The following is a 110,247-nucleotide window of genomic DNA, read 5'->3' on the forward strand; positions in this document are numbered from 1 at the left end:
TCATGGTGCAGGGCTTCACCACCCTCGCCTCCTCGACCGTCGCCAAGGTCGCGGACCAGCAGGGGGTCTCCTCGGCCGTCGGCGGCCTCAGCCTCAACGTGGTGAAGGTGAACGGCCAGTTCACCGGCGGCCGGTTCCAGCAGGACGGCGGCACGTCGCAGGGCGGGCCCGGCGGCGCCGAGGGCGGCCGGCCGCAGGGCGAGGTCCGCGGCGGCGGCGCCGACTTCGACATCAACCAGTACACCGTCTTCGGCACCGACGTCACCCGGACCGCGCTCGGCCCGCTGACCTCCTCGAAGATCACCAGCGGCCGCACCTTCGAGACCACCGAGACCGACGCCCGGGTCGCCGTGGCCGACTCGGCCTACGCCAAGTCGAAGAAGTACAAGGTCGGTTCGACCGTCACCGTCAAGGGCGTCAAGTTCACGGTGATCGGCATCGCCACCGCGGACAGCGGTGACGCGGCGGCCGACCTGTACGTCCCGCTGAAGCGGGCGCAGACCCTCGCCGGCGAGAAGGACAAGATCACCACGATCTACGTCAAGGCCACCGACTCCCAGCGGATCGACCCGGTCAAGAGCGCCATCCAGAAGAACGTCCCGGGCACCACCGTCACGACCTCCGCCGACCTGGCCGAGACCGTCTCCGGCTCGCTGTCCACCGCCTCCTCGCTCGCCACCAAGGTCGGCAAGTGGCTGTCGATCGCGGTGCTCGTGGCCGCGTTCCTGGTGGCCGGGCTGCTCACCTCCTCCGCGGTCTCCCGCCGGGTGCGCGAGTTCGGCACGCTGAAGGCCCTGGGCTGGAAGTCCGGCCGGGTGACCCGGCAGGTGGTCGGCGAGGCCGTCGTCAACGGCCTGGTCGGCGGTGTCCTCGGCATCGCGCTCGGCCTCGCGGGCGCCTACACCGTGACGGCGGTCAGCCCCAGCCTGCAGGCGCAGATCGGCGGCGGCACGGGCGGCGCGGGCCTCGGCGGCGGGCCCGCCGGCGGACCGGGCGGCGGCGGCGGCTTCGCCGGCCCCGGGCGACAGGCCGCCAAGACCCTCGAGGTGGCCCTCACGGCCCCGGTCGGCGTCACCACGATCGTCCTGGCGGTGGGCCTCGCGGTGGCGGGCGGCCTGATCGCGGGCGCGTTCGGCGGCTGGCGGGCCTCGCGGCTGCGTCCGGCCGACGCGCTGCGGCGCGTGGAGTAGCGGCCCGCCCGCACGAAGGCGCGGCGCTCGACGGCGCGCACCATCCGAACGCCCCCTCAGGAGCCCCCATGTACGAACTCAAGGCTGTCACCAAGCGCTACACGAGAGGCAAGGAGACCGTCCACGCCCTCGACGGCATCGACCTGACCATCCCCGACGGCGACCGGCTGGTCATCCAGGGTCCCACCGGCGGCGGCAAGTCCACCCTCCTGCAGATGCTCGGCGGCCTGGACCGCCCCACCTCCGGCGAGGTGGTCCTGGACGGCACCGACCTGGCCAGGCTCTCCGAGGCCCGGCTGACCCGGGTCCGCAGCGAGAACATCGGCTTCGTCTTCCAGTCCTTCAACCTGATCCCCACCCTCACCGCGCAGGAGAACGTGGAGACCGCCCTGGTCCCGCTCGGGGTGAAGGCGAAGGAGCGGCGCGAACGGGCGGCCGAGGCCCTGGAATCCGTCGGCCTCGGCGAGCGGCTGGCCCATCTGCCCTCGGAGATGTCCGGCGGCCAGCAGCAGCGCGTGGCCATCGCCCGCGCCCTCGTCAAGCGCCCCAAGGTGCTGCTCGCCGACGAGCCGACCGGCAACCTCGACGAGGGCACGCGCGACGAGATCATGGACGTGCTCGAACGCCTGTGGAAGGAGCACGGGCTGACCTTCGTCATGGTCACCCACGACTCCGCGATCGCGAGGAAGGCCCCGCGGCTGGCCACCCTCCGCAAGGGGAGGATCACCGTCAAGGAGAACGCGGGCGCCTGATGGCACATAACTCCCCTTTACCGTACGGGACTTCGCGGTTGTGTAACGGTGTCCCGCCCGGCGCGTAACAGTTCCGGGCGGGGCATTCCCGTCCCGTTTCCCGCTCTTGAGACGTCTGATCGCCCCCGCCATACTGCGTGATCCGGGGGGATCGGCGTGCAGGTGTACGAATCTTCCCCCGGCCGGGTGAACGGGGAATTCGCCCGGTACCTCATCTCCAGGGGGAGATCTTGCGCAGACAAGTGAAAAGAGCAGCTGCGGCCACCTTGGCCGGTGCCGCGGCCGTCGCCCTCGCAGCGGGTATGACCAGCCCCGCGTCGGCGAAGCCCGGCCGGAACACCCAGACCGCCGCCTCCTCGTCCACGGCCCGGCAGCACCTCACCCTGATCACCGGTGACCGCGTCACCCTCGACGGCAGGGGCCGGGTCGTCGGCCTGCAGCGGGCGAAGGGGCGCGAGCACGTACCGTTCCAGGTCCGCCGGGCCCGCGGACACACCCTCGTCGTCCCGGCCGACGCGGCCCGCCTGGTCGCCGACGGCACGCTCGACCAGCGGCTGTTCGACGTCACCGAACTGAACCGCGCGGCCACCCGCACGTCCCAGAAGAACGGCCTGAAGGTCATCGTCGGCTACCGCGGCACCGCCGCCGCCCGGACCGACGTCCGCGACGCGGGTCACCTCCGCCGCAGCCTCAAGGCGCTGAACGCGGACGCCGTACAGGCCCCGGCCCGAAAGGCCGGCGGGCTGTGGGACGCGATCACCGACGGCGACCGCGCCGCCTCCGGCATCGCGCACGTCTGGCTCGACGGCGTCCGCCACGTCGCCCTGGACAAGTCCGTGCCGCAGATCGGCGCCCCCGTCGCGTGGGCCGCCGGCTACACCGGCAAGGGCGTGAAGGTCGCCGTCCTGGACACCGGGGTGGACGCCGGACACCCGGACCTCAGCACCCAGGTGGTCGAGTCCAAGAACTTCACGGCGGCCGCCGACGCCACCGACCACTTCGGGCACGGCACGCACGTCGCGTCCATCGTGGCGGGCACCGGCGCCAAGTCGGGCGGCAAGTACAAGGGGGTCGCGCCGGACGCCGAGATCCTCAACGGCAAGGTCCTCGACGACTCCGGCTCCGGCGACGACTCCGGCATCCTCGCCGGCATGGAGTGGGCGGCCGCGCAGGGCGCCTCCGTCGTCAACCTCAGCCTGGGCGGCTACGACACCCCCGAGTTGGACCCGCTCGAGGCCGAGGTCGACAAGCTGTCCGCCGAGAAGGGCATCCTGTTCGCGATCGCCGCGGGCAACGAGGGCCCGCAGTCCATCGGTTCACCGGGCAGCGCGGACGCCGCGCTCACCGTCGGCGCCGTCGACAAGAAGGACAGGCTGGCGGACTTCTCCTCCACCGGCCCGCGGACCGGCGACGGCGCCATCAAGCCGGACGTCACCGCGCCCGGCGTCGACATCACCGCCGCGGCGGCCAAGGGCAGCGTCATCGACCAGGAGGTCGGCGAGAAGCCCGAGGGCTACCTGACCATCTCCGGCACCTCGATGGCCACCCCGCACGTCGCCGGCGCCGCCGCGATCCTGAAGCAGGAGCACCCCGACTGGGGCTACGCCGAGCTGAAGGGCGCGCTCACCGGCTCCGCCAAGGGCGGCAAGTACACCCCCTTCGAGCAGGGTTCGGGCCGGATCGCGGTCGACCGGGCGATCGGGCAGTCCGTCGTCGCCGAGCCCGTCTCGGTCGGCTTCGGCGTCCAGGCCTGGCCGCACACCGACGACAAGCCGGTCACCAAGCAGCTGACCTACCGCAACCTCGGCGGCGAGGCCGTCACCCTCGACCTGACCAGCACCGCCACCGACCCCAGGGGCCACGCCGCCCCGGCGGGCTTCTTCAAGCTCGCCGCGACCACGGTGACCGTGCCGGCGCACGGCACGGCCTCGGTCGGACTCACCGCCGACACCAGGCTCGGCGGCACCGTCGACGGCGCCTACTCCGCGTACGTGACCGCGACCGGCGGCGGGCAGAGCGTCCGCACCGCCGCCGCGGTGCAGCGCGAGGTGGAGTCGTACGACCTGATCCTGAGGTTCGTCGGCCGCGACGGCAGGCCGGCCCCGTACTACAGCGCCGGTCTGACCGGCGTGTCGGGCCTGGCCGACGGCCAGTCCCTGGACCCGTACGACAAGTCCGGCACGGTGAAGGTGCGCGTGCCGAAGGGCGGCTACATCCTCGACAGCGGTGTCTTCGTCGACCCGGCGAACGCCGCCAAGGGCGTCGACTGGATCGTCCAGCCGAAGCTGACCGTCGCCGGCAAGCGGACGGTCGTCGTCGACGCGCGCAGGGCCAGGCCGGTGGACATCACCGTGCCGGCCTCCCACGTCCGGTCCGAGTTCGCCTTGGCGCAGTTCGACGTCACCGCCGGCGACGGCCAGTACGGCTACGGCTGGCTGCTCGACTCGTACAAGAACTTCCGCACCGCGGCCCTGGGCCCGCGACCCGCCTCCGGCACCCTGTTCCAGCAGTGGGACGGCCACTGGTCCAAGGGCGCGACGGAGGGGTACGACATCACCTCGGGCGGCCCGGTCGCGCAGTTCGCCACCGGCTACACCAAGCACTACAAGGCGAGCGACCTGGCCACGGTCAAGGTCCGGATGGGCGCCCCGGCGAGCGGCAAGACCGGGTCCGTGGGCGCGGCGGGGTGGCTGACCGGCAGCAGCATCGGCTCCTCCGTCAGCCTCCCGCAGAAGCTGCCCGGCACCCGCACCCTGCACCTGTCCGCCAAGGGCGGTGTGCGGTGGCAGTTCGACTTCGAGCAGGACGGCGGGGTCGACGAGGACGGCTTCCCGGTCACCGAGGCCGCCTACTCCTCGGAGCAGCAGTCGTTCAGGGCGGGCAGCACGTACACCAGAACCGTCAACACCGCGGTCTTCGCCCCGCACGTCGGCGCCGACCTCGGTGTCTTCCGGGACGGCGACGAGATCTACGGCGTGCTGCCGCTGTTCGCCGACGGCTCCGGGGACACCGGGTACTCGGCGTTCTCCTCGGTCCGCACGACTCTGTACCGCGACGGCGTGAAGGTCGGCTCCAACGACGACCCGCTGCTCGGCGGCGAGACCTTCAAGGTCCCCGCCGGTGACGCCGCCTACCGGCTGACCACCTCGGTCCGGCGCCCGGCCACGGTCGCCAAGGCCTCCTCGCGGATCGACGCGAGCTGGACCTTCCGCTCGAAGAAGCGGGCCGGCGTCACCGTGAAACTCCCCGTCTCCACGCTCCACTTCGGTGCGCGGACCGGCCTGGACAGCCGCGTCGAGGCCGGAAAGAAGGTCACCTTCCCGGTCACCGTCGAGGGCGCGGCCGCGGGCCGCGGCCTGAAGTCCCTGAAGGTGTACGTCTCCTACGACGGGAAGACCTTCAAGCGGACCGAGGTACGCGACGGCAGGATCACCGTGAAGAACCCGGCGAAGAACAGGTCCGTCTCGTTCCGCGCCAGGATCACCGACAAGAAGGGCAACACGTCGCTGATCACCGTCCACGACGCCTACTACGGCAGGTGAGCGGCGGGCAGCTGCGGCGCGTGTCCTGAACGGGGGCGTGCCGGACATGTTCCGGCACGCCCTTCGCCGTGCCGCCGTGCCGCCGGATCAGGCCGACGGAACTCCGCGGGCCGCGTCCGCGCCCCAGCTCGCCAGCAGCCGCAGGGACTGCGCCGACGGGGAGTCCGGCTCGGCGTGGTAAGTGAGCAGCGCCTGGTCGTGGTCGTCCGCCAGCCGGAACGTCTCGAAGCTGAGGGACAGCTCACCCACCAGCGGATGGCGCAGGCGCTTGACGCCGTAGCTCTTCTCCTTGACGTCGTGCGTCGCCCACAGCCGGCGGAACTCCGCGCTCTTCACCGACAGTTCGCCGACCAGGGCGGACAGCCGGGGGTCGTCCGGGTAGCAGCCCGCGTCCATGCGCAGGGCGCAGACGATGTCGATCGCCTTCTGCTCCCAGTCGACGAACAGGTCCCGGTAGTCCGGGCGCAGGAACACCATCCGCGCCCAGTTGCGCTCGGCGGGCGCGAGCTCCGCCCAGTCGCCGAAGACCGCGGCCGCCATCCGGTTCCAGGCGAGCACCTCCGTGCGCCGGCCGACCACGTACGCCGGGACGCCCTCCATCGAGTCCAGCAGCCGGCGCAGCGCCGCCCGCACCTGCTGCTGCCGTACCGCCGGCTTCTTCTTGTGCGCTGCCGGCTTGGCCAGGTGGGTCAGATGGGCGTGCTCGGCGTCCGTCAGGCGCAGCGCCCGCGCGATCGAGTCCAGCACCTCCGCCGAGACGTTCCGGCCGTTGCCCTGCTCCAGCCGCGTGTAGTACGCCACCGACACCCCGGCGAGCTGGGCCAGCTCCTCGCGGCGCAGCCCCGGCACCCTGCGGCGCCGGCCGAAGTCGGGCAGTCCCACGTCCTCCGGCTTCAGCCGGGCCCGCCGGCTGCGCAGGAACTCGCTCAGCTCGGCCCACCGGTCCAGGGGCGGTCCCGCGGCCGCTTCCGGTTCGACATCCATACGGCAAGTATCCGTGGTGCCGCGTGGTCGTACGCGGACGAGCCTGACCCCGCCAGTGGTAGGCACGGTGGTCGTACGCAAAAGCGGACCTGGGTGAGCCGCGGGACATGGGGCACGCTGGAAGACGTGCCCCGGCCGGAAGGCGACCGGGCACCGAGAGTCCGCTAGGAGATCCCCCATGACCACTGTTGCCGCGTATGCCGCGCCCGCCGCGAAGGCTCCGCTGGAGCGGACCACCATCGAGCGGCGTCCGGTCGGCGAGTCCGACGTCCTGATCGACATCAAGTTCGCCGGCATCTGCCACTCCGACATCCACCAGGCCCGTGAGGGCTGGGGCGAGGCGATCTTCCCGATGGTCCCCGGTCACGAGATCGCGGGCGTCGTGTCCGAGGTCGGGCCCGGCGTCACGAAGTTCGCCGTGGGCGACCGGGTGGGCGTCGGCTGCATGGTCGACTCCTGCCGCGAGTGCGACAACTGCAAGGCCGGGCTGCAGCAGTACTGCGACCGCGGCCCGACCTGGACCTACAACTCCGTCGGCAAGGACGGCGAGCCGACCTACGGCGGCTACTCCGAGAAGATCGTCGTCGACGAGAACTACGTCGTCCGCGTCCCCGACGGCCTCTCCCTGGACGTGGCCGCCCCACTGCTGTGCGCCGGCATCACCACGTACTCGCCGCTCAAGCGCTGGAACGCGGGCCCGGGCAAGCGGGTCGCCGTCGTCGGCCTCGGCGGCCTCGGCCACATGGGCGTCAAGATCGCGCACGCGATGGGCGCCGAGGTCACCGTGCTGTCCCAGACCCTGCGCAAGAAGGACGACGGCCTCCGGCTGGGCGCCGACCACTACTACGCCACCGGCGACCCGGCGACCTTCGAGGACCTGAAGGGCACCTTCGACATCATCCTCAACACCGTCTCGGCCCCGATGGACTTCGGCGCCTACCTCTCGCTGCTGCGCACCGGCGGCTCGATGGTGAACGTCGGCCTGCCCGAGGAGCCGGTCCACGTGGCCCTGTCCTCGCTCTTCGGCAACCTGCGCAACCTGACCACCTCCAACATCGGGGGCATCCCCGAGACCCAGGAGATGCTGGACTTCTGCGCGGAGCACGGCCTGGGCGCCGAGATCGAGCTGATCGGCGCGGCCGAGATCAACGAGGCCTACGAGCGCGTCGTGTCCAGCGACGTCCGCTACCGCTTCGTCATCGACACCGCCACCATCTGACGGGCTCGCCACCGCACTGTCCGACGGGCCCGGCGAACTGTTCGGCTGACGGGCCGGCGAACTGTTCGGCTGACAGGCCCTGTGACCGGGCCGACCCACCGGTTCGGAGCACCGGCCGGCGTGCCGAGCGAGCGCGCCGGCCGGTTCGGCCGGTCACCCGGGCCCGGTCGGCCCGCCCGCCTCAGGCGACGTCGAAGCCCTCCCCGTCGGCGTACGACCGCACGGTCACCGCGCCGTCCGCGCCGGGCCGTACGACATGGGCCCGCCCGCGCCCCGCGACCCGGGCGGCCGGGCCGGCCACCTCCACCACGGTGTTCTCGTCGACGGCGACGCCGTAGGGCGCCTCGCCCCGCCCCACCGCCGCGACCAGCCGCGCCAGCGTCCCCCACTGGGCGGCGTGCACGTCCACGGCGAACGGCACGAGACCCAGACCCGGCCGCACCGCGACCTCCTCCAGGTCCTCCGCCGTGTCCTCCGGGCACACGGGGACCCCGTTCACGAGCCATCCGCCGACCACCGCCCGCCGGGCCGCGACGGCGGCGCCCGCGGAGAAGCCCGCGTACGGCGTCCCGCGTTCGGCGAGCAGCCGCGGCAGCCGGTCCGCGCAGCCGGCGAACGCCTCCTGGTAGGCGGGCGTCAGCCCGCCGCACACCAGCAGCCCGTCGGCGCCGTCCAGCGCCTCCTCCGGCTCGAACCGCCCACCGAGCGGCACGAGCGCCGGCACGGGTTCGCACCCGGCCCCGCTCCGGCCCAGCGCCTGCGCGAACCGCTCGAACTGCTCCTGCCCGTCCCCCTCGTCCACGACGACACAGGCGATCCGCGGCACACCGCCCGCGCGCTCGGCGGCCGCCCGCAGGAACGGCGCGTACACCTCCGCGCGCTCCCATCCGCCACCGATCAGAAACGTACGACCGCCCATCCGGCCCCTCCCCTTCACACGCCCTCACATCGGCGCTGGTCCTTGTGCGAGGGGCGAATGTACGGGACCGGGGCCGGTGCCGTCGCCCGAAAAAAACCGCTGCCGGGATCAGCCGGTGGCCGTCACCCGCTGGGCCACCGTGTTCCGCACCTGGCAGAAGTGGCGCGCCATGCCGTCGCCGCGGTAGCGCCAGGGCAGCGCGTTGACATGGCCGTCGACCAGCTTGAACTGCTCCAGCGCCGCCTCGTCGCGGTCCTGGAGGTGGAGGTAGAACGCCAGCAGGTGACGCAGCTCGGGCAGGCGCGGGTGGGCCGGGTCGGCGGCCGCGGCGTCGGCGAGCGCCGCCTCCACCCGGGCCAGCATCCGCGGGGTGTTGTCGGCCGCGGTGTCCTCCGAGTCGTCGTGCTCGAAGTGCGCGATGAGCGGGAGCGCCGTCAGCAGGCTGCCGGCCGGCGCCTCGGCCGCCGCCCGCTCGGCGAAGTCGAAGGCCAGCCGCTCGGAGCCGCGCCACTTGGCGCACCAGTACTGCAGCGCCGAGAAGTGCGCCTCGTAGTGGTGCGGCGCCCGGGTGGTGATCTGCGCCCAGAGCTTCTCCATCTCGGCGTTCGGGTAACCGAGCCCGAGCGCCACCCAGATCTCCGCGATGTACGGCGTCGGGTCGTCGGGGTTCAGCGCGGCGGCCCGCGCGATCTCCTCGCGGGCGCCGCGCAGCGTCCGGTGGAAGCCTTCGGCCTGCTCCCGCGTCGTGTGCTCGCCCGTCCTGGCGCCGCGCAGCTTCCAGGCGAGGATCACCGTGCTGCGCGCCCGGACCACGGCCGCGTCGGGGTCGTCGGGGCGGGCCGTCTCCCAGGCCAGCAGCCACTCGTCCTCCTCGGCCGCGCGCTCGGCGAGGAGGTATGCGGCCGCTGAACGGCGCTCCCAGTCCCGGCCGATGCCGTTCAGCAGCTCGGCGGCCGGCCGCCAGTCGCCGGCCCGGACCGCGGTGAGCGCCGCCGCCCAGTCCGCGGGCAGCGGGGCGGCGTGCTCGGTGTCCTGCCGCTCGACGGGCAGCAGTCCGAGCCGCTCGGCGGCCTTGGCGGCCTCGGCCGCCTCCGCGGCCTCGGCGTCGTCGTCGGGGCTGGGGGAGAAGAACTCCTTCAGGAAGACCCAGGCCAGCCAGAGTGCGAAGAGCACCGCGGGGGCGGCCAGGATGCCGAGGATCCAGAGCAGGACGGTCATGGTGGGGTGCGGTCCGTTCGTCAGGGGACGGCGTTGGGGTGCTGGTGCTGGTGCTGGTGCTGGTGCTGGTGTCGGGCGGCAGGCGCCGGCGCCGGCGCTGGTGCCGGTGCCGGTGCCGGTGGCGGGTGCCGGGTGCTGGTGCCTGGCGCCGGCTCGGACCCGGGGAGTCGGTGCCGGGCCGGCGGGGCGTGGTCGTGCGGCGGCGGGCGGCGGGCCCGCGGCTCACACGGCCGGCGTCGCCGCCGGGGGCAGCAGGGCCCGCAGCGGGGCGGTGTCGGGGCGGTCGGCGAGTGCCGCGTTCACGGCCGCCTCCAGCGCGGCCTCGGGCCCGCCGTCCGGGGCGTCGTGCGGGACCGGGCCGGTCAGCCGCGCGGCGGCCGCACGCGACCAGGAGAACTCCCAGCTCAACTGCGAACGGGCGCTGAACTCGGCCAGCACCATCGTCCGCAGCGACGAGCGCAGCCGCGGCCGTACGAACTCCCGGAAGACCCGGCCCTTCGCCGCGGCCGCCTCGTCGGACAGCGGCAGCCGCTCCGCGAGCCGCCACAGCCGGCCGTCGTCGACGACGTCCAGCAGCGCGGACAGCGTGGCCGGCTGCCCGGTGTACTCGTCGAGCGCCCGGTGCAGCGGGGTGCGCACGGCGGACATGTTCCGGACCATGGCGGCGTCCAGCAGTTCCTGCCACGCGGCGGCGCGCGGGTAGCCGAGGATCTCGTCCGCCAGCACGGCGTCCTCCAGCGCGGCCAGGGTCTTCTCCGCGTCGGTGAGCAGGGCGAGCGCCGGGCCGCCGGCCTCCGCCGCGCGTCCGTCGTCGGGCAGCGCCTCGATCCGGCGCACGCGTTCGGCGATCGGCGGGTGGGAGTCGTACGGCGAGGCCGGCATCGTGGGCAGCTCCGGCCGCGGCTCCGCCGGCTCCTGCGCGCGGGCCGCGAGCAGCCGGGCGAAGCCGCCGAAGAACTCGCCGCGCGGCGGCAGCAGCCGCACCGGCAGACCGAGGGTGGCGTACGAGTCGAGGTAGAAGTCGTGCGAGGCCGACAGGGCGGGGATCTCGCGCAGGGCCGAGGCGATCGCGTCCCGCCCGGCGATCCGGGCGGCGGCCCGGTCGGCCGCGTACTCCTGGGCGCGGGCGGTGGACAGGGAGGCGCGCAGATAGAGGTTGCCGTACAGCGTGTAGACCGACGCCATGATCCGGTACGTCACCCCGGCCCCGGCGGTGTCGACCTCCTTGGCCTTCTTGCCCTTGGCGACCCGCTTGGCGGCGGCCTTCTCCTGGCGCCCGCGCTCGGCGGCCACCTTGCCGTCCGCCTTCTCGCGGAAGTGCTCGATGACCCGGGCGATCTGCACCCGGCCGCGCACCACGAGCGCGGACAGCCGGGTGTCACCGCCGGTGTAGTGGCCGTACTCGTGGGCGAGCACACCGCGCAGCTGGGCTTCCGTCAGGCCGGTCAGCAGCGGGACGCCCAGACAGAGCAGGCGCGGGCCGGGCCGCAGGCCGAGCAGCCGCGCGTCCTCGCTGACGGCCGCGTTGACGTCGGCCGTCAGCACGATCGTGTCGGGGGACCGGGTGCCGGTTGCCGCGGCCAGCTCCCGCACCAGCGCCCACAGCCGGGGTTCGTCCGCCTCGGTGACCTCGACGCCGGGCGGTCTCTCGCCCCTGGGCGTGCGCAGCATGAACATGCCGCGCACGACGGGCACGGCGAGCAGCACCGAGACCGCGACGATCTTGATGCCGGCGGGGCCGTGCACCCAGGTGACCACGGCCGCGTCGGCGCCGGCCAGCGCCGCGAGCAGCAGCAGGCTCAGCAGGTAGAAGCCGCACAGCAGAACGAGAGCGCGCAGCGCGCGCAGAGTTGCGCCCATCGGGCAGATCCCCCCACAGGACCCGGAGAAAGGAACAGGCCGGCGGGCGCCGCCGGGCGGTGCTGCCGGTGAGTGTGGGGGGACTCGGAGCAGACGTCGAGCGGGCTCGGGACGGCCTACGGCCTCCGGGGTACGCCCGGAGCGGCGCCGGGCAAAGCGCGAGCAAAGCCGGAGCAAGCGGAGTATGCCCTACCGGAGATCAGCGCGGCAATCCCCGCCCTGACCTGTGCGGACCGGTGCGCACAGGTAACGGCCGGGAAGGTCAGCCGGGCAGGCCCGCCGGGCTGCCCCCGGCCGCCTCGTAGCCGGCCACCGCCAGCGCGCGGTGGGCGGCGAAGGCGGCGGCCGGGTCGGCGGACAGGGTCCAGGGCAGCGCGCCGACATGGCCGTCGACGTGCGCGAGCTGGTCCATGGCCTCCGGCCAGCGCTCGGCCCGTACCAGGAAGAACAGCAGCAGATGGCGGACGTGGGCGAGTACCGGGTCGTCCGGGCGGGCGGTGTGCACCGCGTGCAGCGCGCCCTGGATCGCCCGGGTGACCACCTCGCTCTGGTAGAAGCTGCGGACCAGGTTGACCTCGGGGAGGTGCTCGAAGACCGCGAAGAGCGGCAGCGCGGCCAGCAGCGAGCCCTCCGGGGCGCGGGCCGCGGCGTTCTCCGCGAAGGCGTACGCCTCCTCGCGCGAACCGTGCCACTTCTCGCACCAGTAGTGCAGGGCCGCCAGGTGCGCGCCCATGTGGTGCGGGGCGCGCTCGACGACGTCCAGCCACAGCTTCTCGAACTCGGGCCGCGGACAGCCCAGGCCCCGGGCGGCGGACAGCTCGACGATGTACGGGACCGGGTCGCCGGGCGCGAGCAGCGCCGCCTCGCCGCAGGCCTGCCGGGCCTCCTCCATGATGATCCGGAAGTCGTCCGTGCCCGGCGCGGACGTCCGCCACGCCTGCTGCACCAGGAACTCGGCGTGTACGGCCGCGCCGCCGGCGTCCTTGGGCCGCTCCGCCCGCCACACTCTCAGCCACTGCCCGCCGGGCGTCTCGTGCACCCCGCCCGGCCGCTCGGCCAGCTCCAGTGCGGCCGCGCCGGCGAAGGCCTGGACCCGCTGCCAGCGCGCCTCGCCCTCCGCCTCGGTTCCGGCCAGCATCTCGGCGGCCGCGCGGTAGTCCCCGGTGCGCCGGACCACGTCCAGCACGTCCAGCAGGTCCTTGTCCGGGCCGGGCATCCGCACGTCCAGCTCCTCCTCGGGCACGAAGCCGTAGGCCGCCGCACGCGCGGGGTCGGGCAGGCCGGCCGGGCCCCGCCCCGCCGCCCCGCGCCTGCGCCGCAGGACCGGGAGCAGCACGAAGGACAGCAGGACCAGCGCCATGAGCAGCCAGAGAGTCGCCATGCCCCAAGCGAACCAGACCTCGCCGACAATTGGCCAACCCCGCCCGCCGGACCTGTGGAAAACCCGCTCTCGGCGCCGCCGGCGCCTGGGGGCCGTACGCTCCCCGAGCCCGTCGGACGCCACCATCCGGCCAAGCGCACTACGCTCGGTGCACATGAGCGACAGGCACATCAGTCAGCACTTCGAGACCCTCGCGATCCACGCGGGCAACACCGCGGATCCCCTCACCGGCGCGGTCGTCCCGCCGATCTACCAGGTCTCGACCTACAAGCAGGACGGCGTGGGCGGCCTGCGCGGCGGCTACGAGTACAGCCGCAGCGCCAACCCGACCAGGACCGCCCTCGAGGAGAACCTCGCCGCGCTGGAGGGCGGCCGGCGAGGTCTCGCGTTCGCTTCCGGCCTGGCGGCCGAGGACACCCTGCTGCGTACGCTGCTCAGCCCCGGCGACCACGTGGTGATCCCCAACGACGCCTACGGCGGCACCTTCCGCCTCTTCGCCAAGGTCGTCACCCGTTGGGGCGTGGAGTGGTCCGTCGCCGACACCAGCGACCCGGCCGCCGTGCGGGCCGCGATGACGCCGAAGACCAAGGTGGTCTGGGTGGAGACCCCCTCCAACCCGCTGCTCGGCATCACCGACATCGCCGCCGTCGCCCAGGTCGCCCACGACGCGGGCGCCCGGCTCGTCGTCGACAACACCTTCGCCACGCCCTACCTCCAGCAGCCGCTGTCGCTCGGGGCCGACGTCGTCGTGCACTCGCTGACCAAGTACATGGGCGGCCACTCGGACGTGGTCGGCGGCGCCCTGATCGCCTCCGACCAGACGCTGGGCGAGGAGCTGGCGTACCACCAGAACGCCATGGGCGCCGTCGCCGGCCCCTTCGACTCCTGGCTGGTGCTGCGCGGCGCCAAGACCCTCGCGGTGCGCATGGACCGGCACAGCGAGAACGCCACGAAGATCGCCGACATGCTCACCCGGCACGCGCGCGTGAGCAGCGTGCTCTACCCGGGCCTGCCCGAGCACCCCGGGCACGAGGTGGCCGCCAAGCAGATGAAGGCGTTCGGCGGCATGATCTCGTTCCGGGTCCAGGGTGGCGAGGAGGCCGCCGTCGAGGTGTGCAACCGCGCCAAGGTCTTCACCCTCGGCGAGTCGCTCGGCGGCGTGGAGTCGCTGATCGAGCACCCCGGCCGGATGACCCACGCCTCCACGGCCGGCTCCGCCCTGGAGGTCCCGGCCGACCTGGTGCGCCTGTCCGTCGGCATCGAGAACGTCGACGACCTGCTCGAGGACCTGCAGCAGGCCCTCGGCTGACAGCAGGCCCCCGGCCGGCAGCGGGCTCCCGGCCGGCAGCGGGCCGGGCGCGGGCGCGGTCCGTACGCCGGTACGGACCGCCCCGACCCCTTCACCAGCCGGTGAGCGGTGGAGTCGTCTGCGACGGCGGCTCCACCCAGGGCTGCGTCCGCACCGCCCACACGGTGAACGCCACCGCCGCCGCGCACAGCAGCAGCCACAGCAGCCGGCGCGCGAGCAGCCGGCGCCGGAGCAGACGTTCGCCGCGGCGGACCGCCTCGGCGTGCAGACCGGGCGGCACCGGCACCACCGCCCGCTCCATGATCCGCCGCACGGCGGCCTCCCGCTGGGGGCGGTTCACCGGGGCCTCCCGGCCGCCGGCCGCCTCATGACGGCGCCGCCCTCGCGCCCACCGCGGGCCGCGCCGCCTCGCGCGCCGGATGCAGCACGGTTGCCGTCGCCCGGTCGCAGATGGTGTGCACCCGCTCGACGGGCAGGCCCAGCAAAGCCGCCGTCTGCTCCTCCGCGACCCCCTCGAACATCCGCAGCACCAGGATCAGCCGTTCCTGCGGCGCCAGCTCGGCGAGCGGGCTGCGCGGATGCGGGCGGGCCCGGCCGGGGGCGCCGTAGTGCCGCCATGCCTCGTGGGCGAAGCGGGTGGCCAGGTACTGGCGGGCGCACACGTAGGGGTCCTCGCCGCGCAGCCGGTCCCAGCGGGCGTAGGTGTGGGCCAGCGCCGGCGCCAGCAGCCGCCGCGCGCGCGGGCCGTCGTCCGGTGCCTCTCCGGTGAGCAGGGTGGCGGCGTGCAGCAGCCGCCCCGCCGCGCCGGCGACGAACGCCTCGAACTCCCGGGTCCGGCGGGCGTCGCGGGATGCCCGCTGATCACGCACCGCGCCTCCCCCCTGAGGGCGTCCTGTCCGGTACGGGACGGGCGCACCGCGCACCACGCAGGACCTGGTCTCATATGAGGCCAGTGGCGGCCCGGGGTCAAGACTCGGGACCGCACCCGTCCGGGGCGCGTCAGGAGGCGGGTGTCGGCTCGGCGCCCGGCTGGACCGCCATCCGGGAGGAGAGCGCGGTATTGAAGCGCGTGAGGAGCGCGCAGAACTGCTCGCGCTCCTCCGGCGCCCAGTCGTGTGTCAGGTCGGCCATCAACTGACGCCTCGACGAACGCACTTCCTCCAGCCGGGTGGCCCCGCGCGGGGACAGCTGGAGCACCACCGCGCGCCCGTCCTCCGGGTGCGAGGTGCGCTTGACGAGACCCGTGTCGACCAGCGGGGCGACCTGCCGGGTGACCGTGGAGGAGTCGATCCCCATGCTCGCGGCGAGCGCCTTGACGCCCATCGGGCCCTCGGTGTCCAGGCGGTTGAGCAGCAGGTAGGCGGCGCGGTCCATGGTGTTGCGCACCTGCCCGACGCCGCCGAGCCGGGTCTGTTCGGCACGCCGGGCGAACACCGCCACCTCGTGCTGCAGGGTGTCGAGGAGACCGGTGTCACCGACGGTCGTCATGTCCATCGACATTTCAGGTGTTGTGGGCATGGCCGGAGGCTCGCTTCATGAGGGCTGCTGGGTTGGGGGACAGGGTACGCGGCCCGGGCGCGGGCCGTACCGGCGCTGCGCAAACCCGGTCTCGGAGCTTGGTCACACCCGTCACGCTCGAGCGTGAACTGCGAGACTCGAGTCATGAGCTACCGCACGGCAGGCTCCTTGCGCTCCGTCACCCTCGACGACGTGCGCGGAGCCCAGAAGATGCTCTCGGGCGTGGCACGGACGACCGCGATGGAGAGCAGCCGGCACCTGTCCCAGCTGGTCGGCGCGCCGGTGCACCTGAAGTGCGAGAACCTGCAGCGAACGGGGTCGTTCAAGCTACGCGGCGCCTACGTCCGGATCGCCGGGCTGCTGCCGGAGGAGCGGGCCGCGGGGGTGGTGGCGGCGAGCGCCGGCAACCACGCGCAGGGCGTGGCCCTGGCCTCCTCCCTGCTCGGTGTGCACGCGACCGTCTTCATGCCGCAGGGCGCCCCGCTGCCCAAGATCAGCGCGACCCGGGAGTACGGCGCCGAGGTGAGGCTGCACGGTCAGGTGGTCGACGAGACCCTGGCCGCCGCCCAGGAGTACGCGGCGACGACGGGCGCGGTGTTCATCCACCCCTTCGACCACCCCGACGTCATCGCCGGCCAGGGCACGGTCGGCCTGGAGATCCTGGAGCAGTGCCCGGAGGTGCGCACGATCGTCGTCGGCATCGGCGGCGGCGGGCTCGCGGCCGGCATCGCGGTCGCGGTGAAGGCGCTGCGGCCGGAGGTCCGGATCGTCGGTGTGCAGGCGGAGGGCGCGGCGGCCTATCCGCCCTCGCTCGCCGCCGGCCGTCCGGTGTCGGTGCTGAACCCGACGACGATGGCCGACGGCATCAAGGTGGGCCGGCCCGGGCCGGTTCCGTTCGAGATCGTCGGCGACCTGGTGGACGAGGTCCGCACGGTCAGCGAGGACCAGTTGTCGGCCGCGCTGCTGCTGTGCCTGGAGCGCGCCAAGCTGGTCGTCGAGCCGGCCGGGGCCAGCCCGGTCGCCGCCCTGCTGGCCGAGCCCGGCGCCTTCCCCGGCCCGGTCGTCGCCGTGCTGTCCGGTGGGAACGTCGACCCGGTGCTGCTCCAGCGGGTGCTGCGGCACGGCATGGCCGCCCAGGGCCGCTACCTGGCGGTCCGGCTGCGGCTGACGGACCGCCCCGGCGCCCTCGCGACGCTCCTCGGGGTGCTGTCCGCGGCCGACGCCAACGTCCTCGACGTGAGCCACGTGCGGACCGACCCCCGGCTCGGACTCACGGAGGTGGAGGTGGAGCTGCACCTCGAGACGAAGGGCCCGGCGCACTGCGTCGAGGTCGGCCAGGCCCTGCGGCAGGCGGGCTACACGGTCATCGACTGAGCCGCCCGGCCCGGCCGCGGGAGGCGGTGTCACTCGTACGGGGAAATCCATTGGCAGACGCGATACATCGCGTTATGGTTTGTCGTGCCGCTCCCCAGCCGGTGCCGTGCCTCCGGCGGAGACAACGCCGGGACGGAGGACGCCGGGTGAAAACCGCTGATGGAAAACCGAAGGCGGCGGCGAGCACGCGAACCTAGCCTTTCCGAAGCATCCCCGACGACGTGGAGACCCACATGCCAGGCGCCATCTATGCCGAAGGCCTGGTCAAGACCTTCGGCGACGTAAGGGCACTGGACGGCGTAGACCTCGATGTCCCCGAGGGCACCGTCCTCGGCCTGCTCGGGCCGAACGGCGCCGGCAAGACGACAGCGGTCCGCTGCCTGACGACACTGTTGCGGCCCGACAGCGGACGGGCCGTCGTGGCGGGCGTGGACGTCCTCAAGGACCCCGACGCCGTACGCCGCTCCATCGGCCTGTCCGGGCAGTTCGCCGCGGTCGACGAGTACCTGACCGGCCGGGAGAACCTGCAGATGGTCGGCCAGCTCTACCAGATGAGGGCGAAGGCGGCCCGGCAGCGCGCGGTCGAGCTGCTGGAGCAGTTCCACCTCACGGACGCCGCCGACCGCCCCGCCAAGACCTACTCCGGGGGCATGCGCCGCCGGCTCGACCTCGCGGCCGCCCTGGTGGTCTCGCCACCCGTGATGTTCATGGACGAGCCGACCACCGGCCTGGACCCGCGCAACCGGCAGCAGCTCTGGGAGGTCATCAAGCAGCTCGTCTCCGGCGGCACGACCCTGCTGCTGACCACGCAGTACCTGGAGGAGGCCGACCACCTCGCCCACGACATAGCGGTCGTCGACCACGGCCGGGTCATCGCCAAGGGCACCTCCGACCAGCTCAAGGCCCGCACCGGCGGCGAGCGCGTCGAGGTCGTCGTGCACGAGCGCGAGCACATCGCCACCGCCGCCGAGGTGCTGCGCGGCTTCGGCAAGGGCGACACCACGGTCGAGGAGCACACCCGCAAGCTCACGGTGCCCGTCACCGGCGGCGCCAAGCTGCTGGCCGAGGTCATCCGGGAGCTGGACGGCCGCGGGATCGAGATGGACGACATCGGACTGCGCCGCCCCACCCTCGACGACGTCTTCCTCTCCCTCACCGGACACGTGGCCGAGGCAGAGGAGTCCGCCGGGAACGACCGGTCCGGCAGGACCGGCAAGGGCAGCAAGGGCAGCAAGGGCGAGGAGACCGTGAAATGAGTGCAGTGACCGAAGCCGCGCCCCTCGCGGCCCCGGGAAACCCCGTCGGCCGGTCCGTCCGCGACTCGCTGATCGTCGCCAAGCGCAACCTCATCCGCATGTGCCGGATCCCCGAGATGGTCATCTTCGGGCTGATCCAGCCGATCATGTTCGTGGTGCTGTTCACCTACGTGTTCGGCGGTTCGATCCAGGTCGGCGGGTCCAGCTCCACGCAGGCCTACCGCGAGTTCCTGATGGCGGGCATCTTCGCGCAGACCGTCACGTTCGCCACCGCCGGCGCGGGCGCGGGCATCGCCGACGACATGCACAAGGGCCTCATCGACCGCTTCCGCTCCCTGCCCATGGCGCGCGGCGCGGTGCTGACCGGGAGGACCCTGGCTGACCTGGTCCAGACGGCGCTCACCCTGCTGGTCCTCGCCGTGGTGGCGGTGCTGGTCGGCTGGCGCACGCACGAGAACCTCGGCAAGGTGCTCGCCGGATTCGGCCTGCTCCTGCTGCTCGGGTACGCCTTCTCCTGGATCGGCGCGCTCATCGGCCTCTCCGTGCGCACTCCCGAGGCGGCCACCTCGGGCGGCCTGATCTGGCTGTTTCCGCTGACGTTCATCTCGAACGCGTTCGTGGACGCGAACAAGATGCCGCCCTTCCTCCGGCACATCGCCGAGTGGAACCCGTTCAGCGCCACCGTGCAGGCGTGCCGCGAGCTGTTCGGCAACCTGCCCCCGGGCTTCCAGACGCCGGACGCCTGGCCCATGCAGCACCCCGTCTGGGCCTCGCTGATCTGGTCCGTGCTGATCACTGTGGCCTTCCGCACGCTCGCGGTCCGCAAGTACCGCTCGGCCACCGCCTGACGGCGGCCGCCGCGTGCGGGCATGAAGACGCCCCCGGTGTCCTCGGACGCCGGGGGCGCGACATGAAACTGGTCCGGCGGCTCAGCCCGAGTACGGCTCGGCCTTCAGGATCCGCACGGAGGCCTTCTTGCCGTTCGGCAGCTCGTACTCCGCGTCCTCGCCGACCTTGTGGCCGATGACGCCGGCGCCGAGCGGCGACTGCGGCGAGTACGTCTCGACATCGGCGCTCGCGTACTCGCGGGAGGCGAGCAGGAACGTCATCGTGTCGTCCTCGTCACCGTCGAAGGCGATCGTGACGACCATGCCGGGCGCCACGGCGCCGTCCGCGGAGGCCGGCGCCTCGCCGACCTGGGCGTTCTCCAGGAGCTGGGTCAGCTGGCGCACACGGAGCTCCTGCTTGCCCTGCTCCTCCTTGGCAGCGTGGTACCCGCCGTTCTCGCGCAGGTCGCCCTCCTCGCGCGCGGCCGCGATCTTGGCGGCGATCTCCGTGCGCGCAGGACCAGTAAGGTACGCAAGCTCGTCCTTGAGCTTGTTGTACGCCTCCTGGGTCAGCCAGGTGACGTTCTCGCTGGTCTGGGTCACAGGGTGCTCCTCGTCGGTACTGGGAAATACAAAGCATCGCCCTACCCAGAAGAATGTTCCCTCTTGGATGGGCGAAACCACGAGCCTAACAATTCAATGGCGGAAGGGGGAGGACATAAGCCATCAGAATCACATCGACGCAGGTCACGGCCTGCGCATGGTCAGCCGGCGTGGCAGCCGAGCAGTTCGGCCGTCGTGCCCCTGGCCGTCGTACGCAGCGTGACGACCTTGTCGATGCGCGTGTCCGGTCCGGTGAAGCGAAAGTCCGCCCGCCCCACCTCGGCGCCGTCGTCCGACTGGGAGCGCAGGGTGCAGTAGCCGGAGGCGCCGGAGTCCTTGTGGACCTCGAGGTGCACCCGGACCGCGTCGTCGGAGGCCTTGAAGGTGATCACCTGGGCGCTGATCTCATTCTGCGCGATGTAGTGGTAGGCGAAGTAGCCGATCAGTGCGAGAAGGGCCGCACCCAGCACCGATCCGGCGATCCTGAGCCTGCGGTCGGCACGGTCGTCCGACGAGCGGCCGTAGCGGCCCTCGGGCGGCCGCGTGCTCGCCGTGCTCATGATCGTCCCTCCGCGGAATTAAACGTCCCCCGATTCCGTCACTATAGAAGCCTGCGATTGCGCCGAAGACACGGGGCGCCGACTTACCGAGGATTGAGTCTTGACTGACCAGCTGCGACTGATGGCCGTTCACGCGCACCCCGACGACGAGTCGAGCAAGGGCGCGGCCACCATGGCGAAGTACGTTGCCGAGGGGGTGGACGTGCTGGTGGTGACCTGCACCGGCGGCGAGCGCGGGTCCATCCTCAACCCCAAGCTGCAGGGTGACGCCTACATCGAGGCGAACATCCACGAGGTGCGCAGGAAGGAGATGGACGAGGCCCGGGAGATCCTCGGCGTCCGGCAGGAGTGGCTGGGCTTCGTCGACTCCGGCCTGCCCGAGGGCGACCCGCTGCCGCCGCTGCCCGACGGCTGCTTCGCCCTGGAGGACGTCGACAAGGCGGCCGGCGAGCTCGTGAAGCAGATCCGCTCCTTCCGCCCGCAGGTGATCACCACCTACGACGAGAACGGCGGCTACCCGCATCCCGACCACATCATGACCCACAAGATCTCGATGGTGGCGTTCGAGGGCGCGGCGGACGCCGAGAAGTACCCCGAGGCCGAGTACGGCCCGGTCCACCAGCCGCAGAAGCTCTACTACAACCAGGGCTTCAACCGCCCCCGCACCGAGGCGCTGCACCACGCGATGCTCGACCGCGGCCTGGAGTCGCCGTACGGGGACTGGCTGAAGCGCTGGGAGCAGTCCGAGCGCGTCGAGCGCACGCTGACCACGCACGTCCCGTGCGCCGACTTCTTCGAGGTCCGCGACAAGGCGCTGATCGCCCACGCCACCCAGATCGACCCCGACGGCGGCTGGTTCCGGGTACCGATGGACCTGCAGAAGGAGGTCTGGCCGACGGAGGAGTACGAGCTGGCGAAGTCTCTCGTCGACACCTCCCTCCCCGAGGACGACCTCTTCGCGGGCATCCGGGACAATGCCTGACATGAGCGCAAGCCTGGCACTGACGCACCTCGTCCCCCTCGCCAAGGAGGTCGACGAGAACAAGGTCACCCCCGGCGTCCTCGGCTTCATCGTGTTCGCGGTGATGGCCGTGGCCGTGTGGGGCCTGATGAAGTCGATGAGCAAGCAGATGCAGAAGGTCGACTTCAAGGAGGCCCCCGAGGCCGGGGCCGAGGAGAAGCCCGAAGCCAAGACGCCGCAGGGCTGACCCCGAGGGCTCAGTCCCGCTCCGGAACCGCCACTCCCATCACCTCCCGGGCGTGGCGGTCCGGGGTCATGCGCAGACGCCACGCCTGCCAGCCCGCCTCCAGGTTCACGCCCCGCTCCAGCAGCAGGGCGTAGGCCGGCACCCACTCGTCCAGCTTCTCGTCCCGCAGCGGATGCGAGGCCCGGGCGAGCTGGGCCAGCTCCTCCTGTGCGACCGCCGTGCCCACCTCCACCCCGCCCGGCGCCGCGTACGGCAGCAGGGTGCAGCGCAGGAACCGCGCCCAGTCCTCACCGCGGCGGTCGCCGTAGGACGTGAACAGGTTCAGCGCCTCGTCGCACAGCGCCAGCGCCTGCTGTATCCGGGCGTTGCCCGCGTCCACGACCGCCAGCTCCAGACAGCTCCAGGCCTCGCCGTGGGCGACGCCGATGCGCTGGAAGTCGGCGCGGGCGTCGACGAGGAGCTGCCGGGCGAAGCCGGAGTTGCGCAGCGAGCCGGTCTGCGCCGCCCGCTGGTCGCGGGTGACCCGCGCCGAGTGGTGCCGGGCGCAGGCCAGGCCGTAGACGTCCCGCATCCGGGAGAACATCTGCCGGGACCGCTCCAGCTCCCGGACCGCCTGGTCCAGCTCTCCCGTCTCCTCCAGCGCCTGCCCGAGGTGGAACAGCGTCCAGGCCTCGCCGCGCGCGTCCTCGTTCTCCCGGTGCCGCGCCGCCGCGCGCCGGAGGTCCTCCACGGCCGGCCCGGCGTCTCCGTCGACCAGCCGGGCCCGGGCGAGCTGGGTCAGCGCCCAGGCCTCGCCGCGCGCGTCGTGCGTCTGGCCGTAGCGCTCCAGGGCGGCCCGCAGCTCCGTCTCCGCCCTCGGCACGTCGCCCATGCGCAGGGCGAGCTGCCCGAGCTGGAAGTGCGCCCACGCCTCCCCGTGCACGGAGCCGCCCTGCCGGTGCAGGACCAGCGAGCGGGTGAGCAGGTCCAGGGCCTCCGCCAGCCGGGCCCGGTCTCGCTGCACCGCCGCCAGCGCGTGCATCGTCCAGGCCCGGTCGGTCGCCAGCTCCTCTGCGGCCTGCAGGTCCAGGGCCTCCTGCAGCCGGGCCGCGGCCTCGGTGAGGTTGCCCTGGTGGTGCAGGGTGATGCCGAGGGAGCACAGCGCGCGGGCCGCGCCCGCGTCGTGGTGGGCCTCCCGGTAGAGGTCGACCACGGAGGCGAGTGTGGTGCGCGCCTTGTCCAGCTCGCCGAGCTGCCGGGCCGCGATACCGGTGCGCCACTGCACGGAGCGCATCAGCAGGCCCTCGTCCACGGCCTGCGCAAGCTCGCTGATCTCACCGAGGCGGTAGAGGTCGCCGCGCAGCAGGCAGTAGTCGCACAGGGCGCCGAGCAGGTTCTGCACGGCGGTCTGGTCCACGCCCTCGGCGTGGCGCAGCGCGGCCGTGATGAAGCTGGACTCGTCGTCCAGCCAGCGCAGCGCCTCGTCCAGCGAGGTGAAGCCGTGCCCGCCGAACTGGTTCGAGCGCGTCGACATGTTGCCGTCGACCAGGCGCAGCACCGAGTCGGCCAGCTCCGAGTAGTTCACGATCAGCCGCTCCTGCGCGGCCGCCCGCTCGGTCGGGTCCTCCTCGTCCGCCAGCCGGGCCCGGGCGAAGGCCCGCACCAGGTCGTGCAGTCGGTAGCGGTCGCCGCGCACATGGTCGATCAGGCCGGCGTCCGCGAGGGCCGACAGATGCCGGGTGGCCTCCGGCTCGTCGGTGGCCAGCAGGGCGGCTGCGGCCGCCGCGCCGAGCGAGGCCCGGCCGGCCAGCGCCAGCCTGCGCAGCAGCCGGCGGGTGGCGTCGGGCTGGTCGGTGTAGCGCAGCCACAGCGCCCGCTCCACCGGCCCGACCGGGCCGTACGCGCCGAGGTCGGAGGCGAGCTGCCGGGACGACCGCGGGCCGAGCGACGAGCCGGCGACGCGCAGCGCGAGCGGCAGCCCTCCGCACAACCGGCGCACCTGGTCGGCGGACTCCGCGTCGTACGGCCCCGAGGCGTCCTGCGCCGTCGCCGCCAGCAGTTCCTCGGCGCCCGCCGCGTCCAGCTCCCGCACCGGCAGGTGGTGCACCCAGGCACTGAGCTCGGCGGGCAGTTCGAGCGCGGTGCGGGCGGTGACCAGCACCAGGCTGTCGGAGTGCTCGGGCACCAGGGCGCGCACCTGCTCCGGGTCCGAGGCGTCGTCCAGCACGATGGTCACGGGAAGCCCGGTGAGGTGCCGGTGGTACAGCTCGGACAGCCGCTTGACCTGCTGGTCCGGGGAGGAACGCTCGCGGAACAGCAACTGCTCACGGGGCGCGCCGAGCCGGTTCAGCAGATGCAGCAGCGCGTCCCGGACGGGCAGCGGCGGCTCGTCCCTGCTGCCGCCGCGCAGGTCCACGACGACCGCCCCGCGGAAGTGGTCCCTGAGGTCGTGCGCCGCGCGGACCGCGAGCGTGGTGCGGCCCGAGCCGGGCTCGCCGTGCAGCACGACGACCGTCGGCCGGGTCTCGGTGGCCGCCCGGGCGGCCTGCGCCCACTGCCTGATCCGCGCCAGCTCCGGCCGCCGCCCCGCGAACGGTCCGTCGGGTTCGGGCAGTTGCCCGAAGGACTGCTCCAGCACCGTGCGCCTTCGGGCCGCCGCGCTCTTGTCGGCGCCGCGCAGCGCCGGGCCGGTCTTCTTCTTCGGCCCGGTCGAGGCGGTGAGCACCCGCTGCTGGTCGAGGAACGGGCGGATGCCGCGCACCTCCAGCGCGGTCAGCCACTGCAGCCGGAGCTGCTCGGGGCCCCCGGGCTGACCGGCCTCGCCCGCCCGGTGATGGGCGGCCGGCAGATGGGAGCCGGCCACCTTCACCACCGTCGCGGCGGCGCCCACCACGCCCACCGTGACGCCCGCGCCGACGGCGGTTCCGGCGCCGGTGCCCAGGGACAGGTCGGCGACCGCGGCGGCCACCGCGGCGACGGCGGCCACCAGCAGCGCCGTTCCCGCGCCCTCGCGCGCGTAGCGCTGGCCGAAGGTGACCCGGCCCGCCTCGGCCTCGTCGAGCGCGCGGACGTAGGTCTCGTACTCCTCGGCTGCCTGCTGCGCCATGGTGTCCAGCGAGCCGCGCGCCCGTGACAGCAGCGACTGCCCGTCGGTGCGGCCGCCGGAGCGCCGTACCTCCTCGTCCACGGCCCGCGCCAGCAGCCGCTCGGCCTCGGTCCGATGGCCGTCCCGCATGTCCCGTCCCCCTGTCGGCGTCAACTCCGTTGGCTAAGAGTGTCCTTCGGGGACCGCGGGTTGGCGAGGGGGCGACGATCAGCGAAGGCGTGCGGATTTGGTGACAACTCCCTTGTCGGCAGCCCGTTTCCGCGGTCACGACGAGAGGGTTTTCTCACCCGTACGCGTACCGCCGACCCTCCCGTCAGGGGCCGGCGCGGTGGCCCGGCGCAGCGCTCGCCCGGCCCGGGCCGGACGGCCGTCCCGCCGTTCCGCCGCACCGGCGGCCTCCACCGCCCGGCGGGCCGCGCTGGGCGCGGCCCCCCACTGCGTCCGGCCTCCCGCGGCACGCGCTGCGGGGTGGAATCCGCCGCCCGGGCGCCAGCCGTGCGTGCTGGGCCGGACGGCCCCGGCCGTGCGACGATGCTGGTATGAATCGACTGGCTCACTCCCAGTCGCCGTATCTCCTCCAGCACGCCGGCAATCCAGTGGATTGGTGGCCATGGGGAGAGGAGGCGATGCAAGAGGCCAAGAGGCGCGACGTTCCCATCCTTCTTTCGGTGGGCTATTCGTCGTGCCACTTAGCCGGCTGATCACTGGTGCCATGTCATGGCAGGTGAATCGTTCGAGGACCAGGCCACGGCCGACTACCTGAACGAGCACTACGTCAGCATCAAGGTCGACCGCGAGGAACGCCCCGACGTCGACGCGGTCTACATGGAGGCCGTCCAGGCGGCCACCGGTCAGGGCGGCTGGCCCATGACCGTGTTCCTCACGCCGGACGCCGAACCGTTCTACTTCGGCACCTACTTCCCGCCCGAGCCCCGGCACGGCATGCCCTCCTTCCGGCAGGTGCTGGAGGGCGTCCAGCATGCCTGGGCCGACCGGCGGGACGAGGTGGGCGAGGTCGCCGGCAAGATCGTGCGGGACCTCTCCCAGCGGGAGCTGGGCCACCAGGGCGCCGAGCCGCCCGGGGAACAGGAACTCGCCCAGGCGCTGCTCGCGCTCACCCGGGAGTACGACCCGCAGCGCGGCGGATTCGGCGGGGCGCCGAAGTTCCCGCCGTCGATGGTGCTGGAGTTCCTGCTGCGGCACCACGCGCGCACCGGCGCCGAGGGCGCCCTGCAGATGGCGTCCGACACCTGCGAGCGGATGGCCCGCGGAGGGATCTACGACCAGCTCGGCGGCGGCTTCGCCCGCTACTCCGTCGACCGCGACTGGATCGTGCCCCACTTCGAGAAGATGCTGTACGACAACGCGCTGCTGTGCCGGGTCTACGCGCACCTGTGGCGGGCGACGGGCTCCGAGCTCGCGCGGCGGGTCGCCCTGGAGACCGCCGACTTCATGGTCCGGGAACTGCGCACGGACGAGGGCGGGTTCGCCTCGGCCCTCGACGCGGACAGCGACGACGGCACCGGCGCCCACGTCGAAGGTGCCTACTACGTCTGGACCCCGCAGGAGCTGCGCGACGCCCTCGGCGAGGACGCCGAACGGGCCGCCCGGTACTTCGGGGTGACGGAGGAGGGCACCTTCGAGCACGGCCGGTCGGTGCTGCAACTTCCGCAGACCGAGGGCGTCTTCGACGCCGGGCAGGTGGCGTCGGTCAAGGAGCGCCTGCTGGCGCGGCGGGCGCTGCGCCCCGCCCCCGGCCGGGACGACAAGGTCGTCGCCGCCTGGAACGGGCTGGCGATCGCCGCGCTCGCCGAGACCGGCGCCTACTTCGACCGGCCCGACCTGGTCCGGGCGGCCGTCGCGGCCGCCGATCTCCTGGTCCGGGTGCACCTGGACGAGCACGCCCACCTCGCCCGGACCAGCCGGGACGGCCGGGTCGGGCCCAACGCCGGGGTGCTGGAGGACTACGCCGACGTCGCCGAGGGCTTCCTCGCGCTCGCGTCCGTGACCGGGGAGGGCGTGTGGCTGGACTTCGCCGGACTGCTCCTCGACCAGGTGCCGGCCCGCTTCGGCGACTCCGGCGGCGCCCTGTACGACACCGCCGCCGACGCCGAGCAGCTCATCCGCCGGCCGCAGGACCCCACCGACAACGCCACCCCCTCCGGGTGGAGCGCCGCTGCGGGCGCCCTGCTGGGCTACGCCGCCCACACGGGCTCCGAGGTCCACCGCACCGCCGCCGAGCGGGCGCTGGGCGTCGTGAAGGCCCTGGGCCCGCGGGTGCCCCGGTTCATCGGCTGGGGCCTCGCCGTCGCCGAGGCGCTGCTCGACGGGCCCCGGGAGGTGGCGGTGGTCGGCCCGTCCCTCACCGACGAGGCGACGGCGGCCCTGCACCGCACGGCGCTGCTCGGCACCGCGCCGGGCGCGGTGGTCGCGGCCGGGCCCCCCGGCGGCGAGGAGTTCCCGCTGCTCGCCGACCGCCCGCTGGTGGACGGCCGGCCGGCGGCCTACGTCTGCCGGAACTTCACCTGCGACGCCCCGACGACGGACCCGGAGCGGCTCGGCCGGGCGCTGAGCACCGGCTGACCGGCGGGCGGCGTCAGCCCCGCCCGCTGAACTCCGCCAGGGCGCGCTCCACGATCGTCTCCAGCCGGTCGTGGTGCGCGCCCTTCCAGTAGGCGCGGCCGCAGTCGCCGCACCGGGCGAAGACGTCGTACGTGTGCCGGGTGCCGTGCTCCAGCTGGTCGGCGACCTCCTCCTTGGTTGCCTCCGCCAGCAGGCCGTTGCACGCGGTGCAGCGGGTCCAGGGGCGCAGCTCGGGGGCGAAGCGCTCCAGGACGTCGCGGAGCTGGTCCTCGGGGCGGGTGCTGTAGACGTACGCGCCGGCCCACAGCTCGCGGCGGCGCAGCAGCCCCCGGTCGCGGCTGAGCATGACCCGCTGCTCGCCGGCCGAGCGCGCGGCCAGCGCCGGGTCGCCGATGTCGGTCGACTCGTACGCCGTGTCCACGCCGAGCAGGCGCAGCCGGCGGGCGAGGGTGCCGAGGTGGACGTCGAGCAGGAAGCGGAGCGGGGCGCCGGTGACCCGCTGGGGGCGGGTCACCGAGCGGACCTCCACCTCATCGCCCGCGACCGGGACGTACGAGGTGGGCACCTGGCGGCCGCCGACCCAAAGGGAGCCGACCTCGGTCAGCGGGACGCCCGCCGACTCGACGACGTGGCCGAGGGTCGAGACGCCGTCGGTGGTGAGGGCGGTGGCGCCCCGGCGCCGTGCGCTCGGGACGAACAGGGCCAGGCCGGGGGCGAACTCGACGTGGATCTCGGGACCGTTCACCCGGTCAGGATGACACGGCGCGGTACGCCGGGGCTCACGGATTTCCGCTGGGCAGGCCGTGCTCCAGGACGTCCAGGGCCCGCCGCACGAGGTCGCGCAGATCGTCCTCGAAGTCGTTTTCCGCCCAGGCGAGGTAGACCTCCAGCAGGCCGCCGGCCAGGGACATCGCGTGGACGCGCGCCTCCAGGCCGTCCGGGTCGAGGCCGGTCCGCCCGGCGAGGGCGCCGCGCAGCAGCCGCCCGGTCTCCGCCACGCTCTCCATCATCCGGGAGCGGACGGCGGGGACGTCGACGCCGAGGCGCGCCCGCATCCGCAGCACCCCGGGGTCCTGCCGCGCCATCACGTCGACGGCCCGGTCCGTCACGTACCGCAGCGAGTCCGTCCACGGCTCGCCGGCCGGGCGGGCCAGCAACTCCCGCACCAGCAGCGGGCCGTACCCGTCCGTGAGGACGATGTCCTCCTTGGCCGGGAAGTACCGGAAGACGGTCGACGGCGACACCTCGGCCCGCTCGGCGATCTGCTCGATCGTCGTGGCGTCGTACCCCTGCTCCCCGACCAGCGCGTACGTCGCGGTGCGGATCGCCTCGCGGGTCTTGAGCTTCTTGCGTTCCCGCAGGCCAGGCCGGGGACGGCCGGCGGGGGAGTGGGGGGAGGGTGCTGCCGTCATACCGGTCATTGTCCGGCACCGCGGCCCGGAGGCGACCGTCCCCGGCGGCGGGCGGGCGCAGGCGCCCGGGCGCCTACGCGTGCTGGTACGCGACCAGCGAGATGCCGACGTAGTGGACGACGAAGGCGGCGAGGGTGAGGGAGTGGAATACCTCGTGGAAGCCGAACCAGCGCGGTGAGGGGTTCGGCCGCTTGATGCCGTAGACCACGCCCCCGGCGCTGTACAGCAGGCCGCCGACGACGACCAGCACCAGGACGGCGATGCCGCCGCTGCGCATGAAGTCGGGCAGGAAGAAGACCGCCGCCCAGCCCATCGCGATGTAGCAGGGCGTGTACAGCCAGCGCGGGGCGCCGACCCAGAAGACGCGGAAGAGGATGCCCGCGGCGGCAGCGGTCCAGATGCCCCACAGCAGCCACTGACCCTTGGCGCCGGGCAGGAGCAGCATGGTCAGCGGTGTGTAGGTGCCCGCGATGATCAGGAAGATGTTGGCGTGGTCCAGCCGGCGCAGGACGCCGTCCATCCGCGGGCTCCAGTTGCCCCGGTGGTAGAGCGCGCTGACGCCGAAGAGCAGGCAGGCCGTCAGGGCGTAGACGCCGCACGCGATCCGGCCTCTGCTGGAGTCGGCGAGGGCGGTGAGCACGAGCCCCGCGACGAGCGCGGCGGGGAACATTCCGAGGTGCAGCCAGCCGCGCAGCCTGGGCTTGACCGGGTGCGGCAGGGTGAGCGCCACGGGACCGCGGCCGGCGGCCGGCGTGTCGTTGGGCGCGTCGGGGACGGGCGCAGTCATGCCCGGCATGGTACCTACGGCCCCGTAAGTCGCCTGTCAGCGCACCCCCAAGAGGGCCCCAACGCAAAAAGTCCTTCTGTCGAACTTCATGTGGACGCAAAAAACCGCGGTAAGCGTGGCGTTCCTCACGTTGCTCACTTGTGATGCCCTCTGGACAGATGGGCACTAGAATCGGATGATCAAATGAGTGCGGTCGGCACCGGATGAGCGGCTACGAAGCGTCCGGGTCGAGGCCCCCACGGGGCGACAAGACAAAAAATCCCTCATTTAGGAGCAATCGTGGCGCGCGACATCGCGGCTCCCACCGGCGTCCCCACCAACCACCAGGAACTGATCTCGTGGGTCAACGAGATCGTCGAACTGACGCAGCCGGACAGCGTGGTCTGGTGTGACGGATCCGAGGCCGAGTACGAGCGGCTGTGCGAGGAGCTCGTCCAGAAGGGCACCTTCCGCAAGCTCGACCCGATCAAGCGCCCCAACTCCTACTACGCGGCCTCCGACCCCACCGACGTCGCACGCGTCGAGGACCGGACCTTCATCTGCTCCGCCAAGGAGGAGGACGCCGGCCCGACCAACCACTGGAAGGCCCCGGACGAGATGCGGGAGATCTTCCAGGGCTCCGGCGGCGAGGGCGGCGTCTTCCGCGGCTCGATGAGGGGCCGGACGATGTACGTCGTCCCGTTCTGCATGGGCCCGCTGGGCTCGCCGCTCTCCGCGATCGGCGTCGAGATCACCGACTCCGCCTACGTCGCGGTCTCCATGCGCACCATGACCCGCATGGGACAGCCGGTCCTCGACGAGCTCGGCGACAGCGGCTTCTTCGTCAAGGCCGTGCACACCGTCGGCGCCCCGCTGGAGGAGGGCCAGGAGGACGTCCCCTGGCCGTGCAACTCCACCAAGTACATCTCCCACTTCCCCGAGGACCGCGAGATCTGGTCCTACGGCTCCGGCTACGGCGGCAACGCCCTGCTCGGCAAGAAGTGCTACGCGCTGCGCATCGCCTCCGTCATGGCCCGCGACGAGGGCTGGCTGGCCGAGCACATGCTGATCCTCAAGCTCACCCCGCCGCAGGGTGAGTCCAAGTACGTCGCCGCCGCCTTCCCGAGCGCCTGCGGCAAGACCAACCTCGCCATGCTGGAGCCGACGGTCTCCGGCTGGACCGTGGAGACCATCGGCGACGACATCGCCTGGATGCGCTTCGGCGAGGACGGCCGGCTGTACGCGATCAACCCCGAGGCCGGCTTCTTCGGCGTCGCCCCCGGCACCGGCGAGCACACCAACGCCAACGCGATGAAGACGCTGTGGGGCAACTCGGTCTTCACCAACGTGGCGCTAACGGACGACAACGACGTGTGGTGGGAGGGGATGACGGAGGAGACCCCGGCCCACCTCACCGACTGGAAGGGCAACTCCTGGACGCCCGAGTCCGGTACGCCCGCCGCCCACCCCAACGCCCGCTTCACCACCCCGGCCTCGCAGTGCCCGATCATCGCGCCGGAGTGGGAGGACCCCAAGGGCGTGCCGATCTCGGCGATCCTCTTCGGCGGCCGCCGGGCCAGCGCGGTGCCGCTGGTGACGGAGTCCTTCGACTGGAACCACGGTGTCTTCCTGGGCGCCAACGTGGCCTCCGAGAAGACGGCCGCCGCCGAGGGCAAGGTCGGCGAGCTGCGCCGCGACCCGTTCGCCATGCTGCCGTTCTGCGGCTACAACATGGGCGACTACATGGGTCACTGGGTCGACGTGGCCAAGGACAAGGACCAGTCCAAGCTCCCGAAGATCTACTACGTCAACTGGTTCCGCAAGAACGACGAGGGCAAGTTCGTCTGGCCGGGCTTCGGCGAGAACAGCCGCGTCCTGAAGTGGATCGTGGACCGGCTGGACGGCAGGGCCGAGGGCGTCGAGACCCCCATCGGCATCCTGCCGACCAAGGAGGCGCTGGACACCGACGGCCTCGACCTGTCCGACTCCGACCTGGACTTCCTGCTCACGGTCGACAAGGAGGTCTGGCGCGAGGAGGCCGCCCTGGTCCCCGACCACCTCAACACCTTCGGCGACCACACCCCGAAGGAGCTGTGGGACCAGTACCACGCGCTGGTGCGGCGCCTGGGTTGAGACCCGCACCCCATGACTCCACGGCCGGTCCGGATGCCCTGACCAGCGATCGTCACGGCCGGCCGTGGTGACAACCCCGACGGGGCCCCGCACAAAGGCGTGCGGGGCCCCGTCGCGCGTCCTCTCGCCGCCCGTTCACGGCGCCTGCCGGCATCCCACCGGCACCGGTGGAGCGCCCGATCAAGCGGGTAGGGGCGCAGTGGGCGCGACGGCGCCGGCGACGGCGGACGTCCGCCGCTGAGTGCGACCGGATGTGTGGCACCCGGTCCGCGCGTCGCTGCAGGATGCGCGCGGACCGGGGCCGATCGGGGGACCCCGGGCGGGGTCAGCGGGCCGGGCTGAGCTCCCTCGGCCCGGCCAGGGCGGCGGCGTGCGCGTCCATCCGCTCGGCGGACAGGATCGCGGCCGCCGTGTCGGCGCGGGAGGCGGCGACCACCAGGGCGCGGCCCGCGAGGGCGTGCGCCCGGCGGTGCAGGCCCGCCGGCTCACCGGCGGCGGTGGGCTGGGCGCGCAGCGGCGCGCCGCCGCCGCGCAGCCGGGTCACCTGGGCCGCGAGCCGCTCGGCGGCCGCGTCCAGAGCGGCGGAGGGGGTCAGGGCCCGCAGTTCGTCCGTGACGGCGAGCAGGGCCGCGAGATGCCCGGCGAGCTGGATGTCCAGCTCCTCCTCGCGCGAGCGGTGCGGGAAGTCGGAAGGATCGCCGGCCATCGTGCTGTGGACCGACTTGGTGCGGATCGGTTCGTACATGGGGATGGCCTCCTGTGCTCTGACAGGAAGCCATCCTAGCTTGGATTTCGTCTAAAGTTGAGTCGGGTCACGGATCGCGGCCCTCCGGCTACCGTCGGCAGGGACCGCGGGCGCTCCGGCGACGGGCGCTAGGCCGTGTCCGCAAAGTCGCGTCTGCGTCACGACGCCCGGCACGCACTCTCGCCGCACCGGCCGAAAGCCCGAGTACACCCAGTACGAGGGCATCCGACCGGCACGCCGAGAGCACGCACCGGACGCCGCGACGCCCGCCCTGCGGGCGAACGACGCGACTTTGCGGACACGACCTAGGGCTGGCCGTAGCCGTCCAGGAAGGTTCCGATCCGGGTCACCGCGTCCCGGAGGTCGCCGGCGCTGGGCAGCGTCACCACCCGGAAGTGGTCCGGCTCGGGCCAGTTGAACCCGGTGCCCTGGACGACCATGATCTTCTCCTGGCGCAGCAGGTCCAGCACCATCCGCCGGTCGTCCTTGATCTTGAAGACCTGCGGGTCCAGGCGCGGGAACAGGTACAGCGCGCCCTTGGGGCGGACGCAGCTCACGCCCGGGATCTGGGTCAGCAGCTCGTAGGCGACGTCCATCTGCTCCTTGAGCCGGCCGCCCGGCAGCACCAGCTCGTTGATCGTCTGCCGGCCGCTGAGCGCGGCCACGACCCCGTGCTGGCCCGGCATGTTCGCGCACAGGCGCATGTTCGCCAGGATCGTCAGGCCCTCGATGTAGGAGTCGGCGTGGGCGCGCGGGCCCGAGATCGACATCCAGCCGACGCGGTAGCCGGCCACCCGGTAGGCCTTGGACATGCCGTTGAAGGTGAGGGTCAGCAGATCGGGGGCGACCTTGGCGGTCGGGGTGTGCGTGGCGCCGTCGTAGAGGATCTTGTCGTAGATCTCGTCCGAGCAGACCAGCAGGTTGTGCCGGCGGGCGATGTCGGTCAGGCCCTTGAGCACCGCCTCGTCGTACACCGCGCCCGTGGGGTTGTTCGGGTTGATGATGACGATCGCCTTGGTGCGGTCGGTGACCTTGCGCTCGACGTCGGCGAGGTCGGGCATCCAGTCGGACTGCTCGTCGCAGCGGTAGTGCACGGCGGTGCCGCCGGACAGGGACACGGCCGCCGTCCACAGCGGGTAGTCCGGGGCCGGGACGAGCACCTCGTCGCCGTCGTCCAGCAGGCCCTGCATCGCCATCACGATCAGCTCGGAGACGCCGTTGCCGATGTAGACGTGCTCGACGTCCGTCTCGATGCCGATGGTCTGGTTGTGCATGACGACCGCACGCCGGGCGGCCAGCAGGCCCTTGGCGTCGCCGTAGCCGTGCGCGCCGGAGACGTTGCGCAGGATGTCCTCGAGGATCTCCGGCGGGCACTCGAAGCCGAAGGCGGCCGGATTGCCCGTGTTGAGCTTCAGGATGCGGTGCCCGGCCGCCTCCAGGCGCATCGCCTCCTCGAGAACCGGACCCCGGATCTCGTAACAGACGTTGGCGAGCTTGGTCGACTGGATCACCTGCATGTCCGTGAGCTTACGACCCGGTAACGGCTCATGGGTGGTGTCTTCCGCCACTTGAGACGGTGTGGTTTGCCTTGTTATCGGCGGTAGCTGTCTCAGGAGTCGCTCGCGTCCCTAGAATGCGCCGGTGCGCCGAGGCCGCTGACGTGCCCGGTGCGGCAGGGGACGGCGCGAAGACGGGCCGGGCAAGGGGAGGGCGGGGTTGTACGAGGCGCACGGTGGCGGCGGCGAACCGGAGGTTCAGCCGAACGTGTACCACCCGCAGACGGCCGCGGCCCCCTCGTACGAGGAGTACGCCGACCCCGCCGCCGCCCACGGCTGGCAGAACGCCTACGACGAGACCCGCGAGCTGCCCGCCGTCGCCGGACCGCCCGGACCCGCCGGGCCCTCCGCCCCCGTGGCGGGCCGCGTGGACGGCGGCCGCCGCGACCGGCGGCGCAAGCGGCGGGCGCCCGCCCGCCGCCGGACGGCGGTCGTCGCCGGCGGCCTCGGCGCGGCCGGCGCGGTGGCGTTGATCGCGGTGCTCGCCTGGCCTGACGGCGGCCCGTCCGGCCCCCGCCCGGCGGGCGACGGGCCCGCCCGTGTCCCCGGCGCCGCGACCACCCCCGCGGACTCCTCCGGCCCCGCGTCGAGCGCGCCCGGCGCCGGGTCCGGCCTTCCCGCGACGCCGTCGTCCACCGCGCCCGCCGCCGACGGTCCGGCGGCCACCGGCGCCGCCCGTCCCACGGCATCCGCCACGTCCGCCGCGCCCGGCTCTCCGGCCGCCACGGCCTCCGCCGTCCCCGCCAGCCCCACGCCCGCGCCCTCGTCCGCCACGCCGACGGAGTCCGGCTGGGGCACCCCGGGCGGCGGCCGGGGACACGGCCACGGCGCGACCAAGCGCCCCCGGTAGCGGGAGACGGCCGTAACGCGCCGTCAAGTGGGTAGGGGTGGCAGGTGAGTTGCGGCCCGCCGTCCGACAAACGTGCGCGTATACCCCGAGCGGTCATGTCGTCGCATACAACTGCTTGCCCCCGCACGCCCCTCTCATGAGAATGCTCATGACAAGACGCAAGGCGGCCGGAAGATCTCCGGTCGCCCAAGTCGTAAGAGGGGACCCCCACATGAACAAGCCTCTCCTGGCCGCGCTCTCCTCCCTGGCCATCGCCGGGCTGGGCGCGACCCCGGCGGTCGCCGCACCGCAGGCCAAGGCGGCCGACGCGGTGACCGTCAACTTCGCCGGGACCGTCTCGCTCAGCAACTGCTCCGGCTCGGTCATCCGCTTCCCCAACTCCGCGGACACCGACCCGGCGCTCGTGCTGACCAACGGCCACTGCCTGGAGACCGGCTTCCCGGCGCCCGGCCAGGTCATCACCGGCCAGTCCTCCAGCCGCAGCTTCGGTCTGCTGAACTCCTCCGGCAGCAAGGTCGCCACGCTCCGCGCCAACCAGGTCGTCTACTCGACCATGACGGACACCGACGTCACGATCTACCGCACCACCACCACCTACGCGGCCATCAAGAGCTCGTACGGCATCAGCCCGCTCACCATGCAGGACACCCACCCGGTCGCGGGCACCGCCATCAAGGTCGTCTCCGGCTACTGGAAGCGGATCTACAGCTGCAACATCGACGGCTTCGTGTACCGCCTGAAGGAGGGCGACTGGACCTGGAAGGACTCGGTCCGCTACACCTCCGCGTGCAACACCATCGGCGGCACCTCGGGTTCGCCGGTGATCGACACCGCAACCGGCAAGGTCGTCGCCGTCAACAACACGGGCAACGAGGACGGCCAGCGCTGCACCGAGAACAACCCGTGCGAGGTCGACCAGAGCGGCAACGTCACCGTCCGCCAGGGCATCAACTACGCCGAGGAGACCTACAACATCCCGGCCTGCTTCACCACCGGCAACAAGCTGAACCTGAGCGCGTCCGGCTGCACCCTGCCCAAGCCGTAGCGTCCGCCGCCACGGCCCCCGTCCGGGCCGTGGCGGGCCCGGGCGGTCACACCGGTGTCCGGCGGACCGCCCGGCCCGCCAGCACGTCCGTGCGGCGGCCGTCCTCGATCGCGAGCCGGCCGTCGACCAGCACGTACGGAATCCCGGCCGGGAGCACGCGGGGCTCGGCGAAGGTGGCGCCGGAGGCGACGGTGTCCGGGTCGAACAGCACCAGGTCGGCCCGGTAGCCCTCGCGCACCAGACCCCGGTCCGGCAGCCGCAACCGGGCCGCGGGCCGCGCGGTGAGATGGGCGACGCACTCCTCCAGCGTCAGCACGCCCGCCTCCCGCACGTAGCTCCCGAGGTAGCGGGGGAACGTGCCGTAGGCCCGCGGATGCGGCTTCGCGCCCCGCAGGATGCCGTCGGAGCCGCCGGTGTGGGCGCGGTGCCGCATGATCGCGCGGACGTTCTCCTCGTGGCCGACGTGCTGCAGGATCGTCGTGCCGAGCCGGTCCTCGACCAGCAGCCGGCGGGCGGTCGTCCAGGGGTCCTCGCCGCGTGCGTCCGCCGACTCCCGCACGGTCCGCCCGACATGGTCCGCCAGAGCCGGGGCGGTCACCCCGGAGATCTCGATCGTGTCCCACTCCACCGGCACGCCGTGGCAGCCGTCCGAGCCGGTGACCTCCAGGTCGTGCCGGACGCGCTCGGCGGTCGCCGGGTCGGCGAGCCGGGTCAGGATCCCCTCCGGTCCGCCCTCGCCCGCCCAGCTCGGCAGCAGCGCGGCGAGGGTGGTGCAGCCGGGGGTGTACGGATAGCTGTCCAGGGTGATGTCGGCGCCGGCGTCCAGCGCCCGGTCGAGCAGGGCGAGGAGTTCGGGCGCGCGCCCCTCGTTCACGCCGAAGTTCATCGTCGCGTGGGCCAGGTGCAGCGGGCACCCCGCCTTCCGGGTCAGCTCCACCATCTCGGCGTACGCCTCCAGGGCGCCGGCGCCGTAGGACCGGTGGTGCGGGCAGTAGTAGCCGCCGTACGAGGCCACCACCCGGCACAGCTCGGTCAGTTCGGCGTCGTCGGCGTACATGCCGGGCGTGTAGGTGAGCCCGGAGGACAGGCCGACCGCGCCCTGCTCCAGGCCCTCCGCCACCAGCCGCCGCATCCGGTCCAGCTCCGCGCCGGTCGCCGGGCGGTCCTCCCAGCCGACGGCCATCGCGCGGACCGTGCCCTGCGGGACCAGGTAGGCCGCGTTCACGGCGATCCCGCGGTCGAGGCGGTCCAGGTACTCGCCGACCGTGCGCCAGTCGAGGTCGACGTCGTCGCCGTACCCGTTCCAGCCGGTGATCGCGCGGCGGACCTCGGCCAGCGTGCGGTCGTCCACCGGCGCGTACGACAGCCCGTCCTGCCCGACGACCTCGAGCGTCACGCCCTGGGCGAGCTTCGCGCTGTGGTCCGGGTCGCGCAGCAGGGCCAGGTCGGAGTGGGCGTGCATGTCGATGAAGCCGGGGGACAGGACGAGCCCCTCCGCGTCCAGCTCCCGCCGCGCCCGGGGCCGTTGGCAGCCCGCCGCCGCGGCCTCCTTGACGATGGAGACGATCCGGCCGCCGTCGACCACCACGTCGGCCCGGTAGGAGTCGGCGCCGCTGCCGTCGACGACGTCCGCGTCCCGGATGACCAGCTCCTCCACGGTGCCTCCTAGAAGAACGTGCGGATGTAGTCGACGACCGTTCCGTCCGCCTCGGCCAGCGGGATGAGCTGCCACTTGTCGAAGGACGTGCAGGGGTGGGACAGGCCGAAGCCGACCCAGTCGCCGACCTCCAGGTCCGCCTCCCCGGTGGTGCGCAGCCAGGCGTGCTGGTCGGACAGGCCCGTCACGGTGATCCCGTCGGCCGGGTGCTCGACGCCGTCCCGGCGCACCACCTGGGCCTCGGGCAGGTCCAGGTCGTGCGCCGCGTCCCGCTTGCCCGCGTTGACGAAGGCCTGCTCGGACGAGGGCCGGGACACGACCTGCGCCCACAGCCGGAACGCGGGCTCCAGCGCGCCCTCCTGGGGGACCCGGGTGAACGGGGTGAGCCTGCGGTAGTGCCCGTCGTCGTGCGAGACGTAGGCGCCCGAGCGCAGCAGCTTGAGCACGGGCGCGGACAGTTCGGGGATCTCCGCGAACACCTCGGCCACCGCGTCGAACCACGCGCTGCCGCCGGCGCTCACCACGATCTCGTCCACCCCGGCGAACCGGCCGCTCTTGTCGAAGTCGGCGGCCAGTGCCGTCAGCCGCCGCAGATAGGCCGTCACCCGCGCGGTGTCGGCCCGCGGCACCTCGCCCTCGTACCCCGCGACCCCGACCAGCCGGAGCGTCGGTACGACGGCCACGGCGTCGGCGACGGCCGCGCACTCCGCCTCCGTGCGCACCCCGGTACGGGCGCCCTCGCCCGCGGCCAGCTCCACCACGACGTCCACCGGGCGGACGGCGCCGCGCAGGGCCGCGTCCATCAGCTCGACCCCGCGCACCGAGTCGACGTAGCAGACGAGACGGAACGCCGGGTCGGCCGCCAGCTCGGCGGCGACGCGGCGCAGTGCGGCCGGATCCACCAGCTCGTTGGCCAGGAAGATCCGCTCGACGCCGAACGCCCGGGCCACCCACACCTGGTGCGGCACCGCGAGGGTGATGCCCCAGGCGCCGTGCTCGATCTGCCGCTGGAAGAGCCGCGGGGCCATCGAGGTCTTGCCGTGCGGCGCGAAGGCGAGGCCGTGCCGCTCGGCGTAGGCCTCCATGAGCGCCAGGTTGTGCTCCAGCCGCTCGGCGGAGAGGGCGAGGACGGGCGTGCTGAACCCGCCCGTGAAGAGGTTGCGGCGCTGGGCGGCCAGCTCGGCGACGGTCAGGCCCTCGGCGTCCGGCGGGAGGCCCTTGAAGCGGTGGTCCACCCGTTCCTCGGCGAGGCGGGCGAGCGCTTCGGTGCCGGTTTCGCGGGGCATGTGACCCTCCTGATCCGGTGCGTTGCATCATATGCAACGCCCATTGCGTATGTCGCTCACTGCTGTCTAGCATCTCGGCCGACACAGGGTCAACGAAAGCCGCTCACCCTCAGGACGACGAGGAGCCCCACCATCGTGAACGTCGTGGATGTCGTCACGCTCGGCGAGTCCATGGTCACCTTCCTGCCCACCCGGCCAGGCCGCCTCGCCGACGTCCCCTCCTTCGAACGGGGCATCGGCGGCGCGGAGTCCAACGTGGCCTGCGTACTGGCCGCCCTCGGCCACTCCACGCGGTGGGTGAGCCGGGTCGGCGCGGACGGCTTCGGCAGCCACCTGGTGGAGCGGATCGCGGGCTACGGCGTCGACGTCGCCGCCGTCCGCACCGACCCGGCCCGCCCCACCGGCGTCTACTTCCGCACGGCGGCCGACCGGGCCGCCGCCGACCACGAGGTGGCCTACTACCGGGCCGGCTCGGCGGCCTCCGCGATGTCCGCGGCCAACACGGACCTCACGGCGGTCCGCGCCGGCCGCGTGCTCCACCTGTCGGGCATCACGGCGGCGCTGTCCGCGCAGTGCCTGGACCTCGTACGGCACCTCTCCCGGCCGACCGCCGGGCGCCCCCTGCTCTCCTTCGACGTGAACCACCGCCCGGGCCTGTGGACCCGCGCCGACGGAGCCGAGGTGCTGCTGGAACTGGCCCGGGCCGCCGACGTCGTCTTCGTGGGCGAGGACGAGGCGGAGCACACCTGGGGCGTCACGGGCGGCCCGGCCGCGATCCGCGCCCTGCTCCCCGAACCCGCGCTGCTGGTCGTCAAGCAGGCCGCCCAGGGCGCGACGGCGTTCGCGCACGGCGACGCCGAGCAGCCCCTCCGTCCGGACGGCGGGGCTCCCGCGACCGGCCGCGCTCCACGGCCCGCCGCGGCCCCGCCCGTCCGCGAACCGGCCCCGCACGTGGACGTCGTCGCGCCCGTCGGCGCGGGCGACGCGTTCGCCGCCGGCTTCCTCTCCGCCACCCTGCGCGGCCTGCCGCTGAAGCACCGCCTCCGCCACGGCCACCTCATGGCGGCCGCCGCCCTCACCACCCCCGCCGACCTCGCCGCCCCACCCGCCCGCGACCACGCCGACCGCCTGGCCGCCCTGGACGACGAGGCATGGGGGAGACTTCGACTCGGCCCCGGCTGGACCCGGACCGACCGGGCCCAGGAGGAGGCGAACACCCCATGAGCCAGACCGTCGACCGCGCCCTCAGCATCCTGCCGCTGCTCGCCGAGGGCCCCGCCGACCTCGGCCAGGTGGCCGACCGCCTCGGCGTGCACAAATCGACCGCGCTGCGCCTCCTGCGCACCCTGCACGAGCACGGCCTGGTCTACCGCCAGTCCGACCAGCGCTACCGGCTCGGCGCGCGCCTCTTCGCCCTCGCCCAGGAGGCGATGGAGAACCTCGACATCCGCGAGATCGCCCACCCCCACCTCGTCCGGCTCAACGAGGCCTGCGGCCACACCGTGCACCTCGCCGTCCACGAGGAGAACGAGGTCCTCTACATCGACAAGGTGGAGAGCCGCTACCCGGTCCGGATGTACTCGCGCATCGGCAAGCCCGTGGCGATCACGGTCGCGGCCGTGGCGAAACTCCTCCTCGCCGACCTCCCCGAACCCGAGCGCCGCGCTCTCGCGGACCAGCTCGACTACCCCCTCTACACGCCCCGCTCCACCCCCAACGCCGCAGCGTTCCTGCGCGAGTTGGAGCAGGTGCGCGAACAGGGCTGGGCCACCGACCTCGGTGGCCACGAGGAGTCCATCAACTGCGTCGCGGCCCCCGTCCGCGGCGCCGACGGCCGGGTGGTCGCCGCCATGTCGGTGTCCGCGCCGAACGTCGTCGTCACCGCCGAGGAACTCCTCACCCTGCTCCCGCAGGTGCGCCGTACCGCGGACGCCATCAGCGGCGAGTACTCCGGAAGAACGCCAGTGAAGGGCACCCCCGTATGACCGAGAAGACCGCGCTCACCCCGAAGACCCACACCACACCGCCCGCGATGTTCTCCCACGGGGTGCGCAAGGGCAACGTCCTCCAGGTCGCCGGCCAGGTCGGCTTCCTGCCCGCCGAGGAGGGAAAGCCCCCCACGCCCGCAGGTCCGACGCTGCGCGAGCAGACCCTCCAGACCCTCGCCAACGTCAAGGCGATCCTCGAGGAGGGCGGCGCGAGCTGGGACGACGTGATGATGATCCGCGTCTACCTCACCGACGTCGACCACTTCGCGGAGATGAACGAGATCTACAACGCCTACTTCGGCGAGCAGGGCCTCACCCAGCCGCCCGCCGCCCGGACCACGGTCTACGTAGGCCTGCCGCCCGGCCTGCTCATCGAGATCGACGCCCTCGCCGTCCTGGGCTGACGGCGGCTCGCGCAGCACCCTCCCCCTCGCACCACCGGCACACGCACGGCACACGCACGGCACACGGCACGGCACCGCACCCGCGGCGCCGTGCCGCGATCCCCCCTGCCCGAAAGCAGTATGCATTCACGAAGAGGACCCCCGAATGTCCCATTCGCTCGCCGCAACCGCTCCAGCGCCCGCCGCCCCACCCCATACCGGAGGCCTGCTCCTGCTCGTCGACGGCACCGCCGGACTCCTCACCGTCGCCGCCATCGGCATAGCCCTGCTGCTCTTCCTGATCATCAAGGTCAGGCTGCAGCCGTTCGTCGCCCTGCTCGCCGTCTCCATAACCGTCGGCCTGCTCGCCGGCCTCTCGGTCACCGAACTCTTCGGCACCGTCCAGCGCTCCGACGCCGTCTCCACCATCGAGTCCGGCATGGGCGGCATCCTCGGCCACGTCGCCATCATCATCGGACTCGGCACGATGCTGGGCGCCATCCTCGAGGTCAGCGGCGGCGCCGAGGTGCTGGCATCCCGGCTGCTGCGCCTGTTCGGCGAACGCCGGGCGCCCCTCGCCATGGGGCTGACCGGCCTGATCTTCGGCATCCCGGTCTTCTTCGACGTCGGCATCTTCGTGCTCGCCCCGATCGTCTACGCGGCCGCCAAGCGCAGCGGCAGGTCGATCCTCCTGTACTGCCTGCCGCTGCTCGCCGGCCTGTCCATGACGCACGCGTTCCTGCCGCCGCACCCCGGCCCGGTCGCCGCCGCCGGACTGCTGCACGTCCAGCTCGGCTGGGTCGTCCTCATGGGCGTCGTCTGCGGCGTCCCCGCCGTCCTGGCCGCCTGGGCGTACTCCGCCTGGATCGGCAGGCGGATCTTCGTCGCCGTACCGCAGGACATGGTCGAGGCCGCGGAGGAGGCCCGGCAGGCCGTCCTCGCCGAGCAACGCGCCCAGGGCGTACGGCCGCAGGAGCAGCCGGTGCCGCTCGGCACGGTCCTCGCCATCATCGGCACGCCGCTGGTGCTGATCCTCGCCGCCACCTTCTCCTCCATCGCCCTCGACCCCTCCGCGGGCCGCTCGGTGCTGGAGTTCGTCGGCAGCCCCTTCGTCGCCCTCACCCTCGCCCTGCTGCTCGCCTACTACCTGCTCGGCATCCGGCGCGGCTGGTCCCGCAAGTCCCTGGAGACGGTGTCGACCTCCTCGCTCAAGCCGGTCGGCAACATCCTGCTGGTGGTCGGCGCGGGCGGTGTCTTCGGCGCGGTCCTCAAGGCGAGCGGGGTGGCCCAGGCGCTGTCGGACACCTTCAACGGCGTGGGCCTGCCGGTGATCGTGCTGTCGTACCTGATCTCGGTGGTGCTGCGGGTGGCCCAGGGCTCGGCCACGGTCGCCATCGTCACCACGGCCGGCATCGTGGCCCCGCTGCTGGCCGAGGGCCACCACTCCCAGGCCTTCGTCGCCCTCGTCATCATGGCCGTGTCGGCCGGTTCCATCTTCGCCTCGCACGTCAACGACGGCGGCTTCTGGATGGTCGCCAAGTACTTCGGCATCACCGAGCGGGACACGCTGCGCACCTGGACGGTGCTCGAATCGGTGCTGTCCGTCGCCGGGTTCGCGGTGGCCGGGGTGGTGAGCCTGTTTGTGTGAGTGTGACCTGGGTGAACCGATGTGAGGAGTGAGCTGACTGGTTCCGGCACAGGAATGTCGTCCATACTGCCGCCGTGGACCAGCGCATAGGATCGAGCAGCCAGCCCCTGAAGGGCGAGCCCGTCAAGGGCGCCGGTTTCGACCCGGCCTTCATCCCGGGGATCACCGCACCGGCGACGGAACCGGAACCGGCGGACGCCGGGCCGACGGCCGGGGCCGGACCCGGCACCGAGGACGCGAAGCCTGCGGCCGGGAATCGGACCGGCACCGAGGACGCGACCCCGGGGGCCCCGGAGCCCGCCGAGGCGTCCGCCGAACCGGCGGACGGCGGAATGGAGCAGGAGGAGGAGAGCGCCCCCGAGGACGGCGCTCCCGCCTTCGAGGCCTCCGACCGCCGGGCCCGGTTCGCGGCCGACCGCCGCGGCGTCCGCCTCCGTCTGGACGAGGAGGACTGCGAGTTCCGCTGGGACGAGATCGCCGCGGTCGAGACCGAGTCCGCCCGCTTCGGCAAGCGTTTCACCATCACGGTGCACACCCCGGACCGCCGCTGGTACCCGATCGAGATCGAGGCGACGTCCAGGTCCCGCTTCGCGGAGTGGGAGTCCCAGCTGGACGCGGTACTCGACGCGTACTTCGAAGAGGCCTAGGACCGCGTGACGGCGGGGGCGCCGGGAGGAACCGGCGCCCCCGTCCCACGCGATCTCCCTAGCCGCAGTACTGGGCGGCCTTGCCGATGGACCGGTACATGCAGTCGGCGTTCTCCAGCAGTTGCAGCACCGCGTCCCTGTTGCGGGAGGTCTCCCGCTCGATCACCTCGTCGGGCGGGTAGAACCCGCCGTCCCGGCTGGACGTCGGATACATCTCGAAGGTGTAGTCGAAGATCTTCTGCGTGCCCCACAGGTAGTCGTCGATCGACCCGTCGGTGATGTAGAGATCGCTCGACTGCTCCGGTGTGTACCCGTTGCTCGCGGCCATCTTCTGGCCCACGGCCTTGAACGCGGCGGCGTCGTCGGCGGTCATCCCCGTCGCCGTGTCCGAGTAGGTGTACCCGAACGGCCACAGCACCAGCTCGCTGTAGGTGTGGAAGTCGATGCCGGCCCTGATCTGCTGCCTGCCCCCGACGACCCGGCTGCGCACGAAGTCGGACACGACCTTCACCTCGGGCGCGGACTCGGCGGCCGAGCCGCGGTAGGTCTCGGACGACTTCGTCCCCGACGAGCCGCCGCAGCAGCCCCACTTGTAGTCCCAGTTCCGGTTGAGGTCGGTCCCGACGTACGAGGACCCGGAGTTGGGCTGCCGGTTCTTCCGCCACGACCGGTACGACCCGGTGGCGATGTCGTACTCGCCGCCGTCCGGGTTGAGGTCGGGGACGAGCCAGATCTCCCGGCTGTTGACGAGGTTCGTGATCCGGGAGTCGCTCCCGTACCCGGCGGCGAACTCGCGCAGCAGGTACAGGGCCATCTCCACGGTCAGGTGCTCGCGGGCGTGCTGGTGGAAGGTGAACAGCACCTCGGGCTCGTCCTCGTCGGCGCCCACGTTGTCGCTGACCTTGACGGCGACGATGTCCCGGCCCTGGTACGACTTCCCGATCACCCGCTTGCTCATGATGTCCGGGTGGGCGGCGATCCGCTGGTCGATCTCGGCGTTCGCCTCGGCGTAGTTGTGGTACTTCGAGTCGGCGCTCGGGAAGTCGTACAGCCGCTGCTCGCCGCGGGCACCGGCCCGGTCGGGCGCTGCGCCCAGCGGGGTGACGTCGTACCCGAGCCGGCGCAGCCGCCGGATCTGCTCGGGCCGCCCCGAGACGACCACGGTCTCCCCGTCGGCCTCGTCGACGGTGACGCCGCTGGCCTGGATGGCGGTGCGCGTCACGGGGTCCGTACTCCGGTGGATCTCGTACTGCCGGACGTCCTCACCGGACGCCGGGGCGGCCTTGCGGGCACTCTCGGCGGTGGCGTGCGTGGCGGTGGCCGAGACGGGGGCGGCGAGAGCGAGGGCCAGCAGCGTGCCGAGTGCGGCGGTACGCCTGCCGCCGCGCGCGCCGGAGCCGCGGATGCGAAGTCGCATGAACTCTCCTTGGGTCTCCAGGGGTTCCGGGGTCGCCGGAAGTGGGGGAGTGGAGCTGGGAGCTGGGGTGTCTCAGTGCGACGTGCGGGTGCGGACACGGGGAGCCGGTAGCTGTGTGTCCGCTGTGCGGGGTTGGCGCTCATGGTCCGGCGTTGGCATGATCAGGTCAATACGGAACCCGGGATGACGCGGGCTCCGTCCGAAACTCGCCGGAGCCGCGCGTCACGGCCTCGTCGGCCTCATCGGAAGGAGACGGTGAGCCAGGGGCTCTCGGGATCGGACATCAGCACCCGGTGCACGTCCACCATGTCCGTGTACCAGCTCCCGAATTCCTCGTCGTCGAAGTGCAGACAGCGCCCGAGGATGTATCCGGCGGCGAAGTCCCGCCACGACCTGTACGACCGCGCGGCGGCCCGGCCGGCCTGTACGACGGCGCCCTCCGCCTCCTGCAGTGAGCAGTACCGCGCCCCCAGCCCCCAGCGGGCCATCCCTGACGCCCGGCCGAAGTTCCAGGCGTCCACGGAGTTGACGTACCGGTTGCCGTCCAGGATCCCGTCGGCCCGGAAACGGGCCTCGTACCGGGTGATGCGGCCGATGAGGTGCTGCACCCCCTTGATGCGCGCCTCGGTCTCCGCCTCCGGGACGGTGGGCGTGGTGGTCACCCCGTCCGGGGTGAGGACGGTCTCCCCGCCGGCACGCGCGCGCAGCACCCGGGCCACGGTGTCCCGCCAGTAGCCGGTGTCGACATGCCCGCCGAAGTCGCGCGCGATCGCCCGCCGCACTTCGAGGGCGAACTCCCAGACGGGATTGGCGCCGTCGGGATCGAGCAGCGCCCGCTGCTGCTCCTGCCAGTCCTCCCGGCTCCCGACGCCCCACCACTCGCGCAGCAGCCGCCGCTCCGCGGTGTAGCCGTTCCCGTGGTACGCCATGGCGTTCCAGGCCAGCCCGTCCCGCACGATCAGCAGCGCTCCGCAGGCCAGTCCGCGCGCCACGGGCCCGTCCTTCGGACCGCCCACCCGCAGCGTGAGCACCCGCGCCCGGTCCAGCGGGGCCCGCTCCTGCGCGCCGTACTGGGCCCACGCGGCGGAGTGCGGCGGCGCGGAGGGCAGGAACGCCTCGCAGGGAGTCCCCGGGTTGACCACGATCATCGCCGGATCGGCCGGCGCCCACACCTGGGCGAACCACCCGAGCTTCTGCCACTCGAGCACCCGGTGCGGATCGGGCGCGGGCAGCATCCCCTCGGTGTACACGGCCCACACCCGCCCGCCGGCCACCCGTGGATCGTGCCCGAAGACGGGAATCGTCCTGCTCGGCTCCGCGTCCGCCCCGTCACGCCGGATCTCGAAGTACAGCCGGCTGTCCGCGAGGGTGTCGAAGTACGCCGCCCAGTCCTCCCGTGCCTTGGCCTCCAGCAGAGCCTGCTCGATCTCCGTCGGCGGCGTCCAGACAGGCGGCGCGGCAGCCCCGAAACCCGCGGGCGGCAGCCCGAACGACATGGTGTGCCTCTCTCAGGTCGTCCGACCCTGAGCACCCTTCAGCGCTTCCACGAAGGGAGCGAACGCCCGGGGGGCGAAGCTGAGGGTGGCTCGGGCGGGGGCTTTGGAGTCGCGGACGGCTATGCGGGTGGGGCCTTCGGCGATCTCGACGCAGGCGTCTCCCTGGCCCCCGCCCGAGAAGGACGACTTCCGCCATGTCCCGGGGGTCAGCATGCTCACAGCTCCTTAGCCAGCCGGTGGATGAAGTCACGCGACCGGTGGGGGTCGAGTGACACCGCCTCCACCCTACGGAAGAGCGTTCGGTATCTCTGAAGTTGGGCCTCGGCATCGACGAAGACCGGACCGTTGGGACCGTCGCGAACGACGGTGTCCAGCCTGGGTACGGGACCGCCCGCGTACACCATGGCGCTTCCCGCGCCGCCGAAGCCGTCGATGTCGAAGGGGACGACGCGCACTGTCACATGGTCGGCCTCGGAGAGTTCGGCAACGCGATTGAGCTGCTCGCGCGCTGCGGCTCGGTCACCGACCCTGATGCGCAGCGCCGCCTCATGGACCACCGCTGCGTAGGGAACCGGATCCGCGCGATCGATGATGACCCTGCGCTTCATCCGATGCTCCACCCAACGCTCGACGTCACCGTCCGGGAACTCCGGATTGACGTAGGCGAAGAGGGACCGGGCGTACGCGGCGGTCTGCAGAAGGCCCGGGACATGCAGGAACTCGACGTCCCAGCGGTAGCTGGCATGGTGCTCCAGCTCGGGCAAGTCCATGAAGGGCGTCGGCAGGTGGCCCCGGTAGTCCTCCCACCAGCCACGGGTCCGGTCGGTCGCCATCCCGACCAGGGCCTCGATCAGTCCCTCATCCGTGCAGGCGTACAGAGCGGCGAGACGTCGTACCCGTTCCTCGCTCACACCGGCGGTGCCTGCCTCGATCTGACTCATCTGCGCCGAGTCGGTCCCTAGCAGCGCGGCTGCCTCGCGCCCCTTGAGTCCTGCGGCTTCGCGCAGTTTCCGCAGCTCAGCGCCGAGGCGCTCTTGTCGTGCGGTGGGCTGCTGCCTGCGTGGCATGGCTTCCTCCATCGCCTCAACTGCGGTGCGGCTGTGCCTCGTTCGAGGGGTAGATTACGGCAACCACTTGCAGGGTCCCAAAATATGGCCCTACTGTCCGTAATGAAGTGAACGCGCTGCGGAAGTGCACCGCATCGTCCTGCCATGACGCCTGCGGCAATGCCACCGCACGCCCTGAACTGAACCCCTCACCTCACCGGAGTGGATGAGTCATGCCCGAAACCTGGGACTACACCCTCTACATCCCCAACGACCTCAGAGCGGTGACGATCTCCCGTCGGACGCTGCGTCTGATCCTGACGATGCACGGCCTGATCGGCATGGTCGACACGGCTGAACTCCTCGCCGCAGAGCTGGTGTGGAACGCGGTACGGCACACGAAGGGGCCGGCCGCGCTGAGGGTGCGCCGCTCGGTGGAGGGGGTGGTGTGGATCGGGGCGTGGGACACGGACCCCGGCCCACCGGAGCCGTTCCGGCCGCTGGAGGAGGTCGCCGAGCTGGGGGAGGAGGGCCGGGGCCTGGCCCTGGTCAGGGCGTGCGCGGACTTCTGGGGCTGGCAGCCGTCGGCCAGGTTCGGGAACCGGGGCAAGTACGTGTGGTGCGAACTCGCGACGGCCTGACTCGTTGAGCCCTGACAGCCCAGCGAGGTGCGCGCCGGCATGGGCGTGGGGACGATCTACCTGTAGACAGAATCTGGCCCGCGCGTTACCCATGACGCACTTCGCCACGCTTCCTCAAACGCCGCGCCTGTGATCGGCGTGGCCCGGAACTCGGGTTGACCGGCCACATCCTCGATGGCGCCTACGGGAATTTCGCTGAGGCCGATTTCCGCCGACTCGTGCAACGCGTCAGCCTTCAGCTTCCGCCCGTCGCGGTAGTGCTGCACCTTTCGGACTTCGTATCCGTCGTCACCGATCTCGTTGAACAGAGTTGTGGGCTCCGACTGGAAATCGTGCAACCAGTCGACCTTCCAGTACTCCACGATCCAGCTCTTCCTTGTCCCTGCTCGCAGAGGGGTGTCTGACTTGCGGGAGTGGTCTCAGGACTGACCGGGCACTACTGGTCCTTCGTCTCCCAGACGATCACCTTGGCCGTGCCGGCGGTGAAGACATCGCCCATGGAGGTGATCGTCAGGGCGGCGACGCGGCCGGTGCGCGTCCTGACGCACAGGACGCTCTCGGTCGCCGCCTGGGCCATGAAGCCGCCGTGGGTGGCGAGCTGATCGGCGCACTGCTTCCTGCTCGGCGTTCCGGGGCCGGGCCACGCCGCCACGTCGGGAGCGCCGGATCGATTCGTCATCAGTGCGTCGCTGCTGCTGTACAGCGCGGCGTCGTAGGAGTCGTCGGTGCTCTGGGACGGGGGGAGGGAGTCGAGGTCCACTCCCGCCATGCCGATGTTGATCTCCCCCTGCCACCGGACCGGGCCGGCGGCAGCCGCCGCTGTCGTCGGTGAGGAGACGGCGGCCTGCTCCGACGGGGAGTCCTGTGCCGGGGCGGTGACGTCGGGGCCCCTGCTCGCGATCGAGTCCGGGGGCGGTGCGGCGCCCTGCGCACTGCCCTTCCAGGGTGCGAGCGCCATGACCGCGAAGACCGCCCCTCCGACCAGCGCGGCGACGCAGACGGCCGGCAGCAGGAATCCTGATTGCCGGATGTTGATGTTGGGATTGGCGTTGAACTGCTGGCCGTTCGGCCCGACCTGCACGCCGGAAGGCCCGTGAAGGTGGTTGTGGTCGAATCTGCCGGGACCGTCCCCGCCGCCTTGTCCGAGGTCGGTCATCTGGGCGTCCCGAAGTTGTTGACCTGGTGGCCGTTGTCCCCGACCTGGACGGCCGTGTCGCCATGGAAGACATTGCCTTGCAGGGCGTTCGCGCCCTGGGCGGCGTGTTCGGGCCGGGCTGGAAGCTGGTCCAGCGCGTCCCGGAGCGACGCGGCGAAGGCCTCGTCGTGGTCGATCGCGTCCTTCAAAACGATCTGGAGCCACTGGCGGGTCTCGGGCGTAGGTTCACCGCGACCGGCCGCGGCCTCCTCGTCGAGGCGGGTCAGGGCCGTCTCCTGCCCGAGCTTCGCGCTGACCACCTCGTGCACCCGGTCCATCGCCGCGTCCAGGGCGCGGTCCGCCTCCTGGTCGGCCCGGGCCCCCACCCGGCGCGCTTTGCGAGCCGCCCATGCGAACAGGCAGCCGATCGCGATCTCCACGCCTGTCATCCCGCTCCCCCAAAAACTCCGGCTGACGACAGATCAGACCGTACTACCGGCGGGGTCGCAGACACAGGCATATGACAGAAATCGCCCGCCCTGACGGACCGCCGGCGCGGACCGATCCGAGAGCCCGACTCCGCGAGCGCTCAAGACGCTCACCAAGGCAGCGGATCGGGGCGGCGATCCCACCACCAGCCGCGCCCCGGCGCGATGCCCTGCGCGCGGGCGAGCTCTCGGCACACCTGGTCGGTGTCCTCCACCGTCATCCGCGTGAAGAGGGTGTCCAGGGGCGCAAGAGCGTTCCCGAGCAGCGCGGTAACCGACTCGGGGAGTTGGTCACTTACCTGATCCAGTTCGTCCCTCGCCTCGAGACGTTCGAGATACAGGTCGGACGGAAACCAGCCGCCCGGCGCCCAACCGGCTCCCATCTGCCCGATGAGCTTCTCCCAGGCGCCCAGTCGATTGCTCGCGCACCAGAGGGGTGTCCCCGGGCTTTTGCCCTCCTCCGGGAACATGCGCTGAACGTGCGTGGCGAAAGCGGCGCTCACAGGCGTCGCGACCCGCTGCTCGCGCACCACTTCGGCGATGTGCTCGACCGGGACGTGGGGCAGCTGAGCCACCGGGGCCTCGACCACGTCGATCGTGTAGCGGGGCCGTTCGTCGTGGGAGGAGTTCAGCCGAGCCCGCGTGATCGCCCCGTTCTCCGCCGCCAGCCAGTAAGCGCTCGGCAGGGCCTCCTCGGCCGGGAAGAGAACGGCCGAGTGCAGCAGCCGGGCGAGAGCTGAGGCCAGCTCGCGCTCGCGCGGCTGTGACCGCACGGATTCCTGGACGTGGATAGTGAGGGACGTGGACACGTCACCGCGGACCGTGGCCGTCTCGCACAGCACCAGCGCGTCCCAGTTGCGGAGGTCCTGGTCGGTGGCTTCGTCGGCGACGTCCACGTCCGTCGCGCGCACGTGTAAGCATTGCGCCAGTGCGAGCTTCGCACGGCCGGGGGTCAAGGGCTCCAGGGTGAGGAGGTCGAACGTCATGGCCGAGTATGGACACACGGAAGCCCGGGCCCCCCGGACCCGGGCTTCCGTTCAGCCGGCGCTGATGTCACGGCATCGCGTGCACATGCGCCCCCACCGCGTTCGACCACGCGTTGCCGGACGAGGCGTCCCAGTTGGTGGACCAGGTCATCGCGCCGCGCAGGTCGGGGTAGGTCCTGGAGGGCTTGAAGGTGCCGCAGCCGGTGCCCTTGGAGAGGCAGTCCAGGGCGTTGTCGACGATCGTCGGGGACACGTAGCCGCTGCCCGCGCCGCTCGTCGAGGCCGGTACGCCGAGGCCGACCTGGGACGGGGAGAGGCCGCCCTCGAGCTGGATGCAGGCGAGGGCCGTCAGGAAGTCGACCGAGCCCTGGCTGTAGACCTTGCCGTCGCAGCCCAGCATGGAACCGCTGTTGTAGTACTGCATGTTGACGACCGTGAGGATGTCCTTGATGTTCAGGGCCGTCTGGAAGTAGGAGTTGGACGTCGACTGCATGTCGATCGTCTGCGGGGCCATCGTGATGACCAGCGACGAGCCCGCCTTCGAGGACAGGGAGCGCAGCGCCTGCGTCATGTACGTGGCGTTGAGACCGTTCTCCAGGTCGATGTCGACGCCGTCGAACCCGTAGGTCTGCATCAGGGAGTAGACGGAGTTCGCGAAGTTCGCCGCCGAGGCCGAGTCGCTGACCGACACCGTGCCGTTCTGGCCGCCGATGGAGACGATGACCTTCTTGCCCGCCGCCTGCTTGGCCTTGATGTCGGCCTTGAACTGGTCGACGGTGTAGCCGCCGAGGCCCGCCGAGTCCAGGTTGAAGGAGACCGCGCCGGGCGTGGTGGTGGCGTCGGCGAAGGCGACCGCGATGATGTCGTAGGCCGACGGGACGTCGGAGATCTTCTGGACCTTCGCCCCGTTGTTGAAGTTCTGCCAGTACCCGGTCACGGCGTGCTTGGGCAGCGCACCGCCGCCGCCCCCACCCTCGCCGGTGGCCGCCGTCGTCGCCGTCACCGTGCCCGACTTCGCGGACTCACCGGCCGAGTTGGTCGCGGTGACCTGGAAGGAGTACGAGGTCGACGCGGTGAGGCCGCTGATCGTCGCCGAGGCGCCCGTCACCGCCGTCACCTTGGTGCCGTTGCGGTACACGTTGTAGCCGGTGGCGCCGGACACGGCCGACCAGGACAGGGAGACGGAGGAGGACGTCGTGCCGGAGACCGTCAGGCCGGAGGGTGCCGAGGGGACGGTGGGGGCCGGGTCGCCGCCACCGCCGCCGTCGGGGCCGTAGACGGAGATGTCGTCGGCGTAGTAGGGGGCCTGGCCGTACCAGCCGTGCGTGTACACCGTGACGGACGTCGTCGACGCGCCGGTGGTGAACGTCGTGGAGAGCTGCTTCCAGGACGCGGTGTCGGGGGTCCAGGTCGAGACGTCCGTCGTGCCCGTGCCGGTGACGCCCAGGTAGGTGTAGCCGCCCTGGACCCATCCGCTCAGCGAATAGGTGGAGTTGGGCTTCACCGCCACCGACTGGGTGCACTGGGCGTTGTCCTGGCCGGCCGGGGTCGCCTTCAGGGCCGCGGCGCCGGAGTGGACGGGGGAGGAGACCGTCGTGCCGCTGGCGGCCGTACAGGTCCAGTTGCCCAGGCCCGACTCGAATCCGGCGTTGCGGGCGTTGTTGACGTCCGCGGCCGAGGCGGGGGCCGCGGCCAGGCCCGCTGCCGCGAGGGCGAGGGCGGTGGCGGCGGACCAGGTGCCGACGCGCGTGCGGCGTCTGCGTCCGGTCCGGTCCGAGGGCATGGCTGATGCACGGTCCACAGGGGCCTCCGGTGGGGGAGTCGGTGGGGAGGGTGGAGCGGGGGACGGTGGCCACCGTTGGCGTACAAGTTGGTCTAGGCCAATCCGGCTGTCAAGAGGTCCAGACCAAAACCGTCTCCGCTCGGAGGCTCAACCTGTCCGGTTTTGGCGTCACTTGTGCCCGATGAGTTCCACACGAGCTACACAAACGCTGTTCTCCGCTCATTGGGGCGTGGATACAGTGCTCAGGTAGTCACGCAATGAAGTCGTCCCGGCGCGTTGGAGTGACACCGACGAGCCGCGGTGGCGTGAAGGAGCGGGGAGCTGCGCGTGCCAACTGCCATTGCCGTGACCAGTGCCGACATGGCGCTGCCGGCCCAGGACGAACGGACCATGCCGGCCGTCGTGCTGCGCGACCTCGACCGGCGCCCGCTGGAGCAGACCCTCACCGAACTGCACGCCCTGACCGAGCAGTACGGGTACGTCGTCGTCGTGTGCTCGCAGGCCACCCCGGAGCCGGTCGTACGGCGGCTGCACACCCTCCGCTCGCTGCTGGAGAGCGACCGCGTCGCCGTCTTCCGGCCCGAACTCCCCCCGCTCGGCATCGCCGTCCTGGCCCGGCAGCTCAGGCAGCTCGCCTCCTGCGACCTCAGCCCCGGCGTGCTCGCCTCGGCCGGCCGGCTGCTCACCCACTACATCCACGCCGGCGCCGTCCTCGGCTCGGTCGCCCGCCTCGACCGGGTGCCGGTCGGGCTCAAGTCGCACGCCAAGTCCTGGGTGCCGGGCAGCCAGTTCGCCGTCGTCGCCCATCCCGAGCCGCAGCTCGTCCGGGTCGCCTCCGGCGCCGGACTCAAGGGGCCCGAGTTCGGCACCTGGATGCTCGTCGCCAAGGGACAGCTGCAGAGCGACTGGATCGCCGGGCTCGCCAAGGAGTGGACCGCGCACGCGCTGCGCGAGACCCCGCTGCCCGCCGAGTCGCCGCGTTGGTGGGGCACGGGCCGCATGATCGAGTTCTGCAGCTACCTCGCCGACCTGTCCGTCCTCTACCAACTGGTCACCTCGGTGCGGCAGTCCACCTGCCACTGGTGCGGCCTCGACGTCATCGGCGACCGCTGCGTGTTCTGCTCCGCCACCCCGCCCGGGCACGAGCCGCCCGCGCCGCGCGCCCTGGAGCAACGAACGCCCGCCTGACCAGCACGAACGCCAGATCACATCCCGCTCGACCGATTCCCCCAATGAGGTTGCACGGTTCATGAACTCCCGTCAGCGCCGCGGCGTGATACTCCTGATCCTGTCGGTCCTGTGCGCTCTCGGCGCGTTCGCCGGCGTGCTCTCCGTCGTCCACGACGTGAACTCCAAGGTCGGGCCCGAGGTGACCGCCTACCGGGTCAGGTCCGACGTGAAGCCGTACACCGCGCTGAACACGGGCCAGTTCGAGAAGACCGAGATGCCCAAGCGGTGGCTGTCCGGCAACGCCGTCACCGATCTGCGGCAGCTCCGCGGCAAGATCGCCGTGACCACCCTGCGGGCCGGTTCCCTGCTCCAGACCGACATGATCGTCGACCGGCCCGCCCTCCAGCCGGGCCAGCAGGAGGTCGCCATCATGATCGACGCGGCGACCGGCGTCGCCGGCAAGATCACGCCCGGCTCGCGCGTCAACGTCTATGCCACCTTCGAGGGAAAGAAGGAGGGCGACCCCGACCAGTCGAAGATCATCGTGACCAACGCCCGCGTCCTCGACGTCGGCCGGATCACCGCGCTCGAACCCGACACCGGCAGGGACCGGCAGCAGCCGACCGAGGCCGTTCCGATCACGTTCGCGCTGTCCACCCTCGACGCCCAGCGGATCACCTACGCCGAGTCCTTCGCCCAGCGGGTCCGGCTCGCCCTGGTGGCGCCCGGCGGCCAGACCGGGGTCCCGGACAAGGACCGCACGTACGAACTCGCGACGGACAAGTGAGAGGCGGTCCGCATGCCCACCAGGATCCTCCCGGCCGGCGCCGACCCCGACGCCGTCCGCTCCCTCGTGACGCTGCTCAGCCAGCTTCCCGACGCGGAACCGCAGCCGCCCGTCACCGACTCCACCCAGCTGGTCGACTCCCTCGCCCGGCTCGCCGCCGAGTCGGTCGACGAACTGCCCGAGGTCGTCGTCGTCCACGAACGCATCGGCCCGGTACCGGCGCTGGAGCTGATCCGCGAGGTCGCCCTGCGCTTCCCGGCCGTCGGCGTCATCCTCGTCACCACCGACGCGAGCCCCGGCCTGTTCGCCGCCGCCATGGACTCCGGCGCCCGGGGCCTCGTCCCGCTCCCGCTGTCGTACGAGGAACTCGCCAGCCGCGTCCAGGCCGTCGCCCAGTGGTCCACGGGCGTACGCCGCCACCTCGGGCACGGCGCCGAGACGCTCGGCGGGGCCGGCGGCACGGTCGTCACGGTCAGCGGCGCCAAGGGCGGGGTCGGCGCGACCCTCGTCGCCATCCAGCTCGCGCTCGCCGCCCAGGCCTCCGGCCGGCCCACCGCCCTGGTCGACCTCGACCTGCAGACCGGCGACATCGCCTCCTATCTGGACGTCCAGTTCCGCCGCTCGGTCGTGGACCTGGCCGCCATCAACGACATCTCCCCGCGCGTCCTCGCCGACGCCGTCTTCCGCCACGACACCGGACTCGCCCTGCTCCTCGCCCCCGCCGAGGGCGAACGCGGCGAGGAGGTCACCGACCGCGCCGCCCGCCAGGTCATCAGCGCCCTGCGCTCGCGCTACGAGGTCGTCGTCGTGGACTGCGGCGCCCAGCTCGGCGGGGCGAGCGCGGCGGCGGTGGAGACGGCCGACACCGCGCTGCTGGTGGCCACGCCCGACGTGGTCGCCGTGCGCGCCGCCAAGCGGACCGTGCGCATGTGGGACCGGCTGCAGATCCGCAAGGCGGAGGAGACGACGGTCGTCGTCAACCGGCACACGCGCGGCACGGAGATCCAGCCCCCGCTGGTGCAGCGCATCACCGGAACGGCGCTGGCGCGCACGGCCGTACCCGCCAACTTCAAGGAGCTGCAGGCGGTCGTCGACGCCGGCCGCGTCCACGAACTGGACGGCCGGAGCACCGTCAAGCAGGCCCTGTGGGCGCTCGCCGGGGAACTGGGCCTGGCGAAGGCCCCCGAGGGCCCGTCCCACCGCGGCGGCGGCCGGCCGCGCGGCGACCGCGGCTCGGTGAGCTTCCGGCGGCGGAAGGAGTGAGGGCCCGATGAGACGCCTGCGCGGTGACGACCGGGGCCAGGTCGCCGTCGAGTTCCTGGGGATGACCCCGCTGATCGTGCTCACGCTGGTGCTGATGTGGCAGTGCGTGCTCGTGGGGTACGCCTACACGCTCGCGGGGAATGCTGCCGACGAGGGTGTGCGGGCGGGCACGGCGGCACACCGGGGTGAGCGCTTCGGCGCGTGCCGGCAGGCGGCGCTGAAGCACCTGTCGGGGGCCTGGCGGGAGGGCGCCGAGGTGACGCGGTGCGGCGGGGAGGGCTATGTGACCGCCGACGTGGCGCTGAAGGTCCCCGTCCTCTTCCCCGGCTCCATCGACTTCCCCGTCACGGTGCACGGCCACGCCGGAGCCGTCGAGGAGGTGAAGGACTGACATGCCACGCAGGGGACACGACCGGGGCCAGGTGGCCATCGAGTACCTGGGGTTCATCCCCGTCCTGCTGGTCGTCGGCCTCGCCGGCTTCCAGATCGGGGCGATCGCCTACGCCGCCGAGCAGGCCGGCACCGCCGCGCGGGCCGGGGCGCGGGCCGAGTCGCTGGGGCAGTCCGCCCAGCAGGCGTGCGCGCGGGCCGTCAGCGGGGGACTGACCGTGACCTGCGGCGCGAGCGGGGGAGGAGCCGACTCGGTCACCGTCACCGCCTCCGTCTCCATCCCCTCGGTCGTCCCGGGCTGGCACTTCGACCCCGCCGAGAAGTCCGCCACCATGCCCCGCGACCACTGACCGAGGAGAGGCGAACCCATGAGCCTGCGGGCACGCATCAACTCCCCCGAGGAGCAGGGCACCCGGGGTGAGGACACGCATCTCGTCGCCTCCTACCGGGCCAAGCTGCTGGAGGAGATCGACCTCGCCGAGATGAGTTCGCTCGCCGCCGCCGAGCGCAGGGCGCGGCTCGAACGGGTGCTGGGGCACATCATCAGCCGCGAGGGCCCGGTGCTCTCCACCGCCGAGCGCTCCCAGCTCATCCGGCGGGTGGTGGACGAGGCGCTGGGCCTCGGCATCCTCGAACCCCTGCTGGAGGACGCCTCCATCACCGAGATCATGGTGAACGGCCCCGACGCGATCTTCGTCGAACGCGGCGGCCGCGTCGAGCAGCTCCCGCTGCGCTTCGCCTCCGCCGACCAGCTCATGCAGACCATCGAGCGGATCGTGTCGACGGTCAACCGCCGGGTGGACGAGTCCAACCCGATGGTGGACGCCCGGCTCCCCTCCGGCGAGCGGGTCAACGTCATCATCCCGCCGCTGTCCCTGACCGGCCCCACCCTCACCATCCGCCGCTTCCCGCGCTCCTTCACCCTCCAGGAGCTGATCGGCTTCGGCTCGCTCGACGAGCCCATGGTCTACCTGCTGGCCGGACTGGTGCAGGCCAAGTTCAACATCATCGTCTCCGGGGCCACCGGCACCGGCAAGACCACCCTGCTCAACGCCTTGTCCGGGCTCATCCCGGCACACGAGCGCATCATCACCATCGAGGACTCCGCCGAACTCCAGCTCCAGCAGACCCACGTGGTGCGGCTCGAGTCACGGCCGCCGAACGTCGAGGGCAAGGGCCAGGTCACCATCCGGGACCTGGTGCGCAACTCCCTGCGCATGCGGCCCGACCGCATCGTCGTCGGCGAGGTCCGCGGCGGCGAGTCCCTCGACATGCTCCAGGCCATGTCGACCGGCCACGACGGCTCGCTGGCCACCGTGCACGCCAACAGCGCGGAGGACGCCCTCACCCGGCTCCAGACCCTCGCCTCCATGTCCGACGTCGAGGTGCCGTTCGTCGCGCTGCACGACCAGATCAACAGCGCCGTCGACGTCATCGTCCAGCTCACCCGGTTCGCCGACGGCGCCCGCCGCATCACCGAGATCGCCCTGCTCGACAGCCACGGCGGCGACCCGTACCGGCTCGCCACCGCCGCCCGCTTCCACGCCCGGCCCATGACCGCCGATGGCCGGGTGTACGGCGCCTTCGAGTACCACCCGCTGCCCCGCCGCGCCGCCGACCGCCTCCACATGGCCGGCCAGCCCATCCCGCAGGCCTTCGGCGTCGCCCACTCCGCGGAGCAGCTCGCCACCCGAGAAGCCAGGTAGGCCCCCCTTGGAACTCCACACGCTCGTACAGCTCACCACCGGTGTCGCCCTGCTGACCTGCGTCCTGGCCGTCGCCGGCATCCACACCTACGCCGCGGGCCGGGCCCAGCGCGCCGCCCTCGTCGACCGGCTCGCGCTCACCGGGGCCGACTCCGCCCCCGGCCGCCGGCGCCGCTTCCACACCCTGGACCGCCGGCTGCGCCGCACCGCACTCGGCCGGAAACTCGAACTGCGGCTGGCCGCGACCGGCCTGGACGTCACCCCGGGCGAGTTCTTCGCCTACATGCTCGCCACGGTCGCCGCACTCTGGCTCATCGGACAGGCCACCCTGGCCCCCTTCTTCGGCCCGCTCGCCGGCCTGCTCGGCATCTGGGCGGCCGTCCAGTTCCTCAACTGGCAGCGGCAGAAACGCATCGAGCGCTTCATCAACCAGCTCCCCGAACTGGCCCGCATCCTGGCCAACGCCACCCAGGCCGGCCTCGCGCTGCGCACCGCGATCGGCATGGCGGCGGAGGAACTGGAGGCGCCCGCGGGTGAGGAACTGGCCAAGGTCTCCGACCAGCTGGCCATCGGCCACTCCCTGGACGACGCCCTCGGCGAGCTCGCCGACCGGCTGCCCTCCCGCGAACTGGTCGTCCTCGTCACGACCCTGGTGCTGTCCAACCGGGCGGGCGGCCAGGTCGTCTCGGCCCTGCGCAACCTCACCGAGACCCTCGAGGAACGCAAGGAGACCCGGCGCGAGATCCGCACCCAGCTCTCCCAGGTGACGATGACGTCGTACGCCGTCCCCGTCCTCGGCATCGGCGCGCTGTTCCTGATGAACGGGGTCAAGGACGGCGCCCTGGACCGCATGACCGGCTCACCGGTCGGCCAGGCCTGCGTGATCACCGCGTTCGCCCTGTACGCCGTCGGCTTCGTCCTCATCCGCCGGATGAGCCGGATCGACGTGTGAGGAGGCTGACCTGATGGCATACCTGCTGGCCCTGCTGATGGGCCTCGGCGTCTGGGGCGTCTTCGCCGGCGTCCGGATGTACCGCGCGGACGCGAAACTGCCCGGCGACCTCGCGCTGGCCCTGGAGGTCGGCGCCACCCGCACCGGCGCGGTGGACTCCGTGATCGACCGCATGGGCATGCGCTACGCCCCGGCCGTGCTGCGGCTGATGGGCCCGCGCCTGGTCGCCCGGTACCGCCGCAGGATCGACCTCGCGGGCAACCCCGGCGGCCTCACCATCGACCGCTACGCGGCCCGGCGCGCGGTGTACGGCGCGCTCGGCGGCGTCGGCTTCCTGGTCTTCCTGCTGCGCGGGCAGTGGTTCGTCGCCCTGCTCCTGCTGCTGTTCGGGGCGTTCTGGACGGAGGTCGGCATCTGGTCGGCGATCCGCGTCCGCAAGGACGTCATCGAGCGGACATTGCCGGACTTCCTGGACGTGCTCGCGGTGGTGGTGAGCGCGGGGCTCGGCTTCCGCCAGGCGCTGGACCGGGTGGCCACCCGCTACGAGGGCCCCTGGGCGGACGAACTGCGCATCACGCTGCGCCAGATGGACCTCGGCATGAGCCGCCGCCAGGCCTTCGCGGAGCTGCGGCGCCGCAACGACTCCGAACAGGTGGCGATGTTCGTGACGGCACTGCAGCAGGGCGAGGAACTGGGCGCGCCGATCGTCGACACCCTCGTCTCCCTCGCCAAGGACATGCGCCGCACGGACGCCCAGAACGCCCGCCGCAAGGCCGCACGCGCGGTCCCCAAGGCCACCCTGATGATCACCACGTTCATGGTTCCGGCGACGATGCTGCTGCTGGGCGCTGGCCTGCTGCTTGGCTCCGGCGTCGACTTCGGCTCCCTGACGGGCGAGTAGGCGGGGGCGGGGTGACCACCATGACGCCGGCGAAGGGGACCACGGGCCGCCGGCACTGGCGCGGCCGGGCGGGAGCCGCGGGCCGCCCGTACCGGCGCGGCCGGGCGGAGGACGCGGGCCCGGGCGCCGGGGCCGGACGGCCCGCGGCGGGCGGTGACACCGGCCGCGGCCCCGCCGACGGCGCCGGCGGCGACGCGCACCCGGTGGGCGGCCTGGCGCACCCGCCCCCACCCGACCCCGAGAAACTGCAGGTCCGCGCCCTGCAGGCGATGTGCAGGCAGGTCTTCGGGTTCCGCCTCGCCATGATCGTCCTCGCGGCCCCGGCCGCCCTGCTCAACGCGTCCCCCGGCCTGGGCGTCCGCTTGGTCGGCGCGGCCGTCGTCGTCATCTTCATGGTGTCTTACGTGCTGTTCCGCGACTGGGAACGCTTCGGACCCCTGCTGCTGCGCCACCCCAGCCTGCTGGCCGCCGACACCCTCTTCGGCTCCCTCCCGCTGGTCTCCGCGGGCCCGGACACCACCCTCGCCTACGTCAGCGTCTGCACCCCGCTGCTCGCCGGCCTGGTCTACGGCTGGCGGGGCGCGGCCTGCTTCGCCTCGCTCCAGTCCCTGATCCTGCTGCTGGTCCACGCCACCCTCCAGGCCGACCAGCGGGCGGGCGTCGCCGAGTCCCTGCTGCTGCCCGGCCTGTGCGTCGTCACCGGCGCGATGGGCTCGACCCTGCGCAACCTGATGCTCCGCTACGGCGCGGCGACGCAGGCGCTCACCGCGGTGCAGGCCCGCCTGGCGGCGACGGAGGCGGTGCACGCCGAACGTGCGCGGCTGGCACGCGAGATGCACGACTCGGTGGCCAAGACCCTGTACGGCGTTGCCCTCGCGGCCGACGGCCTGGCGGCGACCGCGTCGGCCGGCGCCCCGGACCCGGCCCGGGTCCGCCGCCAGGCCGACCTGGTGTCCCGCTCGGCCCGCAGGGCGGCGGCGGAGTCCCGGGAGCTCCTGGAGGACCTGCGCCGCGACGACTCCCCGGCGGCGCCGCGCACCGACCTCTGGGCCCAGGTGACGTCCCGCGCCACGGACTTCGCCGCCCGCACCGGCCTGCCGGTGACCTGCCGCCGGACGGACGACCCCCGGACCCCCCTCCCGCCCCTGGCCGCACCCCTCGCCCGCCACCTCCTCGCCATCGCAACGGAGGCGCTGGAGAACGCCCACCGCCACGCGTCGGCGACCCGCGTGGAGCTGACCGCGGGGGTCGAGGGCGATCTGCTCCGCCTGTCCGTCCACGACGACGGCGACGGCCTGCCCTCCGGCACGACACTGGACGCCCTGCGCCGCGCCGGCCACTTCGGCCTGCTCGGCATGGTCGAGCGCGCCGCCGCGGCGGGGGCCCGCATCCGCATCGGCCGCGGCGGCAACGCCCGCGGCACGGAGGTCAGGGTGGAACTGCCTCTGCGTCCGGCACAGTCGGCGGTGCCGGGGCAGTCGGCGGTGCCGGGGCAGGCGGCGCGGTCCGGGCAGCCGGCGGTACCGGGGCAGTCGGCGTTGTCGGGGCAGCCGGTGCGGTCCGGACAGCCAGCGGTGTCCGGCCAGCCGCCGCCGTCCGGGCAGCCGGTGCGACCCGCGCAGTCTGCCGGCCCCGCGCAGCCCTCTGGGCCCGCGAGACCCGACGCCACACCCGAGAAAGCCTGAGCCCTTGAGCCCGAGAGGAGGCACCCGATGCAGCACCTGAACCCCGGCCCGGACTTCCCACCGGGCACCGTTACGGCCCCCCTCCGCCTCGTGGTGGCCGACGACAACCCGGTCATCCGCGCGGGCCTCACCGCCCTCCTCTCCGACCGCGAGGACACCACGGTGGTGGCGGAGGCGGCGGACGGCCGCGAGGCGTACGAGGCGGCACTGGTCCACCGCCCCGACGTCGTCCTCCTGGACGTCCGCATGCCCGGAGTCGACGGAATCTCGGCATTGCCCCACCTGGTACGCCTGGCCCCGGTCATGATGCTGACGTACAGCCACGAGACGGAGACCGTACGGGAGGCGCTGCGGCTGGGGGCGGGGGGTTACCTGGTGCACGGTGAGTTCACGACGGAGCAGCTGATGAGGGCGGTGCACGACGTACGCGAGGGACGCCCGCATGTGACGCCGGGAGCGGCGCGGGCGCTGGTGAACGGGGTGCGGGAGAGTGCACCTGCACATGCGGAGCCGGAACTGCCGCCTTTTCTGGGCCCCGTTCCACCCCAAAACCTTTCGCAACTGCAACCGGATGTGGGACAGTCTTATCGGTCGCGGTTCCAACTGAGCGGCAGGGAGGCGGAGATCATGGACCTCATCGCGTCCGGCATGACCAACCAGCAGATCGCTGCCGCCTGCTTCATCAGCGAGAAGACCGTCAAGAACCACATCAACCGCATCTTCGCCAAACTCCACAGCACGACGAGGTCCCAGGCGGCCGCCAAGTGGCTGGGGGTGGCCTGAAATGGCCGACCGGGGGCGGGGCTGGGCCCGGGAATGGGTCCTGGGGCCCTTAGAGGGGCACCTTGTCGGGGCTTACGTTTCCGGCATCGGAAGCGAATCTGAAGGGGAGCGCGATGAGCGACCTGCTGCTGAGGTTCATGGTTGCCATGCGGCGACGCACCAACGACACGGGGCAGACTGCCGTCGAGTACCTGGGGATCATCGCCGTGGTGGTGGCGATCGTGCTGGCGATCACGGGGACGGACATCGGGCAGACCATCTACAACGCCATCACGGACAAGGTCAACGAGGTCATTGGCGGCTGACGCGACTCCGTAGGTACGCCGACGCAGGGCAGGCTTTCCCCATCTACATCACGGTGGTGGCGGGCCTGCTCTTTCTCGCGCTCGCCTACCTGGCGGTCGGTCAGGCCGCGGTGAACCGGGGCGGCGCCCAGACGGCAGCCGACGCGGCAGCGCTCGCAGCGGCCCAGGAGGCACGGAACCAACTCGCCGACATGTGGGTGGACGCCCTGTCCGACCCTGCGAAGTGGAGTGACATCTTCGAGGGCAAGGGCGCTGGCAATTCATGCTGGCGGGCGGAACAACTCGCCGCGGAGAACGATGCCCGCCTCAACTTCTGCGACCCGGAATTGCTCAGGTACACAGTCGAAGTCCAGACCAACAAGACGGTCGGAGACTCCGTCGTGCCCGGTACCGAGAACATGAAGTCGACCAAGTCCGCGACGGCTGTGATCGAGTCACTCTGTGGGACTCCGGGCGACTCCACGACTGAGGCCCTGCCGCAACTCACCTGCAAGGGCGGGAAGCACTGGGAACCGGATCCGGACGACCCGGCCAGGCTGCCGAAGCCCGAGGACCTCTTCGATGTTCACCTGGCCGACTGACAAGCGCACGACGATCGAGAAGGAAGCAGAGTCATGAGCATTCGGTTCGCTGCGCAGGCCCGCAGAGGACTGGTCGCGCTCACAGTGTCGACCGGTCTGGCTCTTGGGATGGCCGCTTGCGGTGGTGGCGGTGGCGAGGACAAGAAGCCAGAGGGTTCGGCGTCCGCCTCGAGAACTGACGGTTCTCGGCCGAGTGCTCAAGAGGGACAGTCGGACGAGCCACTGGCGGAACTGAAGGGGCCGAACGGTCTGTTGCTGGACGTCACGTCGGCCGTGCGTGACACAGGCGGGTTCGTCACGGTGAGCGGGAACCTGAAGAACGACGGCGGCAAACTGCTGACCATTCCGGCACAGCTGAGTGGAAACGAAACCGAGATCATCAGAAACGGTCGCTCATTCGGCGGAGCAACCCTCGTGGACTCCAAGGGCAGGAAGCGCTACTACGTCCTTCGTGACACCGAAGGACGTCCCCTCACCACAACCGGGGTGTCCAGCATCAAGTCCGGAGAGACAGTGCCCGTGTTCATGCAGTTCCCGGCGCCGCCCGCCGAAACGAACGAGGTCTCCTTCCAGATGCCCATGTTCGCGCCCGCTGACATCACGATCTCCGGGTGAGCAGAGTGCGCACGATGACTCGCCTTCCTCTGGCGGTGGCCGCCGTCACCTTCCTCTTCAGCACAGCCGCCCGTGCCGACGACACCTCCCCCAGCGACCCCCCGGGCACGGAACCCTCCGCCACCGCGCCCGTGAAGGTGGACCCCACCGATCCGGATCTCAAGCTCCCCGAGGGGGCCACCCTCGCCGAGCCCAAGGTGCTGGACATCAAGTCGGTCGTGGAGGACCAGAGCGGGGACGAGCGGCGGGAGGACACCAACGCCGACGTCACCTTCGCCCTGCAGGCCGAGGTCCTCTTCGGCAAGGACAGCGCCAAGCTGAGCGGCGAGGCGAAGGCCCGTATCGCGACCATCGTCGACGAGATCCAGAAGCAGCACGCGACCCGGGTCCGCGTCTTCGGCTTCACCGACGACCTCGGCTCCTCCGCCCACGGCGACGTCCTGTCCCGGCAGCGCGCCAACGCCGTGCAGGCCGTGCTCGACCAGGACCTGAACGACCCGAACGTCACCTTCGAGGTGCGCGGCTACGGCGAGCAGTACCCGATCGCGGACAACTCGACCGAGGCGGGCAGGAAGAAGAACCGCCGCGTGGAGGTGTCCTTCCCCCGCACCGACGGCTGACAGGCCCCGCCCGGAACCCGAGACCCCGAACTGAGACCCCGCGCCTACGCCGGCTCCACCTCGATCTCGACCCGCGCCCCCGCCACCAGCCCCCACCCCGCCATGGCCCCCGCCTCCGCCTCCAGCACATGGCGGGACCGGAGCCGGGGCAGGCCCAGGCGGCCGGGGCTCATCGTGCGGACGGCCAGGACGGTGAGGCCGCGGTCGAGGTAGGCGACGTCGATGGGGAAGCGCATGCGGAAGGTGTGCACGCTGCTCGCGGGGGACAGCAGCATCGCCCCGGCGAGCGAGTCACGGCCCAGCAGCCCCCTCGTCCGCGCCCGGTAGGACGTCGCCGTCTCCAGCGGGACCGTGACCGCCGCCCCGCCCCCGGCCGGCCGGACCACCAGCCGCCCCCGCCCGTCCCGCCACCGCGTCATCCCGAGCCCACCTCCGCGGTGACCGTACCCGCCGGAGGACGGGCGAAGCGCTGACGGGCGCGCATGTGAAGGAGTCGTCCCGGCGGAGCCGCGGGAGGCGGACGGCGTTGTCAGTGGCGGCTGCCACACTGCACCGCATGACCGACGAACACAGCGATGTGAGGCACGGCGATGTGCGTCTGCGCGAGGTGGTGGACGACGACCTCCTCGTCCTGCACGCCTACGAGAACGACCCGGAGGCCGTCCGGCGGTCGAAGTTCACCCCCCGGCCGCTGGACGCCTTCCTGAAGCACTGGCGGGAGCGGATCCTCCGCGACCCCGACAGCCTGGTGCGCACGGTCACCGTCGACGGCGAGGTGGCCGGCAGCGTCGTCTCCTGGACCGCGAAGGACGGGCGCAGATTCGTCGGCTACTGGCTCGGCCGCCCGTACTGGGCGCGCGGGGTGGGGACGCGCGCCCTCGGCCTCTTCCTGGAGCTGGAGCGGGTCCGGCCGCTGTACGCCGACCCCTTCTCCGGGAACACCGCGTCCGTCCGCCTGCTGGAGAAGCACGGCTTCGAACACGTCGGCACGGACCGGGACGGCGACGACGTGTTCGCCGTGCTCGCCCTCCGGAACCCTCCCGCGCAGGGCCGGTGACGGGACACCGCACCGGCCCCCGGTGGTCAGCCGGCCGCCGGGCGGTCGCCCGTGGCCCCGTCGATCAGTTCCCGCATGATGTCCATGTGGCCGGCGTGCCGGGCTGTTTCCGTGGTCATGTGGACGAGGGTCCAGCGCAGGGAGACGGGCCGGTCCCGCCAGGCGGGGCGGCCCAGGGCGTCCAGGGGCAGCTCGGCGATCATCCGGTCGGCGGCGGTCCGGGCGCGGCCGTAGAAGTCGACGATGCGGCCCGTCGTCTCGTCGGGGGCGATCCGCAGGTCCTCGTCCGTGTACGGGTCGAACCACAGGGGTTCCACCTCGCCGCCGAACGTGCCCACGAACCAGCCGTACTCGACCGAGGCCAGATGCTTGACCAGGCCGAGCAGGGTGGTCCCGGTCGGTGTCATGGGGCGCCGCAGCTGTTCGTCGTCCAGGCCGTCGAGCTTCCAGAGCACGACGTCCCGGTGGCGGTCCAGGCTCGCGCGCAGGATGTCCTTCTCTTCCGCGGCGCTGCCGGCGGGTGAGTTCGTCATGAACGCGGAAATTAGCAGGACCCCATGACAACGGGGCTGTCACGATGGCGTTCATGACACAGAACCGCTCCGCCCGCTCCTTCGAGGACCTCGTGGCCGAGGGCGCGGCCGTGCCCACCGAGGGCTGGGACTTCTCCTGGTTCGAGGGGCGGGCCCGCGAGGCGCGGCCCTCCTGGGGGTACGCCCGTGCGGCGGGGGAGCGGCTGGGGCGGGCCGAGTCCGCGCTGGACGTCCAGACCGGGGGCGGGGAGGTGCTCGACTTCGCCCTGGCCGGTGCGGGGACGGGCCGGCCGCGTCTCGTCGCCGCCACGGAGGGGTGGCCGCCGAACGTGGCGAAGGCGACCGCCCTGCTGCGGCCGCGCGGCGTGGTCGTGGTGGCGGCCCCGGACGACGCGCCGCTGCCGTTCGCCGACGCGTCCTTCGACCTGGTGCTCAGCCGGCACCCGGTGACCCCGCACTGGGCGGAGATCGCGCGGGTGCTGCGGCCGGGCGGTACGTACTTCGCCCAGCATGTCGGACCCGGCAGCGTGTTCGAGCTGGTGGAGTACTTCCTCGGGCCTCAGCCGGAGTCCGTGCGCCGGGGCCGTGATCCCGAGGGCGAGCGGAAGGACGCGGAGGCGGCCGGGCTCGAGGTGGTGGATCTGCGGGCGGAGCGGCTGCGGATGGAGTTCCACGACATCGCGGCCGTCGTGCACTTCCTGCGCAAGGTGGTCTGGATGGTCCCGGGCTTCACCGTCGAGGCGTACGAGCCCCAACTCCGCGCCCTGCACGAGCGGATCGGGAAGGAGGGGCCGTTCGTGGCGCACAGCGCCCGGCACCTCTTCGATGTCCGGAAGCCGGCCTCCTGAGAAACCGGGGAAACCGGGCTTTTCCGTCATCGGTTCACCCGCGCTTCGCCCGGGGTTTCCACATCGTTATCGGGGGCGGTTCACACGCGTCTCATCCGTCACGTAGGTTCAGGCCAAGGTAATTCGCGTCAGCAAAGCTGCGCGGGCGGCACCGCGCAGTGGAGGGGGCTGCGCGGTGCCGCGATGTCCGGCCGACGTGCGGCGGTGGCGTCAAGCCGCCGTTCGCTCGCGGGGTAGCCCGTCGGAGGGACCCCGGGACAACTCGCCGAACGTTCACCAAGACGGCCCAAACCCTCTTGATCTCGCCGATCGGCCCCGAATTTCCTGGGAATCCGCTGTGAACCGGCTATGGAACACCTCAGAATCCGGCGTTCCGCGCACACCTCGCCGTCGCCGGCTGATTCCGGAGAGTAGTTGTGGGGCGCCGATGCACGCGTCCGCCCTCACGAAGGGTTATGGTGGAAACCCCCCCTCGGGCCGGTCCGTCTCCCCCCCACGGACCGGCCCGTTTTTTCTTCGGGAACCGCTCGGCGGAGGGCCGGCGTCCCCGCTCCGGGGGGCGAGCCGCCGGCGGCGGTACCCTCGAAACCCGCCCGAACCCCCGAAGGACCTCTCCCGTGAACCTGCGCGACAAGCTGCGTGGCCTGCTCGTCGGGCTCTACGCGCGCCGGGTGGAAGGTCACCTGGACCACGCTCAGGTGCCCAAGCACATCGGCGTCATCATGGACGGCAACCGCCGCTGGGCGAAGGCGGCCGGTTCCACCACGGTCCACGGCCACCGGGCCGGTGCCGAGAAGATCGAGGAGTTCCTCGGCTGGTGCAGCGAGACCGACGTCGAGGTCGTCACCCTGTGGCTGCTGTCCACCGACAACTTCGACCGTCCGCAGGAGGAGCTGGTCCCGCTCCTCGGCATCATCGAGGACGTCGTCCGCACCCTCGCCGCCGACGGCCGCTGGCGGGTCCACCACGTCGGCACCCGCGACCTGCTGCCCGCCGGGATGCAGGGCGTCCTCAAGGAGGCCGAGGAGACCACCGCCCACGTGGACGGGATAGTGGTCAACGTGGCCATCGGCTACGGCGGCCGCCAGGAGATCGCCGACGCCGTGCGCTCCATGCTCCTCGACGCCCAGGACAAGGGCGCCTCGCTGGAGAGCCTCGCCGAGTCCGTCGACGTAGACATGATCGGCCGTCACCTCTACACGGGTGACCAGCCCGACCCGGACCTCGTCATCCGCACCAGCGGTGAGCAGCGGCTGTCCGGATTCATGCTCTGGCAGACCGCCCACTCCGAGTACTACTTCTGCGAAGTCTTCTGGCCGGCCTTCCGCAAGGTGGACTTCCTGCGCGCGTTGCGCGACTACGCCGCACGTCACCGCCGTTACGGCGGCTGACGCGGCCCGCCGCGCACACCTCACGCCCCGTCGGCCACCACACCGGCGGGGCGTCCCGTATACCCCGGTTGGGTGGGAAGTAACAAGGAGTTCACCGGTGCGCTGTCGGCCACTTCTGCATGGCGGCGCTTTTCGCCGGGCATAAGGGAAGCAGGTCGACGCCCGAACCACGGGTGTCGGATCTCAGCGGGCGGCACGGGGCCGTCCGCCCGGGAGGCCCTTTGCACCAGCCCGACCGTGCGGTCACCGTACGGAAGCAGCCGCGGAGGTCCGGTGTCCGGCCCGTCCTGCGCGGGGGCCGGGGACCGGTCGCAATGCTCCCGCCCTCCCGGCCCGGCTTCCGCTTCGTCGCTCCCCGACCTCATCCGAGGGGGTACGTCCTTCCGTGGTGACCAGCACAAAGCGCCACAAGCCAGATCGGCGCACTTATGTTCTCGACACCAGCGTCCTGCTGGCCGACCCCAACGCCCTGACCCGCTTCGAGGAGCACGAGGTCGTGCTCCCCGTCGTCGTCGTCACGGAACTGGAGGCCAAGCGGCACCATCCCGAACTCGGCTACTTCGCCCGCCAGGCGCTGCGCCTGCTGGACGACTACCGGGTGAAGCACGGTCGCCTCGACGCCCCCATCCCGATCGGCGAACTGGGTGGAACCGTCCGTGTCGAGCTCAACCACTCGGACCCCAGCGTGCTGCCCACCGGCTACCGCCTGGGGGACAACGACTCGCGCATCCTCGCGGTGGCCCGCAATCTGCAGGCCGAGGGATACGACGTCACGGTCGTCTCGAAGGACCTGCCGCTCAGGATCAAGGCCTCCTCGGTCGGCCTGCTGGCCGAGGAGTACCGGGCCGAGCTCGCCATCACGGAGAACTCCGGCTGGACCGGGATGTCCGAACTGACGCTCCCGGCCGAACAGGTGGACGTCCTCTTCGAGGAAGGGCACGTGTACGTCCCGGAGGCCTCCGGCCTCCCCGTGCACACCGGCCTGACCATCCAGTCGGAGCGCGGCAAGGCGCTCGGCCGGGTCACCGCCGAGGGCAACGTCCGGCTGGTGCGCGGCGACCGGGAGGCGTTCGGCATCAAGGGCCGCAGCGCCGAGCAGCGCATCGCGCTCGACCTGCTGCTCGACCCGGACGTCGGCATCGTCTCGATGGGCGGCCGGGCCGGCACCGGCAAGTCGGCGCTCGCGCTGTGCGCGGGCCTGGAGGCGGTCCTGGAGCGCCGTCAGCACCAGAAGGTGATGGTCTTCCGGCCGCTGTACGCGGTCGGCGGCCAGGAGCTCGGCTATCTGCCGGGCTCCGAGGCCGAGAAGATGAGCCCGTGGGCCCAGGCCGTCTTCGACACGCTCTCCGCCGTCACCAGCCGCGAGGTCATCGAGGAGGTCACCGCCCGGGGCATGCTGGAGGTCCTGCCCCTGACCCACATCCGGGGCCGCTCCCTGCACGACGCCTTCGTGATCGTCGACGAGGCGCAGTCCCTTGAACGGAACGTACTGCTGACCGTTCTGTCCCGGATCGGCGCCAATTCGCGGGTCGTTCTGACCCATGACGTCGCCCAGCGGGACAACCTGCGGGTCGGCCGCTACGACGGTGTCGTGGCCGTGGTCGAGAAGCTGAAGGGGCATCCGCTCTTCGCCCACGTCACGCTGACCCGGTCCGAGAGGTCCCAGATCGCGGCCCTTGTGACCGAAATGCTCGAAGAGGGCCATATTTGACGGGAGTAGTCCCGTAGGCGCCGTCCGGCAAAGGTCAAGAGCCTAGCCGGGCGGCGCCTTCGCGTGTGGGGGTTTCCTGAAAACCCCTGGGCCAAACGAGGTGTGAGCTTTCACACGCAACTCGGAATTGCCACCCGGTGTCTGGTTACGGCAGAGTCTCACTCCTGTCAGGCCCCGCATACGGCACACCTGTACCCCCAGCGGTACGGCACCACAGCAGCACCACCCCAACTCAACAGCGTCGTCGTATGCCGCCCGCGCACCACGCGGCGCTCCCCGCAGGGGAGTTGCCCACCGGGCCCGCGCCTCCCGTGACCCCGCAGTTGGGAGGCCAGTGTCAAGGGCACGATTGCGTCCGCCAGGGTCACCGAAGCGGGCGATGCTGGAAGGAAACCGTGTGAGCCGGATTTCGGTCCGGGGATTCGCAGTGGCCTCGGCCACCGCGGTCACCGCCGTCGGAAGCGTCGTCGGTGTTGCCTCGGGCAGCACCGCGCAGAACAACGACGCCGAGGCGACGGCAGCAGCCGACACCACGCTCCTCGCGGACATACCCGCGGGTCAGCAGGCCCAGGTGCAGACCGCGTCCCTGACGCAGCAGGCCGACGCGCAGGCCATCGCCGCTGACGCGAGCGCCAAGAAGGACGCCGAGGAGGCCGCCCGCAAGGCAGCCGCCGAGACCGCGGTGGCCAAGAAGGCGGCCGCCGAGAAGGCGGCCGAGGCAGCCGCGAAGGAGCGCGCCGAGGCCAAGGCCGCGGCCACCCGCTCCACCCGGGACTCCTCCAGCTTCCCGGTGCAGAGCAGCTACTCCGTGGCGCAGATCCAGGCGATGGCGCGTCAGATGGTGGCGGCCGACCAGTTCCAGTGCTTCAGCAACATCGTGAACCACGAGTCGAGCTGGAACTACCAGGCGGTCAACGCCTCGTCCGGCGCCTACGGTCTCTTCCAGGCTCTCCCCGCCGGCAAGTACGCCTCCGCCGGCGCCGACTGGCGGACCAACCCGGCGACCCAGATCAAGTGGGGCCTCAACTACATGAACGAGCGGTACCACAGCCCCTGTGGCGCCTGGTCGTTCTGGCAGGCCAACAGCTGGTACTAGGCCGACGGCCCCCGCTCAACCCCGCGCAGCCCCTCCTCGTCCTACGAGGAGGGGCTTTCGCACTGTACGGTCGTACGCGAACTGCTCCCGGGTGAGCGGTGGCGTACACCCGGGAGGCGGGGGAAGAGGACGGATCATGTCGCGAGTGCCAGGGTGGCTGGGCCGGCTGGGTGCCGGACTGACCGAGATGAGTGAGCGGTTGGACGAGCGCCGCGCCGAAGTGGAGAAGGACACCGGGTCCGGGTCCGACCCCGCCGTCGGCCGGAAGCCCGGCCGCAGGGCCGACCGGGCCGCCGATCCGGTGCCGTCCGTCCCCCGGCCCGCCGCACCGGCCGGACCACGGCCCGACCCGGCGCAGGCCGTGCCCTGGGGTGTGCGGGTCGCGGCCGAGGCGGGCTGGCGCCTGCTGGTCCTGGCCGGCACCGTGTGGGTCCTGATGCGGGTCATCAGCGCCATCCAGCTCGTCGTCTTCACCTTCGTCATCGCCCTGCTGGTCACCGCGCTGCTCCAGCCGACGGTCGCCCGGCTGACCCGGCACGGGGTGCCGCGCGGCCCGGCGACCGCGCTGACCGCGATCCTCGGCTTCGTCGTCATCGGGCTGATGGGCTGGTTCGTGACCTGGCAGGTCATGGAGAACATCGACACCCTCTCCAGCCAGATCCAGAGCGGCATCGACGACCTGCGCAACTGGCTGCTGAAGAGCCCCTTCCACGTCACCGACAAGCAGATCAACCAGATCGCCAAGAACCTCCGCGAGGCCATCGGAGCGAACACCGACCAGATAACGTCCGCGGGCCTGGAAGGCGTTCAGGTCGTCGTCGAGGCGCTCACCGGCATCCTGCTGGTGTTCTTCTCGACGCTGTTCCTGCTCTACGACGGCAAGCGCATCTGGCAGTGGTTCCTGAAGCTGGTGCCCGCCGCGGCCCGCCCGGGCGTGGCCGGCGCCGGCCCGCGCGCCTGGCGCACCCTGACGGCCTACGTCCGGGGCACGGTGCTGGTGGCCCTCATCGACGCCATATTCATCGGCATCGGCATCTACTTCCTCAACGTGCCGATGGCCGTACCGCTGGCCGTCTTCATCTTCCTGTTCTCGTTCATCCCCCTGGTCGGCGCCGTCGCCTCCGGCGCGCTCGCGGTGATCGTGGCCCTGGTGACGCAGGGCGTCTTCACCGCGCTGATGACCCTCGTGGTCGTCCTCGCCGTCCAGCAGATCGAGGGCCACGTCCTGCAGCCCTTCATCCTGGGCCGCGCGGTCCGGGTCCACCCGCTCGCCGTCGTCCTGACGGTGGCGGCCGGCGGCATGGTGGCCGGCATCGGCGGCGCGGTGGTGGCCGTACCGCTGGTGGCGGTGACGAACACGGTGGTGGGGTACCTGCGCGCCTACTCGGCGGAGGTGGAGGCCGCCCCGGACGAGCCCTCAGCCGTAGAGGACGACCAGGGCGGCGAGGAGCAGCCCGACGCAGGCTGCGACGGCCGGGAGGCGGTACCGGCTCCCGGCGGCGAGCGCGACGCAGTATGACCAGGCCCCGCCCGTGAGGGCGACGGCCCACCAGCCCGCCGACGCGTGCGCCGCCGCCAGCAGGACGGGCGCCGGCAGGAGCGTCGGCGGGACGAGGGCGAGCCGTGGCCCGATGCCCAGCCGCTCGTAGACGACGAGCAGCACGGCCAGGGAGACCGCGAACAGCAGCGGGACGGCCGTCAGGTTCCATCCGGTGACGCAGACGCCGTCGGCCGTCCCGCAGATCCGGCCGCTGCGCCGGACGGTCCAGGAGAGGTAGGCCAGGGCGCCGGCGGCCAGGACCGCTCCGGTGACGGCGGCGCCCAGCAGCCGCGGCAGGGCGGGCGCCGGCCGTGTGTGGGGGGTGGTCATGTCCTGCAGCCTTCCGCAGGCGACGCCCGGGGGCCTGAGTACCGGTACTCAGGTCCGGGCCGGTCGATCGGTCACAGTTCGGAACGAATGGTTCTTGTCACATCACTGAACGCACCGCGGCCCCCGCCCATCGGATGGGCGGGGGCCGCGGTGTCCGGGAGCGGGTTACTCGGCCGCCTGGGCCAGAGCCGCCTCCGCGTCGAGGGTCACGCCGACGGCCTGGACCACGGACGCGATCTTGAACGCCTCCTGGACCACCTCGCGCTCGACGCCGGCCTTGCGCAGCACCTGCTCGTGCGAGTCGAGGCACATGCCGCAGCCGTTGATCGCGGAGACCGCGAAGGACCACAGCTCGAAGTCGACCTTCTCCACGCCCGGGTTGCCGATGACGTTCATCCGCAGACCGGCGCGCAGGGTGCCGTACTCGTGGTCGGACAGCAGGTGCCGGGTGCGGTAGAAGACGTTGTTCATCGCCATCACCGCGGCGGCGGCCTTGGCGGCCGTGTACGCCTCCGGCGACAGGTTCGCCTTCGCCTCCGGCTCCAGCTCACGCAGCACGATCGGGGAACGGGAGGCGATGGCGGTCGCCAGCACCGTGCCCCAGAGCTGCTGGGCCGGCAGGTCGGAGTTGCCGATGACCGAGCCCAGGTTGAGCTTCAGGTCCTTGGCGTAGTCCGGGACGCGGGACTTCAGCGAGTCGAGCGACATGGGTCACTCACCGGCCAGCAGCGCGACCGGGTCGAGCGTCTCGTCGCCCTTGCTCCAGTTGCACGGGCACAGCTCGTCCGTCTGCAGGGCGTCGAGGACCCGCAGGACCTCCTTGGGGTTACGGCCGACGGAACCGGCGGTCACCATGGTGAACTGGATCTCGTTGTTCTGGTCGACGATGAAGACGGCGCGCTTGGCGAAGCCGTCCTCGCCCTCGATGCCCAGCTCGCGCATCAGCTCGTGCTTGGAGTCGGCCATCATCGGGAAGGGCAGGTCACGCAGGTCGTCGTGGTCCTTGCGCCAGGCGTGGTGGACGAACTCGGAGTCACCGGAGAAGCCGAGGATCTGGGCGTCGCGGTCGGCGAACTCGTCGTTCAGCTTGCCGAACGCGGCGATCTCGGTCGGGCACACGAAGGTGAAGTCCTTGGGCCAGGCGAAAACGATCTTCCACTTGCCCTCGTAGGTCTTGTGGTTGATCGTGTCGAACTCCTTGCCCTTCTCCAGCGAGACGCAGGCGGTCAGTTCGAACTCGGGGAACTTGTCACCGACAGTGAGCACACGCTCTCCTTGCAGCGAGGCAGCACCCGGATCGCGGGTGCTACCCATGGGTTGGACTTTCCCGATGTTGGCACAGGGTGCATTGATACAGGAAATAGCTACACTCGGTCGTGTTGATCGGAGGTATCTATCAGTGACCGTCAGTAGCGGAAAACGACGCCAGCCCAGCCTGTCCCAGCTCCGTGCCTTCGCGGCCGTGGCCGAGCACCTGCACTTCCGGGACGCGGCCGCCGCCATCGGGATGAGCCAGCCCGCCCTGTCCGGCGCGGTCTCGGCGCTGGAGGAGATCCTGGGCGTGACCCTCCTCGAGCGTACGACCCGCAAGGTGCTGCTCTCGCCCGCCGGCGAGCGGCTGGCCGTACGGGCCAAGGCGGTGCTGGACGAGGTCGGGGCGCTGCTGGAGGAGGCCGAGGCGGTCCGGGCGCCGTTCACCGGGGTGCTGCGCCTCGGGGTGATCCCGACCGTCGCGCCGTACCTGCTGCCCACCGTGCTGGGCCTGGTCCACGAGCGGTACCCGCACCTCGACCTGCAGGTGCACGAGGAGCAGACCGCCAGCCTCGTCGAGGGCCTGCAGTCCGGCCGCCTGGACCTGCTGCTGCTCGCCGTGCCGCTCGGCGTCCCCGGGGTGACCGAACTCCCGCTGTTCGACGAGGACTTCGCGCTCGTCACGCCGCCCGACCACCGGCTCGGCGGCCGCGAGGGCATCCCGCGCGAGGCGCTGCGGGAACTGAACCTGCTGCTGCTCGACGAGGGGCACTGCCTGCGCGACCAGGCGCTGGACATCTGCCGCGAGGCCGGGCGGGAGGACGCGCCGGTCACCACCACGGCCGCCGGTCTCTCCACGCTGGTGCAGCTCGTCGCGGGCGGCCTCGGCTGCACCCTGCTGCCGCGCACCGCCCTGAAGGTCGAGACGACCCGCGGCAGCCGGCTCCGCACCGGCTACTTCGCCGATCCCGCCCCCAGCCGCCGGATCGCCTTCGCCATGCGCGCGGGCGCCGCCAGGGGAGCGGAGTACGAGGAGCTGGCGGCGGCCCTGCGCGAGGAGCTGCGGCCGCTGCCCGTGCGGGTGCTGGACGCCTGACCGCACCTCCCGTGGACCCGGCGGCGCCCCGCACGGGACGCCGCCGGACGCCTACTCGGTGCGCAGCCCGTCCGGCCGCATCAGCCGCAGCAGCGGGGGCAGGCTGAGCAGGGTCACCGCGAGCACCACCGCGGCGCCGACGCCGGTCATGGACAGCACGCTCGCCCAGTCGACCGACACCGGTGTCGCCGTCATCTTCAGCAGCACCGCGCCGAGGGTCAGGCCGACCACCGAGGACAGCAGCAGCCCGAGGACGATCGGGACGGCCGTCTGCCACAGCACCGACAGGCCCAGCGTGCGGCGCCGGGTGCCGAAGGCGACCAGCGAGGACAGCAGCTTGCGCCGCTCGCGGAGCTGCTCGAGCTGCGAGACCAGCAGGCTCGCGCCGATCAGCGCCAGCACGCAGACCGCGCCGACGAACAGGCCGGTGCGCAGCGAGGTGTACTTCGTGGACTCCTCGGTCGCCGTCCAGGTGAACACGTCCGCGGCCGGCTCCACCCGGGCGGCCGTGTTGCGCACGTACTCCTGGGCGTCGGGCACCGACTCGTCGATGCGGACGAAGACATGGCCGTGCAGTACGGTCCTGGCCTTCGCCGGCAGCGCGGACGGCGTGAGCAGCAGGCCGTTGGCGCCGTTCTGCAGCGCGTCCTCGCGGTACGACGCCTGCTTGAGGCCGGCCGGCACCCGCCAGGGCACCTCGAGGCCGGGCTCGCCCGAGTAGCTCGGGTCGACGTAGAGCTGCCGCTCGGGACGTACGACGGAGCCGATGGAGTCGTTGTACGAGGCGTCGTAGTGCGGGTTGCGCAGCCGGAACACGTCGCCGTCCCGGCAGGAGGGCAGCCGTGCCACCTCGCGCAGGGCGGCGCAGTCACCGACCGTCAGGTCGACCAGGCTCTCCGGTTCCGTGCGCCTCTCCCCGACCGACGCGGTGGACAGCGCCATCGCCACCCGCACACCCTCGGTCTTTCGGAACGCCTCGCCCGCGGCGGCGACGTCACGGTGGTCGGGCAGCGTGATCTCCATGGACGCCCGGTTCGGGTCGCGGCCGGTGTCCTTGGTGTACTGGCTCTCCACGCCCGCGAACAGCATCTGCAGCGCGATCGCGCCGGCCACCGCCACCGCGATGCCGTTGACCATGCGGGCCGCCGTGCCGCTGCTCAACTGCAGCCGTCGTACCGCGAGTTGCCAGGACACCGGGCCGGCGCCGAGCCGGGCGACGACCCGCTCCACGATCCACGGCAGCAGCGCGGTCACGCCGACCAGCAGCAGCAGGACGCCGCCGGTCACCAGGTACTGGTTGAAGCCGCCGCTGTCCCGGCCCTTGCCGACCATCGGGTACAGCAGCGCGAGGCCCGCCAGCGGCAGCAGCAGCCGCCACCACAGCCGGCGCCGGGCCGGCCGGGCCGTCCGCACCACGCCGAGCGGTTCCACGACCACCCCGCGCATCGCGAGCAGGGTCACCAGGACCGCGGACGCCGGCACCGCCACCGCCACCAGCGCGACGAGCGCGGGGGAGGGGTCGAGGTAGCTGGGGAACACGCTCTCGCCCAGCACCTGCACCGAACCGGCGACCTGACGTCCGATCAGGAAGAAGACCGTGCCGACGGCCAGCCCGAGCAGGGCCCCGGCCAGCGCCTCGCCCGCGGCGATCCGCCGGGTCATCCCGCTGTCGGACCCGACCAGCCGCAGCGCGGCCAGCCTGCGGTCGCGCCGCTCGCCGCCGAAGCGCACGGCAGCGGCGATGAACACGGCGACGGGCATCAGCAGGACCACGAACACGACCAGCACCATCAGCAGCAGTACCGGGTCGGCCTTCTCCACGGTCGGGTGCGGATCGCCGAAATGCGCCAGCCGGTCCACCCGGACGCCGCCGCCCGCGTCCGGGTCCAGGCCCTCGGCGCCCGCGTAGTACGCCAGCTCGTGCGAGCCGATCAGCCCGCTCTCGCCGATCGTCCCCACGACCCGGTGGGGCAGCCGCTCGCGCAGCAGCCGGGCGCCGTCCGAGGCGAGCAGGTCCCGCAGCGCGGGGGAGACGACCATCTCGCCCTTCGCGGGGAAGCGGCCGACCCCGGGCGGCAACGGCGCCCGCGGGCCCTCGGGTTCGAGGAGCCGGCCCCGGACGTCCTTCGAGTGCCACTGCGTGTCGGTCGCGGCGACCAGCACGGTGTCGTCGGCCTTGGGGCGGGTGGTGCTGGAGAACGTGTAGTCGTAGCGGGCCTCCTCGACCCGGTGCCGGGCGGCGAACACGTTCGGCAGCGCGGTGGTCAGCAGCAGCAGGGCGACGCCCAGCCCGACGCCGACCGCCGTCAGCGTCATCCGCACCCAACCCTCACGCCCGCCGGTGACGGCGAACCGGGCGCCCATGACGAGGTCCCCGAAGCTCCCCCGCGCCCATCCCCGCCCGCGCGGCAGATCCCCCCTGCGCGGCTTCATACGGCCCGCTCCATGTCCCGGGACCTGCCGTCCCGCACGACGATCTCGCGGTCCGAGTACGCGGCCACCCGGGCCTCGTGCGTGACCAGCACGACGGCCGCGTTGGTGGAGCGGGCCGCGTCGGTGAGCAGCTCCATCACGCGCTCCCCGTTGAGCGAGTCCAGCGCGCCGGTCGGTTCGTCGGCGAACAGCACCCGGGGCCCGGTGACCAGCGCCCGCGCCACCGCGACCCGCTGCCCCTGGCCGCCGGAGACCTCACCGGGCCGCTTGCCCCTGAGGTCGTCCACCTCGAGCCGCTCCATCCAGCCCAGCGCGGCCCGCTCGGCCTTCTTGCGGGAGGTGCCGTTCAGCCGCAGCGGAAGCGCCACGTTCTCCACGCAGGTCAGCTCCGGCACCAACTGGCCGAACTGGAAGACGAAGCCGAACTCGCTGCGCCGCAGGGCGCTGCGCTCGACGTCGTTCATGGTGGCGAGTTCCCGCCCGGCGTAGGTGATCGAGCCCGAGTCGGGCGGCACTATGCCGGCGAGGCAGTGCAGCAGCGTCGACTTGCCGGACCCGGAGGGGCCCATCACCGCGACGACCTCACCGGCGTGGATGGAGAACGCGGCGCCGTCCAGCGCGAGCGTCGGGCCGTAGGCCTTGCGCAGGTCCTCGGCGGCGAGCAGGGAGCCCGGGGGAGGGGTCATCGGGCCACCTCCGCGCGGAGCCTGTCCAGCCGGGCGGCGGTCAGTTCCAGCCAGCGCAGATCGGCCTCCAGGTGGAACAGGGCGTGATCGCAGACGAGCTGGTCCGCGAGGTCGCCCTTGCGCTTGCGGTCGGTGAGGATGCGCATGCTGCGCAGGTGCTCGGCGCGCTGGGTGTCCAGGATGTCGGCCGCGTCCCGGTGGGTCAGCAGCGCCAGGACGACCTTGGTGTAGAGGGTGGACTGGAGGTACTCCTCCGGCTTCTCCGGGGTCGCGAGCCACTGCTCGACGTCGGTGACGCCGGCGTCGGTGATGGCGTACCGCTTGCGTTCGGGCCCGCCGCCCGACTCGATCCCGTCGACTTCCACGAGCCCGTTCTTCAGCAGGCGGGACATCGTCGAGTAGACCTGGCCGTAGTGCAGCGGCCGGTCGTGACCGAACTTCTCGTCGAAGGCCCGCTTCAGGTCGTAGCCGTGTCGGGGGCCGGACTCCAGGAGCCCTAGGAGGGTGTGACCGATGGACATGGCAGCACTCTACACACGGTGTATACGTCGCGTGTATACGTGGAGTGTCCAGTGGCTGGCAGGCGGTGGCGCGACGCAGGTGGGAGCCGATTGTCCGGATTCCGTAACGACGAGGGGCCCGCCTCCGTGTGGAGGCGGGCCCGTCCTCAGGGCGCCGGCGGCCCGGCCGCGGGGCCGGCGGGCGGCCGCCCGCGGCGGGGCAGCGGACCGGTGTCCCGCGGCAGCCGCCCCGCCTCGGAGAGCGCCTTGCGCAGCAGGAACTCGATCTGCGCGTTGGCCGACCGCAGTTCGTCCCCGGCCCAGCGCGCGAGGGCGTCGTAGACCGACGGGTCCAGCCTCAGCAGCACCTGCTTGCGCTGCCGAGGCCGTCGCCCGGACGTCTCCTCCGACGGATCCGTCACTGGTAGAGGGTCCCGGTGTTGAGCACGGGCTGCGGGGCCCGGTCCCCGCACAGCACCACCATCAGGTTGGACACCATCGCCGCCTTCCGCTCCTCGTCCAGCTCCACGATGTCCTGCTCGGCGATCCGGGCGAGCGCCGCCTCCACCATGCCGACCGCGCCGTCCACGATCTGCCGCCGGGCCGCGACCACCGCGCCGGCCTGCTGGCGCTGGAGCATCGCCGAGGCGATCTCGGGGGCGTACGCGAGATGCGTGAAGCGCGACTCGACGACCCGGACCCCGGCCGCCTCCACCCGGGCCTGCAGCTCGACGGCCAGCTTCTCGGTGATCTCCTCGGCGTTGCCGCGCAGCGACAGGCCGTCCTCCTCGTGGGCGTCGTAGGGGTACTCGATGGCGATGTGCCGCACGGCCGTCTCGGTCTGGGTGGCGACGAACTCGGCGAAGTCGTCCACCTCGAAGGTGGCCTGCGCGGTGTCCTGGACCTTCCAGACCACGACCGCGGCCAGCTCGATCGGGTTGCCGTAGGCGTCGTTGACCTTCAGTACGGCGGTCTCGTGGTTGCGTACCCGGGTCGAGATGCGGGTGCGCGAGGTGAAGGGGTTCACCCAGCGCAGGCCGTCCTGCCGGATCGTGCCCCGGTAGCGGCCGAAGAGCTGGACCACCCGGGCCTCGCCGGGCGCGACCGTGTTGAGGCCGCGCATCGCGATCACGGCGGCGAGGAAGACGAGGACGCCGCACAGGATGAGCCCGGCCTTGGCGCCGTCCGCGGTCACCGCCGAGGCGGCGGCGAACAGGGCCACGGCGGCGGCGAGTCCCAGCAGGCCGAGGAGCAGGGCGAGGCCCCCGCCGATGCTGTGGGCCTGGAACTCGCGCACGCGCGGCGCGGGCATCTCGGGTACGTCGACGGCCGCGGCCGTCTGGGGTGCGGACGTGTCGGGTGCGGGCACGGTGGATCCCCCGGTTCTCGAAGGCGTCCGACTTCCCCGGGCGCCTGGTTTCCGTCTAGCTAAGTGATATCACTTTATGCCGCTGGGCAACCCAACGCCAGGGATAACCGTCGGTTCCCTGTGGGGCGGGTGCTGATTCTCACGTCCGTAAAAGAGCGGATCGAGCGTCCTTTGTCATATAGACGGGTGTTAGCTTTCGGAGCTGACCACTGAGATGGAAGCGGGAGCGTAGGACTCATGGGACGAGCGGAAGAGAGACGAGCGCGACAGCGTGGTGGTCGCCGCGCGGCGCCCAAGCGCCACCGCTCGCAGTCCACGGCCGACTCCGCGGCGGCGGCGCCCGGCGGCAAGCCCGCCAAGGGCCGAATACGCAGGCTGTTCACCTGGAAGAAGATCCTCGGCACGTTCTTCGGACTGTGCCTGCTGTCCTTCGGCGCCTTCGTCGCGCTGTACCTGGCGGTCGACGTGCCCGCCGGCAACATCGCCGCCCAGCGGCAGAGCAACGTCTACAAGTACAGCGACGGCAGCGTCCTGGCCCGCGACGGCAAGGTCAACCGCGAGATCGTGGATCTGGACAAGGTGCCAAAGGCGGTCCAGCGGACCTTCGTGGCCGCCGAGAACAAGTCCTTCTACACCGACCCCGGAGTGGACCTCAAGGGCACCGCCCGAGGCCTGATCAACACCCTCTCCGGACGCGGCAAGCAGGGCGGCTCGACGATCACCCAGCAGTACGTCAAGAACTACTACCTGAACCAGGACCAGACCGTCTCGCGGAAGCTGAAGGAACTGGTCATCTCGCTGAAGGTGGAGCGCGAGAAGTCCAAGGACGACATCCTCGCCGGCTACATCAACACCTCCTACTACGGCCGCAACGCCTACGGCATCCAGGCCGCCGCCCAGGCCTACTACCGCGTCGACGCCCAGGACCTCAACGTGCAGCAGGGCGCCTACCTGGCCGCCCTGCTCCAGGCGCCGAGCCAGTACGACTGGGCGGCCGCCACCCCGACCGGCAAGCGGCTGGTCAAGGCGCGCTGGAACTACGTCCTGGACAACATGGTCGAGGAGCACTGGCTGCCCAAGGAGAAGCGCGACGGCCTGAGCTTCCCGGTGCCCAAGGAGCCCAAGGGCGCCCCGGGCATGGAGGGCCAGAAGGGCTACCTGGTCACGCTCGCCAACGCCCAGCTCGCCCAGAAGCTGATGCGCGACGAGGGCCTGTCCAGGTCCGACGCGGCGGCCAAGGTCGACAGCCAGGGCTGGACCATCACCCTGAACATCAGCCGCAAGAAGCAGGCCGCGCTGGAGCAGGCCGTCAAGGAGCGGCTGACCAGCAAGCTGGAACCGAAGAAGCGCAAGGTCGACGGCGACGTCCAGGCCGGCGCGGTGTCGGTGGACCCGAAGACCGGCAGGATCGTCGCGATGTACGGCGGCAAGAACTACTTCGACCACTGGACCAGCAACGCCACCCGCCGCGACTACCAGCCCGCGTCCACGTTCAAGCCGGTCATCCTCGCCGCCGCGCTGGCGCAGAATGCCACCACGCAGGACGGCAAGACGATCCAGGCGAGCACGGTCTACGACGGCACCAGCCGCCGCCAGGCCGTCGACCACGGCGCCAAGGTCGGCTTCGCACCGCCGAACGAGGACAACCGCAACTACGGGCCCATCACCGTCCAGCAGGCCATGAACCAGTCCGTCAACTCCGTCTTCGCGCAGATGGGCGTCGACGTGGGGATGAAAAAGGTGATGAGCACCGCGAAGCAGCTCGGCATGGACACCGAGGGCATGCAGGCGGTGCCCGCGCAGACGCTGGGCTCCATGGGCGCCAGCCCGCTGGAGATGGCCGGCATCTACGCCACCTTCGCCAACCACGGCCGTGAGGTGACGCCCGGCATCGTGAAGTCGGCCGAACAGAAGGGCCGCTCGGTCGAGATGCCCGACGCCGTCGGCAGCCAGGTGATCAGCCGCACGGTCGCCGACAGCGTGACCTCGGTGCTCACCGGCGTGGTCGACGACGGCACCGCCCGCACGTCCGTGGCGGGCAACCCGCTGCGCAACGGCCAGCAGGTCGCGGGCAAGACCGGTACCTCCGACTGCAACCGCTCGGCCTGGTTCACCGGCTACACCCCCGACCTCGTCACCTCCGTCGGCCTGTTCGGCGAGGCGGCCAAGTCCGGCGGCACCGGCTGCGACGGCAAGCCGGTCAAGAGGAACGACCACGTCTCGCTCAGCGGCGCGATGGGCGGCGGCCGGGTCAACGGCGGCGGCCCGCCGGCCGAGATCTGGGCGGCCTACACCTTCGGAGTCACCGAGAAGTCCGAGTTCGACCTGGACACCACCCAGGGCGCGGCCGTCGAGCCGACGGACACCCCGACGGTCAGCGAGTCCCCGTCCGACACCCCGTCCAGCTCGCCGAGCAGCGAACCGCCGGTGTCCGAGTCGCCGTCGCAGTCGCCGTCCCGGACCCCGTCGCGCTCGCCCAGCCAGTCACCCTCCCAGTCGCCGTCCCAGAGCCCGTCCAGCGAGCCGCCGACGGCCCCCGTCAGCGAGGACCCGCTCAACCCCGCCGACGGCTTCGGCCAGTAGGAGCACGCGAAGAGGGGCGCCCGGAACACTCCGGGCGCCCCTCTTCGCGTGCGCTCACGCCCTGTTCAGCTCGAACCAGACCACCTTGCCGGTGCTCAGCCGGGTCGCGCCCCAGCGCCGGGCCAGCTTGTTGACCAGGTACAGCCCGCGGCCGCCCTCGTCCGTGGCCCGCGCCTGGCACAGCCGCGGCAACTGGGGCACGTCGTCGCCGACCTCGCAGCGCAGCACGTCCGTGCGCAGCAGCCGCAGCGTCACCGGACGGGTGGCGTAGCGCACCGCGTTCGTGACCACCTCGCTGACCAGCAGCTCCACCGAGTCCGTCAGCTCCTCGAGGCCCCACCGGGCCAGCGCGCGCCGCGCCAGCCGCCGGGCCTCGCGCGGCGCCGCGTTCTCCGGCTCCAGCGTCCAGTACGCCACATCGCTCGGCGCGATCCCGTCGAAACGGGCCGCGAGCAGCGCGATGTCGTCGTCCCGGTCGCCCGGGCCGAGCATGTCCAGCACCTCGTCGCACAGCGCCTCGAGCGGCGGCGGATGGTCCGGGCCGGTGAGCCGGGCGGTCGCGGCGAGCTTCTCGCGCAGCTGCTCTATGCCGGTCCACACGTCCCGCAGCCGGGACTCCACCAGCCCGTCGGTGTACAGCAGCAGCGTGGCCCCGGCCGGCGCGTCCAGCTCCACCGCCTCGAAGTCCACCCCGCCCACCCCGATCGGCGCGCCCGGCGGGACCCGCAGCACCTCCGCCCGGCCGCCCAGGTGCAGCAGCACGGGCGGCGGATGACCCGCGTTGGCGATCGTGATGCGATGCGTCACCGGGTCGTACACCGCGTACAGGCAGGTCGCCATGCGGTCGGTGCCGAGCCGCTGCGCCTGCTCGTCGAGATGGTGCAGCACCTCCTGCGGGGGCAGGTCGAGACCGGCCAGCGTCTGCGCCGTCGTGCGCAGCTGGCCCATGATCGCCGCCGACGTCATGGAGTGCCCCATGACGTCGCCGACCACCAGCGCCACCCGGCTGCCGGGCAGCGGGATCGCGTCGTACCAGTCGCCGCCCACCCGCGCCGTCTCCGCCGCCGGCAGGTACCGGGACGCCAGCCGCACCCCGGTCGGCCGGGGCAGCGTCTCCGGCAGCATGGTGCGCTGCAGCTCGTCGGCGATGTACGCCTCGCGGCCGTACAGCACCGCCTTGTCGATGCCGAGCGCGCTGTGCGTGGCGAGCTGCGCCGCCACCAGCAGGTCGTCCCCCTCGAACGCCGGCCGCTCCGGGCGCCGCAGGAACAGCGCGGCGCCGATCACCCGGCGCCGGCCGCGCAGCGGCGCCAGGATCGCGTGCCGGCCGCCCGGCACGGCCGCCTCGCCGCCCTCGCCGAGCAGCTCGGGCAGCGCCGCCCGGGCCGCGGGCGCGTCGGCGAACACCGGCCGCACCCCGCGCAGCACCTCGTTCAGGGCGCCGCCCGGCCGCACCTCGCACAGCTCGGTGGTCAGCGACGACAGCTCGCTGAGGGCCGAGGCATCCGGCTCCGGCTCGGGGAACGGCGGCGGCGCCAGGCCCTCGGTGTCGCGCTCGTCCGGGATCCGGTCCGTGCGGCGCAGCCGCAGCACCACGGGCCCGGCCGGACGCTCGTCGCCCACCGGCAGCGGGTCGCGCAGATAGACCAGGATCGCGTCGGAGAACGTCGGCACGGTCGCCCGGCACAGCCCCATCACGATCTCGTCCAGATCGAGGCCGCGCGCGATCCGCCGGGTCGCCGCCCCGACGAACCTGAGCCGGTCACCGTCGCGCCGCATCGGCATCGGCCGCCCCGGTGGCAGCCCCCGCCCGGTGCGGCGGTCCTGGCCGCCCGGCCCCCGCTCCTGCTCGGCGCCCGGCTGCGGCGGAATGGCCTCCGGGGAGGGACGCGGGCGTCCCGCGTCCGTCGGCGCGGTGGCGGGCTGGGAGTGCTCGGGGCCGTTGACTTGGGGCTCCTTCCCCTTGTTCCCCTTGCCGCGGGGCGTGGTGGCCCCCGGCGCGGAGGGCGGTCCGTCGGCCCGGGCCTGTGCCGGTAAGGCCGGGCCGGCGAGCTGCTCCGGAGTACGCAGCAGCGCCCCGCGGGAGTCCGCGGGGTCGGCGCCCGACTGCGGGCGGTCGTAGGACGTGGGGTGCTCCGTCACGCGCGTCGAATCCATCCGTCCGGGGCTGCGCGCCGGGCGCGCACATGGTCCCGCCGAAAGTCCGATACCCGGAATACGTGCCCCAGGAACGGAATTCCCGCGTGGTCAGAGGCCGTGCCTGTGCCGCCGGGGAACCCTGCCGGGCCCGCCGGGGTGTTGCCCTCGTACCCCTCGCTCACTCCTGCCGCCCCTCGGTGACGTCTGGTCAGACCCGGTTCGCACCCCGGGAGTTGCCTTGCGGATTCTTGCGGAGGACGATCCTACGGTTGTGGGCCGGGGGCGCATCAAGGGTCTCATGAGGACACGTGCGCGGGCGTACGGTCCCAGTCCTCGGGGAGTGACGGTACAGTCCAGGACGGATCCGGGCGCCAGTGCTGCCAGCCGTCGGAGAACGGCGGACCCCAGGCGTCGATCACCTCCACCGCGGCCCGGCCGGCCGCCCGCACCCGCTCGGCGGTCGCCTGGTCCATCAGCCCGTCCCGCTGCGCCTGCGCGAACTCGTCCTCGTCCCGCCAGTGCCAACTGCGGTCCGGGTGAACGGAGATGTCCAGGAAGTGGTCCTCGGAGTCGACCCCGCCCGCCCAGCGGCTCAGCGGCTGCTCGAGGTTGACGTACCAGTTCTTGAACCGCCAGCCCGGCTCCCAGAACAGCCACACCGACCAGGGCTCGGCGGGCCGGGCCAGCTTCAGCACGCCCGTGCCGAACCACCGGTCCCGCTGCACCGAACGCGGCCTGGTGTAGCGGGTCTCCAGCGGCTCCACGTGCACCGGCGTGCCGTCGGCGAGCACCGGCTTCACGCACTCCGTACCGGGCGCCATCCACACGGCGAGCAGGTCCGCGTCGTCCCGGACGACGGTGACGGGCCGCGCGATGTGGAAGCGCGCGCCGGCGTTCTCCCGGTACCGCCACAGGATCTGGCTCCCGGGGGTCCAGTAGGTCGCAGGCCCCGCCGCCACTCGTCTCACCGCTCCGTTGTCCGCCATGAACAGATATTAGGTGCCGTGCACATACGACGCTGCGGTGAGCGTCACGCTTCTGCGCGGCGGGGCCGGCCGTCACGGCCGCGTCATCCGCAGGACGTTCAGCGCCTCGTCGAGCTGCTCCAGCGTGAGGTCGCCGCGCTCCACGTAGCCGCCCTCCAGCACGACCTCGCGGATGGTCCTGCGCTCGGCCAGCGACTTCTTCGCGACCTTCGCGGCCTCCTCGTAGCCGATGTACTTGTTCAGCGGCGTCACCACCGACGGCGAGGACTCGGCGTACTCGCGGGCGCGTTCGCGGTCGGCGGTGACGCCGTCCACGGTCCGGTCGGCCAACAGCCGCGAGACGTTCGCGAGCAGCCGGACCGACTCCAGCACGTTCTTGGCCATGACCGGGAGCATCACGTTCAGCTCGAAGTTCCCGGCGGCGCCCGCGGTGGCGATGGTCGCGTCGTTGCCGATCACCTGGGCGGCGACCATGAGCACGGCCTCGGGGACGACCGGGTTGACCTTGCCCGGCATGATCGAGGAGCCCGGCTGGAGATCGGGCAGCCGGATCTCGGCCAGCCCGGTGCGCGGCCCGGACGACATCCAGCGCAGGTCGTTCGCGATCTTCGTCAGCCCGACCGCGATGGTCCGGAGCTGTCCGCTGGTCTCCACGACCCCGTCGCGGGCGCCCTGCGCCTCGAAGTGGTCGCGGGCTTCGGTGAGCGGCAGCCCGGTGACCCGCGCGACCTCCTCGATCACCGCGGCCGAGAAACCGGGCGGCGTGTTGATCCCGGTGCCGACCGCCGTCCCGCCCAGCGGCAGCTCGGCCAGCCTGGGCAGCGAGGCCCGCAGCCGCTCCACGCCGTACCGCACCTGGGCCGCGTACCCGCCGAACTCCTGCCCCAGGGTGACCGGCGTCGCGTCCATCAGATGTGTCCGCCCGGCCTTGACGATGTCCGCGAACTCCTCGGACTTGCGCCCGAGGGCCGCGGCGAGGTGCTCCAGCGCCGGGATCAGGTCGTGGGTGACGGCGGCTGTGGCGGCGATGTGCAGGGACGAGGGGAAGACGTCGTTCGAGGACTGCGAGGCGTTGACGTGGTCGTTGGGGTGCACGTCCCGGCCGAGCCGCTCGGTGGCCAGGGTGGCGATGACCTCGTTGGTGTTCATGTTGGACGAGGTCCCGGAACCGGTCTGGAACACGTCCACCGGGAAGTGCTCGTCCCACTTGCCCTCGGCGACCTCGCGGGCCGCCTCCTGGATCGCCTCCGCGACGTCCTCGTCCAGCACGCCGAGACCGGCGTTCACCTTCGCCGCGGCGCCCTTGATCCGCGCCAGCGCCTCGATGTGCGCCCGCTCGATCCGCTGCCCGGACACCGGGAAGTTCTCGACGGCACGCTGCGTCTGCGCCCGCCACTTGGCGTGGACGGGCACCCGGACCTCGCCCATGGAGTCGTGCTCGATGCGGTAGTTGCTCATGCCCGTGTCAGCGATCGGGGCGCGGTGGTTGTTCCGGACCGTGGGTCCATTGGCACCACCGGCGTCACCGGGTCGGGGGACCGGGCTCCCCGCCGCCGGGCGGGACATCACGGATAAGTGTGACCATCGGCCCAAGACGGTGGGTGATTCCCGCCGTCACCACGGCTGGCAGGAGGACCGATCGATGTCTTTCACTCCCAAGGGTCTGCTCGGCGCCATCGCGGCGGTGTCCATAGGCGCGGCGACCTTGCTGGGCGCGGGAGCCGGCACCGCCGGCGCCGCGGGCGGAGCCCACTGCGACCGCGCCGAACGGCCCGTCTGGAGCGGCGACCCCAGCCGCAATCTGACGGCCCACGGATGCAGCCTGCCGTCCGGCGAACGCCGTTGGTACCGCGTCGAGATCGACGACCTGGTCGAGGCCCACCACACGACGGACTACCTGGACGGCCCGGTCGGCCGGACCGAGAAGCTGCACGACAGGACCATCAGGTGCATGGGCTTCTCCGCCGATGGCGCCACGGTGAACTGGTTCGGCTGCGTGCCGCACTGACACGCGGTCCGGTCGCGGTGCCGGGGGCGGCGTTGCCCGGCCGTCCCGGGCCGGGAGAACGGCAGAGCCCCCGGCGACGCGCCAGGGGCTCCCCACGGGTGCTGCCGCCGGATCAGCCCAGGCCCGGGCCCCGCACCGGGATGCTGGTGAACGTCGGCTGCGGAGCCGGGTCCTGGAAGAAGTCGTTCCCCTTGTCGTCGACGACGATGAACGCCGGGAAGTCCTCGACCTCGATCTTCCAGACGGCCTCCATGCCCAGCTCCTCGTACTCCAGGACCTCGACCTTCTTGATGCAGTCCTGGGCGAGCCGGGCGGCCGGGCCGCCGATGGAGCCGAGGTAGAAGCCGCCGTGCGCGTCGCACGCGTCGGTGACCTGCTTGCTGCGGTTGCCCTTGGCGAGCATCACCTTGGAGCCGCCCGCCGCCTGGAACTGCTCGACGTAGGAGTCCATGCGGCCGGCGGTCGTCGGGCCGAAGGAGCCGGACGCGTAGCCCTCGGGCGTCTTCGCCGGGCCCGCGTAGTACACCGGGTGGTCCTTCAGGTACTGCGGCATGCCCTCGCCCGCGTCCAGCCGCTCCTTGATCTTGGCGTGCGCGATGTCGCGGGCGACGACCAGCGGGCCGGTGAGGGACAGCCGCGTCTTGACCGGGTACTTGGTCAGCTCGGCGAGGATCTCGTCCATCGGCTGGTTCAGGTCGATCTTGACGACGTCCCCGTCCTGCTCCAGGTGCTCGTCCGTGGTCTCCGGCAGGAACCGCGCCGGGTCCGTCTCGAGCTGCTCGAGGAAGACGCCCTCGGCGGTGATCTTGGCGACCGCCTGGCGGTCCGCCGAGCAGGAGACGGCGATCGCGACCGGGCAGGACGCGCCGTGCCGCGGCAGCCGCACCACGCGCACGTCGTGGCAGAAGTACTTGCCGCCGAACTGCGCGCCGATGCCGATCCGCTGGGTCAGCTCGAAGACCTTCTCCTCCAGCTCCTTGTCCCGGAAGCCGTGGCCGAGCGGCGAGCCCTCGGCCGGCATGTTGTCCAGGTAGTGCGCGGAGGCGTACTTCGCGGTCTTCAGCGCGTACTCGGCGCTCGTGCCGCCGACGACGATCGCCAGGTGGTACGGCGGGCAGGCGGCCGTGCCGAGCGAGCGGATCTTCTCCTCCAGGAACTTCATCATGGAGGCCTCGTTCAGGACGGCCTTCGTCTCCTGGTACAGGAAGGACTTGTTGGCGGAGCCGCCGCCCTTGGCCATGAAGAGGAACTTGTAGGCGCCGCCGTCCGTCGCGTACAGCTCGATCTGCGCGGGGAGGTTGGAGCCGGTGTTCTTCTCCTCCCACATGGTGAGCGGGGCCATCTGCGAGTAGCGCAGGTTCAGCCTGGTGTAGGCGTCGTAGATGCCGTGCGAGAGCGCCTTCTCGTCCTCGCCCCCGGTGAGGACGTTCTGGCCGCGCTTGCCCATGACGATCGCGGTGCCGGTGTCCTGGCACATCGGGAGCACGCCGGCCGCCGCGATGTTCGCGTTCTTCAGCAGGTCCAGGGCGACGAACTTGTCGTTGGCCGAGGCCTCGGGGTCGTCGATGATGCGGCGCAGCTGGGCGAGGTGGGCCGGGCGCAGGTAGTGCTGGATGTCGTGGATGGCCTCCTCGGCGAGCTTGCGCAGCGCCTCCGGCTCCACCTTGAGGAACGTCCGCCCGTCCGGCCCCTCGACGGTGGACACGCCTTCCGAGGTCACCAGCCGGTACGGGGTGGTGTCCTCGCCCTGGGGAAGCAGATCGGTGTACGCGAACTCAGGCATCTCAGCCCATTCCTCACTCTGACGGACGGCTGCCCGCCGACGTTGGCGGGCCACACCAGCGTAGAACCTGCCGTCGGCGCGGAACCTGTGAGGTGAGGCTCAGTTCGACACGCCCATGGTTGTCCACACCCCTAGTCGCGATCTATCGCGTTTCGGTACGCTGCTGCCGTGGACCTTCAGAAGCACGCCCCAGCCCGGGACGGGGCCCCTGCCCCCGCCGACCTGCGCGCCTCGGACGCCGACCGCGACCGCGTCGCCGACATCCTCCGCGAGGCCCTGGCCGAGGGCCGGCTGACAGCGGACGAGCACGCCGAGCGCGTCGAGGGCGTGCTGCACGCCAAGACGGTCGGCGAGCTGGAGGTCTTCATCCGGGATCTGCCCGCGGCCCATCAGGGCCCAGCGGCGCCGGCCTACGCGTCCGTGCCGCCCCGTCCGGCTCCCGGCGCGATACCGGCCGAGGCGGACGCCAACGTGGTGGCCGTCTTCAGCAGTGCCATGCGGCGGGGCCGCTGGCGGGCCGGGCGCCGGCTGCACGCCTACGCCGTCTTCGGCAGCGTCGAGATCGACCTGAGCGAGGCGGTCTTCGAGTACCAGCAGGTCGTCATCAAGGCCGTCTCGGTCTTCGGCGACGTGCAGATCCGCGTCCCGGAGAACGTCTCGCTGCGCGGGACCGGGGGCGGCGTGCTGGGCAACTTCGAGGTGGCCCCGCTGGATTCGGTCGAATCGGAGGCGCCCGTGATCTATGTCGACGGCTGGGCCGTGCTGGGCAACGTGGAGGCGCGGCCCAAGCGCGGCAGACTCGTGGCCGACATCCTCGACCGCGTCCAGGGCAAGGTCGACCGGAAGCTGCGCAGACACCTGGACCGTTGACGGTCGCGAATCCCCCGGTGACCGGACGGGCGCCGTCCGGTCACCGGCGGGCGCGTGGGGGCGTGAAACGGACGACGCGCGCTCGCGGTCGGAAACGCTGTGCATAGGCGCGCGCACAGCGGGTAGGCCTTGCTGCATCGTCGCTCGCTCGCGAAGCCGTCGTCAGGAGTAGACCGTGCTGCAACCGCCGCATTCGTCCCTGCAGGTAGCTGCCGTTCCGGCCCAGCGGGTGCCAGTGCGAGACAGGGATCAAGAAGCCCCCTGGCACACCGAGGCGGTGTGCCGGCGTGACGAGGCCGGCCTGTTCTTCGCCCCGTCCAAGGAGCCCACGGCCGCCCGGCTGTCCCGCGAGGAGGCGGCCAAGCGCGTCTGCGCGCGCTGCCCCGTCATGGTCGAGTGCCGCGAGCACGCCCTGCTCCAGCCCGAGCCGTACGGCGTCTGGGGCGGCCTCACGGCCGCCGAACGCCGCGTGGTGCTGGCGCGTCGCCGCCGGCGGGACCTGGAGCTGAAGAAGACGGCCCGGGCGACGACGGACCGCATAGCCGGCTGAGAACCGGAACGGGCGCCCTCTCCGCACAGAGGGCGCCCATTGCTTTCCGGGTGCTTCTCGGGGAAGCGGGGTTCACCCCGCCCGGGTCACTTCGCCCGGTCGAAGTCGATCGCGCTGTAGGCCCGCAGCTTGCTCAGCCGGTGCTCGGAGTCGATCCGCCGCACGGTGCCGGACTTCGAGCGCATCACGATCGAGTCGGTGGTGGCGGTCTCCGACCGGTACCGCACGCCGCGCATCAGTTCGCCGTCGGTGATGCCGGTGGCGACGAAGAACACGTTCTCGCCGGTGACCAGGTCCTCCGTGGTCAGGACGCGGTCCAGGTCGTGCCCCGCGTCGACGGCGCGCGCCCGCTCCTCGTCGTCCTTGGGCCACAGCTTGCCCTGGATGGTGCCGCCCAGGCACTTCACGGCGCAGGCCGAGATGATGCCCTCCGGGGTGCCGCCGATGCCGAGCAGCAGGTCGATGCCGGTGCCCTCGCGCAGGGCGAGGATGGAGCCCGCGACGTCGCCGTCGGAGATCAGCTTGATGCGCGCGCCGGTGTCGCGGATCTCCTTGATGATGCCTTCGTGCCGGGGCCGGTCCAGGATGACGACCGTGACGTCCTCGGGCGTGCGGCGCTTGGCCTTGGCGACCCGGCGGATGTTCACCGACACGGGCGCGTTGATGTCGACGAAGTCGGCGGCCTCGGGGCCGGTGACCAGCTTGTCCATGTAGAACACGGCGGACGGGTCGAACATGGCGCCGCGCTCGGCGGCGGCCAGGACCGCGATCGCGTTGGGCATGCCCTTGGCGGTCAGGGTGGTGCCGTCGATCGGGTCGACGGCGATGTCCACCTCGGGTCCGGTGCCGTCGCCCACGTGCTCCCCGTTGAAGAGCATCGGGGCCTCGTCCTTCTCGCCCTCACCGATGACGACGACGCCGTTCATCGAGACGGTCGAGACGAGGGTCCGCATGGCGCGCACCGCGGCGCCGTCGGCGCCGTTCTTGTCACCGCGCCCGACCCAGCGGCCGGCGGCCATGGCGGCTGCTTCGGTCACCCGGACGAGCTCCAGGGCGAGGTTGCGGTCGGGTGCCTCGGAGGGCACATCGAGCTCGGACGGCAGATGATGATTCTCGGTCATCGGAGCGCACCTTTCTGATACGACGACGGCCGGATGAGGGTGTTGGTCCCGACTCTATCGTTGGGCGGACAAAATGAGCAGGGGACCCCACGGATGAGCGCTCCCGGCACCTGCGACGATAGAGGGCGTGGCAGGTTCCAACGGCAAGCAGAAGACGGTCCGGGACATGATCCTCTCCCTGGGCCTCATCGGGATCGCGGCGGCGGTCATCTACGTCTTCGTCCCGCACGACGATCACGCTCCCGACATCAGGCGGGTCGACTACCAGGTCGAGCTGGACACGGCGCGCCGTGCCGCGAGCTACCCGGTGGCCGCGCCCGAGGGCCTGCCCGGCGCCTGGAAGGCGACCTCGGTGCGCTTCCAGGGCGAGAACTCCGACCGCTGGCACCTCGGCTTCCAGGATCCCGAGGGTCAGTACGTGCAGGTCGAGCAGTCGACTCAGAAGCGGTCCGACTTCATCGCCCAGGCCAGCCAGGGCGCGAAGGCGACGGAGCGGACCGAGCGGATCGGCGGCCGCACCTGGACCCGGTACACCGGCGGCCGCTACGACGCCCTGGTCCTGGAGGACACCCCCGGCTCCACCACGGTGGTGGCCGGCACGGCTCCCTTCGACCGGCTGACGAAGATGGCGGCGGCCCTGAAGTTGTCCTGAGCGCTTCGACGCGCACGTGAAGAGGCCCCCGGCGCGTAGCCGGGGGCCTCTTCACGTCGCGCGGGTTCAGACGGTCGTGACGACGTCCTCGTACGCCAGGCGCGGGGAGCGCGGGTACCAGGCGTCCGGGCCCGGACGGCCGATGTTGACGACCATGAGCGGGGTGTGGTCGTCGTCCAGGAACTCCTTGCGGACGCCCTCGAAGTCGAAGCCGGTCATCGGGCCGGCGGCGAGCCCGGCGGCGCGGACGCCGACGATGAAGTAGCCGGCCTGGAGCGCGGCGTTCATCGCGGCGGAGCCCTCGCGGACCGGGCGCTCGGCGAAGAAGACGTCCTTGGCCTGCGGGAAGGCCGGGAACAGGGCCGGCAGCTCCTCGTGGAACTCGTTGTCCGCGGAGAGGATCGCGACCAGCGGGGCGGCGGCGGTCTTGGCCTGGTTGCCCTCGGACATGTGCTTCACCAGGCGCTCGCGGGCCTCGGGGGAGCGGACCAGGGTGATGCGCAGCGGGGTCTGGTTGAAGGCGGTCGGGCCGTACTTGACCAGGTCGTAGATCGCCTGGACCTGCTCCTCGGTCACCGGCTCGTCGGTGAAGGTGTTCGCGGTGCGGGCCTCGCGGAACAGCAGGTCCTGGGCGGCGGGGTCAAGAACGAGAGACATGCGTGCCTTCCTCGGGTGCGCTTTGGTCCGGGGGCGGACCGGCTGACGCGTACGACCCTACGGCAAAGTTCAACCTTCAACCAAACCGTCGGCGGGGTGAGACCCGGCACAGCGCGGGCCGCCGCCGCGCTACTCGGCGTCCTCCTCCTCCCCGGCCTCCTCGGCCAGCGCCGCGTCCAGCCGGGCCCGCGCCCCCTCCAGCCAGCGCCTGCACACCTTGGCCAGCTCCTCGCCCCGCTCCCACAGCGCCAGGGACTCCTCGAGCGACGTACCGCCCGTCTCCAGCCGCCGTACGACTTCGATCAACTCGTCCCGGGCCTGCTCGTACGACAGCGCCTCGTCCACCTTGCTGCTCATCCCACCCACCCTAGACATCGACTCGCACCCCGAACTCGCCCTCGGCCACCCGCGCCCGCAGCGCCTCGCCCCCGGTCACTTCCTCCGGGTCGCGCACCACGTGCCCGTCCGCACGCTGCAGCACCGCGTAACCGCGCTTCAGGGTGGCCGCCGGGGAAAGGGCCACCACGCGCGCGTGCGTGTGCGTCAGCTCGGAGTCGGCACGGTCCAGGAGGTGGCCGAGGGTGCGCCGGCCGCGGTCCAGCAGCGACGCCACATGGTCGGCGCGCTCGTCGACCATCCGGTGCGGGTCCTCCATCGAGGGCCGCGCGAGCGCGTGCGCCAGCCCCCGCTCCTCCCGTTCCACGGCCGCCGACACGCACCGCCGGGCCCGGTCCCGCAGCATCCGCACCCGCTCGAACTCCTCGCCCACGTCCGGCACGACCTTCTTGGCGGCGTCGGTCGGGGTGGAGGCCCGCAGGTCGGCCACATGGTCGAGCAGCGGATTGTCCGGCTCGTGCCCGATGGCGGACACCACGGGCGTACGGCACTGGGCCACCGCCCGCACGAGCTGCTCGTCGGAGAAGGGCAGCAGGTCCTCCACGCTGCCGCCGCCCCGGGCCACCACGATGACGTCCACGTCGTCCAGCGCGTCCAGCTCCTTGACCGCCTGCACGACCTGCGGCACGGCGTGCACCCCCTGCACGGCCACGTTGCGCACCTCGAAGCGGACGGCGGGCCAGCGGTGGCGGGCGTTCTCCAGCACGTCGCGCTCCGCGGCGGAGGCCCGCCCGCACACCAGCCCGACGAGCTGCGGGAGGAAGGGCAGCGGCTTCTTGCGCTCCGGCGCGAACAGCCCCTCGGCCGCCAGCGCCTTCTTGAGCTGCTCCAGCCGGGCCAGCAGCTCCCCCACGCCCACCGGCCGTATCTCGGCGGCCCGCAGCGAGAGCTGTCCGCGCGGCGCGTACCACTCCGGCTTCGCCAGGACGACGACCCGGGCGCCCTCGCCGACCACGTCGGCCACGGCGTCGAACACCTGCCGGTAGCACGTCACGCTGACGGAGATGTCGTGCGAGGGGTCCCGCAGGGTCAGGAACACCACCCCGGCGCCCGGCCGCCGCGAGAGCTGCGTGATCTGCCCCTCGACCCACACCGCGCCCAGCCGGTCGATCCACCTCCCGATGAGCCGCGAGACCTCACCGACGGGCAGGGGCGTCTCGGGCGACGTGTTCACAGCCATGCCGCGAGCGTAACGGCGGGCACCGACAAAAGGCCCCGCCCGCACGCGCGCCCGCGGCGGACCGGAGGCGGGAGGCGGACGGCGGCCGCGCGGGCACGTGATCCCGGAGCCGGTGAACGCACCCTTACGATGGGTCCCATGACCGCTTCGTCTGGCCGCCGTGTCCTGCTCGCCGCCCCCCGGGGCTACTGCGCCGGTGTCGACCGCGCCGTGATCGCCGTCGAGAAGGCCCTGGAGCAGTACGGGGCCCCGATCTACGTCCGGCACGAGATCGTCCACAACAAGTACGTCGTGCAGACCCTGGAGAGGAAGGGCGCCGTCTTCGTCGAGCGGACGGAGGAGGTGCCGCCGGGGAACATCGTGATGTTCTCCGCGCACGGCGTCGCGCCGGTGGTGCACGAGGAGGCCCGCCAGGGCCGGCTCGCCACCATCGACGCCACCTGCCCGCTGGTCACCAAGGTCCACAAGGAAGCCGTCCGGTACGCCAATGACGACTACGACATCCTGCTGATCGGGCACGAGGGCCACGAGGAGGTCATCGGCACCTCCGGCGAGGCCCCCGAGCACATCCAGCTCGTCGACGGCCCCGAGGACGTCGCCAAGGTCGAGGTCCGCGACCCCTCGAAGGTCGTCTGGCTGTCCCAGACCACCCTCTCCGTGGACGAGACCATGGAGACCGTCGACGCCCTGAAGACGAAGTTCCCCGGTCTCGTCTCCCCGCCGAGCGACGACATCTGCTACGCCACGCAGAACCGCCAGCTCGCCGTGAAGCAGATGGGCGCCGAGGCCGAGCTGGTCATCGTCGTCGGCTCGCGCAACTCCTCGAACTCCAAGCGGCTCGTCGAGGTCGCCAAGCTCGCCGGCGCCCGCGACGCCTACCTGGTGGACTTCGCCGACGAGATCGACGAGGCCTGGCTGGAGGGCGTGACGACCGTCGGCGTCACCTCCGGCGCTTCCGTCCCCGAGGTGCTGGTCGAGCAGGTCCTGGAGTGGCTCGCGGCGCGCGGCTACGGGGACGTGGAGATCGTCAAGGCGGCCGAGGAGTCCATCACCTTCTCGCTGCCCAAGGAACTGCGCCGCGACCTGCGCGACGAGGCGGCGACCCTGGTCGCCGAGCGCGGCGGGACCGGCGCCGCCGGGGAGTGACCGGTGCGTCCGGGCCGGACCGGCGGCTCCTGACGTGACCGTACGTCGCACGTCGTAACGTGGTGCCATGCAGATCTTCGGCGTGGACATCGGCGGATCCGGGATCAAGGGCGCCCCTGTGGACCTGGACAAGGGGGACCTGGCCCAGGAGCGCTGCAAGGTGCTCACCCCGCACCCGGCGACGCCCGACGGCGTCGCCGACGGGGTGAAGCAGGTCGTGGAGCACTTCGGCTGGACCGGCCCGGTGGGCCTGACCTTCCCCGGGGTGGTCACGGGCGGCGCGACCGTCCGTACGGCGGCCAACGTGGACAAGAGCTGGATCGACACGGACGCGCGCGCGTTGTTCGGCGGCCGGCTGGGCGGCCTGCCGGTGACCGTGGTCAACGACGCGGACGCGGCGGGCGTCGCCGAGATGCAGTTCGGCGCCGGCCGGGACCGGCGGGGCACGGTCATCCTGCTCACCTTCGGCACCGGCATCGGCAGCGCCGTCTTCGTGGACGGCGTCCTGGTCCCCAACACCGAGCTCGGCCACCTCGAGCTGAACGGCCACGAGGCCGAGAAGCGGGCCTCCAGCAAGGCCAAGGAGGACCACGACCTGAGCTGGGAGCAGTGGGCGCGCCGGGTCGGGAAGTACCTCGCGCACGTCGAGATGCTCTTCTCGCCCGAGCTGTTCATCGTCGGCGGCGGGGTCAGCCGCAAGGCGGACAAGTTCCTGCACCTCATCGAGGGCGTCAAGGCCGAGATCGTGCCGGCCCAGCTCCAGAACAACGCGGGCATCGTCGGGGCGGCGATGCACGCGGCGCAGGCACAGGCGCGGCTCGGGGACTAGCCCGCGGGCCACGAGGCCGCCACGGGCCCGGGCCCGTGGCGGAACGCGGCGGGACCCGCCGGTCAGGCACGGCCCCGGCGGGCCCGCACCCACAGCACCCGGCGCACCAGCACGATCACCCCCGCGAGCAGCGTCCCCCCGTACAGCCAGCCCGCCTGCGTGGCGAGGCCCGTGACCAGCCCCATGAGCCGTCCCAGCAGCCCCCCGCTGCCGTCCGCGACGGGGAACAGGCCCGCCGCGAAGGCGATCGGCACGACGACCGGGGCGGTGAGCACGTCACCGCCGCGCACCCACAGCGCGGTCAGCACGCACACCGGCAGGAACAGCACGCCGTACAGCGTCAGGGACGCGCCGAACATCAGCTGGTCCAGCAGTCCGAGCAGGAGCATCGCCGCCGCGCAGAACAGCCCCCCGCCGAGCCCGGTGAGCCGCAGCCCCGCCGGCCGCCCGTCCGGGCCCCCGGCGCCCGCCGGCCGTCCGTCCGTGGCCCGCGCCCCGCGCGGCACCGGCCGGCGCGACTGCGGCGGCAGCGACGCGGGCGGTGTCCCGCGGCGCTTTCCGTTGTTCGGGGGTCGGCTTCTGCGCTGCTCCATTGGACCAACCTAGGTCTGTTTATGTGCTGAATCGGCCCTCAGACACGCCGGTGAGCAGGGCCCGGCCGGAGGTCCCGCGCTCCCGCGAACCCGCTGTCGCGGACGCCGTAGACTGGTGGATCGGCCAGTGTCTCTGGCCCCTGGCAGCCCCTGGCCCCTCTCATCTACGGGAAGTCGCAACGTGTCGCTCACGATCGGAATCGTCGGCCTGCCGAATGTCGGCAAGTCGACCCTGTTCAACGCCCTGACCAAGAACGACGTGCTGGCGGCCAACTACCCGTTCGCCACGATCGAGCCGAACGTCGGCGTGGTCGGTGTCCCCGACGGCCGCCTGGCCAAGCTGGCGTCGATCTTCAAGTCGGAGCGCATCCTCCCGGCCACGGTCGACTTCGTCGACATCGCCGGCATCGTGCGCGGCGCCTCCGAGGGCGAGGGCCTGGGCAACAAGTTCCTGGCGAACATCCGCGAGTCCGACGCGATCTGCCAGGTCATCCGCGCCTTCAAGGACGAGAACGTCGTCCACGTCGACGGCAAGGTCTCGCCGAAGGACGACATCGAGACGATCAACACCGAGCTGATCCTCGCCGACCTCCAGACCATCGAGAAGGTCCTGCCGCGGCTCCAGAAGGAGTCCCGGATCAAGAAGGACGTGGCCCCCAAGGTCAAGGCCGTCGAGGAGGCCAAGGAGATCCTGGAGAAGGGCGACACGCTCTTCGCCCATGGCATCGTCCAGGGCACCGAGCGCAACGAGCTGCTGCACGACCTGCACCTGCTCACCACCAAGCCGTTCCTCTACGTCTTCAACGTCGACGAGGACGAGCTGGTCGACGAGGACTTCAAGAACGAGCAGCGCGCCCTGGTCGCCCCCGCCGAGGCGATCTTCCTCAACGCCAAGCTGGAGCAGGACCTCGCCGAGCTGGACGAGGAGGACGCGCTGGAGCTCCTGGAGTCGGTCGGCGCCGAGGAGCCCGGCCTCGCCACCCTCGCCCGCGTCGGCTTCAACACCCTCGGCCTGCAGACCTACCTCACGGCCGGCCCCAAGGAGTCCCGCGCCTGGACGATCAAGAAGGGCGCCACGGCTCCCGAGGCGGCCGGTGTGATCCACACGGACTTCCAGAAGGGCTTCATCAAGGCCGAGGTCATCTCCTTCGACGACCTGGTCGAGACGGGCTCGGTCGCCGAGGCCCGCGCCAAGGGCAAGGCCCGCATGGAGGGCAAGGACTACGTGATGCAGGACGGCGACGTGGTGGAGTTCCGCTTCAACGTGTGATCGCGCACGAGGAGGGCCGGGCTCAGGAGACCCCGGCCCCTTCTCGTCTCCGGACGGCGACGGGTCGACTCCCTCGCCGAGTTGAACATCGCGGGAAACGACGTAGATTCGTAAGTGGACCGCCTGCGGATCGCCCGGCGATCGGCTTGATAGGAAGCCCGCCTGGAAGCATTTCACCGTGGGCCCAGGTCCGTCGCACAAGTTCCGGTCTCACTTCCCCCGATCGACCGAGTCGGTGACGGGACGAGCGTTGTTCGTCGCATCGGGGAGAAATCACACCGAGAATATGTGGCCGCGCCGCGCAACGGCAGCGTGTCCGCGCGCTCATGTTCGCGAGGATGATCATGAAGACGCAGAAACCACAAGGCAATGCGCCCGCCTGATGTGAGGGCTTCGGAGGAGCCACGGCCGGCGGAACCGCCAGCCGGACAGGCTCGGGTACGTGTGGATCAGGACGAGGGACGGCCGACCGACCGTGGCCACGGAGCGGCCGGGATCCGAGGTCTCTCCCCGGTGTCGCTGGCCGTCATGGCGCTCTCGGTGGTGGGTGTCCTGGTCGCGGTCGCCGTGCACTCGGTAGTGCTGTTCCTTGGCGTCGCCCCCTCCAACGCGCTCTCCCGGCAGCACGCCGCGGGAATCGCCAAGTACGCGTACCCCGAGTTCACGCAGAACTGGAAGTTCTTCGCTCCTGAGCCGACGTCGGCGAACACCCATGTGCAGGCCCGGGTGAAGGTCGTGCGGCCCAACGGGGCCGCGTACACCACCCCATGGGTCGATCTGACCGCGTTGGACGAGGGCTGGATCAGGCACAACCCGTTCCCCAGTGCGGCGCAGCAGAACCAACTCCGCAACGCCTGGGCGAACTTCGTTTCCTCGCTCGATGACCGGGGCCGGCCGGCCGGCCCGTACGGGCAGAAGATGCAGCAGTACCTGCTGCGGACCGCCGCCCAGCGCTTCGGGCGGTATGTCGAAGGTGGCACGGTGCAGTCGATACAGCTGCGCTCGGCCAGTACGCCCATCGCGGCGCCTCCCGGGAGCAGCGGGTACGTGAACACCACGACCGGCTATCTGGTCGAGCCGTGGTGGACCGTCAGGGCGGAGGACTTCCAGTGAGCGCTCACTCCTCGACACCCGGGCGCGGGTCCGCACCGCCCCAGGACACGCGTCTGCGGCGCCGCGTCGGCAGCGGTGTCCGGCGGGGCCTGGAACGAGTCACGAGCGCTCCCGTCGCCCCGTACCAGGCGGCGGTCATCCGAATCGGTCTCTCGTTCACCTGGCTGATCCTGCTGCTACGCGAGTGGGTGCACCGCGACGTGCTCTACGGGCCGGGAAGTCCGTGGGGCTGGGACATGGCCCATGACTGGAACGCCACGAACGGTGCCTTCACCGTGCTTCTCTGGCACGACGGCCGACTGTGGTTCGAACTCGTCTACCTGGCGGCGATCGCCGTGGCGGTGATGATGCTCGTCGGCTGGCGGACCCGTACCGCATCACTGCTGTTCCTGCTCGGTGTGCTGGCGATTCAGAACCGCAACCCCTTCGTGGGCAACGGCGGCGACAACGTCATTCACATCATGGCCATCTACCTGGTGTTCGCGCGCTGCGGCCAGGTCTGGTCCCTGGACGCCCGGCGCCCGGCCGACGATCGGCACGGTGGCCGGGACGTCGCCGGAATCGCCCTGTGGGCGTCGCTCACCGTCGTGCTCGCACTGTTCACCGGGCTGGGTGCACTGGGCGCGGGCTGGGCCTTCCTGCTCTGGGGCTTCGCAGCCGCGCAACTGGCGTGGTGGGCGGTGCGCCGCTACGCCCCGGGAGAACCGCGCGCTGTGATGGGGATGGTCGGAAACGTGGTACACGCGGGTGCGCTGCTCATGGTCGCGATCCAGGTGTGCCTGATCTACGCGACCTCCGGCTGGTACAAGATCCAAGGCGCCCAGTGGCAGGACGGCACGGCGCTCTACTACGTGCTTAACCTCGGCAACGTCTCCCCGTGGCCCGCTCTCTCCCACGCGGTCGCGAGCAGCAGCCTCGTCGTCCTGCTGCTGACCTACGGCACCGTGATCGTCGAAGTCGCCTTTCCCTTCACGCTGTTCAACAGACGGCTGCGAACCGTGATGGTTGCGATCATGGCGTCCATGCACGTGGGCATCGGCATCCTGCTCGGCCTGCCATTCTTCGCTCTGGCCATGATCACGGCGGACGTCTTCTTCCTGCCGACCGCCGTGCTGCTCTGGCTGGTCGACCGAGCGAGGCGTTCGGTGCGGTGGGCGCAGAGCTTGACACAGAGCTGGCGGCCCATACCGCCGATAGCCGAGAAACCGGCCGAGCCCGTCCACCGCCGCGGGTGACGCGGGCGCGGGGAGGCGGATCCGAACCGGTTCCGCACCCGGCGTCCTCACCTCAGAGCCTGTCCCAGCGCGCGGTACGGCGGGGTTTGCACCGGGTGGTATCGCCAGGTGAGCGCCGTCAGTTTGTCCTCGGTACCGGTGCCGGGCTGGGGAGTCTCCAGAATGACCCGCCGGCCCGAGCGGTCGTCGACGAGGAGCGCGGTCTCCTCCAGCATCATGCGGCCGACCAGAGGATGCCTGACCTCGCGGGTGGTGACGCGTTGCCTTCCGATTTCGTGCTGCCGCCACCATGCACGGAAATCCGCGCTGCATTCGCTGAGTTCGTGGACCAGCGTGGTGAACCACGGTTCGTGCACGTACAGTCCGGTCGCCGAGCGGAATTCGGCGAGTATCGAGCGGGCGCTCGGCTCCCAATTCTGAATCAGTTCACGCATGTGGTCGCTGAAGAACAACCTCAGCAGATGACGGTGCGACGGAGTTGTCGCAGCCAGATCGCCGTACACAACGGTTCGCGCCTGGTTCCAGGCGAGAATATTGAATCGGGGACCGAGGGCGAACGCGGGATGCGGGAGTTGACTGTCGAGGATGCGCTGGAGCGTCGGCGGCACACCATTCGTAGGTACGGTGGCGCTGGTACGGCCATCCTCGCTCGCCAGGGTCAGAAGATAGTCGTGTTCCTCACCGTTGAGACGAAGGGCCCCGGCGAGGGAGTTGAGGACATGGTCGGAGACCCTGATGTCCCGGGCCTGCTCGAGTTGGGAGTACCAGCACGAGCTGATACCCGCCAGATCGGCGACATCTTCGCGGCGGAGCCCGGGGGTTCGCCGCGATGTGCGTGGCGGAAGACCGACCTCTTCCGGTTGGAGGGCCAGCCGACGCGTTCTGAGGAAGTCCGCGAGCTCCGCTCGCCGTGGGTCGTCATTCATCCGGCGTTCCCTCTGATGGGCTATTTATGCGGAGGCTTATAGCCAAATACCCCTACTCATAGGATAGTCGGTTTCTGTGTTCCGCGCGTGGGAAGTCCAGCCGGGGGCCGACGTCCGGCGATCAGGCCCCGGCCGCGGAGCCGCTGCGCGCACGGCTGTCTTGAAGGCCGTTGTTCGCGGCGGCTGTTGTGGGGCGTTCCACTTCCCCTGACCTCGGCGGACCTGACTGGGGTCCGTAGTTACCGATAACCCCGAGTCCTATGATGCCCGGTTTCTTGTCGCGGGATATGGCGCATGTGATCCTGCTGCTGAAAGCGGCGTTCGACTGTTGCGTGGTGCTGATTCACGGGCGCCGGCCATGAACGAGCGACTGTCTTTCGTTCCGCTGGTCGAAGGGAGAAAGGTCATGCGTGGCAAGCGGTACCTCATCCGGCTCAGCCCAGCGCTCATCGCTGCTCTGGCGTTCCCGGCGAGTTTCGCTGGGGAAACGGCCGGTGCTGCACCTCCCGCGGCTGTGGTGGCATCGGCCCACCAGAAGGCGCCCGCGACCACGGACCTCGCTCCGGAGCGCCCGTGCACGCCTAACCGCCAGGGTCAGCAGCAGCAGCAACAGCAGCAGCAGCAGCAGCAGCAACAGCAGCAACAGCAGCAGCAACAGCAGCAGCAACAGCAGCAACAGCAGCAACAGCAGCAGCAGCAGCAGCAACAGCAGCAACAGCAGCAGCAGCAGCAACAGCAGCAGCAACAGCAGCAGCAACAACAGCAGCAACAACAAGGTGGGAAGGGCCAGCAGCAACAGCAGCAGCAGCAGCAACAGCAGCAGCAACAGCAGCAACAGCAGCAGCAGCAACAACAGCAGCAGCAACAGCAACAACAACAGCAGCAACAGCAACAACAACAGCAGCAACAGCAGCAACAGCAGCAACAGCAGCAGCAGCAACAGCAGCAACAGCAGGGCGGCTGAGTTGCCTGGTCGAGCTGTTTCAGCGCGCGAAGCAGGGTCGGGCTCGGTGAGCCCGACCCTTCCGTGTCGGCTCAGCGGAGGCTGAGGAATGGGCGGCCACGCCGACCGGTGCCGGCTCGGCGCGGTTTAACATGCGCGCAGCCCCATCAGCCCAGTAGCCGGCTGTCCGCCGGACCCGCGCTGTCGCCGCCCGAAAGAGGAGCACCGTACCGGTGTCCATACCACCGCCCCCCGGCCCCCAGCAGCCGCACGGGCCGTACCAGCCGCCGCAGCCGCAGTACCCGCAGGGGCCGCACGGGTCGCCGGCGTATCCGCCGGGGCCGGGGTACCAGCCGTGGGCTCAGGGCTACAGCCCCTACAACCGGCCCGCCCCCGTCAACGGACTCGCCGTCACCTCCCTGGTGTTCGGCGTGCTGTGCTGTCTGCCGGGCGTGGGCCTGGTGTTCGGCCTGATCGCGCTGCGGCAGATCCGGCGGCGGGGCGAGCGCGGATCGGGGCTGGCGGTGGGCGGCTCGGTGCTGTCCGGGATCGGGCTCGCGCTGTGGGCGCTCATGCTGGCCACGGGCGGCGCGTCCAGCTTCTGGGAGGGAGTGAAGGAAGGGGCGCGGGAAGGCGCGAACTCCTCACTGGTGAAGGGGGATTGCTTCGACGTGCCCGGCGGGAGGCTGAGCGGCGGGGACGGTGTCGTGACCGGGGTGCCCTGCTCCGGGGAGCACGACGGCGAGGTCTTCGCCTCGTTCCGGCTGCGGGACGGCGGTTACCCCGGCGACGACTCGGTGAGCGGCACCGCCGACAAGCGCTGCTACGGGCTGCGGGACGGCTACGCCATGGACGCCTGGGCCGTGCCCGACGACGTCGACGTCTACTACTTCACCCCCACCGAGCACAGTTGGTCGGCCGGGGACCGCGAGGTCACCTGCGTCTTCGGCAACGCGGCCGAGGGCGCGGACCTCACCGGCTCGCTGCGCAACGACGCGACCGTCCTCGACGCCGACCAGGTCGCCTACCTCCGGGCCGCCCACACCCTGAACGCGGCCCTGGAGTCGGCGCCGGAAGCGGACTACGTCGAGGACGACCTGCCGGGGCACAAGGCGTGGGCCGGGCGCATCTCCGCGGCCCTGGGCGAGCAGGCCCGGTCGCTGCGCGGGCACGAGTGGCCCGTCGGCGCCCGGAAGCCGGTCACCGTCCTGGCCGCCGATCTGGACCGGGCGCGCACCGAGTGGGCGAAGGTCGCGAAGGCGGCGGACGCCGATGCGTTCTACCGGCACTACGACACCGGTCTGCGGCTGCTCGACCCCAAGGAGGGGGTGCCCGTGCGCAGGGCCCTGGGGCTGGAGACCACCCCGCCGTCCGGCCACGGTCACGCCAGGGGCGGCACGGGGGACGGCGGCTCCGACGGTGGCGGCGGCATGGCGGTCTGAACCACGCCACGGCCGTGGTGATCGCGCGGAGGTGTGGCCGCGGCCACAGCGGGGAGAAAGTGCCTGGGTGAAGCCCTCTCCGGCCCCTTGTCATCACATCGAGTGATTCTCTGGCCTTTGCTTGCACGGGACAACCCACGGTTGCCAGGCTGTTGCTGTCTGTACAACCTGATGGGAGCGGCCAGTGACTTTCGGTGAGCAGCCGGCGTACTTGCGTGTCGCGGGTGATCTCCGCAAGAAGATCGTCGACGGTTCACTGCCTCCCCATACCCGGCTCCCCTCCCAGGCCCGCATCCGCGAGGAGTACGGGGTCTCGGACACCGTCGCGCTGGAGGCCCGCAAGGTCCTGATGGCCGAGGGCCTGGTGGAGGGGCGCTCCGGCTCGGGGACGTACGTGCGCGAGCGGCCGGTGCCGCGGAGTGTGGCCCGCTCCGGCTTCCGCCCCTCGGCGGGGGCCACGCCCTTCCGGCAGGAGCAGGCCGACGCCTCGGTGCGCGGCACCTGGGAGTCCAGCAGCGCGCAGACCACGGCCGGCGCCGTCATCGCCGAGCGGCTCGGCGTCGAGCCCGGCGCGCGGGTCATGCGCACGAAGTACCTGTTCAGGGAGGCGGGGGAGGCCATGATGCTCTCCACCTCCTGGGAGCCCCTCGCCGTCACCGGCCGCACCCCGGTGATGCTGCCCGAGGAGGGACCGCTCGGCGGCATGGGCGTGGTGGAGCGGATGCGGGCCATCGACGTCATCGTGGACAACGTCACCGAGGAGGTGGGCGCGCGCCCCGGCCTCGCCGAGGAGCTGCACGTTCTCGGCGGCGTCCCCGGCCATGTGGTCCTCGTCATCCAGCGCACCTACTTCGCCTCCGGACGCCCCGTGGAGACCGCCGACGTCGTGATCCCGGCCGACCGGTATCGCGCCGCGTACCACCTGCCCGTGAAGTAGCGCACACCCCGGCTCACACCACGGGCCCGCGATCCACCGCGCGCACTGGCACCCGGTGCCACGCCGCCGCTGCAATCCGGCCGTTCTCCCAGGTGATCGCGGTGCGCCCGAAACGCCTCCGACCCACGACAACAGCACGGGGGACGGCGCGTTCGCGATCGTGCGCCCCCTGCGTTCTGGCTGGTTGCGTACCTCTTTGTGAAAAGACGTATTCGCTCCGTGAAGGTTGGGCGTACGCTCGGGCATATGCGGACTGCGGTTTCCTGGGGCGGGGCACGGCGGGCGCCCGAGTGCGAGGGAGGGCGGGGCGGTGCGAGAAGGAACGGTGGGGGCCATGAGTGAGGGCACGGGCGTCTCCCTGCCCTGGCTCGTGATACGTCAGGACGACAACGGCAACCGCTACCGCGTGGGACGGTACGCGACCCGGGCCGAGGCCCAGAAGATCGCCGACAGCCTCGACGACCACGGACACAAGCAGCTCTACTGGGTCGAGCGCATCGGCCAGAACGGGAACGGCGTCCACAACTGACCTGCCGGACCGTCCCGTAGGCTCCGTCCCATGACGGATCGCCCCATGACGGACCGGATCGTGGTGGTGGGAGCCGCCCTCCTCGACGCCGGCCGACTGCTCGCCGCGCGCCGCAGCGCACCCCCCGAGCTGGCCGGGCGCTGGGAACTGCCCGGCGGCAAGGTCGAGCCAGGCGAGCGGCCCGAGGACGCCCTGACGCGTGAACTGGCCGAGGAGCTCGGCATCGACGCCGAGCCCGTCGAGCGCGTACCGGGGGAGTGGCCGCTGAAGTCCCCGTATGTACTGCGGGTGTGGACCGCCCGGCTGCGCGCCGGCTCCGCCGCCCCCCGGCCCCTGCAGGACCACGACGAACTGCGCTGGCTCACGCCCGACCGGCTCTGGGAGGTGCCCTGGCTGGAACAGGACGTCCCCGCGGTCAGCGAGGTCGCCGCCCGTCTCGGCGCGGAAGCGCACTGACCGGAGCCCGCGACCGCAGGCGGGGTACCGCGCTGCGGGGCCCTACGCCGTTCGCACCACAGTGCGCCGCCCGGCGCGGTACTGCCCCCTGGATACCGGGTATGTGCCCATTAACCCCATGAAAACGGACATGGGTGGGCTCGCTGGCCTGGGAAGTGATCGGCGTGATCGACACCGATGGCGACTGCGCCGAGTGGATTTTCCCCGCGGAGCCGGACGTCGTGCGCAAGGCCCGTGGCGCGGTCCGCGGCCAACTGCGCGGCTGGGACCTCGACTGCGTCGCCGACCTCGCCGCGCTGCTGGTGAGTGAGCTGGTGACCAATTCCCTGCGGCACGCCACCGGCCCCATCGGCGTACGGCTGGTGCGGCCCACGCGGCTCGGCGACACGCTGCTGGTCGAGGTGTCCGACCCGCTCCCCGACCCGCCGCGCGAGCGAGTCGCCCAACCCGAGGACGAGAGCGGCCGCGGCCTGCAGCTGGTGGCCGGCGCCGCGCGCCGCTGGGGAACCCGGCCCGGCGGCGGCGGAAAGACCGTCTGGTTCGAGCTGGCGGTGCCCGGCTGAGCGCGGTGTACATCCCGGCGCCCGCCGTCCATCCCGCGGGGCCGCCCGGCGACCGGGGCGGGAGTACGTGATTCGAGGCCGTGTTACCTGGTTAGAAGACTGGAAGTGTTGTCGCGGCCCGGTCCGAAAAGCACCTCGACCGAGCTGTGATCGTGAACACCGTGTTGTGCGGCGCCGTAGTGCTGGATACTGCGGGCAGCCGCCCCCGGTGACCGGTGCCGGGTGCGGTGAGCTGGAGGGGACGGTTCGCGTGAGCGAGATACCAGCGAAGGCCACGGAGTCCGAGGACCCGTCGGACGGCGCTAGTGACCAGGCCGCACGCCACGCGGGCGGGCCGGGCGACGCCATGTGGCAGAGCAGTCCGCCCGGCTCCATCTACGACTACATCAGGGTCGCGTCCTTCTCCATCGGTCCCGGTGGGCTGGTCGACCAGTGGAGCCTGCGCGCCGAGCAGCTCTTCGGCATCCCCGCCGAACGCGCCGTGGGGATGGACCCGATCGAGGCGTTCGTCGACTCCGACCTGCGCGAGCGCAGCCAGCGGAAGATGGCCGAGATCCTCGACGGCCGGGAGTGGACCGGGGTGGTGCCCTTCCGGATGCCGGACGGGCCGGACGGCGCCCGCGGCGAGGAAGGCATCGCCGAGGTCTACGTCATGCCCACCCGGACCGCCGAGGGGGAGCGGGCCGCCGTCTGCATAGTGGTGGACGTCCGCACCCTGCGCAGCATCGAGACGGACCTCGCCGCCTCGCAGGCGATTTTCGGTCAATCACCGTTCGGTTTCCTGCTGATCGACACGGATCTGAGGGTCCGTCGGGCCAACATGCGTTTCGCCTCCATCTTCGGCGGAACCCCGGACGACCACCGGGGAAAGGGAGTTCACGACTACCTGCCGCGCGCCGAGGCCGATCGGGTTTCGGCCACGCTGCGGCGGGTGCTGGAGACCGGCGACTCCATCACCGACATGCATGTGACCGGGTTCGTGCCCGGCTCCGAGGAACGCCGGCACTGGTCCGTCAACCTCTACCGGGTGCACAGCGGCAGCGGCCGCCCCATCGGCATCGCCTGGCTGGGCACCGACATCACCGCCCGCCGCGCGGCCGCCCGGGAGGCGGCGGCGGCCCGCCGCAACCTCGCCCTGCTCAACGAGGCAGGCGCCCGCATCGGCAACTCCCTCGACCTGGAGACCACGGCCCGCGAACTCCTCGACGTCGTCGTCCCCGGCTTCTGCGACCTCGCCACCGTCGACCTCTACCAGGGGCTGCTCATCGGCGACGAGACCCCGCCCGGGCTCACCGACGGCAGCGCCGAACTGCGCCGCGTCGCCTTCGCCAGCGCCGTCTCCGACGCGCCGCTCAGCGGTTCCGGCGACGCCGTCGAGGTCGGCGCGGTCCACCACTTCCCCTTCAACTCGCCCTGTGCGGACGCCCTGCGCACCGCCCGGCCGCAGCACGTGCCGCCGGAGGACGGGGAACTCGTGCAGTCCACGCTGGCCGTGCCGATGGTCGCCCACGACACGGTCGTCGGCCTCGCGCGGTTCGCCCGTACGAAGGGCAGCGAGCCGTTCGGCGACCGGGACCGGGAGCTCGCGGTCGAACTGGCCGCGCGCGCCGCCGTCTGCATCGACAACGCCCGCCTGTACCGCCGTGAGCACGAGCGGGCGCTGATACTCCAGCGCTCCCTGCTCCCGCCGGGCGACCCGGAGGCCTCCGGCCTCGACATCGCCTGCCGCTACCTGCCCGGGAACGCGGCCACCGAGGTCGGCGGCGACTGGTTCGACGTCATCGAACTCCCCGGACACCGCACCGCGCTGGTCGTCGGCGACGTCATGGGGCGCGGGCTGCGCGCGGCGGTCGCGATGGGCGAACTCCGCACGGCGGTGCGCACTCTGGCGCTGCTGGACCTCGAACCGGCCGAGGTGCTCTCCGCGCTGGACGAGATCGCCCGCGGCCTCGGCACCCCCGGCGGCGTCCAGCAGGCCACCCGCGCGGCGCGCCAGCCCCGCGACGCCGACCTCTCCGAGGTGTACCTCGCGACCTGTGTGTACGCCGTCTACGACTCCGTCACCAGGCGCTGTACGTTCGCCAACGCCGGGCACCTGCCGCCGGTGCTGGTGGAGCCCGGCGAGGCGGCCCTGATGCTCGACGTGCCGCCCGGGATGCCGCTCGGCGTCGGCGGCGAGCCGTTCGAGGAGGTCGAGGTCGAACTGCCGGAGGGTGCGCTGCTCGCCCTCTACACGGACGGTCTGGTCGAGTCCCGCGACCACCCCCTCGACGAGGGGCTGCAGGCCTTCGTGGGCGCGCTCACCGACCCCACCCGGCCCCTGGAGGACGTCTGCGACCACGTCCTGAACACCCTGGACACCCATCACGGCGAGGACGACATCGCGCTGCTGATGGCCCGCGTCCAGGGGCTGCCCGCCGAGTCCGTCGGCGACTGGACGCTGCCGCGCGAGCCGCGCAGCGTGGGGCGGGCCCGTGAGTACGCCCGGACGCAGCTGGTCGGCTGGGGTCTCGAGCCGCTGGTCGACACGACGGAGCTGCTGGTCAGCGAGCTGGTGACGAACGCGCTGCGCTACGGGGAGGGCGAGATCAGACTGCGGCTGCTGCTGGACCGCACCCTGGTGTGCGAGGTGTGGGACTCCGGACTCGTGCAGCCGCGCCGCCGCCGGGCCCGGGACACCGACGAGGGCGGCCGCGGCCTGCAGCTCGTCGGACTGCTCAGCGCGGCCTGGGGTTCGAGGCGCACGCCACGCGGCAAGACGGTGTGGTTCGAACTCCCCCTCCCCGGCGGTGAAACCAGCCTGACCGACCCGGCGGAGGCACTGCTCAGCCTCTTCTGAGAGTCGCGGCGCGGTCGGCGGGACACCTCTTCTGAAGCTGGGGGCGCGGCGGGCGAGGGTGCCCGGCTGGGCGGAGGGGTTGGGCGGCGGAACCGGTCTGGCCGGCCCGGCGGGGCGCCGCACAGTCTCTTGTGAAGCTCGCGGCGGGGGCGCGGGCGTCCGGCTCGGCGACAGGGTTTTCGGCGGTGGAACGGCCTGCCTGACCGGCCGGCTGGGGCGCTGCTCAGCTTCTTGTGAGAGTCGGCGTGCGGGGCCGTGAGGCGAGGGTGACCGGCTGGGCGGAGGCGTTGGGCGGCGGAACAGGCTTGACCGGCCGGCTGGGGCGCTGCTCAGCTTCTTGTGAGAGTCGGCGTGCGGGGCCGTGAGGCGAGGGTGACCGGCTGGGCGGAGGCGTTGGGCGGCGGAC

At 71.9% G+C, this 110,247-nt stretch carries 104 protein-coding genes and 1 pseudogene (1 of these 105 cut by a window edge); 57 read left to right on the plus strand and 48 right to left on the minus strand.

From position 1 onward, the window contains the following. The 3 genes from ACFYU0_RS23220 to ACFYU0_RS23230 all read left to right on the plus strand — a co-directional run. Window positions 1-1,190 carry the 3' portion of an ABC transporter permease gene (locus ACFYU0_RS23220; RefSeq protein ID WP_389303869.1) on the plus strand. 280 nt of this gene lie to the left of the window's left edge, so the window shows 1,190 of its 1,470 coding nt (coding positions 281-1,470); its start codon lies off the left edge, out of view; it ends in the stop codon at window positions 1,188-1,190. 68 nt (window positions 1,191-1,258) lie between these two features. Then, complete coding sequence (locus ACFYU0_RS23225; RefSeq protein ID WP_389303871.1) at window positions 1,259-1,942, plus strand: ABC transporter ATP-binding protein; 684 nt, start codon at window positions 1,259-1,261, stop codon at window positions 1,940-1,942. A 302-nt stretch (window positions 1,943-2,244) separates the two neighbouring features. After that, entirely contained in the window at window positions 2,245-5,484 is a 3,240-nt protein-coding gene (locus tag ACFYU0_RS23230) for a S8 family serine peptidase (protein WP_389303873.1), read from the plus strand. Between the two features lie 87 nt (window positions 5,485-5,571). Here the strand turns inward: ACFYU0_RS23230 and ACFYU0_RS23235 are convergent, their stop codons facing one another. Beyond that, complete coding sequence (locus tag ACFYU0_RS23235; RefSeq protein WP_389303875.1) at window positions 5,572-6,468, minus strand: helix-turn-helix domain-containing protein; 897 nt, start codon at window positions 6,466-6,468, stop codon at window positions 5,572-5,574. A gap of 178 nt (window positions 6,469-6,646) precedes the next feature. Here ACFYU0_RS23235 and ACFYU0_RS23240 point away from each other — a divergent pair, with 178 nt between their 5' ends. Continuing rightward, window positions 6,647-7,687, plus strand: a complete 1,041-nt coding sequence (locus ACFYU0_RS23240) for an NAD(P)-dependent alcohol dehydrogenase (protein WP_351671537.1) — start codon at window positions 6,647-6,649, stop codon at window positions 7,685-7,687. A gap of 181 nt (window positions 7,688-7,868) precedes the next feature. Here ACFYU0_RS23240 and ACFYU0_RS23245 read toward each other — a convergent pair whose 3' ends face one another. From ACFYU0_RS23245 to ACFYU0_RS23260, 4 genes are all read right to left on the minus strand, one after another. Beyond that, window positions 7,869-8,606 carry a hypothetical protein gene (locus tag ACFYU0_RS23245; protein ID WP_351671540.1) on the minus strand — a complete coding sequence of 246 codons (738 nt, stop codon included), beginning with the start codon at window positions 8,604-8,606 and terminating at the stop codon, window positions 7,869-7,871. A 108-nt stretch (window positions 8,607-8,714) separates the two neighbouring features. Beyond that, window positions 8,715-9,824, minus strand: coding sequence for a hypothetical protein (locus ACFYU0_RS23250; RefSeq protein ID WP_389303877.1), 1,110 nt, complete (start codon window positions 9,822-9,824; stop codon window positions 8,715-8,717). Between the two features lie 222 nt (window positions 9,825-10,046). Next, window positions 10,047-11,684: a M48 family metalloprotease gene (locus tag ACFYU0_RS23255; protein WP_389303879.1), complete on the minus strand. Its 1,638-nt coding sequence runs from the start codon at window positions 11,682-11,684 to the stop codon at window positions 10,047-10,049. 262 nt (window positions 11,685-11,946) lie between these two features. Continuing rightward, the gene (locus ACFYU0_RS23260) at window positions 11,947-13,065 is read right to left on the minus strand and encodes a hypothetical protein (protein WP_351671552.1); all 1,119 of its coding nucleotides are present in this window, start codon (window positions 13,063-13,065) and stop codon (window positions 11,947-11,949) included. Window positions 13,066-13,219: 154 nt separating this feature from the next. Here ACFYU0_RS23260 and ACFYU0_RS23265 point away from each other — a divergent pair, with 154 nt between their 5' ends. Next, on the plus strand, window positions 13,220-14,374 hold the full coding sequence (locus ACFYU0_RS23265) for a cystathionine gamma-synthase (RefSeq protein ID WP_351671555.1): 1,155 nt from the start codon (window positions 13,220-13,222) through the stop codon (window positions 14,372-14,374). A 91-nt stretch (window positions 14,375-14,465) separates the two neighbouring features. On the opposite strand, the gene ACFYU0_RS23270 is transcribed toward ACFYU0_RS23265, so the two are convergent. The 3 genes from ACFYU0_RS23270 to ACFYU0_RS23280 form a co-directional block, all read right to left on the minus strand. Further along, on the minus strand, window positions 14,466-14,714 hold the full coding sequence (locus ACFYU0_RS23270; RefSeq protein ID WP_389303882.1) for a hypothetical protein: 249 nt from the start codon (window positions 14,712-14,714) through the stop codon (window positions 14,466-14,468). A gap of 25 nt (window positions 14,715-14,739) precedes the next feature. Further along, window positions 14,740-15,243 (minus strand): sigma factor-like helix-turn-helix DNA-binding protein, encoded by a 504-nt coding sequence (locus ACFYU0_RS23275; RefSeq protein WP_351671561.1) that lies wholly within the window; start codon window positions 15,241-15,243, stop codon window positions 14,740-14,742. A 130-nt stretch (window positions 15,244-15,373) separates the two neighbouring features. After that, window positions 15,374-15,874 carry a MarR family winged helix-turn-helix transcriptional regulator gene (locus ACFYU0_RS23280; protein WP_389304123.1) on the minus strand — a complete coding sequence of 167 codons (501 nt, stop codon included), beginning with the start codon at window positions 15,872-15,874 and terminating at the stop codon, window positions 15,374-15,376. Window positions 15,875-16,036: 162 nt separating this feature from the next. On the opposite strand from ACFYU0_RS23280, the gene ilvA reads away from it, so the two are divergent. The 3 genes from ilvA to ACFYU0_RS23295 all read left to right on the plus strand — a co-directional run bounded on the left by ilvA (window position 16,037) and on the right by ACFYU0_RS23295 (window position 19,370). Then, on the plus strand, window positions 16,037-17,266 hold the full coding sequence (gene ilvA / locus ACFYU0_RS23285) for a threonine ammonia-lyase (RefSeq protein WP_351671564.1): 1,230 nt from the start codon (window positions 16,037-16,039) through the stop codon (window positions 17,264-17,266). Between the two features lie 233 nt (window positions 17,267-17,499). Further along, window positions 17,500-18,522, plus strand: a complete 1,023-nt coding sequence (locus tag ACFYU0_RS23290; RefSeq protein WP_389303885.1) for an ATP-binding cassette domain-containing protein — start codon at window positions 17,500-17,502, stop codon at window positions 18,520-18,522. Continuing rightward, entirely contained in the window at window positions 18,519-19,370 is an 852-nt protein-coding gene (locus ACFYU0_RS23295) for an ABC transporter permease (protein ID WP_389303886.1), read from the plus strand. The genes ACFYU0_RS23290 and ACFYU0_RS23295 overlap by 4 nt, the downstream gene beginning before the upstream one ends. Window positions 19,371-19,451: 81 nt before the next feature. On the opposite strand, the gene greA is transcribed toward ACFYU0_RS23295, so the two are convergent. Both greA and ACFYU0_RS23305 read right to left on the minus strand, forming a co-directional pair. Next, window positions 19,452-19,952: a transcription elongation factor GreA gene (gene greA / locus ACFYU0_RS23300; protein ID WP_199211759.1), complete on the minus strand. Its 501-nt coding sequence runs from the start codon at window positions 19,950-19,952 to the stop codon at window positions 19,452-19,454. 161 nt (window positions 19,953-20,113) lie between these two features. Further along, window positions 20,114-20,512, minus strand: coding sequence for a DUF4307 domain-containing protein (locus ACFYU0_RS23305; protein WP_351671574.1), 399 nt, complete (start codon window positions 20,510-20,512; stop codon window positions 20,114-20,116). Between the two features lie 121 nt (window positions 20,513-20,633). Here ACFYU0_RS23305 and mca point away from each other — a divergent pair, with 121 nt between their 5' ends. Together mca and ACFYU0_RS23315 are read left to right on the plus strand one after the other, a co-directional pair. Then, window positions 20,634-21,494: a mycothiol conjugate amidase Mca gene (gene mca, locus ACFYU0_RS23310; protein ID WP_351671627.1), complete on the plus strand. Its 861-nt coding sequence runs from the start codon at window positions 20,634-20,636 to the stop codon at window positions 21,492-21,494. Continuing rightward, on the plus strand, window positions 21,487-21,720 hold the full coding sequence (locus tag ACFYU0_RS23315; RefSeq protein ID WP_351671577.1) for a hypothetical protein: 234 nt from the start codon (window positions 21,487-21,489) through the stop codon (window positions 21,718-21,720). The genes mca and ACFYU0_RS23315 overlap by 8 nt, the downstream gene beginning before the upstream one ends. Window positions 21,721-21,730: 10 nt before the next feature. On the opposite strand, the gene ACFYU0_RS23320 is transcribed toward ACFYU0_RS23315, so the two are convergent. Continuing rightward, window positions 21,731-24,934: a tetratricopeptide repeat protein gene (locus ACFYU0_RS23320; protein WP_389303889.1), complete on the minus strand. Its 3,204-nt coding sequence runs from the start codon at window positions 24,932-24,934 to the stop codon at window positions 21,731-21,733. 410 nt (window positions 24,935-25,344) lie between these two features. Here ACFYU0_RS23320 and ACFYU0_RS23325 point away from each other — a divergent pair. Next, window positions 25,345-27,388: pseudogene (locus tag ACFYU0_RS23325) on the plus strand (thioredoxin domain-containing protein). 13 nt (window positions 27,389-27,401) lie between these two features. Here the strand turns inward: ACFYU0_RS23325 and ACFYU0_RS23330 are convergent. The 3 genes from ACFYU0_RS23330 to ACFYU0_RS23340 all read right to left on the minus strand — a co-directional run bounded on the left by ACFYU0_RS23330 (window position 27,402) and on the right by ACFYU0_RS23340 (window position 29,587). Beyond that, window positions 27,402-28,133 (minus strand): Mut7-C RNAse domain-containing protein, encoded by a 732-nt coding sequence (locus ACFYU0_RS23330; RefSeq protein WP_389303891.1) that lies wholly within the window; start codon window positions 28,131-28,133, stop codon window positions 27,402-27,404. 34 nt (window positions 28,134-28,167) lie between these two features. After that, window positions 28,168-28,800 carry a TetR/AcrR family transcriptional regulator gene (locus tag ACFYU0_RS23335; protein ID WP_351671586.1) on the minus strand — a complete coding sequence of 211 codons (633 nt, stop codon included), beginning with the start codon at window positions 28,798-28,800 and terminating at the stop codon, window positions 28,168-28,170. Between the two features lie 73 nt (window positions 28,801-28,873). Further along, a complete protein-coding gene (locus ACFYU0_RS23340) occupies window positions 28,874-29,587 on the minus strand; it encodes a hemolysin III family protein (RefSeq protein WP_351671589.1) in 714 nt (237 codons plus the stop codon). A gap of 279 nt (window positions 29,588-29,866) precedes the next feature. Between ACFYU0_RS23340 and ACFYU0_RS23345 the strand changes: the two genes are divergently transcribed. Then, window positions 29,867-31,699, plus strand: coding sequence for a phosphoenolpyruvate carboxykinase (GTP) (locus ACFYU0_RS23345; RefSeq protein WP_389303894.1), 1,833 nt, complete (start codon window positions 29,867-29,869; stop codon window positions 31,697-31,699). 325 nt (window positions 31,700-32,024) lie between these two features. Here the strand turns inward: ACFYU0_RS23345 and ACFYU0_RS23350 are convergent, their stop codons facing one another. Next, entirely contained in the window at window positions 32,025-32,444 is a 420-nt protein-coding gene (locus ACFYU0_RS23350; RefSeq protein ID WP_351671594.1) for a hypothetical protein, read from the minus strand. Window positions 32,445-32,749: 305 nt separating this feature from the next. Next, window positions 32,750-33,961: a pyridoxal phosphate-dependent aminotransferase gene (locus tag ACFYU0_RS23355; RefSeq protein ID WP_351671597.1), complete on the minus strand. Its 1,212-nt coding sequence runs from the start codon at window positions 33,959-33,961 to the stop codon at window positions 32,750-32,752. A 199-nt stretch (window positions 33,962-34,160) separates the two neighbouring features. On the opposite strand from ACFYU0_RS23355, the gene ACFYU0_RS23360 reads away from it, so the two are divergent. Then, window positions 34,161-34,850 carry a hypothetical protein gene (locus ACFYU0_RS23360; RefSeq protein WP_351671600.1) on the plus strand — a complete coding sequence of 230 codons (690 nt, stop codon included), beginning with the start codon at window positions 34,161-34,163 and terminating at the stop codon, window positions 34,848-34,850. A gap of 211 nt (window positions 34,851-35,061) precedes the next feature. Then, the gene (locus ACFYU0_RS23365; protein ID WP_389303897.1) at window positions 35,062-35,895 is read left to right on the plus strand and encodes a serine protease; all 834 of its coding nucleotides are present in this window, start codon (window positions 35,062-35,064) and stop codon (window positions 35,893-35,895) included. 46 nt (window positions 35,896-35,941) lie between these two features. Here the strand turns inward: ACFYU0_RS23365 and ACFYU0_RS23370 are convergent, their stop codons facing one another. Further along, window positions 35,942-37,552 (minus strand): amidohydrolase family protein, encoded by a 1,611-nt coding sequence (locus tag ACFYU0_RS23370; RefSeq protein WP_389303899.1) that lies wholly within the window; start codon window positions 37,550-37,552, stop codon window positions 35,942-35,944. Window positions 37,553-37,560: 8 nt separating this feature from the next. Next, window positions 37,561-38,838 carry an amino acid deaminase gene (locus tag ACFYU0_RS23375; protein WP_389303901.1) on the minus strand — a complete coding sequence of 426 codons (1,278 nt, stop codon included), beginning with the start codon at window positions 38,836-38,838 and terminating at the stop codon, window positions 37,561-37,563. A gap of 171 nt (window positions 38,839-39,009) precedes the next feature. Between ACFYU0_RS23375 and ACFYU0_RS23380 the strand changes: the two genes are divergently transcribed. The 5 genes from ACFYU0_RS23380 (at window position 39,010) to ACFYU0_RS23400 (ending at window position 43,504) form a co-directional block, all read left to right on the plus strand. Beyond that, the gene (locus ACFYU0_RS23380) at window positions 39,010-40,062 is read left to right on the plus strand and encodes a sugar kinase (RefSeq protein WP_389304125.1); all 1,053 of its coding nucleotides are present in this window, start codon (window positions 39,010-39,012) and stop codon (window positions 40,060-40,062) included. Then, window positions 40,059-40,823 (plus strand): IclR family transcriptional regulator, encoded by a 765-nt coding sequence (locus tag ACFYU0_RS23385; RefSeq protein ID WP_143627454.1) that lies wholly within the window; start codon window positions 40,059-40,061, stop codon window positions 40,821-40,823. Before ACFYU0_RS23380 ends, ACFYU0_RS23385 begins: the two co-directional genes overlap by 4 nt. Next, window positions 40,820-41,230, plus strand: a complete 411-nt coding sequence (locus tag ACFYU0_RS23390) for a RidA family protein (protein ID WP_351671613.1) — start codon at window positions 40,820-40,822, stop codon at window positions 41,228-41,230. The genes ACFYU0_RS23385 and ACFYU0_RS23390 overlap by 4 nt, the downstream gene beginning before the upstream one ends. A 145-nt stretch (window positions 41,231-41,375) precedes the next feature. Next, a complete protein-coding gene (locus ACFYU0_RS23395) occupies window positions 41,376-42,857 on the plus strand; it encodes a gluconate:H+ symporter (RefSeq protein WP_351671615.1) in 1,482 nt (493 codons plus the stop codon). A 74-nt stretch (window positions 42,858-42,931) separates the two neighbouring features. Beyond that, window positions 42,932-43,504, plus strand: coding sequence for a hypothetical protein (locus tag ACFYU0_RS23400; RefSeq protein ID WP_389303903.1), 573 nt, complete (start codon window positions 42,932-42,934; stop codon window positions 43,502-43,504). Window positions 43,505-43,562: 58 nt separating this feature from the next. On the opposite strand, the gene ACFYU0_RS23405 is transcribed toward ACFYU0_RS23400, so the two are convergent. The 4 genes from ACFYU0_RS23405 to ACFYU0_RS23420 all read right to left on the minus strand — a co-directional run bounded on the left by ACFYU0_RS23405 (window position 43,563) and on the right by ACFYU0_RS23420 (window position 47,484). Further along, the gene (locus ACFYU0_RS23405; protein WP_389303905.1) at window positions 43,563-44,921 is read right to left on the minus strand and encodes a M14 family metallopeptidase; all 1,359 of its coding nucleotides are present in this window, start codon (window positions 44,919-44,921) and stop codon (window positions 43,563-43,565) included. Between the two features lie 239 nt (window positions 44,922-45,160). After that, window positions 45,161-46,417 carry a DUF1266 domain-containing protein gene (locus ACFYU0_RS23410; protein WP_389303907.1) on the minus strand — a complete coding sequence of 419 codons (1,257 nt, stop codon included), beginning with the start codon at window positions 46,415-46,417 and terminating at the stop codon, window positions 45,161-45,163. Between the two features lie 12 nt (window positions 46,418-46,429). Beyond that, on the minus strand, window positions 46,430-46,630 hold the full coding sequence (locus ACFYU0_RS23415) for a DUF397 domain-containing protein (RefSeq protein ID WP_389303909.1): 201 nt from the start codon (window positions 46,628-46,630) through the stop codon (window positions 46,430-46,432). A 2-nt stretch (window positions 46,631-46,632) separates the two neighbouring features. Then, window positions 46,633-47,484 carry a helix-turn-helix domain-containing protein gene (locus ACFYU0_RS23420; protein WP_389303911.1) on the minus strand — a complete coding sequence of 284 codons (852 nt, stop codon included), beginning with the start codon at window positions 47,482-47,484 and terminating at the stop codon, window positions 46,633-46,635. A gap of 212 nt (window positions 47,485-47,696) precedes the next feature. Here ACFYU0_RS23420 and ACFYU0_RS23425 point away from each other — a divergent pair, with 212 nt between their 5' ends. Beyond that, window positions 47,697-48,104, plus strand: a complete 408-nt coding sequence (locus tag ACFYU0_RS23425; protein ID WP_389303913.1) for an ATP-binding protein — start codon at window positions 47,697-47,699, stop codon at window positions 48,102-48,104. A 56-nt stretch (window positions 48,105-48,160) separates the two neighbouring features. Here ACFYU0_RS23425 and ACFYU0_RS23430 read toward each other — a convergent pair whose 3' ends face one another. The 5 genes from ACFYU0_RS23430 to ACFYU0_RS23450 form a co-directional block, all read right to left on the minus strand. Next, entirely contained in the window at window positions 48,161-48,466 is a 306-nt protein-coding gene (locus ACFYU0_RS23430; protein WP_389303915.1) for a DUF6881 domain-containing protein, read from the minus strand. Window positions 48,467-48,540: 74 nt separating this feature from the next. After that, window positions 48,541-49,260 (minus strand): hypothetical protein, encoded by a 720-nt coding sequence (locus ACFYU0_RS23435; protein ID WP_351662201.1) that lies wholly within the window; start codon window positions 49,258-49,260, stop codon window positions 48,541-48,543. Continuing rightward, window positions 49,257-49,688, minus strand: a complete 432-nt coding sequence (locus ACFYU0_RS23440) for a hypothetical protein (protein WP_351662203.1) — start codon at window positions 49,686-49,688, stop codon at window positions 49,257-49,259. The genes ACFYU0_RS23435 and ACFYU0_RS23440 overlap by 4 nt, the downstream gene beginning before the upstream one ends. A gap of 149 nt (window positions 49,689-49,837) precedes the next feature. Next, window positions 49,838-50,713 carry a hypothetical protein gene (locus ACFYU0_RS23445; protein WP_389303917.1) on the minus strand — a complete coding sequence of 292 codons (876 nt, stop codon included), beginning with the start codon at window positions 50,711-50,713 and terminating at the stop codon, window positions 49,838-49,840. 67 nt (window positions 50,714-50,780) lie between these two features. Further along, window positions 50,781-52,496, minus strand: coding sequence for a chitinase (locus ACFYU0_RS23450; protein WP_389303919.1), 1,716 nt, complete (start codon window positions 52,494-52,496; stop codon window positions 50,781-50,783). Between the two features lie 345 nt (window positions 52,497-52,841). Here ACFYU0_RS23450 and ACFYU0_RS23455 point away from each other — a divergent pair, with 345 nt between their 5' ends. From ACFYU0_RS23455 to ACFYU0_RS23520, 14 genes are all read left to right on the plus strand, one after another. After that, window positions 52,842-53,684, plus strand: a complete 843-nt coding sequence (locus tag ACFYU0_RS23455; protein ID WP_389304127.1) for a hypothetical protein — start codon at window positions 52,842-52,844, stop codon at window positions 53,682-53,684. Window positions 53,685-53,745: 61 nt separating this feature from the next. Beyond that, window positions 53,746-54,453 carry a Flp pilus assembly protein CpaB gene (gene cpaB / locus ACFYU0_RS23460; RefSeq protein WP_351662213.1) on the plus strand — a complete coding sequence of 236 codons (708 nt, stop codon included), beginning with the start codon at window positions 53,746-53,748 and terminating at the stop codon, window positions 54,451-54,453. A gap of 12 nt (window positions 54,454-54,465) precedes the next feature. Further along, complete coding sequence (locus ACFYU0_RS23465; protein ID WP_389303921.1) at window positions 54,466-55,716, plus strand: CpaE family protein; 1,251 nt, start codon at window positions 54,466-54,468, stop codon at window positions 55,714-55,716. Window positions 55,717-55,723: 7 nt separating this feature from the next. Further along, window positions 55,724-56,107 carry a TadE/TadG family type IV pilus assembly protein gene (locus tag ACFYU0_RS23470; protein ID WP_389303923.1) on the plus strand — a complete coding sequence of 128 codons (384 nt, stop codon included), beginning with the start codon at window positions 55,724-55,726 and terminating at the stop codon, window positions 56,105-56,107. Between the two features lies 1 nt (window position 56,108). Further along, the gene (locus ACFYU0_RS23475) at window positions 56,109-56,456 is read left to right on the plus strand and encodes a TadE/TadG family type IV pilus assembly protein (RefSeq protein ID WP_389303924.1); all 348 of its coding nucleotides are present in this window, start codon (window positions 56,109-56,111) and stop codon (window positions 56,454-56,456) included. A gap of 18 nt (window positions 56,457-56,474) precedes the next feature. Further along, a complete protein-coding gene (locus ACFYU0_RS23480) occupies window positions 56,475-57,812 on the plus strand; it encodes a CpaF family protein (protein ID WP_389303925.1) in 1,338 nt (445 codons plus the stop codon). Window positions 57,813-57,819: 7 nt separating this feature from the next. Then, window positions 57,820-58,764 (plus strand): type II secretion system F family protein, encoded by a 945-nt coding sequence (locus tag ACFYU0_RS23485; protein WP_389303927.1) that lies wholly within the window; start codon window positions 57,820-57,822, stop codon window positions 58,762-58,764. A 13-nt stretch (window positions 58,765-58,777) separates the two neighbouring features. Then, the gene (locus ACFYU0_RS23490) at window positions 58,778-59,665 is read left to right on the plus strand and encodes a DUF5936 domain-containing protein (RefSeq protein ID WP_351662225.1); all 888 of its coding nucleotides are present in this window, start codon (window positions 58,778-58,780) and stop codon (window positions 59,663-59,665) included. Window positions 59,666-59,685: 20 nt separating this feature from the next. Then, the gene (locus ACFYU0_RS23495; protein ID WP_389303928.1) at window positions 59,686-61,350 is read left to right on the plus strand and encodes a histidine kinase; all 1,665 of its coding nucleotides are present in this window, start codon (window positions 59,686-59,688) and stop codon (window positions 61,348-61,350) included. A 27-nt stretch (window positions 61,351-61,377) separates the two neighbouring features. Then, the gene (locus ACFYU0_RS23500) at window positions 61,378-62,133 is read left to right on the plus strand and encodes a response regulator (RefSeq protein WP_389303930.1); all 756 of its coding nucleotides are present in this window, start codon (window positions 61,378-61,380) and stop codon (window positions 62,131-62,133) included. A gap of 113 nt (window positions 62,134-62,246) precedes the next feature. Next, entirely contained in the window at window positions 62,247-62,438 is a 192-nt protein-coding gene (locus ACFYU0_RS23505) for a hypothetical protein (protein WP_351662229.1), read from the plus strand. Continuing rightward, entirely contained in the window at window positions 62,435-63,019 is a 585-nt protein-coding gene (locus ACFYU0_RS23510; RefSeq protein WP_351662968.1) for a pilus assembly protein TadG-related protein, read from the plus strand. Before ACFYU0_RS23505 ends, ACFYU0_RS23510 begins: the two co-directional genes overlap by 4 nt. A 33-nt stretch (window positions 63,020-63,052) precedes the next feature. Next, a complete protein-coding gene (locus tag ACFYU0_RS23515; RefSeq protein ID WP_351662231.1) occupies window positions 63,053-63,634 on the plus strand; it encodes a hypothetical protein in 582 nt (193 codons plus the stop codon). A 14-nt stretch (window positions 63,635-63,648) separates the two neighbouring features. Beyond that, window positions 63,649-64,254 (plus strand): OmpA family protein, encoded by a 606-nt coding sequence (locus ACFYU0_RS23520; protein WP_351662233.1) that lies wholly within the window; start codon window positions 63,649-63,651, stop codon window positions 64,252-64,254. Between the two features lie 44 nt (window positions 64,255-64,298). On the opposite strand, the gene ACFYU0_RS23525 is transcribed toward ACFYU0_RS23520, so the two are convergent. Continuing rightward, on the minus strand, window positions 64,299-64,673 hold the full coding sequence (locus ACFYU0_RS23525) for a DUF192 domain-containing protein (RefSeq protein ID WP_389303933.1): 375 nt from the start codon (window positions 64,671-64,673) through the stop codon (window positions 64,299-64,301). A 137-nt stretch (window positions 64,674-64,810) separates the two neighbouring features. Between ACFYU0_RS23525 and ACFYU0_RS23530 the strand changes: the two genes are divergently transcribed. Next, entirely contained in the window at window positions 64,811-65,311 is a 501-nt protein-coding gene (locus ACFYU0_RS23530) for a GNAT family N-acetyltransferase (protein ID WP_389303935.1), read from the plus strand. A gap of 26 nt (window positions 65,312-65,337) precedes the next feature. Here ACFYU0_RS23530 and ACFYU0_RS23535 read toward each other — a convergent pair whose 3' ends face one another. Further along, entirely contained in the window at window positions 65,338-65,844 is a 507-nt protein-coding gene (locus tag ACFYU0_RS23535) for a DinB family protein (protein WP_389303936.1), read from the minus strand. Between the two features lie 53 nt (window positions 65,845-65,897). Here ACFYU0_RS23535 and ACFYU0_RS23540 point away from each other — a divergent pair, with 53 nt between their 5' ends. From ACFYU0_RS23540 to ACFYU0_RS23560, 5 genes are all read left to right on the plus strand, one after another. Next, window positions 65,898-66,692 (plus strand): class I SAM-dependent methyltransferase, encoded by a 795-nt coding sequence (locus ACFYU0_RS23540; RefSeq protein ID WP_389303938.1) that lies wholly within the window; start codon window positions 65,898-65,900, stop codon window positions 66,690-66,692. A gap of 617 nt (window positions 66,693-67,309) precedes the next feature. Then, window positions 67,310-68,083 (plus strand): isoprenyl transferase, encoded by a 774-nt coding sequence (locus ACFYU0_RS23545; protein WP_351662244.1) that lies wholly within the window; start codon window positions 67,310-67,312, stop codon window positions 68,081-68,083. Window positions 68,084-68,468: 385 nt separating this feature from the next. Continuing rightward, window positions 68,469-69,794 (plus strand): PhoH family protein, encoded by a 1,326-nt coding sequence (locus ACFYU0_RS23550; RefSeq protein WP_351662247.1) that lies wholly within the window; start codon window positions 68,469-68,471, stop codon window positions 69,792-69,794. Between the two features lie 397 nt (window positions 69,795-70,191). Next, the gene (locus tag ACFYU0_RS23555; RefSeq protein WP_351662250.1) at window positions 70,192-70,890 is read left to right on the plus strand and encodes a transglycosylase SLT domain-containing protein; all 699 of its coding nucleotides are present in this window, start codon (window positions 70,192-70,194) and stop codon (window positions 70,888-70,890) included. 136 nt (window positions 70,891-71,026) lie between these two features. Continuing rightward, window positions 71,027-72,409, plus strand: coding sequence for an AI-2E family transporter (locus ACFYU0_RS23560; RefSeq protein WP_389303941.1), 1,383 nt, complete (start codon window positions 71,027-71,029; stop codon window positions 72,407-72,409). Here ACFYU0_RS23560 and ACFYU0_RS23565 read toward each other — a convergent pair. The 3 genes from ACFYU0_RS23565 to ACFYU0_RS23575 all read right to left on the minus strand — a co-directional run bounded on the left by ACFYU0_RS23565 (window position 72,308) and on the right by ACFYU0_RS23575 (window position 74,026). Then, a complete protein-coding gene (locus ACFYU0_RS23565) occupies window positions 72,308-72,760 on the minus strand; it encodes a hypothetical protein (protein ID WP_389303943.1) in 453 nt (150 codons plus the stop codon). The genes ACFYU0_RS23560 and ACFYU0_RS23565 overlap by 102 nt on opposite strands. Before the next feature lie 165 nt (window positions 72,761-72,925). After that, window positions 72,926-73,468, minus strand: a complete 543-nt coding sequence (locus tag ACFYU0_RS23570; RefSeq protein ID WP_351662259.1) for an alkyl hydroperoxide reductase — start codon at window positions 73,466-73,468, stop codon at window positions 72,926-72,928. A 3-nt stretch (window positions 73,469-73,471) separates the two neighbouring features. Further along, window positions 73,472-74,026 (minus strand): peroxiredoxin, encoded by a 555-nt coding sequence (locus ACFYU0_RS23575; protein WP_351662262.1) that lies wholly within the window; start codon window positions 74,024-74,026, stop codon window positions 73,472-73,474. A 133-nt stretch (window positions 74,027-74,159) separates the two neighbouring features. Between ACFYU0_RS23575 and ACFYU0_RS23580 the strand changes: the two genes are divergently transcribed. Continuing rightward, window positions 74,160-75,107, plus strand: coding sequence for a LysR substrate-binding domain-containing protein (locus tag ACFYU0_RS23580; RefSeq protein WP_389303946.1), 948 nt, complete (start codon window positions 74,160-74,162; stop codon window positions 75,105-75,107). 51 nt (window positions 75,108-75,158) lie between these two features. On the opposite strand, the gene ACFYU0_RS23585 is transcribed toward ACFYU0_RS23580, so the two are convergent. From ACFYU0_RS23585 to ACFYU0_RS23605, 5 genes are all read right to left on the minus strand, one after another. Next, window positions 75,159-77,540, minus strand: a complete 2,382-nt coding sequence (locus tag ACFYU0_RS23585; RefSeq protein ID WP_389303949.1) for an ABC transporter permease — start codon at window positions 77,538-77,540, stop codon at window positions 75,159-75,161. Beyond that, window positions 77,537-78,226: an ABC transporter ATP-binding protein gene (locus ACFYU0_RS23590; RefSeq protein WP_389303951.1), complete on the minus strand. Its 690-nt coding sequence runs from the start codon at window positions 78,224-78,226 to the stop codon at window positions 77,537-77,539. Before ACFYU0_RS23590 ends, ACFYU0_RS23585 begins: the two co-directional genes overlap by 4 nt. Next, window positions 78,223-78,747, minus strand: a complete 525-nt coding sequence (locus ACFYU0_RS23595; protein ID WP_351662274.1) for a PadR family transcriptional regulator — start codon at window positions 78,745-78,747, stop codon at window positions 78,223-78,225. The genes ACFYU0_RS23590 and ACFYU0_RS23595 overlap by 4 nt, the downstream gene beginning before the upstream one ends. 146 nt (window positions 78,748-78,893) lie before the next feature. After that, window positions 78,894-79,148, minus strand: coding sequence for a hypothetical protein (locus ACFYU0_RS23600; protein ID WP_351662277.1), 255 nt, complete (start codon window positions 79,146-79,148; stop codon window positions 78,894-78,896). After that, complete coding sequence (locus ACFYU0_RS23605; protein WP_351662970.1) at window positions 79,145-80,038, minus strand: SPFH domain-containing protein; 894 nt, start codon at window positions 80,036-80,038, stop codon at window positions 79,145-79,147. The genes ACFYU0_RS23600 and ACFYU0_RS23605 overlap by 4 nt, the downstream gene beginning before the upstream one ends. A gap of 294 nt (window positions 80,039-80,332) precedes the next feature. On the opposite strand from ACFYU0_RS23605, the gene ACFYU0_RS23610 reads away from it, so the two are divergent. After that, on the plus strand, window positions 80,333-82,678 hold the full coding sequence (locus ACFYU0_RS23610) for a transglycosylase domain-containing protein (protein ID WP_351662280.1): 2,346 nt from the start codon (window positions 80,333-80,335) through the stop codon (window positions 82,676-82,678). 54 nt (window positions 82,679-82,732) lie between these two features. Here ACFYU0_RS23610 and ACFYU0_RS23615 read toward each other — a convergent pair whose 3' ends face one another. The 3 genes from ACFYU0_RS23615 to ACFYU0_RS23625 form a co-directional block, all read right to left on the minus strand. Next, a complete protein-coding gene (locus ACFYU0_RS23615; RefSeq protein ID WP_389303954.1) occupies window positions 82,733-84,835 on the minus strand; it encodes a SpoIIE family protein phosphatase in 2,103 nt (700 codons plus the stop codon). Between the two features lie 278 nt (window positions 84,836-85,113). Continuing rightward, window positions 85,114-85,803 carry a DUF402 domain-containing protein gene (locus tag ACFYU0_RS23620; RefSeq protein ID WP_351662283.1) on the minus strand — a complete coding sequence of 230 codons (690 nt, stop codon included), beginning with the start codon at window positions 85,801-85,803 and terminating at the stop codon, window positions 85,114-85,116. A 72-nt stretch (window positions 85,804-85,875) separates the two neighbouring features. Then, window positions 85,876-87,261, minus strand: a complete 1,386-nt coding sequence (locus ACFYU0_RS23625) for a class II fumarate hydratase (protein WP_389303957.1) — start codon at window positions 87,259-87,261, stop codon at window positions 85,876-85,878. Between the two features lie 184 nt (window positions 87,262-87,445). On the opposite strand from ACFYU0_RS23625, the gene ACFYU0_RS23630 reads away from it, so the two are divergent. Further along, window positions 87,446-87,811, plus strand: coding sequence for a hypothetical protein (locus tag ACFYU0_RS23630; RefSeq protein WP_389303959.1), 366 nt, complete (start codon window positions 87,446-87,448; stop codon window positions 87,809-87,811). Between the two features lie 112 nt (window positions 87,812-87,923). Here ACFYU0_RS23630 and ACFYU0_RS23635 read toward each other — a convergent pair whose 3' ends face one another. Further along, complete coding sequence (locus ACFYU0_RS23635; protein ID WP_389303961.1) at window positions 87,924-89,594, minus strand: fumarate hydratase; 1,671 nt, start codon at window positions 89,592-89,594, stop codon at window positions 87,924-87,926. Window positions 89,595-89,762: 168 nt separating this feature from the next. Between ACFYU0_RS23635 and ACFYU0_RS23640 the strand changes: the two genes are divergently transcribed. Both ACFYU0_RS23640 and ACFYU0_RS23645 read left to right on the plus strand, forming a co-directional pair. Continuing rightward, window positions 89,763-90,464: a DUF1707 domain-containing protein gene (locus ACFYU0_RS23640; protein WP_389303963.1), complete on the plus strand. Its 702-nt coding sequence runs from the start codon at window positions 89,763-89,765 to the stop codon at window positions 90,462-90,464. A 175-nt stretch (window positions 90,465-90,639) separates the two neighbouring features. Further along, on the plus strand, window positions 90,640-91,014 hold the full coding sequence (locus ACFYU0_RS23645; protein ID WP_351662297.1) for a WhiB family transcriptional regulator: 375 nt from the start codon (window positions 90,640-90,642) through the stop codon (window positions 91,012-91,014). 86 nt (window positions 91,015-91,100) lie between these two features. On the opposite strand, the gene glpX is transcribed toward ACFYU0_RS23645, so the two are convergent. Beyond that, a complete protein-coding gene (gene glpX / locus ACFYU0_RS23650; protein WP_143627361.1) occupies window positions 91,101-92,135 on the minus strand; it encodes a class II fructose-bisphosphatase in 1,035 nt (344 codons plus the stop codon). 127 nt (window positions 92,136-92,262) lie between these two features. Here glpX and ACFYU0_RS23655 point away from each other — a divergent pair, with 127 nt between their 5' ends. Next, a complete protein-coding gene (locus tag ACFYU0_RS23655) occupies window positions 92,263-92,787 on the plus strand; it encodes a DUF4245 domain-containing protein (RefSeq protein ID WP_351662301.1) in 525 nt (174 codons plus the stop codon). Between the two features lie 66 nt (window positions 92,788-92,853). Here ACFYU0_RS23655 and ACFYU0_RS23660 read toward each other — a convergent pair whose 3' ends face one another. The 3 genes from ACFYU0_RS23660 to xseA all read right to left on the minus strand — a co-directional run bounded on the left by ACFYU0_RS23660 (window position 92,854) and on the right by xseA (window position 95,020). Next, window positions 92,854-93,444: a malonic semialdehyde reductase gene (locus tag ACFYU0_RS23660; protein WP_351662304.1), complete on the minus strand. Its 591-nt coding sequence runs from the start codon at window positions 93,442-93,444 to the stop codon at window positions 92,854-92,856. Between the two features lie 129 nt (window positions 93,445-93,573). Then, on the minus strand, window positions 93,574-93,801 hold the full coding sequence (locus ACFYU0_RS23665; RefSeq protein ID WP_389303966.1) for an exodeoxyribonuclease VII small subunit: 228 nt from the start codon (window positions 93,799-93,801) through the stop codon (window positions 93,574-93,576). A gap of 10 nt (window positions 93,802-93,811) precedes the next feature. Next, window positions 93,812-95,020, minus strand: a complete 1,209-nt coding sequence (xseA, locus tag ACFYU0_RS23670; protein ID WP_389303968.1) for an exodeoxyribonuclease VII large subunit — start codon at window positions 95,018-95,020, stop codon at window positions 93,812-93,814. A gap of 129 nt (window positions 95,021-95,149) precedes the next feature. Here xseA and ACFYU0_RS23675 point away from each other — a divergent pair, with 129 nt between their 5' ends. Together ACFYU0_RS23675 and ppgK are read left to right on the plus strand one after the other, a co-directional pair. Next, window positions 95,150-96,166 (plus strand): 4-hydroxy-3-methylbut-2-enyl diphosphate reductase, encoded by a 1,017-nt coding sequence (locus ACFYU0_RS23675; RefSeq protein WP_351662312.1) that lies wholly within the window; start codon window positions 95,150-95,152, stop codon window positions 96,164-96,166. 67 nt (window positions 96,167-96,233) lie between these two features. Further along, window positions 96,234-96,995, plus strand: coding sequence for a polyphosphate--glucose phosphotransferase (gene ppgK, locus ACFYU0_RS23680; RefSeq protein WP_351662315.1), 762 nt, complete (start codon window positions 96,234-96,236; stop codon window positions 96,993-96,995). 62 nt (window positions 96,996-97,057) lie between these two features. On the opposite strand, the gene ACFYU0_RS23685 is transcribed toward ppgK, so the two are convergent. After that, window positions 97,058-97,588 (minus strand): DUF6542 domain-containing protein, encoded by a 531-nt coding sequence (locus ACFYU0_RS23685; RefSeq protein WP_351662318.1) that lies wholly within the window; start codon window positions 97,586-97,588, stop codon window positions 97,058-97,060. A 181-nt stretch (window positions 97,589-97,769) separates the two neighbouring features. Here ACFYU0_RS23685 and ychF point away from each other — a divergent pair, with 181 nt between their 5' ends. The 3 genes from ychF (at window position 97,770) to ACFYU0_RS23700 (ending at window position 101,206) form a co-directional block, all read left to right on the plus strand. Then, window positions 97,770-98,858, plus strand: a complete 1,089-nt coding sequence (gene ychF, locus ACFYU0_RS23690; RefSeq protein WP_351662321.1) for a redox-regulated ATPase YchF — start codon at window positions 97,770-97,772, stop codon at window positions 98,856-98,858. A 513-nt stretch (window positions 98,859-99,371) separates the two neighbouring features. After that, window positions 99,372-99,971, plus strand: coding sequence for a DUF5819 family protein (locus tag ACFYU0_RS23695; protein ID WP_389303972.1), 600 nt, complete (start codon window positions 99,372-99,374; stop codon window positions 99,969-99,971). Between the two features lie 236 nt (window positions 99,972-100,207). Next, entirely contained in the window at window positions 100,208-101,206 is a 999-nt protein-coding gene (locus ACFYU0_RS23700; RefSeq protein WP_389303974.1) for an HTTM domain-containing protein, read from the plus strand. 47 nt (window positions 101,207-101,253) lie between these two features. Here the strand turns inward: ACFYU0_RS23700 and ACFYU0_RS23705 are convergent, their stop codons facing one another. Both ACFYU0_RS23705 and ACFYU0_RS23710 read right to left on the minus strand, forming a co-directional pair. Next, a complete protein-coding gene (locus ACFYU0_RS23705) occupies window positions 101,254-102,132 on the minus strand; it encodes a helix-turn-helix transcriptional regulator (RefSeq protein WP_389303976.1) in 879 nt (292 codons plus the stop codon). Between the two features lie 343 nt (window positions 102,133-102,475). After that, window positions 102,476-103,081 carry a hypothetical protein gene (locus ACFYU0_RS23710; protein ID WP_389303978.1) on the minus strand — a complete coding sequence of 202 codons (606 nt, stop codon included), beginning with the start codon at window positions 103,079-103,081 and terminating at the stop codon, window positions 102,476-102,478. Window positions 103,082-103,308: 227 nt separating this feature from the next. On the opposite strand from ACFYU0_RS23710, the gene ACFYU0_RS23715 reads away from it, so the two are divergent. From ACFYU0_RS23715 to ACFYU0_RS23740, 6 genes are all read left to right on the plus strand, one after another. Continuing rightward, a complete protein-coding gene (locus tag ACFYU0_RS23715; RefSeq protein WP_389303980.1) occupies window positions 103,309-104,517 on the plus strand; it encodes a DUF4190 domain-containing protein in 1,209 nt (402 codons plus the stop codon). Window positions 104,518-104,701: 184 nt separating this feature from the next. Beyond that, window positions 104,702-105,454, plus strand: a complete 753-nt coding sequence (locus tag ACFYU0_RS23720) for a GntR family transcriptional regulator (RefSeq protein WP_351662336.1) — start codon at window positions 104,702-104,704, stop codon at window positions 105,452-105,454. Between the two features lie 334 nt (window positions 105,455-105,788). Further along, complete coding sequence (locus ACFYU0_RS23725) at window positions 105,789-105,983, plus strand: SPOR domain-containing protein (protein WP_351662338.1); 195 nt, start codon at window positions 105,789-105,791, stop codon at window positions 105,981-105,983. A gap of 45 nt (window positions 105,984-106,028) precedes the next feature. Then, window positions 106,029-106,439: a (deoxy)nucleoside triphosphate pyrophosphohydrolase gene (locus tag ACFYU0_RS23730; RefSeq protein WP_389304129.1), complete on the plus strand. Its 411-nt coding sequence runs from the start codon at window positions 106,029-106,031 to the stop codon at window positions 106,437-106,439. Window positions 106,440-106,573: 134 nt separating this feature from the next. Beyond that, on the plus strand, window positions 106,574-107,002 hold the full coding sequence (locus tag ACFYU0_RS23735; RefSeq protein ID WP_389303983.1) for an ATP-binding protein: 429 nt from the start codon (window positions 106,574-106,576) through the stop codon (window positions 107,000-107,002). Between the two features lie 250 nt (window positions 107,003-107,252). Beyond that, complete coding sequence (locus ACFYU0_RS23740; RefSeq protein ID WP_351662344.1) at window positions 107,253-109,841, plus strand: SpoIIE family protein phosphatase; 2,589 nt, start codon at window positions 107,253-107,255, stop codon at window positions 109,839-109,841. Window positions 109,842-110,247 lie beyond the last annotated feature (406 nt).

This window comes from Streptomyces sp. NPDC003720 (assembly GCF_042875075.1).
Taxonomy (GTDB): Bacteria; Actinomycetota; Actinomycetes; order Streptomycetales; family Streptomycetaceae; genus Streptomyces.

Coding starts and splice junctions, on each gene's coding strand:
- ACFYU0_RS23225 (WP_389303871.1), top strand. CDS start 1,259: ATGTACGAACTCAAGGCTGTCACCAAGCGCTACACGAGAGGCAAGGAG.
- ACFYU0_RS23230 (WP_389303873.1), top strand. CDS start 2,245: ATGACCAGCCCCGCGTCGGCGAAGCCCGGCCGGAACACCCAGACCGCC.
- ACFYU0_RS23235 (WP_389303875.1), bottom strand. CDS start 6,468: ATGGATGTCGAACCGGAAGCGGCCGCGGGACCGCCCCTGGACCGGTGG.
- ACFYU0_RS23240 (WP_351671537.1), top strand. CDS start 6,647: ATGACCACTGTTGCCGCGTATGCCGCGCCCGCCGCGAAGGCTCCGCTG.
- ACFYU0_RS23245 (WP_351671540.1), bottom strand. CDS start 8,606: ATGGGCGGTCGTACGTTTCTGATCGGTGGCGGATGGGAGCGCGCGGAG.
- ACFYU0_RS23250 (WP_389303877.1), bottom strand. CDS start 9,824: ATGACCGTCCTGCTCTGGATCCTCGGCATCCTGGCCGCCCCCGCGGTG.
- ACFYU0_RS23255 (WP_389303879.1), bottom strand. CDS start 11,684: ATGGGCGCAACTCTGCGCGCGCTGCGCGCTCTCGTTCTGCTGTGCGGC.
- ACFYU0_RS23260 (WP_351671552.1), bottom strand. CDS start 13,065: ATGGCGACTCTCTGGCTGCTCATGGCGCTGGTCCTGCTGTCCTTCGTG.
- ACFYU0_RS23265 (WP_351671555.1), top strand. CDS start 13,220: ATGAGCGACAGGCACATCAGTCAGCACTTCGAGACCCTCGCGATCCAC.
- ACFYU0_RS23280 (WP_389304123.1), bottom strand. CDS start 15,874: ATGTCGATGGACATGACGACCGTCGGTGACACCGGTCTCCTCGACACC.
- ilvA (WP_351671564.1), top strand. CDS start 16,037: ATGAGCTACCGCACGGCAGGCTCCTTGCGCTCCGTCACCCTCGACGAC.
- ACFYU0_RS23290 (WP_389303885.1), top strand. CDS start 17,500: ATGCCAGGCGCCATCTATGCCGAAGGCCTGGTCAAGACCTTCGGCGAC.
- ACFYU0_RS23295 (WP_389303886.1), top strand. CDS start 18,519: ATGAGTGCAGTGACCGAAGCCGCGCCCCTCGCGGCCCCGGGAAACCCC.
- ACFYU0_RS23305 (WP_351671574.1), bottom strand. CDS start 20,512: ATGAGCACGGCGAGCACGCGGCCGCCCGAGGGCCGCTACGGCCGCTCG.
- mca (WP_351671627.1), top strand. CDS start 20,634: ATGGCCGTTCACGCGCACCCCGACGACGAGTCGAGCAAGGGCGCGGCC.
- ACFYU0_RS23315 (WP_351671577.1), top strand. CDS start 21,487: ATGCCTGACATGAGCGCAAGCCTGGCACTGACGCACCTCGTCCCCCTC.
- ACFYU0_RS23320 (WP_389303889.1), bottom strand. CDS start 24,934: ATGCGGGACGGCCATCGGACCGAGGCCGAGCGGCTGCTGGCGCGGGCC.
- ACFYU0_RS23335 (WP_351671586.1), bottom strand. CDS start 28,800: ATGACGGCAGCACCCTCCCCCCACTCCCCCGCCGGCCGTCCCCGGCCT.
- ACFYU0_RS23340 (WP_351671589.1), bottom strand. CDS start 29,587: ATGACTGCGCCCGTCCCCGACGCGCCCAACGACACGCCGGCCGCCGGC.
- ACFYU0_RS23350 (WP_351671594.1), bottom strand. CDS start 32,444: ATGTACGAACCGATCCGCACCAAGTCGGTCCACAGCACGATGGCCGGC.
- ACFYU0_RS23355 (WP_351671597.1), bottom strand. CDS start 33,961: ATGCAGGTGATCCAGTCGACCAAGCTCGCCAACGTCTGTTACGAGATC.
- ACFYU0_RS23365 (WP_389303897.1), top strand. CDS start 35,062: ATGAACAAGCCTCTCCTGGCCGCGCTCTCCTCCCTGGCCATCGCCGGG.
- ACFYU0_RS23375 (WP_389303901.1), bottom strand. CDS start 38,838: ATGCCCCGCGAAACCGGCACCGAAGCGCTCGCCCGCCTCGCCGAGGAA.
- ACFYU0_RS23380 (WP_389304125.1), top strand. CDS start 39,010: ATGGTCACCTTCCTGCCCACCCGGCCAGGCCGCCTCGCCGACGTCCCC.
- ACFYU0_RS23385 (WP_143627454.1), top strand. CDS start 40,059: ATGAGCCAGACCGTCGACCGCGCCCTCAGCATCCTGCCGCTGCTCGCC.
- ACFYU0_RS23390 (WP_351671613.1), top strand. CDS start 40,820: ATGACCGAGAAGACCGCGCTCACCCCGAAGACCCACACCACACCGCCC.
- ACFYU0_RS23395 (WP_351671615.1), top strand. CDS start 41,376: ATGTCCCATTCGCTCGCCGCAACCGCTCCAGCGCCCGCCGCCCCACCC.
- ACFYU0_RS23405 (WP_389303905.1), bottom strand. CDS start 44,921: ATGCGACTTCGCATCCGCGGCTCCGGCGCGCGCGGCGGCAGGCGTACC.
- ACFYU0_RS23410 (WP_389303907.1), bottom strand. CDS start 46,417: ATGTCGTTCGGGCTGCCGCCCGCGGGTTTCGGGGCTGCCGCGCCGCCT.
- ACFYU0_RS23415 (WP_389303909.1), bottom strand. CDS start 46,630: ATGCTGACCCCCGGGACATGGCGGAAGTCGTCCTTCTCGGGCGGGGGC.
- ACFYU0_RS23420 (WP_389303911.1), bottom strand. CDS start 47,484: ATGCCACGCAGGCAGCAGCCCACCGCACGACAAGAGCGCCTCGGCGCT.
- ACFYU0_RS23425 (WP_389303913.1), top strand. CDS start 47,697: ATGCCCGAAACCTGGGACTACACCCTCTACATCCCCAACGACCTCAGA.
- ACFYU0_RS23435 (WP_351662201.1), bottom strand. CDS start 49,260: ATGACCGACCTCGGACAAGGCGGCGGGGACGGTCCCGGCAGATTCGAC.
- ACFYU0_RS23440 (WP_351662203.1), bottom strand. CDS start 49,688: ATGACAGGCGTGGAGATCGCGATCGGCTGCCTGTTCGCATGGGCGGCT.
- ACFYU0_RS23445 (WP_389303917.1), bottom strand. CDS start 50,713: ATGACGTTCGACCTCCTCACCCTGGAGCCCTTGACCCCCGGCCGTGCG.
- ACFYU0_RS23450 (WP_389303919.1), bottom strand. CDS start 52,496: ATGCCCTCGGACCGGACCGGACGCAGACGCCGCACGCGCGTCGGCACC.
- cpaB (WP_351662213.1), top strand. CDS start 53,746: ATGAACTCCCGTCAGCGCCGCGGCGTGATACTCCTGATCCTGTCGGTC.
- ACFYU0_RS23465 (WP_389303921.1), top strand. CDS start 54,466: ATGCCCACCAGGATCCTCCCGGCCGGCGCCGACCCCGACGCCGTCCGC.
- ACFYU0_RS23470 (WP_389303923.1), top strand. CDS start 55,724: ATGAGACGCCTGCGCGGTGACGACCGGGGCCAGGTCGCCGTCGAGTTC.
- ACFYU0_RS23475 (WP_389303924.1), top strand. CDS start 56,109: ATGCCACGCAGGGGACACGACCGGGGCCAGGTGGCCATCGAGTACCTG.
- ACFYU0_RS23480 (WP_389303925.1), top strand. CDS start 56,475: ATGAGCCTGCGGGCACGCATCAACTCCCCCGAGGAGCAGGGCACCCGG.
- ACFYU0_RS23490 (WP_351662225.1), top strand. CDS start 58,778: ATGGCATACCTGCTGGCCCTGCTGATGGGCCTCGGCGTCTGGGGCGTC.
- ACFYU0_RS23495 (WP_389303928.1), top strand. CDS start 59,686: ATGACGCCGGCGAAGGGGACCACGGGCCGCCGGCACTGGCGCGGCCGG.
- ACFYU0_RS23500 (WP_389303930.1), top strand. CDS start 61,378: ATGCAGCACCTGAACCCCGGCCCGGACTTCCCACCGGGCACCGTTACG.
- ACFYU0_RS23505 (WP_351662229.1), top strand. CDS start 62,247: ATGAGCGACCTGCTGCTGAGGTTCATGGTTGCCATGCGGCGACGCACC.
- ACFYU0_RS23515 (WP_351662231.1), top strand. CDS start 63,053: ATGAGCATTCGGTTCGCTGCGCAGGCCCGCAGAGGACTGGTCGCGCTC.
- ACFYU0_RS23520 (WP_351662233.1), top strand. CDS start 63,649: ATGACTCGCCTTCCTCTGGCGGTGGCCGCCGTCACCTTCCTCTTCAGC.
- ACFYU0_RS23525 (WP_389303933.1), bottom strand. CDS start 64,673: ATGACGCGGTGGCGGGACGGGCGGGGGCGGCTGGTGGTCCGGCCGGCC.
- ACFYU0_RS23530 (WP_389303935.1), top strand. CDS start 64,811: ATGACCGACGAACACAGCGATGTGAGGCACGGCGATGTGCGTCTGCGC.
- ACFYU0_RS23535 (WP_389303936.1), bottom strand. CDS start 65,844: ATGACGAACTCACCCGCCGGCAGCGCCGCGGAAGAGAAGGACATCCTG.
- ACFYU0_RS23540 (WP_389303938.1), top strand. CDS start 65,898: ATGACACAGAACCGCTCCGCCCGCTCCTTCGAGGACCTCGTGGCCGAG.
- ACFYU0_RS23560 (WP_389303941.1), top strand. CDS start 71,027: ATGTCGCGAGTGCCAGGGTGGCTGGGCCGGCTGGGTGCCGGACTGACC.
- ACFYU0_RS23565 (WP_389303943.1), bottom strand. CDS start 72,760: ATGACCACCCCCCACACACGGCCGGCGCCCGCCCTGCCGCGGCTGCTG.
- ACFYU0_RS23570 (WP_351662259.1), bottom strand. CDS start 73,468: ATGTCGCTCGACTCGCTGAAGTCCCGCGTCCCGGACTACGCCAAGGAC.
- ACFYU0_RS23585 (WP_389303949.1), bottom strand. CDS start 77,540: ATGAAGCCGCGCAGGGGGGATCTGCCGCGCGGGCGGGGATGGGCGCGG.
- ACFYU0_RS23590 (WP_389303951.1), bottom strand. CDS start 78,226: ATGACCCCTCCCCCGGGCTCCCTGCTCGCCGCCGAGGACCTGCGCAAG.
- ACFYU0_RS23595 (WP_351662274.1), bottom strand. CDS start 78,747: ATGTCCATCGGTCACACCCTCCTAGGGCTCCTGGAGTCCGGCCCCCGA.
- ACFYU0_RS23605 (WP_351662970.1), bottom strand. CDS start 80,038: ATGCCCGCGCCGCGCGTGCGCGAGTTCCAGGCCCACAGCATCGGCGGG.
- ACFYU0_RS23610 (WP_351662280.1), top strand. CDS start 80,333: ATGGGACGAGCGGAAGAGAGACGAGCGCGACAGCGTGGTGGTCGCCGC.
- ACFYU0_RS23615 (WP_389303954.1), bottom strand. CDS start 84,835: ATGGATTCGACGCGCGTGACGGAGCACCCCACGTCCTACGACCGCCCG.
- ACFYU0_RS23620 (WP_351662283.1), bottom strand. CDS start 85,803: ATGGCGGACAACGGAGCGGTGAGACGAGTGGCGGCGGGGCCTGCGACC.
- ACFYU0_RS23625 (WP_389303957.1), bottom strand. CDS start 87,261: ATGAGCAACTACCGCATCGAGCACGACTCCATGGGCGAGGTCCGGGTG.
- ACFYU0_RS23630 (WP_389303959.1), top strand. CDS start 87,446: ATGTCTTTCACTCCCAAGGGTCTGCTCGGCGCCATCGCGGCGGTGTCC.
- ACFYU0_RS23635 (WP_389303961.1), bottom strand. CDS start 89,594: ATGCCTGAGTTCGCGTACACCGATCTGCTTCCCCAGGGCGAGGACACC.
- glpX (WP_143627361.1), bottom strand. CDS start 92,135: ATGACCGAGAATCATCATCTGCCGTCCGAGCTCGATGTGCCCTCCGAG.
- ACFYU0_RS23660 (WP_351662304.1), bottom strand. CDS start 93,444: ATGTCTCTCGTTCTTGACCCCGCCGCCCAGGACCTGCTGTTCCGCGAG.
- ACFYU0_RS23665 (WP_389303966.1), bottom strand. CDS start 93,801: ATGAGCAGCAAGGTGGACGAGGCGCTGTCGTACGAGCAGGCCCGGGAC.
- xseA (WP_389303968.1), bottom strand. CDS start 95,020: ATGGCTGTGAACACGTCGCCCGAGACGCCCCTGCCCGTCGGTGAGGTC.
- ACFYU0_RS23675 (WP_351662312.1), top strand. CDS start 95,150: ATGGGTCCCATGACCGCTTCGTCTGGCCGCCGTGTCCTGCTCGCCGCC.
- ppgK (WP_351662315.1), top strand. CDS start 96,234: ATGCAGATCTTCGGCGTGGACATCGGCGGATCCGGGATCAAGGGCGCC.
- ACFYU0_RS23685 (WP_351662318.1), bottom strand. CDS start 97,588: ATGGAGCAGCGCAGAAGCCGACCCCCGAACAACGGAAAGCGCCGCGGG.
- ACFYU0_RS23700 (WP_389303974.1), top strand. CDS start 100,208: ATGGCCCATGACTGGAACGCCACGAACGGTGCCTTCACCGTGCTTCTC.
- ACFYU0_RS23705 (WP_389303976.1), bottom strand. CDS start 102,132: ATGAATGACGACCCACGGCGAGCGGAGCTCGCGGACTTCCTCAGAACG.
- ACFYU0_RS23725 (WP_351662338.1), top strand. CDS start 105,789: ATGAGTGAGGGCACGGGCGTCTCCCTGCCCTGGCTCGTGATACGTCAG.
- ACFYU0_RS23730 (WP_389304129.1), top strand. CDS start 106,029: ATGACGGACCGGATCGTGGTGGTGGGAGCCGCCCTCCTCGACGCCGGC.